At 47.6% G+C, this 115,343-nt stretch carries 100 protein-coding genes, 2 tRNA genes, 3 rRNA genes and 1 other RNA gene (2 of these 106 cut by a window edge); 89 read left to right on the plus strand and 17 right to left on the minus strand.

The genetic code is table 11. The features are described 5' to 3' along the window. The 18 genes from MAHAU_RS01015 to MAHAU_RS14790 all read left to right on the plus strand — a co-directional run. Positions 1-181, plus strand: partial view of a uroporphyrinogen decarboxylase family protein gene (locus tag MAHAU_RS01015; protein ID WP_013779862.1) — the 3' portion only. 1,199 nt of this gene lie to the left of the window's left edge; 181 of the gene's 1,380 nt are visible here — the last part of the coding sequence; its start codon lies beyond the left edge, outside the window; the stop codon is at positions 179-181. Beyond that, entirely contained in the window at positions 165-1,100 is a 936-nt protein-coding gene (locus MAHAU_RS01020) for a CobW family GTP-binding protein (protein WP_013779863.1), read from the plus strand. Before MAHAU_RS01015 ends, MAHAU_RS01020 begins: the two co-directional genes overlap by 17 nt. A gap of 125 nt (positions 1,101-1,225) precedes the next feature. Then, on the plus strand, positions 1,226-2,110 hold the full coding sequence (ilvE, locus tag MAHAU_RS01025) for a branched-chain-amino-acid transaminase (RefSeq protein ID WP_013779864.1): 885 nt from the start codon (positions 1,226-1,228) through the stop codon (positions 2,108-2,110). Between the two features lie 14 nt (positions 2,111-2,124). Further along, positions 2,125-3,783, plus strand: coding sequence for a dihydroxy-acid dehydratase (gene ilvD, locus MAHAU_RS01030; protein WP_013779865.1), 1,659 nt, complete (start codon positions 2,125-2,127; stop codon positions 3,781-3,783). Between the two features lie 8 nt (positions 3,784-3,791). After that, on the plus strand, positions 3,792-4,388 hold the full coding sequence (gene cobC, locus MAHAU_RS01035; RefSeq protein WP_013779866.1) for an alpha-ribazole phosphatase: 597 nt from the start codon (positions 3,792-3,794) through the stop codon (positions 4,386-4,388). 16 nt (positions 4,389-4,404) lie between these two features. After that, a complete protein-coding gene (locus MAHAU_RS01040; protein ID WP_013779867.1) occupies positions 4,405-5,784 on the plus strand; it encodes a hypothetical protein in 1,380 nt (459 codons plus the stop codon). Next, a complete protein-coding gene (locus MAHAU_RS01045; RefSeq protein WP_013779868.1) occupies positions 5,781-5,990 on the plus strand; it encodes a DUF3006 domain-containing protein in 210 nt (69 codons plus the stop codon). The genes MAHAU_RS01040 and MAHAU_RS01045 overlap by 4 nt, the downstream gene beginning before the upstream one ends. A 1-nt stretch (position 5,991) precedes the next feature. Beyond that, the gene (locus MAHAU_RS01050; protein ID WP_013779869.1) at positions 5,992-6,840 is read left to right on the plus strand and encodes a YitT family protein; all 849 of its coding nucleotides are present in this window, start codon (positions 5,992-5,994) and stop codon (positions 6,838-6,840) included. A gap of 14 nt (positions 6,841-6,854) precedes the next feature. Beyond that, the gene (locus MAHAU_RS01055) at positions 6,855-7,547 is read left to right on the plus strand and encodes a tetratricopeptide repeat protein (protein ID WP_013779870.1); all 693 of its coding nucleotides are present in this window, start codon (positions 6,855-6,857) and stop codon (positions 7,545-7,547) included. 5 nt (positions 7,548-7,552) lie between these two features. Then, a complete protein-coding gene (locus MAHAU_RS01060) occupies positions 7,553-7,762 on the plus strand; it encodes a DUF951 domain-containing protein (RefSeq protein ID WP_013779871.1) in 210 nt (69 codons plus the stop codon). Next, positions 7,755-8,915 (plus strand): N-acetylglucosamine-6-phosphate deacetylase, encoded by a 1,161-nt coding sequence (gene nagA / locus MAHAU_RS01065; RefSeq protein ID WP_013779872.1) that lies wholly within the window; start codon positions 7,755-7,757, stop codon positions 8,913-8,915. Before MAHAU_RS01060 ends, nagA begins: the two co-directional genes overlap by 8 nt. 37 nt (positions 8,916-8,952) lie before the next feature. Beyond that, the gene (gene corA, locus MAHAU_RS01070) at positions 8,953-9,921 is read left to right on the plus strand and encodes a magnesium/cobalt transporter CorA (RefSeq protein WP_013779873.1); all 969 of its coding nucleotides are present in this window, start codon (positions 8,953-8,955) and stop codon (positions 9,919-9,921) included. A gap of 94 nt (positions 9,922-10,015) precedes the next feature. After that, positions 10,016-11,068: a Gfo/Idh/MocA family protein gene (locus MAHAU_RS01075; protein ID WP_013779874.1), complete on the plus strand. Its 1,053-nt coding sequence runs from the start codon at positions 10,016-10,018 to the stop codon at positions 11,066-11,068. After that, positions 11,068-12,528, plus strand: coding sequence for an ADP-ribosylglycohydrolase family protein (locus MAHAU_RS15280; protein ID WP_013779875.1), 1,461 nt, complete (start codon positions 11,068-11,070; stop codon positions 12,526-12,528). The genes MAHAU_RS01075 and MAHAU_RS15280 overlap by 1 nt, the downstream gene beginning before the upstream one ends. Positions 12,529-12,549: 21 nt before the next feature. Next, entirely contained in the window at positions 12,550-12,846 is a 297-nt protein-coding gene (locus tag MAHAU_RS01085) for a 2Fe-2S iron-sulfur cluster-binding protein (protein WP_013779876.1), read from the plus strand. Between the two features lie 250 nt (positions 12,847-13,096). After that, on the plus strand, positions 13,097-14,371 hold the full coding sequence (gene serS / locus MAHAU_RS01090; RefSeq protein WP_013779877.1) for a serine--tRNA ligase: 1,275 nt from the start codon (positions 13,097-13,099) through the stop codon (positions 14,369-14,371). A gap of 67 nt (positions 14,372-14,438) precedes the next feature. After that, complete coding sequence (locus MAHAU_RS01095) at positions 14,439-15,206, plus strand: alpha/beta hydrolase (RefSeq protein WP_013779878.1); 768 nt, start codon at positions 14,439-14,441, stop codon at positions 15,204-15,206. A gap of 391 nt (positions 15,207-15,597) precedes the next feature. Next, a complete protein-coding gene (locus MAHAU_RS14790) occupies positions 15,598-18,636 on the plus strand; it encodes a cell wall-binding repeat-containing protein (RefSeq protein WP_013779879.1) in 3,039 nt (1,012 codons plus the stop codon). Between the two features lie 347 nt (positions 18,637-18,983). Here the strand turns inward: MAHAU_RS14790 and MAHAU_RS01105 are convergent, their stop codons facing one another. Both MAHAU_RS01105 and MAHAU_RS01110 read right to left on the minus strand, forming a co-directional pair. Continuing rightward, positions 18,984-19,601 (minus strand): Ig-like domain-containing protein, encoded by a 618-nt coding sequence (locus MAHAU_RS01105; RefSeq protein WP_013779880.1) that lies wholly within the window; start codon positions 19,599-19,601, stop codon positions 18,984-18,986. A 24-nt stretch (positions 19,602-19,625) separates the two neighbouring features. Further along, complete coding sequence (locus tag MAHAU_RS01110) at positions 19,626-22,892, minus strand: hypothetical protein (protein ID WP_013779881.1); 3,267 nt, start codon at positions 22,890-22,892, stop codon at positions 19,626-19,628. Between the two features lie 192 nt (positions 22,893-23,084). Here MAHAU_RS01110 and MAHAU_RS14795 point away from each other — a divergent pair, with 192 nt between their 5' ends. The 6 genes from MAHAU_RS14795 to hydG all read left to right on the plus strand — a co-directional run bounded on the left by MAHAU_RS14795 (position 23,085) and on the right by hydG (position 33,308). Next, on the plus strand, positions 23,085-26,723 hold the full coding sequence (locus MAHAU_RS14795) for a S8 family serine peptidase (RefSeq protein WP_013779882.1): 3,639 nt from the start codon (positions 23,085-23,087) through the stop codon (positions 26,721-26,723). A gap of 185 nt (positions 26,724-26,908) precedes the next feature. Further along, complete coding sequence (locus MAHAU_RS01120; RefSeq protein WP_013779883.1) at positions 26,909-28,687, plus strand: ABC transporter ATP-binding protein; 1,779 nt, start codon at positions 26,909-26,911, stop codon at positions 28,685-28,687. Next, positions 28,680-30,467 (plus strand): ABC transporter ATP-binding protein, encoded by a 1,788-nt coding sequence (locus tag MAHAU_RS01125; protein WP_013779884.1) that lies wholly within the window; start codon positions 28,680-28,682, stop codon positions 30,465-30,467. Before MAHAU_RS01120 ends, MAHAU_RS01125 begins: the two co-directional genes overlap by 8 nt. A 128-nt stretch (positions 30,468-30,595) precedes the next feature. Beyond that, positions 30,596-31,441, plus strand: a complete 846-nt coding sequence (locus tag MAHAU_RS01130) for a sugar phosphate isomerase/epimerase family protein (RefSeq protein ID WP_013779885.1) — start codon at positions 30,596-30,598, stop codon at positions 31,439-31,441. A gap of 76 nt (positions 31,442-31,517) precedes the next feature. Then, a complete protein-coding gene (locus MAHAU_RS01135) occupies positions 31,518-31,763 on the plus strand; it encodes a TM1266 family iron-only hydrogenase system putative regulator (protein ID WP_013779886.1) in 246 nt (81 codons plus the stop codon). A 114-nt stretch (positions 31,764-31,877) separates the two neighbouring features. Beyond that, a complete protein-coding gene (hydG, locus tag MAHAU_RS01140) occupies positions 31,878-33,308 on the plus strand; it encodes a [FeFe] hydrogenase H-cluster radical SAM maturase HydG (RefSeq protein WP_013779887.1) in 1,431 nt (476 codons plus the stop codon). A 37-nt stretch (positions 33,309-33,345) separates the two neighbouring features. Here hydG and MAHAU_RS01145 read toward each other — a convergent pair whose 3' ends face one another. After that, on the minus strand, positions 33,346-34,023 hold the full coding sequence (locus MAHAU_RS01145; RefSeq protein ID WP_041643753.1) for a Crp/Fnr family transcriptional regulator: 678 nt from the start codon (positions 34,021-34,023) through the stop codon (positions 33,346-33,348). Between the two features lie 100 nt (positions 34,024-34,123). On the opposite strand from MAHAU_RS01145, the gene hcp reads away from it, so the two are divergent. Further along, positions 34,124-35,683, plus strand: coding sequence for a hydroxylamine reductase (gene hcp / locus MAHAU_RS01150; RefSeq protein ID WP_013779889.1), 1,560 nt, complete (start codon positions 34,124-34,126; stop codon positions 35,681-35,683). 702 nt (positions 35,684-36,385) lie between these two features. Here hcp and MAHAU_RS01155 read toward each other — a convergent pair. Beyond that, positions 36,386-37,723: an ISNCY family transposase gene (locus MAHAU_RS01155; RefSeq protein WP_013779793.1), complete on the minus strand. Its 1,338-nt coding sequence runs from the start codon at positions 37,721-37,723 to the stop codon at positions 36,386-36,388. A 153-nt stretch (positions 37,724-37,876) separates the two neighbouring features. On the opposite strand from MAHAU_RS01155, the gene rpmE reads away from it, so the two are divergent. From rpmE to MAHAU_RS01200, 8 genes are all read left to right on the plus strand, one after another. Then, on the plus strand, positions 37,877-38,089 hold the full coding sequence (gene rpmE, locus MAHAU_RS01160) for a 50S ribosomal protein L31 (RefSeq protein ID WP_041643755.1): 213 nt from the start codon (positions 37,877-37,879) through the stop codon (positions 38,087-38,089). An 87-nt stretch (positions 38,090-38,176) separates the two neighbouring features. Then, positions 38,177-39,103, plus strand: a complete 927-nt coding sequence (locus tag MAHAU_RS01165) for a DUF1385 domain-containing protein (protein ID WP_013779891.1) — start codon at positions 38,177-38,179, stop codon at positions 39,101-39,103. Then, on the plus strand, positions 39,094-39,939 hold the full coding sequence (prmC, locus tag MAHAU_RS01170) for a peptide chain release factor N(5)-glutamine methyltransferase (protein ID WP_013779892.1): 846 nt from the start codon (positions 39,094-39,096) through the stop codon (positions 39,937-39,939). Before MAHAU_RS01165 ends, prmC begins: the two co-directional genes overlap by 10 nt. Before the next feature lie 21 nt (positions 39,940-39,960). Next, positions 39,961-41,031, plus strand: coding sequence for a peptide chain release factor 1 (prfA, locus tag MAHAU_RS01175; protein ID WP_013779893.1), 1,071 nt, complete (start codon positions 39,961-39,963; stop codon positions 41,029-41,031). 84 nt (positions 41,032-41,115) lie between these two features. After that, positions 41,116-42,303 (plus strand): cation:proton antiporter, encoded by a 1,188-nt coding sequence (locus tag MAHAU_RS01180; protein WP_013779894.1) that lies wholly within the window; start codon positions 41,116-41,118, stop codon positions 42,301-42,303. A 23-nt stretch (positions 42,304-42,326) separates the two neighbouring features. After that, a complete protein-coding gene (locus MAHAU_RS01185) occupies positions 42,327-42,683 on the plus strand; it encodes a hypothetical protein (RefSeq protein ID WP_013779895.1) in 357 nt (118 codons plus the stop codon). Between the two features lie 12 nt (positions 42,684-42,695). Beyond that, positions 42,696-43,103 carry a P-II family nitrogen regulator gene (locus MAHAU_RS01190; protein ID WP_013779896.1) on the plus strand — a complete coding sequence of 136 codons (408 nt, stop codon included), beginning with the start codon at positions 42,696-42,698 and terminating at the stop codon, positions 43,101-43,103. Positions 43,104-43,464: 361 nt separating this feature from the next. Then, complete coding sequence (locus tag MAHAU_RS01200) at positions 43,465-44,205, plus strand: ZIP family metal transporter (protein WP_013779898.1); 741 nt, start codon at positions 43,465-43,467, stop codon at positions 44,203-44,205. Positions 44,206-44,207: 2 nt separating this feature from the next. Here the strand turns inward: MAHAU_RS01200 and MAHAU_RS01205 are convergent, their stop codons facing one another. Next, complete coding sequence (locus MAHAU_RS01205; protein ID WP_013779899.1) at positions 44,208-44,897, minus strand: hypothetical protein; 690 nt, start codon at positions 44,895-44,897, stop codon at positions 44,208-44,210. A 362-nt stretch (positions 44,898-45,259) separates the two neighbouring features. Here MAHAU_RS01205 and rpiB point away from each other — a divergent pair, with 362 nt between their 5' ends. The 13 genes from rpiB to MAHAU_RS14805 all read left to right on the plus strand — a co-directional run bounded on the left by rpiB (position 45,260) and on the right by MAHAU_RS14805 (position 57,794). Next, positions 45,260-45,739, plus strand: a complete 480-nt coding sequence (rpiB, locus tag MAHAU_RS01210; RefSeq protein ID WP_013779900.1) for a ribose 5-phosphate isomerase B — start codon at positions 45,260-45,262, stop codon at positions 45,737-45,739. Next, positions 45,729-46,361, plus strand: coding sequence for a uracil phosphoribosyltransferase (upp, locus tag MAHAU_RS01215; protein WP_013779901.1), 633 nt, complete (start codon positions 45,729-45,731; stop codon positions 46,359-46,361). The genes rpiB and upp overlap by 11 nt, the downstream gene beginning before the upstream one ends. A gap of 32 nt (positions 46,362-46,393) precedes the next feature. Then, positions 46,394-47,677 carry an ArsB/NhaD family transporter gene (locus MAHAU_RS01220; RefSeq protein WP_013779902.1) on the plus strand — a complete coding sequence of 428 codons (1,284 nt, stop codon included), beginning with the start codon at positions 46,394-46,396 and terminating at the stop codon, positions 47,675-47,677. Positions 47,678-47,689: 12 nt separating this feature from the next. Beyond that, positions 47,690-48,202: a deoxycytidylate deaminase gene (locus MAHAU_RS01225; protein ID WP_013779903.1), complete on the plus strand. Its 513-nt coding sequence runs from the start codon at positions 47,690-47,692 to the stop codon at positions 48,200-48,202. 41 nt (positions 48,203-48,243) lie between these two features. Next, positions 48,244-49,380 (plus strand): non-hydrolyzing UDP-N-acetylglucosamine 2-epimerase, encoded by a 1,137-nt coding sequence (gene wecB / locus MAHAU_RS01230; protein ID WP_041644233.1) that lies wholly within the window; start codon positions 48,244-48,246, stop codon positions 49,378-49,380. A gap of 120 nt (positions 49,381-49,500) precedes the next feature. Then, entirely contained in the window at positions 49,501-50,352 is an 852-nt protein-coding gene (locus MAHAU_RS01235; protein ID WP_013779905.1) for a class II fructose-1,6-bisphosphate aldolase, read from the plus strand. 30 nt (positions 50,353-50,382) lie between these two features. After that, on the plus strand, positions 50,383-51,033 hold the full coding sequence (gene fsa, locus MAHAU_RS01240) for a fructose-6-phosphate aldolase (RefSeq protein ID WP_013779906.1): 651 nt from the start codon (positions 50,383-50,385) through the stop codon (positions 51,031-51,033). Between the two features lie 16 nt (positions 51,034-51,049). Continuing rightward, positions 51,050-52,855 (plus strand): transcription termination factor Rho, encoded by a 1,806-nt coding sequence (gene rho, locus MAHAU_RS01245; RefSeq protein WP_013779907.1) that lies wholly within the window; start codon positions 51,050-51,052, stop codon positions 52,853-52,855. A 4-nt stretch (positions 52,856-52,859) separates the two neighbouring features. After that, positions 52,860-53,429 carry a uracil-DNA glycosylase gene (locus tag MAHAU_RS01250; RefSeq protein ID WP_013779908.1) on the plus strand — a complete coding sequence of 190 codons (570 nt, stop codon included), beginning with the start codon at positions 52,860-52,862 and terminating at the stop codon, positions 53,427-53,429. Then, positions 53,426-55,282 carry a bifunctional homocysteine S-methyltransferase/methylenetetrahydrofolate reductase gene (locus MAHAU_RS01255; protein WP_013779909.1) on the plus strand — a complete coding sequence of 619 codons (1,857 nt, stop codon included), beginning with the start codon at positions 53,426-53,428 and terminating at the stop codon, positions 55,280-55,282. Before MAHAU_RS01250 ends, MAHAU_RS01255 begins: the two co-directional genes overlap by 4 nt. 143 nt (positions 55,283-55,425) lie before the next feature. Further along, positions 55,426-56,106, plus strand: coding sequence for an MgtC/SapB family protein (locus tag MAHAU_RS01260; RefSeq protein ID WP_013779910.1), 681 nt, complete (start codon positions 55,426-55,428; stop codon positions 56,104-56,106). Positions 56,107-56,378: 272 nt separating this feature from the next. Next, on the plus strand, positions 56,379-56,756 hold the full coding sequence (locus MAHAU_RS14800; protein WP_171804951.1) for a hypothetical protein: 378 nt from the start codon (positions 56,379-56,381) through the stop codon (positions 56,754-56,756). A 126-nt stretch (positions 56,757-56,882) separates the two neighbouring features. Next, the gene (locus tag MAHAU_RS14805; RefSeq protein ID WP_049783319.1) at positions 56,883-57,794 is read left to right on the plus strand and encodes a hypothetical protein; all 912 of its coding nucleotides are present in this window, start codon (positions 56,883-56,885) and stop codon (positions 57,792-57,794) included. A 261-nt stretch (positions 57,795-58,055) separates the two neighbouring features. Here MAHAU_RS14805 and MAHAU_RS01270 read toward each other — a convergent pair whose 3' ends face one another. Next, the gene (locus tag MAHAU_RS01270; RefSeq protein ID WP_013779911.1) at positions 58,056-58,856 is read right to left on the minus strand and encodes a histidinol-phosphatase HisJ family protein; all 801 of its coding nucleotides are present in this window, start codon (positions 58,854-58,856) and stop codon (positions 58,056-58,058) included. A gap of 99 nt (positions 58,857-58,955) precedes the next feature. Between MAHAU_RS01270 and MAHAU_RS01275 the strand changes: the two genes are divergently transcribed. The 22 genes from MAHAU_RS01275 to ppdK all read left to right on the plus strand — a co-directional run bounded on the left by MAHAU_RS01275 (position 58,956) and on the right by ppdK (position 80,314). Beyond that, positions 58,956-60,395 (plus strand): aminopeptidase, encoded by a 1,440-nt coding sequence (locus tag MAHAU_RS01275; RefSeq protein WP_013779912.1) that lies wholly within the window; start codon positions 58,956-58,958, stop codon positions 60,393-60,395. Between the two features lie 110 nt (positions 60,396-60,505). Next, on the plus strand, positions 60,506-61,690 hold the full coding sequence (gene hisZ / locus MAHAU_RS01280) for an ATP phosphoribosyltransferase regulatory subunit (RefSeq protein ID WP_013779913.1): 1,185 nt from the start codon (positions 60,506-60,508) through the stop codon (positions 61,688-61,690). 3 nt (positions 61,691-61,693) lie between these two features. Next, positions 61,694-62,332 carry an ATP phosphoribosyltransferase gene (gene hisG, locus MAHAU_RS01285; RefSeq protein ID WP_013779914.1) on the plus strand — a complete coding sequence of 213 codons (639 nt, stop codon included), beginning with the start codon at positions 61,694-61,696 and terminating at the stop codon, positions 62,330-62,332. Between the two features lie 7 nt (positions 62,333-62,339). Next, the gene (gene hisD, locus MAHAU_RS01290; protein ID WP_013779915.1) at positions 62,340-63,632 is read left to right on the plus strand and encodes a histidinol dehydrogenase; all 1,293 of its coding nucleotides are present in this window, start codon (positions 62,340-62,342) and stop codon (positions 63,630-63,632) included. After that, the gene (gene hisB / locus MAHAU_RS01295; protein WP_013779916.1) at positions 63,629-64,225 is read left to right on the plus strand and encodes an imidazoleglycerol-phosphate dehydratase HisB; all 597 of its coding nucleotides are present in this window, start codon (positions 63,629-63,631) and stop codon (positions 64,223-64,225) included. Before hisD ends, hisB begins: the two co-directional genes overlap by 4 nt. Then, positions 64,225-64,827, plus strand: a complete 603-nt coding sequence (hisH, locus tag MAHAU_RS01300; protein ID WP_013779917.1) for an imidazole glycerol phosphate synthase subunit HisH — start codon at positions 64,225-64,227, stop codon at positions 64,825-64,827. Before hisB ends, hisH begins: the two co-directional genes overlap by 1 nt. Further along, a complete protein-coding gene (gene hisA / locus MAHAU_RS01305; RefSeq protein ID WP_013779918.1) occupies positions 64,824-65,540 on the plus strand; it encodes a 1-(5-phosphoribosyl)-5-[(5-phosphoribosylamino)methylideneamino]imidazole-4-carboxamide isomerase in 717 nt (238 codons plus the stop codon). The genes hisH and hisA overlap by 4 nt, the downstream gene beginning before the upstream one ends. A 2-nt stretch (positions 65,541-65,542) precedes the next feature. Then, a complete protein-coding gene (hisF, locus tag MAHAU_RS01310) occupies positions 65,543-66,313 on the plus strand; it encodes an imidazole glycerol phosphate synthase subunit HisF (RefSeq protein WP_013779919.1) in 771 nt (256 codons plus the stop codon). Between the two features lies 1 nt (position 66,314). Then, entirely contained in the window at positions 66,315-66,935 is a 621-nt protein-coding gene (gene hisIE, locus MAHAU_RS01315; RefSeq protein ID WP_013779920.1) for a bifunctional phosphoribosyl-AMP cyclohydrolase/phosphoribosyl-ATP diphosphatase HisIE, read from the plus strand. A gap of 62 nt (positions 66,936-66,997) precedes the next feature. Then, positions 66,998-67,654, plus strand: coding sequence for a tRNA 2-thiocytidine biosynthesis TtcA family protein (locus MAHAU_RS01320; protein WP_483466648.1), 657 nt, complete (start codon positions 66,998-67,000; stop codon positions 67,652-67,654). A 25-nt stretch (positions 67,655-67,679) separates the two neighbouring features. Further along, positions 67,680-67,952, plus strand: a complete 273-nt coding sequence (locus MAHAU_RS01325) for an SHOCT domain-containing protein (RefSeq protein ID WP_083809802.1) — start codon at positions 67,680-67,682, stop codon at positions 67,950-67,952. A 12-nt stretch (positions 67,953-67,964) separates the two neighbouring features. Continuing rightward, positions 67,965-68,231, plus strand: a complete 267-nt coding sequence (locus tag MAHAU_RS01330; RefSeq protein ID WP_013779923.1) for a metal-sensitive transcriptional regulator — start codon at positions 67,965-67,967, stop codon at positions 68,229-68,231. 89 nt (positions 68,232-68,320) lie between these two features. Beyond that, the gene (trxA, locus tag MAHAU_RS01335; RefSeq protein ID WP_013779924.1) at positions 68,321-68,641 is read left to right on the plus strand and encodes a thioredoxin; all 321 of its coding nucleotides are present in this window, start codon (positions 68,321-68,323) and stop codon (positions 68,639-68,641) included. Positions 68,642-68,966: 325 nt separating this feature from the next. Then, positions 68,967-69,296: an RNA polymerase sigma factor gene (locus MAHAU_RS01340; protein WP_013779925.1), complete on the plus strand. Its 330-nt coding sequence runs from the start codon at positions 68,967-68,969 to the stop codon at positions 69,294-69,296. Positions 69,297-69,522: 226 nt separating this feature from the next. Continuing rightward, positions 69,523-70,179 carry a hypothetical protein gene (locus tag MAHAU_RS01345; protein WP_013779926.1) on the plus strand — a complete coding sequence of 219 codons (657 nt, stop codon included), beginning with the start codon at positions 69,523-69,525 and terminating at the stop codon, positions 70,177-70,179. A gap of 346 nt (positions 70,180-70,525) precedes the next feature. Further along, positions 70,526-70,960, plus strand: coding sequence for a 3-hydroxyacyl-ACP dehydratase FabZ (fabZ, locus tag MAHAU_RS01350; protein ID WP_013779927.1), 435 nt, complete (start codon positions 70,526-70,528; stop codon positions 70,958-70,960). A gap of 64 nt (positions 70,961-71,024) precedes the next feature. Continuing rightward, the gene (locus MAHAU_RS01355; protein WP_013779928.1) at positions 71,025-71,666 is read left to right on the plus strand and encodes a hypothetical protein; all 642 of its coding nucleotides are present in this window, start codon (positions 71,025-71,027) and stop codon (positions 71,664-71,666) included. Between the two features lie 89 nt (positions 71,667-71,755). Then, a complete protein-coding gene (locus MAHAU_RS01360) occupies positions 71,756-72,763 on the plus strand; it encodes a helix-turn-helix transcriptional regulator (protein WP_013779929.1) in 1,008 nt (335 codons plus the stop codon). 74 nt (positions 72,764-72,837) lie between these two features. After that, positions 72,838-74,562 (plus strand): tetratricopeptide repeat protein, encoded by a 1,725-nt coding sequence (locus MAHAU_RS01365; protein ID WP_013779930.1) that lies wholly within the window; start codon positions 72,838-72,840, stop codon positions 74,560-74,562. Positions 74,563-74,677: 115 nt separating this feature from the next. Beyond that, positions 74,678-75,559 carry a glycine--tRNA ligase subunit alpha gene (glyQ, locus tag MAHAU_RS01370; RefSeq protein ID WP_013779931.1) on the plus strand — a complete coding sequence of 294 codons (882 nt, stop codon included), beginning with the start codon at positions 74,678-74,680 and terminating at the stop codon, positions 75,557-75,559. Continuing rightward, the gene (gene glyS / locus MAHAU_RS01375) at positions 75,556-77,622 is read left to right on the plus strand and encodes a glycine--tRNA ligase subunit beta (protein WP_013779932.1); all 2,067 of its coding nucleotides are present in this window, start codon (positions 75,556-75,558) and stop codon (positions 77,620-77,622) included. Before glyQ ends, glyS begins: the two co-directional genes overlap by 4 nt. 58 nt (positions 77,623-77,680) lie before the next feature. Continuing rightward, the gene (ppdK, locus tag MAHAU_RS01380) at positions 77,681-80,314 is read left to right on the plus strand and encodes a pyruvate, phosphate dikinase (protein ID WP_013779933.1); all 2,634 of its coding nucleotides are present in this window, start codon (positions 77,681-77,683) and stop codon (positions 80,312-80,314) included. A 95-nt stretch (positions 80,315-80,409) separates the two neighbouring features. Here the strand turns inward: ppdK and MAHAU_RS01385 are convergent, their stop codons facing one another. The 3 genes from MAHAU_RS01385 to MAHAU_RS01395 all read right to left on the minus strand — a co-directional run bounded on the left by MAHAU_RS01385 (position 80,410) and on the right by MAHAU_RS01395 (position 83,521). Beyond that, positions 80,410-81,159 (minus strand): hypothetical protein, encoded by a 750-nt coding sequence (locus tag MAHAU_RS01385; protein WP_013779934.1) that lies wholly within the window; start codon positions 81,157-81,159, stop codon positions 80,410-80,412. Between the two features lie 146 nt (positions 81,160-81,305). Then, the gene (locus tag MAHAU_RS01390) at positions 81,306-83,129 is read right to left on the minus strand and encodes a M56 family metallopeptidase (protein WP_013779935.1); all 1,824 of its coding nucleotides are present in this window, start codon (positions 83,127-83,129) and stop codon (positions 81,306-81,308) included. Continuing rightward, the gene (locus MAHAU_RS01395) at positions 83,126-83,521 is read right to left on the minus strand and encodes a BlaI/MecI/CopY family transcriptional regulator (RefSeq protein WP_013779936.1); all 396 of its coding nucleotides are present in this window, start codon (positions 83,519-83,521) and stop codon (positions 83,126-83,128) included. The genes MAHAU_RS01390 and MAHAU_RS01395 overlap by 4 nt, the downstream gene beginning before the upstream one ends. 224 nt (positions 83,522-83,745) lie before the next feature. Between MAHAU_RS01395 and MAHAU_RS01400 the strand changes: the two genes are divergently transcribed. From MAHAU_RS01400 to MAHAU_RS01440, 9 genes are all read left to right on the plus strand, one after another. Beyond that, positions 83,746-84,432: a hypothetical protein gene (locus MAHAU_RS01400; protein WP_148258362.1), complete on the plus strand. Its 687-nt coding sequence runs from the start codon at positions 83,746-83,748 to the stop codon at positions 84,430-84,432. Between the two features lie 241 nt (positions 84,433-84,673). Continuing rightward, complete coding sequence (locus MAHAU_RS01405) at positions 84,674-86,113, plus strand: LuxR family transcriptional regulator (protein WP_013779938.1); 1,440 nt, start codon at positions 84,674-84,676, stop codon at positions 86,111-86,113. 293 nt (positions 86,114-86,406) lie between these two features. After that, positions 86,407-86,796, plus strand: coding sequence for a hypothetical protein (locus MAHAU_RS01410; RefSeq protein ID WP_013779939.1), 390 nt, complete (start codon positions 86,407-86,409; stop codon positions 86,794-86,796). A gap of 297 nt (positions 86,797-87,093) precedes the next feature. Continuing rightward, entirely contained in the window at positions 87,094-88,065 is a 972-nt protein-coding gene (locus MAHAU_RS01415; RefSeq protein WP_013779940.1) for a hypothetical protein, read from the plus strand. Between the two features lie 50 nt (positions 88,066-88,115). Then, complete coding sequence (locus tag MAHAU_RS01420) at positions 88,116-88,709, plus strand: hypothetical protein (RefSeq protein ID WP_013779941.1); 594 nt, start codon at positions 88,116-88,118, stop codon at positions 88,707-88,709. A 23-nt stretch (positions 88,710-88,732) separates the two neighbouring features. Then, complete coding sequence (locus MAHAU_RS01425; protein WP_013779942.1) at positions 88,733-89,299, plus strand: hypothetical protein; 567 nt, start codon at positions 88,733-88,735, stop codon at positions 89,297-89,299. A 17-nt stretch (positions 89,300-89,316) separates the two neighbouring features. Further along, positions 89,317-89,772, plus strand: a complete 456-nt coding sequence (locus tag MAHAU_RS01430; protein WP_013779943.1) for a hypothetical protein — start codon at positions 89,317-89,319, stop codon at positions 89,770-89,772. Next, positions 89,773-91,986, plus strand: a complete 2,214-nt coding sequence (locus MAHAU_RS01435; RefSeq protein ID WP_013779944.1) for a hypothetical protein — start codon at positions 89,773-89,775, stop codon at positions 91,984-91,986. It begins immediately after the preceding gene. Beyond that, positions 91,979-92,824: a WG repeat-containing protein gene (locus MAHAU_RS01440; protein ID WP_083809803.1), complete on the plus strand. Its 846-nt coding sequence runs from the start codon at positions 91,979-91,981 to the stop codon at positions 92,822-92,824. Before MAHAU_RS01435 ends, MAHAU_RS01440 begins: the two co-directional genes overlap by 8 nt. A gap of 99 nt (positions 92,825-92,923) precedes the next feature. Here the strand turns inward: MAHAU_RS01440 and MAHAU_RS01445 are convergent, their stop codons facing one another. The 4 genes from MAHAU_RS01445 to MAHAU_RS01460 are packed head-to-tail and all read right to left on the minus strand — an operon-like array spanning position 92,924 to position 97,908. After that, positions 92,924-93,841, minus strand: a complete 918-nt coding sequence (locus MAHAU_RS01445) for a hypothetical protein (protein ID WP_013779946.1) — start codon at positions 93,839-93,841, stop codon at positions 92,924-92,926. Positions 93,842-93,862: 21 nt separating this feature from the next. After that, the gene (locus MAHAU_RS01450) at positions 93,863-96,778 is read right to left on the minus strand and encodes a hypothetical protein (RefSeq protein WP_013779947.1); all 2,916 of its coding nucleotides are present in this window, start codon (positions 96,776-96,778) and stop codon (positions 93,863-93,865) included. Then, on the minus strand, positions 96,775-97,332 hold the full coding sequence (locus tag MAHAU_RS01455) for a hypothetical protein (protein ID WP_013779948.1): 558 nt from the start codon (positions 97,330-97,332) through the stop codon (positions 96,775-96,777). The genes MAHAU_RS01450 and MAHAU_RS01455 overlap by 4 nt, the downstream gene beginning before the upstream one ends. Before the next feature lie 12 nt (positions 97,333-97,344). Further along, entirely contained in the window at positions 97,345-97,908 is a 564-nt protein-coding gene (locus MAHAU_RS01460) for a hypothetical protein (protein WP_013779949.1), read from the minus strand. A gap of 275 nt (positions 97,909-98,183) precedes the next feature. On the opposite strand from MAHAU_RS01460, the gene MAHAU_RS01465 reads away from it, so the two are divergent. From MAHAU_RS01465 to MAHAU_RS01515, 12 genes are all read left to right on the plus strand, one after another. Continuing rightward, positions 98,184-99,179, plus strand: a complete 996-nt coding sequence (locus MAHAU_RS01465; protein WP_013779950.1) for a deoxyguanosinetriphosphate triphosphohydrolase — start codon at positions 98,184-98,186, stop codon at positions 99,177-99,179. A gap of 74 nt (positions 99,180-99,253) precedes the next feature. After that, entirely contained in the window at positions 99,254-101,035 is a 1,782-nt protein-coding gene (gene dnaG / locus MAHAU_RS01470; protein ID WP_171804952.1) for a DNA primase, read from the plus strand. Between the two features lie 15 nt (positions 101,036-101,050). Next, entirely contained in the window at positions 101,051-102,121 is a 1,071-nt protein-coding gene (gene rpoD / locus MAHAU_RS01475) for an RNA polymerase sigma factor RpoD (RefSeq protein ID WP_013779952.1), read from the plus strand. 133 nt (positions 102,122-102,254) lie between these two features. Continuing rightward, positions 102,255-102,329 (plus strand) — tRNA-Asn (locus MAHAU_RS01480). 2 nt (positions 102,330-102,331) lie between these two features. Then, positions 102,332-102,407: transfer RNA gene (locus MAHAU_RS01485), tRNA-Ile, on the plus strand. Positions 102,408-102,473: 66 nt separating this feature from the next. Continuing rightward, complete coding sequence (locus MAHAU_RS01490) at positions 102,474-103,592, plus strand: Nif3-like dinuclear metal center hexameric protein (protein ID WP_013779953.1); 1,119 nt, start codon at positions 102,474-102,476, stop codon at positions 103,590-103,592. 33 nt (positions 103,593-103,625) lie between these two features. After that, a complete protein-coding gene (locus MAHAU_RS01495) occupies positions 103,626-104,348 on the plus strand; it encodes a zinc ribbon domain-containing protein (RefSeq protein WP_013779954.1) in 723 nt (240 codons plus the stop codon). Between the two features lie 42 nt (positions 104,349-104,390). Further along, positions 104,391-104,742, plus strand: an RNA gene (gene rnpB, locus MAHAU_RS15250) — RNase P RNA component class A. 169 nt (positions 104,743-104,911) lie between these two features. Continuing rightward, positions 104,912-106,450: ribosomal RNA gene (locus tag MAHAU_RS01500) — 16S ribosomal RNA — on the plus strand. 141 nt (positions 106,451-106,591) lie between these two features. Beyond that, positions 106,592-109,508: ribosomal RNA gene (locus MAHAU_RS01505) — 23S ribosomal RNA — on the plus strand. Positions 109,509-109,550: 42 nt separating this feature from the next. Beyond that, a 5S ribosomal RNA gene (rrf, locus tag MAHAU_RS01510) occupies positions 109,551-109,667 on the plus strand. The 16S, 23S and 5S rRNA genes sit together here, the layout of an rRNA operon. A 37-nt stretch (positions 109,668-109,704) precedes the next feature. Beyond that, positions 109,705-110,193 (plus strand): hypothetical protein, encoded by a 489-nt coding sequence (locus tag MAHAU_RS01515; protein ID WP_013779955.1) that lies wholly within the window; start codon positions 109,705-109,707, stop codon positions 110,191-110,193. Here MAHAU_RS01515 and MAHAU_RS01520 read toward each other — a convergent pair. The 4 genes from MAHAU_RS01520 to MAHAU_RS01535 all read right to left on the minus strand — a co-directional run. Further along, positions 110,190-110,753: an HD-GYP domain-containing protein gene (locus MAHAU_RS01520; protein ID WP_049783320.1), complete on the minus strand. Its 564-nt coding sequence runs from the start codon at positions 110,751-110,753 to the stop codon at positions 110,190-110,192. The two genes, MAHAU_RS01515 and MAHAU_RS01520, sit on opposite strands and share 4 nt — an antisense overlap. A gap of 75 nt (positions 110,754-110,828) precedes the next feature. Beyond that, on the minus strand, positions 110,829-112,844 hold the full coding sequence (locus tag MAHAU_RS01525) for a hydantoinase/oxoprolinase family protein (RefSeq protein WP_013779956.1): 2,016 nt from the start codon (positions 112,842-112,844) through the stop codon (positions 110,829-110,831). 112 nt (positions 112,845-112,956) lie between these two features. Further along, positions 112,957-114,756: an ABC transporter ATP-binding protein gene (locus MAHAU_RS01530; protein WP_013779957.1), complete on the minus strand. Its 1,800-nt coding sequence runs from the start codon at positions 114,754-114,756 to the stop codon at positions 112,957-112,959. Positions 114,757-114,765: 9 nt separating this feature from the next. Beyond that, positions 114,766-115,343, minus strand: partial view of an ABC transporter ATP-binding protein gene (locus tag MAHAU_RS01535; protein WP_013779958.1) — the 3' portion only. 1,171 nt of this gene lie beyond the right edge of the window; only the last 578 of its 1,749 coding nucleotides appear in the window; its start codon lies beyond the right edge, outside the window — the gene reads right to left on this strand; it ends in the stop codon at positions 114,766-114,768.

Consider the following 115,343-nt stretch of genomic DNA (forward strand, 5'->3'; position numbering starts at 1 on the left):
CTTTATCGAATATAAGGCTGTTAACAGAGAAAATATATACAGGATACAGAAGATGGGCATAAAGAATCTGCCGTGCATATTCATAAACGGGGAATTGAAGTATTCGTCCATCATACCCGACAGAAAAGAGCTGTTCGAAGAGATAGAAAGGTATCTGGTCAAGGATGAGCAAAGAGCATAGCAAGAAAGTCTATCTAATAACAGGATTTTTGGGTGCCGGCAAGACTACGCTGATAAAAAACATCATAGAGGCGCATCCCGATATAAAAATAGGCGTCATAGTCAACGAATTCGGCAAGGTCGGCGTGGATGGCAGCGTCATAGGCAAGGATGGCATGGCAGTGCATGAGATAACCAACGGCTCCATATTCTGCTCGTGCCTTCAGGCTACGTTTGCGCAAAGCCTGATCGAGTTTTCGGGCTTGCCCATAGACATACTTCTCATAGAAGGGTCGGGCATGGCCGATCCTTCCAATGTCGACGCCATACTCGAGAGCATAAAGGATAAAACGCATGCGCCGCTGAGCTATAAAGGCGACATATGCGTGGTGGACGCGGCCAATATAGATAAGCTTGTACGGGTATCCCAGCCGGCTGAGAAGCAAATAAAATATGCCGATTATATAATAATCAACAAAGCGGATAAAGTGGATGAGCATAAAATAGAGGTCATAAAACGGCTTATGGCAGAGCTCAATCCGTACGCGGCCATAGAAGTGACCAGTTTTTCAAGCGTCAACGGCGATATACTCGACAAGATACAGGCATTCGACAAAGAAGGCGCTGAGCTAAAACAAAGCTGTAATACGCCCTCCAACAGGCCGACCGTAATCTATATGAAATCCCAAAACAGCGTTGAAGAAGGGGCGTTCAAGCGGTTTATGAATTCCATAATAGGCGACGCCTTCAGAGTAAAAGGCTTTTTCAAATTAAACGGTGACTGGAAACACATAGACGGCACAACCGACGAATTCACTATAAAGCCGATAAACGTAGAAAGAGAAATATCCGAGTTAGTCATATTTCCTAAAGCGGATGAGCACTCGGTGCAAAATATAAAGCAGAAATGCGAGGAATTCCTGCACGCCGCTATAAAGTAGAAAATCATGCAAAATGCTAGACATGCCGCCGATATAGTATTAAAATAGAAGCAACAGCGTTTACAAAACTGCCTGAATGAACATTCAGGCAGTTTAAAATATAAAGATATAAGGAGAATGGTGGCATGGAAGAAAGGATAATATACATCGACGGGCAATTCTACCCCAAATCCGAGGCAAAAGTCTCGGTATTCGATCACGGATTTTTATACGGCGACGGCGTATTCGAAGGCATAAGGGCCTATGACGGCCGCGTATTCCGCTGCGAAGACCATATAAACAGGCTCTATGAGGGCGCCAAAGCCATAGACCTTGAGATACCGATGAGCAAAGAAGAGATGACCGAGGCCATGCTGGAGACTATACGCCGCAACGGTTTGAGAGACAGCTACATACGCCTGGTGGTATCGCGGGGCATGGGTGACCTCGGGCTCAGCCCTGACAAATGCCCGAAACCCACCGTGGTCATCATAGCCGATACCATAGCTATATATCCGCCTGAGATGTACGAAAACGGGCTTGTGGCCATAACGGCGTCGGTGCGCAGAAACAGCGCATCATCGCTCGACCCGCAGATAAAATCCCTCAATTACTTAAACAACATACTGGCCAAGATAGAGGCCAATCGCGTCGGCGCGGCCGAGGCCATATTGCTCAATCAGAACGGCCTGGTAGCCGAATGTACGGGCGACAATGTATTTATAATCAAAGACGGCGTTATCATGACGCCTCCGATATATGTCGGCGCATTGAACGGCATAACCCGCCGCGTGGTGATAAGCGTCATAAAGCAGCTTGGGCTTCCATTCGAGGAAAAAGAATTCACGCTTTACAACCTCTACAATGCCGACGAATGCTTCTTTACCGGTACGGCGGCCGAGGCTATAGCGGTGACCATGGTGGATGGGCGTACCATAGGCAGCGGTAAATGCGGCCCGATAACGGCCAAGCTGCTGGAAGAATTCCGCAAGGTCACACGAGACCCGTCGCAGGGCAAAGAAATATATTAATAAGAGGTTATATTATGAGAAGCGATAATGTGAAAAAAGGTGTTGAGAAGGCCCCGCACCGCTCGTTGTTCTATGCGCTCGGATTTACTAAGGAGGAGCTGGATCGCCCGCTGATAGGCGTCGTGAATGCAAAAAGCGAGATAATACCAGGTCATAAGCACCTCGGCATCATAGCCGACGCCGTCAAAGCAGGCATACGCATGGCGGGAGGCACGCCGATAGAGGTGCCTGCAATAGGGGTATGCGACGGCATATCCATGAACCATGAGGGCATGAAATATTCCCTGGCCAGCCGCGAGCTGATAGCCGATTCGGTCGAAACGCTGGCCATGGCCCACGGCTTCGACGGTTTGGTGCTGATACCAAATTGCGATAAGATAGTGCCGGGCATGCTGATGGCCGCCGCCAGGCTGGACATACCGGCTATAGTGATGAGCGGCGGACCCATGCTGGCGGGCCGCCTCGGCGACAGGGCATTGGATTTGAGCAGCCTTTTCGAAGCGGTGGGGGCCATAAAAGCCGGTACTATAGACGAGCGGGAGCTGGAGGAATTGGAACAGTATGCCTGCCCCGGCTGCGGTTCATGCTCGGGCATGTATACGGCCAACTCCATGAATTGCCTGTCCGAGGCCATAGGCATGGCTTTGCCCGGCAACGGCACCATACCGGCCGTATACGCAGAGAGGGAGCGCCTGGCCAAATATGCCGGCATGAAGATAATGGAGCTGGTGGAAAGGAATATAACGCCGAGCATCATCATGACCATGGAGGCCTTTGAAAATGCCCTGGCGGTGGACATGGCACTGGGCTGCTCCACCAATTCGGCATTGCACCTGCCCGCTATAGCTCATGAGCTCGGTATGGACTTAAACCTTGACATAATAAATGAAATAAGCTCGCGAGTGCCCAACCTGTGCCATCTTAGCCCGGCTGGCCATCATCACATAGAGGATTTGTATGCGGCCGGCGGCGTGCCGGCAGTGATGAAGGAGCTGACCAAGAAGGGCCTGCTGCATACCGATGCCATGACGGTATCCGGTACATTGAGCGATGTCATAGCCTGCGCCGAGGTCAAAGACTACGATGTGATACGCCCCATAGACGACCCGTACAGCGCCACTGGCGGCATAAAGGTGCTGCGCGGCAATATAGCGCCCGACGGTGCGGTGGTGAAGCAGTCAGCCGTGGCACCCGAGATGCTGGTGCATACCGGCCCGGCGCGCGTATTCGATTCCGAGGATGAGGCTATAGCGGCCATATATGATAAAAAAATACAAAAAGGCGACGTAATAATAATACGCTACGAAGGCCCAAAAGGCGGTCCCGGCATGCGCGAGATGTTATCCCCTACATCGGCGGTGGCCGGCATGGGATTGGATAAGGACGTGGCGCTTATTACCGATGGGCGTTTCTCAGGCGCCACGCGCGGAGCATCGATAGGCCATGTATCGCCCGAAGCGGCCGAAGGCGGTCCAATAGCCGCCATACGCGAAGGCGATATAATAGACATAGATATACCGAATGGTAAGATAAATGCCCGCCTGAGCGATGACGAGATAAAGGGCAGGCTGTCAGAGTGGCATGCCCCAGAGCCGCGCATAAAGAAGGGGTATCTGGCCCGCTACGCCAAGCTGGTTACATCCGGCGACAAAGGCGCGGTGCTCAGCGACTGAGGTGGCTTATGGAATTGATACTTATACGCCACGGACAATGCAGGACCGACGACGGTAGCGCTTACTGCGGCTGGACCGATGCGCCGCTGACCGATGAAGGCGTGCGCCAGGCTTATGCCTTGGCCAAAAAGCTGGCCCAGCGCAGGCTGACCGCCGTATACTGCAGCCCGCTCAAGCGCGCTAAAGATACGGCTGCGCCTATAGCATCGGTGCAGGGGCTGGTGCCCATAGAAGAAGAAGGATTGAAGGAGCTCAATTTCGGTATGTGGGAGAGCAAAAACTGGAGGCAGATAGAACGGGAGTATCCCGAGGAATGGCTGCAGTGGAGCCGCGACTGGAAGGACTTCGTCATACCGGGGGGTGAGAGCGCCCGGCAGATGTACGACAGGACCGCGCATAAGCTGGACGAGATACTGGAATGCTATAGAGATGACAAAGATGCGCAGATAGCCGTAGTCACCCATCAAGGCTGTATAAGGGCTATGGCGTGCCATGTATTGGGGCTCGGGCTGGACGCTTACTGGCGCTTTAAGATGGGACCGGGCGGCATGGCGGTCATAGAGATAAACGAGGGCCGATTCGGTATTTTGAGCCACTGGGAATAAAGAAGGGGTAATTATAATGAGCAAAGAAGAGACCATTGCGAAGCTGTGGGATATTGCAGTGAATACCACTGCCGCCATGGTCCTGTCCGTTCTTAGCGGCCGCTCGGCGAAGAAATTAAAGAATGGCCGGGATTACAGATGGTACATCGACGAAGAAGCCGCTGAGGCCTTGCGTTATGTATTGGATGCGTTGGAAGGCAGAGCAGTTATCGATGATCCGGCTTATATAGAGCACCATATCGAAATGCTCGATGAGCGCATGGAAACGCTGTCGGCTTATATAGTGGAGACCATGTCTGCCGATGAGGTAATAGGGTTATACTATAATGAAAGGATGGCGCGGGATATCGATTTACCGGTGAGCGCTCATCGCCTGTTAAACGAGATGGCGTTCTATATTATGGGAGATGACGACCAAGATCAGGATGCCATTGAAGATGACGATATTGAAGGAAGGATACAGGATGTATTGCCCCTGGTGCCCATGCCGTGGAATAAGCAGCGGTTTTACGAATATGTCAGAGATGCATTAAAATGGCAGTTCGATTACATGGATAAAGAGCAGATAGACGAGGCCATACAGAGATTGAAAGAGGCGTTTACCGGGCGCTTGGAGCCCAATTACGGTGTCTTTTTCACTGAAATAGCCAGAGAAATAGATGAGCTGCAGCAATTAAAACCTTTGAAACTCAGCGATCAGGAGATAATAGATGCCGCAAACAGGGTATCGGCGCTTATAAATGAGTTGCAAGACAGGATGAACTTTTACGTATTGACGAGAGAGGGATTGCGCGTGCTCAAGAATGCGCGCAAAGCCCATATAGAATTATCTTCCACATGGGGTGAGGTCGCTGGCTTAGTGGATAAATTGCTGCAATTGACGCCGGGCACCGTTGACTCGGAATACGTGGATCAGCTCGAAGACAGGATAACGAGCATGGTGTCTGAAGCTATAACAGATTTACCGATCGATGAGTCGTATTATGAAGAGGAATTAAAAGACCTTCTGGAAGGGATAGAAGACGTACCGGAAGACATAACATCGCAACTGAACGATATTATGCCGCAACCGGTCAAATATGCCGCGATGGTAGATTGGGACGAATTATGGTCGGAAGAGCCGGCTGATGAAGAATATGCAGAGGCTAAAATACAGGAGTTCATCGACTTTATGGACAAGGCCATGGTCGATATGCCGTCGATGTACAGGCGGGCGCGCATGAAAGCCGTTATGCAGGCGCTGCCTTTGAATTTCGATGAACCTGAGGAGGTTATCGATTACCTGCATGAGGCGCTGGAATTCATGCCATCGGACGGTGTATTGCGCTTTATAGAATCCAGATTCCATGATATGATCGATTCACAGCAGGATGACGATGAGGGTGACGAAGAGTGAAATCTTTTATAATAGACCGTTTTGAAGGACGGTGGGCGGTTATAGAATACGGCGACGACGTATTCAACCTCCCAAAAGAGGTGTTGCCCGAAGGCTCAAAAGAAGGCGATGTTTTGGACATAGACATAAAAGTGGATGAAGAGGCCACGCGTGCGCGCAAGCAGCGCATACAGCGCATGGCTGATCAGCTTTTCGAGGAAGGGTAGCATGCGCTGGGATAAGACCAACGTAAAAAAAGCCGTTTATATAATAATAGGGGCATTTATATACGCCATAGGCATAAATGCCTTTTTAGTGCCCCAGCGATTTTTGACAGGGGGCTTCGCCGGTATAGCTATGCTGCTTTATTATCTGGTCAAATGGCCGGTGGGCGTCACTGTATTCATAATGAATATACCTCTATTCGCACTGTCGTTTAAGTATATAAGCGGCAGATTTGTCATATTCAGCCTTATAGGTATGATAGCCTTATCCGCTTGCCTGTCGCTGACCGAGGGATGGGCTATGCATCTGGAAGACCCTCTCCTGGCATCGATATTCGGCGGCGCCATAGCGGGGCTGGGCACAGGCATAGTGCTGCGCCAACGCGGCTCGCTGGGCGGTACCGACATCATATCGGTGCTCATAAACAAATACTTCTCATTCGATATAGGTACCATCACCGCCATACTGAACGGCATCATACTGGTGGCGGCCCTCATAGCCTCCGACATAACGGTAGTGCTGTATTCGGCTGCATCCATATTCGTTTCATCGCAGTTTATAGACGGCGTGCAGGCCGGTTTAAACAGGCGCAAGACCGCCTTCATAGTCACCGACCACCCGGACGAAATAGCCGCGCGCATAATAGAGAAGATGCACCGCGGCGTCACATTTCTGCACGGGGAGGGCGCATATACCCACCAACAAAAGAAGATCATATACTGCGATGTGACCACTATGGAGGTGGCGCGCCTGAAGGAAATAGTCAAAAAGATAGACGACCAGGCCTTCATGACCATAATGGATGCCAGAGAGGTGCTGGGGCAAGGCTTCAGCCTGGAGGATTCGTTTTAAGGAAGGAGATATCTATGGGCAATATATACGGATTTATAGGGTTTATGCTGCAAGCGTTCTTTAAGCGCAGCGAGAAACTGTATACGTGGTTTTATAAGCAAGCCGTGAAACACCATACCACAAATGCCTACGCCCTATTATCATACGGCATTATAAAGCTCAATGAAGGCGATTATCAGACAGCCGATGAGCTTTTCAAACAGGTCTTAAAGAAGAAAAAGCTCAATTGGACCATAGACAAAATAGCCCGTGTGGACCGCGCGCTCACACAGTGGAAGCTCGGCAATCTGGACAGGGCCATAGAAATACTGGAGGCGGTATGCCAGGAATACGAGCGGGCCGATAGCTTTGCTACACTGGCATATTTTTATATATTGAAGGGCGACTATGAAAAGGCTGCACTGTATAATGAAAAGGCGCTGGAGGAAGAAGAGGATCACCCGCCGGCGCTGGATAATTACGGCCAGATGTATTACAGGCAGGGCGATTACGAGAAGGCCAAAGAATACTTCCAAAAAGCATTGGACAAGAAACCGAATCTGCCCGATTCGCTGTACTATATGGGCTGCATAGCCGCGGAGCAGGGCCGGCGCGACGAGGCTTTGGAGTACCTTAACAAGGCTTTGCAGTCCCCTATACGCCCTCTCAATACCGTAACCCGCCAACAGATAGAGGATAAGCTCAAAGAACTGAGCGAAGGAGAGTAGGGCCTATGGAGGCATCCGAATTCCAATTGGGCGATATCGTGCAGATGAAGAAACCCCATCCATGTGGCGGCAATGAATGGGAGATAACCAGGGTAGGGGTGGACTTCAAAATAAAGTGCTTGAAATGCGGCCGCACGGTCATGCTGCCGCGTTGGGAATTTGAGAAAAAGACAAAGAAAAAGCTCGGGCATAAAGAGGAGGAGAGCGATGGGTAGGACAATACTGAAGGGCGGCCGTATATTCACCGGTCGGGCATTTGTGGAAGGCGGAGCGGTGTTGATAGACGGCGGTCGCATAAAAGCCGTATACGACCGCAGCGACCAATGCGAGACCAGGCCGGGTGACGATGTGAGGGATATAGACGGCATGATAGCCGCGCCGGGGTTTGTGGATATACACATACACGGGGCCATGGGCTGCGACGCTATGGACGGCACATATGATGCCATAGACACCATAGCGCGTGCCATAGCCTCGAGGGGCACCACGTCGTTTCTCGTTACCACAATGACGGCATCGATAGACGATACGTACAATGCGATAGTGGCGGCGGGGCGTGCCATGAAGAGGGGCACATCCGGCGCTCAGGTTCTGGGCGTGCATATGGAAGGCCCGTTTATAAACGCCGATCACAAGGGAGCCCAGATGGAATCGCTCATACTTCCTCCGTCGATGGATGCCTATCGTTCCATGACGGGGGAATACGGGCATATTGTAAAGCGCGTAACGTTGGCGCCTGAAGTGGAAGGGGCTCTCGAGATAAGCCGTTATCTGCATAAGAACGGCATACTGGTATCGGCGGGGCATACCGGCGCGTCATACGACGAGATGCGGCGGGCATATGACGCGGGGGTAACCCACACCACCCACCTTTTTAACGGCATGAATCCGATCCATCACAGGGAGCCCGGCGCGCCCGGCGCGGCATTGACGCAGGACGGTTGGACGGTGGAGGTAATAGCCGATACGGTGCACCTGCATCCGGCCATACTGAAGATGGCGTGGCTGTGCAAGGGGGCCGACCGATGTGCCCTTGTCACCGATGCTATAGAGGCGACGCTGGTGGGCGACGGCGTGTACGAGCTGGGTGGGCAGAAGGTTATCGTAAAGGGCGGTCAGGCCAGATTGGAGGCCGGGAATCTCGCCGGCAGCACGCTGACGCTGGATAAGGCCGTAAAGAACATTGTGGAGGCGGCCGGCATACCGCTGGCCGATGCGCTCAAGATGGCATCGCTGACGCCGGCCGGGCTCATAGGTGCAGACGGCCGCAAGGGGTGCATAGAACAGGGCTATGACGCCGACATCGTGCTTCTGGATGAGGCCGACCTCTCGGTAAATGGTGCCATGATAGCCGGAAAATGGCACTGATGTAGCGCGGTATGCGGCTAAAGGAGATGATTTTGCGATGGTCCGTGCCTTTATATACGACAAAGGGTCGGGATTAAAGGAAACCGAAAATACCGATGAGATGATAGAGGTTTTCGCCGAACAGCGAAAGATCATGTGGGTGGATATTGACCGCCCCAGCGACGAAGAAGCGCGGATATTGGACGATGGATTTCACTTCCATCCACTGGCTGTAGAGGATTGCTTGCATGACCTTCAGCGGCCTAAGCTGGACAATTATGAAGGTTACTTTTTCGCCGTCATGCACGCTGTCGTGGCGGCTGATAAACGCGTGCGGGTCAGGGCAGGCGAGTTCGACATGTTCGCTTCGCAGCGCTATGTTGTCACATTTCATAAAGACGAGCTTAAATTCGTGAACGCGACGATGGATGTTTACAGGAAAAATCCGGCGCTTTTTGAGAAGGGCACCGACTTTATCGTATATAACCTAATGGACGCGCTTGTCGACGAATATTTCCCGCTGCTCGACGATATCGACGAGCGCTTGAACCGCATAGAGGGGCGCATATTCAAAAAGCCGGATCAGAGCGTGCTCAACGACCTGTTCAAGCTGCGCCGCGGCATCACGCGCATCAGGCGTATGATATCGCCGCAGCGCGATATAGTAAACCTTATGCTGAGGCACGACTTCGAGTACATGAGCGATGAGAGCCGCGCATACTTCATGGATGTGTATGACCATCTCATGCGCCTGTTCGATATGGCCGACCTCTATCACGACATGATATCCACCTCTATGGACGCTTACCTGTCCAGCGTATCCAACAGCATGAACAGTGTCATGAAGGTGCTGACTGTCATCACCACCATCATGATGCCGCTGAGCGTCATCACCGGCATATACGGCATGAATTTCGAATATATGCCCGAACTCAAATGGCGTTACGGCTATCTGTGGGCATGGGGGCTAATGGCCGCGTCGGTGGCAGCCATGGTGATATACATACGCCGCAAGCATTGGTTGTGAGCGCCGCCTCATCCACAAAATGGCCGTTGCAAAAGAGGTACTTATGTGTTAATCTGATATGGAAAATAAAAAATACAGAATTGAGGTGGGTTTCATGCCTGTAAAATTAGGTATAATAGGTTATGGCGGTATGGCCAGGTGGCATCATAAGAACGCATCCAAGATCGACGGCGTCGACGTGATAGCAGCGTATGACATAGATGCCAGGATGGTAAAAGAGGCCGAGGAAAATGGATTGCGCGGCTACCGCGCATTGAATGAATTTCTGGCCGATAAAGATATAAACACCGTGTTGGTGGCCACGCCCAACCATGTGCACAAAGAATTGGCCATAGCGGCCATGGACGCCGGCAAAAACGTTATCGTGGAAAAGCCGGTGGCATTGTCGGTGGCCGAGCTGGATGAGATGATAGCGGCCTCGGAGAAAAATCACGTGCTGTTCACCGTGCATCAGAACAGGCGCTGGGATAGGGATTACCGTATCATGCGCAAGGCTGTCGAGGATGGGCTGCTGGGCGACGTGTACACCATAGAATCCCGGGTGCATGGCTGCGGCGGCACTATGTACGGCTGGCGCGCCTATAAAAAATACGGCGGCGGTATGCTCTATGACTGGGGAGTGCACCTCATCGACCAGATACTTTACATGATGCCTTCTAAGGTGGAGTCGGTATATGCCAGGCTGTTCAGCATAGTCAATCCCGATGTCGACGATTACTTCAAAGTGCTGCTCAATTTCGGCAGCGGCCTGACAGCCCAGATAGAGGTGGGCACCATGTGCCTGGAGTCGCTGCCGCGCTGGTTTGTGTGCGGCAATAGGGGTGCCTTACATATAGACGATTTCGAGGCAAAAAGCGGCAGCATAACCAGCCTGAATAAATTGGCCGACGAGGTGCCGGCGGAGGTAATAGATACGCCGTCGGGGCCCACCCGTCTTTTTGCCCCGCGACCGGAGGATGCTACCGATCATCTTGAGCTGCCCGAGGTAAACGTCTCCTGGACCGAATTCTATGAAAACGTCCGCGATGTTATAGATGGCAAGGCGGAGCTCATAGTCAAACCGTCCGAGGTGCGCTACACTATGTCGGTCATAGAGGCGGCATTTAAATCGCACGAGACAGGCCAAGCGGTCAAGATGAAGTATTGATGGACGCTTTGGAGAGCAGGTTTACAGGATGTTTGATAGGGGCTGCGGTAGGCGATGCCTTCGGCATGCCCCTTGAATTTTTGTCGCATGATGACATAAAGCGCATATACGGCGGTCCGGTGACCGATATGTCGCCTCCCGGTCCGCGTTCCCCGTACCGGCATCTGACAAAAGGCCAATACACCGACGATACGCAGATGATGATGGCGCTGGCCCAGGCCATAATAGAGGCCGGATTCCCCGACCCGTATATCATAGCCGAGAAATTTGTAGAATGGTATCATTCCCCGGGAAATAACAGGGGGCCTGGTGTCGGATGCATGCAGGCCTGTCGAAAATTGTCGCAAGGTGAGTGCTGGGATAGGGCAGGATCGGATAGCGCCGGCAATGGGGCCGCCATGCGCGTCATGCCGGTGGCGCTCATGTACCACGGTGATACGGCTCGCATCATGGAATTTGCGCGCCAGCAGAGCATCATAACGCACAGGGATGAGCGCGCAATAGAAGGCGCTCAGCTCATAGCGCTGGCTGTAGATTACCTTCTCGACGGCAAAGACCCTTCCGACCTTATAACGTATCTTCTGCCCTATGCTGCCATGGGGGAAATAAGACAGCAGCTATTGAAGGTGCGGGCATTGCTCGAGCTCAAAGCCGACAGCGAGGGGGTATTCTCACATATGGCCAGCCTCGGCACGTCGGGCTATATAGTGCATACCATGGGGGCTGCTTTGTATGCCTTCCTGCACAGCCCGTATGACTTCGGGCAGGTTGTCGTCACCGCTGCCAACGCCGGGGACGACGCTGATACAACAGCATGCATAGCCGGAGCATTGGCCGGCGCATGCAACGGATTTGAAGCCATACCGGCATCGTGGGTGGAGGCGTTGGAGGACCATGACTGCATATATGCCATGGCGCAGAGGCTCTACAGCCTTTACATGAATCCTTACAAACCGGTGCCCGATATGCTTGACTACGGCCTCAAAGCGGTATTTGTCGGATTCAATCCCGGGCTCACATCCGCTAAAGAGGGCCACTACTACGCCTACGCAGGCAATCACTTCTGGAAGCTCTTATATGAGGCCGGCATACTGCCCGAACCTTTGAGCGCCAAGGACGACAGGCGCATGTTGGAATTCGGCTACGGCATGATAGACATAGTCAAATACCCCACGCGCTCGGCATCCGAAATCACTGCTCAGCAGTACCAGCAGGGCAGGCAGCGTCTGCTCAGGGCGCTGCAACAATACAGGCCCAGGCTCGTGTGTTACAACGGTAAGACCATATACGCCAGGCTCACCGGCGCTAAAAAAGTGGAGTACGGCTTGCAGCCATACAGCGCGGTGGAGGGCGTTACGGACTTCGTGGCCATATCATCCAGCCCGGCCAATGCGGTGCCTTACGCCGAAAAACTGCAGTGCTATAGGCAATTAGCCGATATAATAAAAAAGATAAATTGATAAATGAGAAAGGGGTACGCTATGCCGAAGATAACATTTATGCCCGATAACGTGACGGTGGATGCGCCGGCGGGCAAAACGCTGCTTGAGATAGCTATGGATAACGGTATAGAGGTGAGGCATGAATGCGGCGGCCATGGCATGTGCACCACGTGCAGATGCATAGTGCAAAAGGGCAGGGAGAACCTGTCAGAAGTCAATGAAAAAGAGAAGGAAAAACTGGGCGCCAAAGTGCTTATGAATTACCGCCTTTCATGCCAGACGGTGGTAAACGGCGACGCTACGGTATTCGTAGCACGTTCTACACGACTGGATTGAGATTCCTGCTTGCCATTTGCCGCATAATATATTATAATAAGAGCATGATAGAGATAAACGCAGCGAAGGGGCATTCCACCCCGGAGCGGCCCGCGACGAGCGGGAACGGCAGGCTCCGTTATGGCCAGAAAGATGGCGGCATATGCCGCTAATACGGGTGGCACCGCGGGAGATAAGCTCTCGCCCCTGATGATTTGTCAGAGGCGGGGGCTTTTTTGATACATTTTTTAATAATGAAAGGATGGTATATATGCTGGATATAAAACTGGTCAGAGAAAACCCGGACTTTGTAAAAGACGCCATAGCCAAGAAGAAAGACAAGGCCGATATAGACCGATTCCTCGAGGTGGACGAAAATAGGCGCCGGCTTTTGGCGCAGGCCGAGGAGATGCGCAGCCGCCGCAACGACGAATCCAGACGCATAGCCGAGATGAAACGCCGCGGCGAGGATGCCTCCGAGCTTATGGCCGATATGAAGGCGCTGTCTGATAAGATAAAGGCGCTGGACGACCAGATACGCGCGCTGGACGACGAACTGGAGGCTATACTGCTGACCATACCCAATATACCCCATCCCAGCGTGCCGGTGGGCGACAGCGAGGATGACAATGCCGAGATACGCCGCTGGGGGCAGCCGCGCGCATTTGCCTTTGAGCCAAAGGCGCACTGGGATATAGGGCAGGACCTAGGCATACTGGACTTCGAGGCGGCGGCCAGGGTATCGGGGGCGCGCTTCACCTTCTACAAAGGTGCAGGGGCCAGGCTGGAGCGCGCGCTGGTAAACCTTATGCTGGATATGCACACCCGCCAGCATGGATACGTGGAGGTATTCCCGCCGTTCCTGGTGCACAGGCGCAGCATGGTAGGCACAGGGCAGCTACCCAAATTCGAAGACGATGCCTTCAAGACCGTCGACCCCGAGTACTTCCTCATACCCACGGCAGAGGTACCGGTCACCAATATGTACCGCGAGCTGATACTGGACGCCAAAGATTTGCCTATAAAGCATGTGGCGTACAGCGCTTGCTTCAGGGCCGAGGCAGGGGCGGCCGGGCGCGATACCCGCGGCCTTATACGCCAGCACCAGTTTAACAAGGTGGAGCTGGTAAAATTCACGTTGCCCGAGGACTCATACGATGAGCTGGAGAAGCTGACGCACGACGCCGAGGAGGTGTTGCAGGCCCTCGAGATACCCTACCGCGTGGTGGCCATATGCACGGCCGATCTCGGCTTCGCCGCAGCCAAAAAATACGATCTCGAGGTGTGGATGCCCAGCTATAACCGGTATGTCGAGATATCCTCGTGCAGCAACTTCGAGGACTTTCAGGCCCGCCGCGCCGGCATAAGGTATCGCCCGGCACCTAAAGAAAAGCCGCGCTATGTCCATACGCTGAACGGTTCGGGCGTGGCCATAGGCCGCACCACCGCCGCCATACTCGAGAACTTCCAAAATGCCGACGGCACCGTCAGCATACCACCAGCCCTCGTGCCATACATGGGCACCGACAAAATATCGGGCATATAGCGGTTGTATAATGCATGTGCAAGGTATATAATAGCGGTGTAGCAAAAAAACGAAAGGGTGGTCTATTGTGCAAAAAGCGGTAGAGATAGTAAACCGGCGCGGCCAGACGCTGCGCGGCATGCTCCATGCGCCCGATGGCGCGAGCGGCAAAGTGCCGATGGTGGCCATATACCACGGCTTCACCGGCAACAAGATGGAGCCGCACTTCATATTCGTGAAGCTCTCGCGTGCATTGGAGAAGAAAGGCATAGCATCGGTGCGCTTCGATTTTGCCGGCAGCGGTGAGAGCGACGGCGACTTCATCGATATGACAGTGTCGGGGGAAATAGACGATGCTCAGGATATACTCGACTATGCCCGCTCGCTGGAATTGGCCGATAAAGAACGCGCCGGCATAGTGGGCCTGAGCCTGGGCGGCGCCATAGCCAGCTCGGTGGCCGGCACGCAGCGCGATAAGGTGAAATCACTGGTGTTGTGGGCCCCGGCAGGGCATGTGTTAAAGAGGATGACCAACGATCCCGATGCCACAAAATCCATGCAGGAGAAGGGCTATTTCGATTTGGGCGGCCTGCTCCTCGGCAAGGGTTTTGTCGACGACGTGGGCAGCGTGGATATATACGCCGACGCCGCATTGTACGACAAAAAGGTGCTAATAGTGCATGGCAGCGGTGATCAGAGCGTGCCGCTTTACATATCGTCTGACGAATACGCCATGGTGTACGGCGACAGGATGGAGCTGCACGTCATAGAAGGCGCCGACCATACATTTAATAAGAAGGAATGGGAAGAGGAAGCGATAGGCGCAACAGTGGAATATTTGGTCAATACTTTGTAATAAACTCACACTATTTTTGTGAAAAATACTGTTGCCAAAAATGCCTGTGCATGGTAAAATGCTTAAGGATAGGCATGGTAGAATATTTTTCTAAAGTGTTATTGACAAGCGTCCCCCATGGTTTATAATAGTATTGTAAAGGGTGTGATTGCCCTAAGCGTCATACGGAGGTATTATTTACCGGTTTGGCGTAGCTGTGAGAGGGGTGATGGTTGTTATGGCAGTACCAGTGAAAGGGGTGATACATAAGGCGAGTGGCTCGAGAAGATGCCTCGGAGGGTAGGGCGGTGATAGCCCGAGGTTATGCCTGCGGCAGCGGGAAATTATCACGTGTACAAACCAATATATCAAACATATCAAAAAAACTTAAAGGTAGAGGAGGACTTGAAACATGAGTAAATCGAAAAAAGCTAAGAGTATAGCGTTATTGCTGGCATTAGCTTTCGTATTTACCAGCCTGTTCGGCGGCATAGGCGCCGTGGCGTTTGCTGCTGATGAGGGCACGAGGATTTACGGCGATAACAGGATTGAGACCGCCGTAGAGATCAGTAAAGAAGGATGGGAAACATCAGATAACGTAGTGCTGGTGTATGGCGGCAAGAACAATGAGCCGCAGTCATTTGCCGACGCATTGGCCGCAGGGCCTTTGGCCAAGAAATTGAACGCTCCTATTCTTCTTACACAAAAGGATGCGCTGCCCGATGTTACCGCGGATGAGATAGACAGGCTTGGAGCAACCAAGGTATACATAGTGGGCGGCGAAGGCGTGGTTTACCCCGCGGTAGCCGACGAAGTTAAAGATATCGACGGCGTAACGACGGTAGAGCGCCTGGCCGGCGCTAACAGATATGAAACGGCTGTAGCGGTGGCTGAGGAAATAGGCGATGCCGACAAGGTCGTAGTGGCCCGCGGCGACGATTATGCCGATGCTTTGGCAGCCGCTGCATCAGTAGAGGTACTGCCCATACTGTTCGCAGGCAAAGCCGGTGCCGGCAGCTTGCAGGCAGCTACCGAGGATGCCCTTGCTGACCTTGGGGTGAAAGATGTCGTCATAGTGGGCGATACCGGTGTCGTATCGAGCGCTATAGAAACCCAAATAGAGGGTATAGTAAGCGGCGACGTCACCCGCATAGGCGAGGCTAACAGATTTGAAACGGCTGTGGCCATAGCCGATTACTTCAAGCCTGCTGACGGTTACAAAGGCGCTGTGTTGGCCACAGGTTATAATTATGCCGATGCTTTGGCGGGCGGACCATATGCTGCCAAGAACAGCTATGCTCTGCTTCTCACCGGTAAAGCAAACAATCCTTTGGATGCCGCTGCGGTGGACTTTATAAAGGCCAATACCGGTATAAAGGCTGATACCATAGTGGCATTGGGCGGACCTACAGTGGTGCTTGATGCGGCTATAGCTGCTGCGGTGGAAGCGGCCACGCCGGAAGAACTGGAAGTGGTGAGCGTAAGTGCTATAAATGCGGCCCAATTACAAGTTAAATTTAATAAAGCAGTGGATAGTTCAACAGTTCTTGATTCTGACGGAACTTTAAAAGCGAATGTATTCACGCTTACTAAGGTTAGTGGAACGGGAAACGTTACTATAGGCGACACTTCTTTGGCCGCATTGAGTGCAGATGGTAAAATTTTAACTATAACAGCGGCGACAGGTGCTTTTAATAACGTTAGTTTTGTTGTAACTGTTCCAGGAAATACAATTGCAGCAACAACTGGAGAGTATATGGCGTCATATACATCTAATGTTATTGCGGCAAGTGATGTTACAGCACCAGCATTGGCGGGTCTAGAGAGATTAAATGCTTCTGCTGTACGTGTCAAATTCTCAGAGCCCTTGTCAAGTGCTGGAAGCTGGACTTTCAAGTTTACTTCTGATGGAACAGCAGCGAGCGTAACTGCTGATACTTCGAATCTAGCAAAAGGCTATGTAGATCTTACAATTGCTGCCGGAGTAACAGCAGGTAAGGAAATTGCTGCAACAGTAGTTGGTGCCGCCGATTATGCTTACAATTTAATAAGCCCGAACCCTGTAACATTTAATTTCACAAAAGGAGAACTAGATGGGGTCAAGCCTACTGTTACCTCAGTTACTCCGTTAAGCTTAGGTTCATTTGAGATTAAATTCTCCGAACAGATACAGGGCTTTGAGGCAACTGATGTACTAATTGATGAAATACCAAGGACCGCGAATGATGCTACCCCTGCTTTAATTGGAACAGAAGCTATCATTACTCAAAGCAGCACAGATATAACGAAGTATACAGTTGAATTTGCACCTGTTGGGGCTGGATTACACACAGTAGGGATAGTGGCAAATGCTGTAACCGATCTGTCTGGAGAACAGAATGATGCTTTCTCGAGAGTTTATGAGTTCAAAGCTGATACAACAGCTCCGAAGTTAGTTAAAACAGAGGTTAAGACTGAAAACGGCGCAGAGTATCTGTATCTGACATTTGATGAAGGGGTTGTTGCGGGGACATTGACATCATTAGCTGCAACACAAGTGAAAGATTATGTTACGACATATGGCACAATTAACCTGAGCGGTCTTACACCAGTAGCAAATACTGGTGACAAGCAGTACAAAGTAGCGTTAAGCGCTGTACAATTTGATCCAGACGGTGCTTTACCATCGGCAGTGATTGCTAAAGGTGCTACTTATACTGTAGCGATAGGCGGAGCATTTGCCGATAAATCAGGCAATCCACTTGGCACAACTTCTATTACCTTTGCTCGTGGAGCTGATACTGACCTAGGCAAGCCTTTGGTTGTTACAACTGTAGATGCTGGAGAACTTGCTCCATATGTGGCGAACAATGGCATTGATGTCATTGACAACGATACTTTCCAAATAACGTTTGATAGAGCGCTCGATGGCGCATCGGCTACTAATAAAGCTAATTATGTAGTTAATGGCGCGTCAGTGGCCTCAGCTACATTGTTACCCAATAATGTTGTTGAAGTTAAGCTTACGGAGGGTACAATTACACTTGATGGCATGCGCAATGTTACTATCAGTGGTGTAAAGAGTAGCGCAGGTGTTTTAATGGACGCTTATACTACTTCTGAGTACTTCAAAGAGAATGTGAAGCCGACAATATCTTCAGCGACATTGATCGCTCCTAATAAGGTAAAGGTAGTATTTACTGAGCCTGTAAAGGTTGCAACAGTAGATCCTAATGACCTAGATGTATATGTCGGCACAACCAAAGAAACTGGTGAGACTGTTGCTGCTGAAGCTACAGCTCCAGGAGAGTATGAGTCAGCTTATATCATTACTTTGGCGGATAATTTGACCGCTGCTGAATATGCACAGACTCTGACAGTTGAATTAGTAAAGGATTCTACGGCTGCGAGTATCATAGTTGATGCTAATGATAACCAAGTGAAAGTCGGAGTGTTTAGCATTGCAAAATAACTAAAAGTATTACAAAAAAGAACCGGTATCTACCGGTTCTTTTTTGTTAGCGATTAGGCGACAAAAGTCGCCATACTGTATAAATAATTATGGCAATAATATAAATGCAAAAGCTATACCATTGCTACGAAAATACAAAGAACAGTCTATTGCTAAAAATAGCCTGGAAATCCCTATACACAAAACTATTTATATCCACGATGATATATTCGAAATAAGCCGACATAAGCCGGCTTAAAGATTATCTTGTCCGGTGACAAGGGGACGGGGTTATTGTCACATTGATCCGATGAAAAAAGCACCTCACATGGGATTTGTCTGTGAGGTGCTTTCCGTTTATAAGCTTGTCATTCTATGCTGTGCTTTGCGCTCTCTAGCAGCCTGTTGCTTTCATCGTACGCCCTTATGGTTACGGTGTCGCCGGGCTTTAGGCCAACCAGGCCGCAATTGTAGGTATCGTTGCCTGTATAATGCAGTTCCATGCCGTTTGCCGTCACCTTGTACACGTCGGACGAGACGGTGACGGTGAGGTTGGTTATGATGGGATCGTATGCGCTCTCAATGGTTATTATACGGTGGTCGGTGATGATGAACGGCATCACGACCTGTTGGGACAGGTGCCTGCCATGGGCGCTGGCTACGCCGGTTGTGGCGTGTATGCTGTATTGGCCGCCGATGGTATACGGTGATACAGGCGTTACCTTCACCGTTGTTTTATCGGCGCTAAGCGCCAATTTTACGTCTATGCGCTTGCCGCTGGCATCGACCACGTATATGGTTTGATCGTTTACGCTGTTTTCATTCAACGGCATATTGAACTTTATGGACCATGTTTTTCTGACATCGGCCGAGGACTTGCGCGGCCATGTCTTGTACTGGGCAGGCGCGGCGGAGGCATATGCCGCCGTTGTCAGCCATAAAGCTGCCGCCAGTACGATTATCGCAATTCTTTTGTTTATATGCATATCTGTCGCCTTCCTTTTTGCTTTTCATTGCCCGCTTATGCCGATATGCAGGTCGGCCAGGCTGTAATACTGCAGCATGGAATTGAGCAGCTTGCTGTCATTGAGCAGCGTATGCAGCGTATATGAGCCGCTGAGGGCATTTTTGGGCACCTCGTTGTACGATGTCTGTCCATCGGCCAGCTTTTTGACTATGGGTGACTGGATGCTGCTGCCGCTGCTGTCCAGAGCATTTATGATTATATCTGCGCCTTTTTGCAGGCCCATGAATCCTGCGTTAAATATTCGCTTGTCGCCCGATATCCTGTAATCGGACAGCGTGCGTTCGGCACCTCCTGCCGTTATCACTACAGAAGACACGGCGTTGCCGGTGGTTACGGTTATATCGGTGATGTAGGCCGTGCCGAATGAGGTGTGGGCAATGTCTATAGTGTATATGTGCTTTGCGGGCACCACGATGTATATGGATGTGGTGGGCATGCTGTCCAGCCATCCTGCCAGCGTGCCGTCGTTTATGGCATCTTCAAGGCTAACGGTGGCAGACGGTGCGTTTCCGGTGATGGTGAAGTTGCCGGCGTTTATATCGGCGTTGGCCACAGCCAGCGCAGTCTTTGGTATTACAAGGCTTATCACCTGGTCCTGCGCTATATCATAGCCTGTCACTGCCGGGAACCTCAGCGTCAGCGTGCGCTTGTCGGCTGACAGTGTGATTATGTCGGAAGGATTGGCCGAAGATAAGGCCGATTGCACCTTTTTCCATTGGTCGGATTGCGACGATGCCGATAGACCTTTTGTTAAAGCGCCGGCCTTTTGTTTATTCGACGCTGTATCCGCCGCCCATGTGTTGTTGGCCAACGTTATGTTTATGGCGGCGCTGCCGGCTGTTATGCCATCCTCCGGCACAGCGGCCGGCGAGATGGACGCGGTCGTCGAAGCGCCTATATTTATGGCCGGCGTGGCGCTTACATTGCTGTTGGCGCCGTTTATGAGCTCCTTGGGTATGGTCAGCGTTACCTGGCCGCTCATATTATATCCCGGCACTGGCGGCAGTTTTATGGTTATCTGGTTGCCTTTCAGCGTTATATTCTTTGGGTTGGTCAGCAGGATTTCCTTTATGGGGGCCCATGCCGCACCGTAAAATCCGTTCAGCAGAGTGTTCAGGTTTGCGCTGTCCGATACGGCGTCGCTTACCCACGATGCGTTGTTGAGCGTTATAATGATGGTCTTACCGCCTTTTTGCACCGTCGGCGCGTCGAATACGCCGGTCAGTACCGTGCCGGACAGCGCAGCGCTGACGGCGTATATTGTGAATGTCGGCGAGGCGGTGATATCGGTATTGGATGTGGTCAGAAGGCTGCTGTCTATGCTAAGCTGCACGCTCATGTCGCTGCTTATGTCGAAATCCGATTTGGCCGGCAGCGTTATGTCTATCGTGGATGAATTGACCAGCCTTACTGTAGCGCCTGCTATGACGCTGTCCCATGCAGATGAGGACGGCGTTTCGGTAAATCCGGACAAGAGCTGCGCGCGCTTTGTCGCATTGCTTTCTATGTCGGGCGCCCATGCGTCGCCTTTCAGGGTCACCCTTATGATCTTGCCGCCGCGCGCTATGTCTATTTCAGATGTTTTGGACAGTATCGTGCCGGATATGGCAGCAGTTTGGCCTGTGACAGCCTTTATAATGAAGGCATCGTGTACGGCGGGTATGGCGGCGTCGGTCAAACCGTCACCCACCGATATGCCGGCAAAGTCTACTGCCATGTCCGACGATATGTTGAATGCGGGCACCGCGGGCAGAGTTACGGTCAGCTTTGTATCGCTGTTGCGGGCGACAGTGCCCTGCGCCTTGACGGCATCTATCACTTCCTGCCATGCGCTCCCGCCGGCAGTGAATTTATCCAGCAGCATCTCGCGCTTGGATCGGCTGGTGGCTATGTCGCCGGCCCATTTTGCATTGGTCAGCGTTAAAATGATGGTCTTGCCGCCTGAGGCTATGGCGCTTTCATCTGCCGATAAGGCGGTGCCGGTGAGGGATAGGGCTTTGTCTGCTGTGATAATAAAGCTCATGGTGTCCAGCCGATAACTGTATTCGAGCAGCGTCGGCAGTATGCTTATATTTACGGTCTGATTGGCGGTTATATTGTAATTTGTCACTGCCGGCAGCGTTATGGTCAACTTTTTATTGCCATCCGATAACGCTAACGCAGCCGGTCCGGCCGCTTTCAGCGCATTGGTTACCTTGACCCATTCGGTTTGTTCGCTTCTTGCGGTTATACTGTCAAACAGCGCGTCCCTTTTGGCTTTGCTGGATGCTATATCACCGGCCCAATGGTTGTCGGTCAGCGCTATGACGAGGGTCCTGCCGCCGGCTTTTATATCGCTTTCAGAGGCAGACAAGGCGGTGCCGCTCAATTGAGCTGTTGTATCGGACGGTGTTATGGTAAATGACGGTTGCGAATCCTTGAGCGTGCCGTCTACTGTTACCAGGCTTGCCAGCGCTGCGGTGTCCAATGTTATGGTTTGCGCGCCGGATATATTGTATTCAGGTACTGCCGGCAGGGTTATAGTCGCTGTTTTGCCATCGCTGGATACATCTAGCGTAGAAGCGGGGTCAGCGGCCTTGAGCGCTGCCTTTACCTTGTCCCATTCCCCGCTTTGGGAAGATGCTGTCAGGCAGTCGAATAATGCCTCGCGGTTTGTCGTGGCATACACGATGTCATGCCATGAGCCGTTATTGAGCGATATTGAAAGCCTCCTGCCGCCACGCACTATATCGGCTTCGCCGGCTGCGGTGGCGGTACCTGATATGAAGGCCTCGGATTCGGCCTTTACTGTTAAAGCGGGCGGGATTGATACGAGGTCGGACGAGTTGGCGAGCAGCGATGATGGTATATTGACCGTTATGGTTTGGTCATACTTTATGTCATAGCCGCTGACCGCCGGCAACGTTATAGTCAGGGCCTGCCCGCTTGCATTGAATGCATCGGGATTATTTCTCAGCGCGTCTTTGATTTTATTCAGCTCTTGACTTTCCGAGCCGGTAGTCATCGCGTTGACCAGTGCGTTGCACTTGGCTGTTTTGGTGCTGCCGCTGTCCAGCGCCCAACTGTTGCTGTCCAACGTTATTGTTATTGTGCTGCCGCCGGTTATGACAGATTCGTTTATGGTATCAGGCGATATGGTGGCCCCGGCTGCATATGTAGATGCGGGAAACAGCGCGAGCACCAGCAAGGCCGCCATCATGGCTGCGCTTAAGCGCATTAGATGGCAGGCATGTGTTTTTTTGAAATGCAATATTATCTGCCCCTTTCTTAATTATGTTTCTTATTATATCATTCGGAAAGGGACGTGCATTTCTTTATGAATCGAAGGCAAAATTTCTATTGTACAGCAATCTAAAATATGGTATTATTGAGGCGACAGGGAAGTATTCATTTTCCATAGAATATGGTATAATAGTTCCAGCAGATATGAGGGGTGATCTCGATGAAAAAACTGAAGAAATTAAAAAGCGTTTTGGTGCTCGCGCTGGTATTTGCACTGTTGGCGGGTCTGCAGCCGACCATAGCCGCGCCGCAGCCGGATGTGCCGGAGCAGCAGCCGGCCATAGCGGTGCAGCGGAGCGCTGACATAAACGCTGAAGATATATACAGCAGGCTGGCTGACAGCAAAGCATCGACGTTGTCAGTGCCCGATGGCGCCAAAGTCCAGGGAAACCGCATTATAGTCAAATTAAACGAGGGTTATATGCCCGAGTGGAAGAATTACGGGCTGACGGTGGACCAGGATGAGCTGGCGTTGAGCAAGAGGAACATATATGTGGTGAATGCCCCAGAAGGGGCCGATGTTGCCTCTATAGCCCGGCAGTTGAGTGCGCTGCCCGGCGTCGAGTATGCTCAGCCTGATTATGTTTATGAGATGGATATCGAGCCTAACGATGAATATTATCCGAATCAGTGGGGATTAAAGAAGATAAATGCGCCCAAGGCATGGGGTATAACGCAAGGCAGCGCGAAGGTGACGGTGGCTGTGCTTGATACGGGCGTGGATGCACGTCATCCGGACCTTAAAGACCGCGTGCTGGAGGGCTATGATTTTGTCAATAATGACTCTTATCCGTCGGATGATAACGGTCATGGTACTATGGTAGCCGGCGTCATAGCGGCTGTGGCCAATAATGGCACAGGCATAGCCGGCGTGGACAGAAGGTGCAAGATACTGCCTGTTAAAGTAGCCACTGCGGACGGTTATTTTTATTCGTCAGATGTCATAGAGGGCATATATTATGCTGTCGATGGGGGCGCCGATGTGATAAATATGAGCTTCGGCGGTGAACTCGACGTCTTAGCTGATAGGCCGGTTTCGGAGGCTTTGCTCTATGCCGGGCAAAAGGGCGTGCTGCTCGTGGCTGCATCGGGCAATGAGGGTACGGCCGTAAGCTTTCCGGCGCTTTATGCGCCTGTCATAGCGGTGGGCGCCGGCGATGAACAAGACGTCATAACTGATTTTTCCAACCATGGTCCACCGCTGGATGTAGCTGCGCCGGGCGTAAATATATACACGACTTACAGCGATGGGAGAAAGGCTACTTATGCGTCTGCTGACGGTACGTCGCTGGCTGCGCCTTTTGTATCGGCTGCCGCTTCATTGCTGCTGGCCAAAGACCCGGATCTTACGCCGGCCGAGGTCGAGTACCTTATAGAGTCGTCGGCTGCAAAGCCCGCGTCCATGGCAGGTGATGAATGGAACGAGTATTATGGCTACGGCAGGCTGGATGCCTATGCGGCGCTCAAGCAGGAGCTGCCCGACTTGTCGGCCGATGTTCCGGATGATCTGCAGCAGGCCGAAATGCTCTATGCGGGCAAGGGCGTGAGCCAGCGCGTGGATATGCCGACTGATTTGGACTGCTATAAAGTAGAGGTCACTTCTTCGGGCAGCGTTAAAGTAGCAGTGGATGCACCGCCCAATCTCGACATGGCGGCAGCGGTGTATGACGGCGGCGGGAATCTTCTCGATGTGTTCGATAATGCGCCTGTGGGCAGGGATGAAATTTTTTCGTTCGCCGCGAGGACGGGTACATATTATATAGTGCTGCTCGATGTAAATTTGCACTGGTCGGCGGAGCCGTATGGCGTAAGCGTATCCGGGCCGGTAAAAACCTCACAGCGGCCTGATGCCGTTGGCGGGCAGCCGGCATCTAACGACCTTTATCTGAACAGCTATTATGCCATATCCAGCTATAATGAGAAGGATTATGCGTCTAAAAGCGATCAGGTGGCATTGGCATGGGGTGAGATAAGGCAAAACAACAGCGGCGTATATTTCTCCCAGCGGAAGAAGGAGAATGGCAAGCAATACGATTACGGCGTGCCCGAGGGCAATATCCAGTCGCTGGTAGACGATATGAGGGATGGCGGAGCTAAGCTGATGCTGTCGGTGTTTATGGACGATAAGGATATAGCCGATGCGTTGCTGGCCTCCCCCGATAAAGTAATAGCTCAGATGACAGAGGATTTCGGCATAAAGTATTATGATTATTATAACGGCACGTATAGCTATGTGTTGGACGAAATCGGCGGAGCGGTCGAGTACGACGGTATTATAGTGGATTTCGAGGGGCTGACATCGGAGAACAGGGCCAGATTTAATGCGTTTCTGGAGAAATTGAGCAAAGCCATGCCGGGAGATAAGCTGCTCGGCGTATGCGTGCAGCCGTACTATGACGGTTATGACTACAGCCACATAGGGAGGGTGGCCGATCAGGTCATACTCATGGCCCACGATTATCAACTGACCAGGGCTGCCGAGCCGGCATCCGCGCCATATCCATCTGTAAGGAAAGCGGTGGAGCAGGCCGTAGCCTATATACCGCCGCAGAAGATATTGCTGCAGGTGTCTATGGCACCCGTGCAATGGCAGGCAGGCTCGTATACGCCTGTTACCCCGACATACAGCGCCATGCAAAACGCCCTGGCCAGCAGCACCGTCGATGAGGTGACTCCGATAGGGTACAGGTACGATAGCAAATACGGTGTGGGCTATGCTTACCTTAAACGCCAGAAGGCGGACGGTACATATATTGAGGATGAATTCTTCTATGAGGATAAGAAGAGCATAACGTCCAAGACGAGGCTGGCAGAGGAATTCGGATTAAAAGGCATTTCGATATGGCGGCTGGGGCTGGGCGCTACTGACCTCATGGATTATATGCTGGGCAAAGCCGTGCCATCCGAACGCTTGAGCGGCACTGACCGTTACACCACCGCTGCCGCAGTCAGCCGCAGGGGGTGGCCGGTCGGCGCTGATGCCGCGGTGCTGGTCAGCGGTAAATCGTTTGCCGATGCGCTGGCCGGCACGACTTTGGCCTATGCTAAAGATGCGCCGGTGCTGTTGACCGATCCGTATGAGCTGTCGGATGCTGCGGCCGATGAATTATATCGCCTGGGCGTGAAAAAGGTGTATATATTAGGAGGTACAGGAGCTGTGTCGAAAGCTGTCGAAGGTGCTGTGAAGTCTATGGGTATTTCTGTCGAACGCATATGGGGCAGCGACAGGTATAAGACGGCGGTTGCAATAGGGCAGTATATACAGCGCAAGTCCGGTACAGCCCTGATAGCCACCGGGTATAATTTCGCCGACGCGCTGGCAGCGGCGCCGTTTTGCGCGGCGAAGGGCATACCGATATTATTTGCGGACAAAGACGACTTGAATGAGGATACCAGGGCTGCTCTTAAGGCGTGGGGCATAACCGATGTGCTGATAGCCGGCGATACGGGGGCGGTGCCTGCGGCGGCCGAGTATGAGATAAACGCCATGGGTATACAGACCAAGAGATTGGCCGGGCCCGACAGATATGCGACGGCCGTAGAGATAGCCAATCATTTCGGCAAGACCGGTTTTAGCGAGATAATGCTGGCTACCGGCGGCAATTTCCCCGATGCGCTGTCAGGCGCTGCTTTTGCCGCTCAGCGCGGTATGCCTATCATACTCGTACCACCTAGAGGCATAAAAGATGAGGTGGTAGATTATGCCGCTCAGTCGCGCCTTGCGCGCGTATATGTGGCGGGCGGCACAGGCGCGGTATCCGATGCCGCACTTAAAGCTGTGACGCTGCCGTATAAATAACCCAGCAAAACGGCGAAATAATGTGATTGAGTGAGCAAAACGGCCCTTATATTGTCATAAGCGGCCGTTTACTCATATATCTGGCATTTTGGAGCTTTATTGGGCTTTTATTATCCGCGCTTATAGGGTAGAATAGCAATGAATATAGAAAGAGCGCGCAGGCGTTCTAAAAGGTGGGTTTTAATATGGATATTTTCAAGCGGCTGTGGGGTTACGTGCATCCATACAGGCTGCAATTCGTGCTGACTACCGTAGCGTTGCTGGCTGCCGCAGGAGCGGGCATGATCAATCCTTATCTTACGGGATTGTTGATAGACCGCGTGGTAAAGGGCGGAGAGCTGGAGCTCTTGTGGCCGCTGGCAGCGGGGCTGGTTGCAGTCAGTTTAGTGGGTGCCGTGCTGCAGTATACGCACAGCTATTCGTTTGAAAACCTCTCTCAAAAAGTCATATATTCCATTCGCCATGCCATGTACAGGCATCTTCAGCAATCATCGTTTTCATTTTATGACAGGGCGAGGACAGGCGAGCTCATGTCGCGTTTGACAGGGGACCTGGAGGGCATACGCGCCTTTATGGTAGGCGGTTTTCCAACGCTTATATCCAGCATGGTGATATTCGTAGGCGTGACCATTATATTATTCAATATGAACGTAGGCTTGACGCTGGTGTGCCTGTCCTTCTCGCCGCTTTTGGCGATTACGGCCGTAAACTTCGACAGGCGTATAAGGCAGGCTTACCGCGATATACGCAGTCAGATGGCGACGTTCAACAGCTTTTTGCAGGAGAATATTACCGGCATACGCGTCGTCAAAGCCTTTGCCCGCGAGAAATATGAGATAGAACGTTTCCAGGCAGAGAACAGCGAGGTCTATAAGAAAAATATGGTGGCGGGATTGCTGAATGGCCGTTTCGGACCGCTGCTGGAACTGCTGAGCGGCATGAGCGTGGTGGTGCTGGTATGCTACGGGGGATGGCTGGTCATAGACGGCCAGATGACAGTGGGTACGCTGGTGGCGTTTAACGGCTATCTTTGGTCTCTTATATGGCCTATGCGGCAATTGGGTATGTTGCTGAATATGACCGGCCAAGCCATATCATCCGGCCAGCGTATATTTGAATTGCTGGATACCAATACCTCCATGCCGGTTAAACCGGATGCATATAAGCCCGATAAGGTGCGCGGCGATGTGCTTTTTGACAATGTGACCTTCAAGTATGAAGATAACGTAGTGCTTCAGGATATCGATATAGATGCGCCGGCCGGCAAGAAGGTGGCCATCATGGGCGCTACCGGTGCCGGCAAAACATCCATCGTCAACCTGATATGCCGTTTCTATGACCCTCAGAAAGGCCGTGTGCTGGTCGATAACGTTGACGTAAGGGATTGGGACTTAAAAACGCTTAGACGCAGCGTGTCGGTGGTCATGCAGGAAACCTTTTTGTTCTCTGATACTATAGCTAATAATATAGCCTACGGAAAAGACGACGCATCTATGGATGAGATCATAGCGGCGGCCAAGGCGGCGTGCGCGCATGACTTCATAATGGAGATGCCGGAAGGCTACGATACGGTGGTGGGCGAGCGCGGCGTGGGCTTATCCGGCGGACAGAAGCAGCGCATAGCCATAGCGCGCGCGCTTCTGGTCAGCGCCCCCATACTTATATTGGATGATGCCACCTCCAGCGTGGATATGGAGACCGAGCATAAGATACAGCAGGCGCTCAAGCGCCTGATGGCAGGGCGCACGACGTTTATCATAGCCCATCGCATATCGGCTGTAAAGGATGCCGACGAGATCATAATATTGGAGAATGGGCGCATAGTCGAGCGTGGCACGCATGATCAGCTCCTCAAGCTAAGGGGCGTTTACTACGATATATTCAGGGATCAGTATAAGGATCTGGTGGTCGACGATATGGTAAAGAGCCGCCAGGAGATAGAGAGGATGGTGCGCCATGGCTAGGACGAACCGTTTTTCCGATGATGAGCCGCTGCGCAGGCCGTTTAACAAGGACCAATTCATGCGCCTGCTCGGGTATCTGGGCCCTTTTAAGAAGAATATTGCCATGGCTTTTGTTCTTATGGCGGCGGCTACGGTGGCAGGGCTGGCCGGTCCATATATAATAAAGCTGGCCATAGATAATTACATAGCGGCAGGCGATGTGCCCGGCATGATGTACCTTACGCTGGTATTTGCAGGTATTACCATAGCCACCTACTTTATAAACCGCAAGCGCATAGTGATGATGACCGCTATGGGTCAGAGCATACTGTATAACATGCGTATGGACCTGTTCAGGCATATAGAAAGCCTGTCGTTCACATTTTTCGACAGCCGGCCGGCGGGCAAGATCATGATGCGCCTGATAAACGACGTGAATTCGCTCAATGACCTTTTGACCAACGGCCTCATCAATGTCTTGAACGACTTCGTCATGCTGGCCGCTATAATAGGCATTATGTTCAGCATGAATACGAGGCTTACGCTGATATCGTTTATACTGCTGCCGGCGCTCGCGGCATTGGTGTTCGGCCTGCGCAATCTTATAAGGCGGCGATGGCAGATAGTGCGCCAGAAGAATTCCAATATGAACGCTTATCTTCAGGAGAGCATATCGGGTATGCGAGTCACGCAGGCCTTTGTTCAGGAAGAAGTCAATGAAAGCATTTTTTTGGGGCTAAACGACGGTATAAAGACGGCTCATATGAACGCCATACGCGTCAACAACGCCTTCGGTCCGCTCCTCAATATCATAGGCGCTGTGGGCAACGCGCTGGTATTCATCATTGGCGTAGGCATGGTGGTGGGCGGTGAGGTTACGGTGGGTACGCTGGTTGCGTTTACCAGCTACATAGGCAGGTTTTGGATGCCGCTGACCAACCTGAGCAATTTCTATAATCAATTGTTGGTAGCTATGGCATCTGCTGAGCGCATATTCGATATATTGGATACAAAACCCGAGGTTACCGATAAGCCGGATGCCGTACCGCTGCCGCCTATAGAAGGGCGAGTGGAATTTGACCACGTCTGGTTCCACTATGAGCCGGATAAGCCTGTGCTCAGAGATGTGAGCTTCACGGCTCGTCCGGGAGAGAACATAGCGCTTGTTGGGCCGACAGGTGCCGGCAAATCGACTATAATAAACCTTATAGCGCGCTTTTACGACGTGACAGCGGGCCGCGTGCTCATAGACGGCTACGACGTGCGCGACGTGACGCTGGAATCGCTGCGCAGCCAAATGGGCATAGTGCTGCAGGACACCTTTCTTTTCTCGGGCACCATTATGGACAATATACGCTATGGTAAACTGGATGCCACCGATGAAGAGGTGATAGCGGCGGCCAAGGCTGTGCATGCCGACGACTTCATAAGGGAATTCAAAGACGGCTATTTTACCGAAGTCCACGAGCGCGGCTCCAGGCTGTCGGTAGGGCAGCGCCAGCTCATATCCTTTGCCCGCACGCTGCTGGCCGACCCGCGCATACTCATATTGGACGAAGCAACATCCAGCATAGATACTCATACCGAGCGACTGGTGCAGATGGGGCTGGAACGTTTGCTGCAGGGGCGTACCTCATTTGTCATAGCACACAGGCTGTCTACTATACGCAATGCCGACCGCATTATGGTGATAGATGAGGGGCAAATAAAGGAGTCGGGCACGCATGATGAGCTCATGGCCGCAGGCGGCATATACCGCGAGCTGTACACCTCGCAGTTTAGCTGGCTGCTGGCCGGATAGCTCGGCAATCCGGGTGCCGGATGCAGCGAGGTGTTCTGGTATAGCAAGAGACTCGACATATATGCTGAGCCATAGCAAGATCAGATATTGCATATCATAAATCAAAGATTAAATGGAGGAGTGTCGAAATGGTGAAATTCGGATGTTGTCTGCCTATGGCATCTTTTGCGGAGCAGTTGAAACAGGGCGACGATAAGAGTGGCGATGTTGCCAAGCAGTTGGCGTTGGGCCTGGATGCTCTGCACCGGAATGGCTACGATTTTGCGGAATTGGGCGTAGGCACCGTGGCAAATCTGTCGGATGATGACTTTGAAAGGGTAAAGGGCATGATCGCGGCAGCCGATATAAAGGTACATGCTTTTAACAGCTTTATACCCGGTTCTATACCGTTGACCGGTCCTGATGTATCGGTTGAGCAGATAGAGCAATATGTGAGCAAAGCTTTGATGCGCGTCAGCGAGGTAGGAGCATCGTATGTGGTCTTTGGCAGCGGGGCGGCGCGCAAGGTGCCCGAAGGATTCCCGGTTGACAGGGCTATTGAGCAGTTGCTGGATTTCTTGAAATTGTGCGAGCGCTATGCCGCGCGTTACGATGTGACCATAGCAATAGAGCCGCTTAATAAAATGGAAACCAATATAGTAAACAGCGTGGCCGAGGGCTTGGAGCTGGCGTTGAGGGCTGATCAGCCGCATGTAAAGCTGCTGGCCGATTTGTATCATATGCTGGTAGAGCATGAATCGTTTGATATTATACCCAAAGCGGCACAACATCTGGTGCACGTACACATAGCCAATAAGCAACGGCGTTACCCGGGCTACGCCATAGAGGACGATGAGGATTTTATGCCGTTCTTCAAGGCATTGAAGGAGAGCGGCTATGACGGCGGCATATCGGCCGAATGCCGTTTTGATGATTTTATGGAGGAGAGTGTCCGGTCTTTGTTATACATAAAGCAGATGTGGCAGTCTGCTTAGTCGATTAATCCGCTCTTGTTTTTTGAGGCATAGTATGTTAAAATATTAACATAAACAAAGAACCGGAGGTGGCGGCGTGGAAAATAGAATAGGCGTTATAGGTATAGTAGTCGAGCACAGGGAAGAGGTGGCGGCCAAGCTGAACGATATACTCAGCCGGCACGGTGACATAATAGTGGGGCGTATGGGCATACCATACAAAGAGCGCGGCCTGTCGGTCATATCCCTCATAGTGGACGGCACGACCGATGAGATAGGTTCATTGACCGGTCAGTTGGGCGCTTTGCCGAATGTGAATGTAAAATCGGCTTTGACAAAATAGAATATATTTAATAACTGAGATCAAGGGTTTATGCCTGAGGTCGGAAGGGGTACATAGAGCCTGTTCTGCATCTTAGGCAGAGCAGGTTTTTTATTTTAGAAAGAAGGATGCTCTATGGTAGAAGAAAGGATGAAGGCGGACTTTATAGATGAGGATACTATAAACCGTACGTTGGAGAAAGGCAGGAAGGCTACCAAAACGGACGTGCAGCGCATAATAGATAAGGCGGCTTTGGCCAAGGGGCTGGACCCCGAAGAGGTGGCGGCGCTGTTATATGTAGATGACGACGAGCTGCTTGAGGGCATATACAGGACGGCTCGCGAGGTAAAAGAGCGCATATACGGCAAAAGGCTGGTATTGTTTGCACCGCTTTATCTAAGCAACTATTGCGTCAATAAGTGCCGTTATTGCGGCTATCACTACGGCAGCGACATAGTGCGCAAGAAGCTGACGATGGAGGAGATAGCCGACGAGGTGCGTGCTTTGGAGGCTATGGGCCACAAACGCCTGGCATTGGAGACCGGCGAGGACCCGGTGAATTGCCCCATAGACTATGTGTTGGATGCTATAAAGACAATATATTCGGTGCAGCAGGATAACGGCGCTATACGGCGCGTCAACGTGAATATAGCCGCCACTACGGTGGAGAATTACCGTAAGCTCAAGGCGGCCGGCATAGGCACGTATGTCCTGTTTCAGGAGACCTATCACCGGCCGACGTACAAGCTGATGCACCCGGCCGGCCCTAAATCCGATTACGATTATCACACCACGGCTATGGACAGGGCTATGCAGGGTGGTATAGATGATGTTGGGATAGGCGTGTTGTTCGGACTGTACGATTATCATTTTGAGGTGATGGGCCTGCTGTATCACGCTATGCACCTCGACAGCACTTATGGTGCCGGGCCGCATACCATATCGATGCCAAGGCTGAGGGCTGCCGAAAGCGTCACGATGAACGAATTCCCCTATATGGTGTCTGACCGCGACTTCAAAAAGATAGTGGCCGTTATACGCCTGGCGGTGCCATATACCGGTATGATACTTACAACGCGTGAACGCCCGGGCTATCGCGATGATGTGATATCGGTTGGCATATCGCAGATAAGCGCCGGCTCATGCACCGGCGTAGGCGGCTATAAGGATGAATGGGAGGAGTTCTTAAACGGCCGGCCGCATGCTGAAAGGGAGAATACCGCTCAGTTCGAGGTGCAGGACCTGCGCAGCCCCGATAAGATAATACGCACGTTGTGCGAGAGCGGCTATATACCCAGCTACTGTACGGCCTGTTACAGGAAAGGGCGCGTCGGCGATCGCTTCATGAGCTTTGCCAAGTCGGGCAATATACACAACGTGTGCCTGCCCAACGCCATATTGACATTCAAGGAATACCTTGAAGATTATGCGTCGCCGCAGACAAAGGAAATAGGGGAGAAGGCCATCGAGCAGCATCTGAAGGATATAGGCAAAGATCGCATACGCGAGATCACAAAGGAGCGCCTTAAGCTCATCGAGAAGGGCCAACGCGATTTATATTTCTGATAAAAGCATAGGGGCATGGGTTATGAAAACCCATGCCTTAAACTTTTTGCAAGGCTTTTCTATCGATAATCTTAAAGCTGTTTTTCCAATACTCGATAAGGCCGTCGTCCCTCATACGGCTGAGCTCGCGCGAGATGGCGCTGCGATCCGCTCCAAGGTAATCGGCCAGGCCGTTTCTGTTAAACGGTATGTAGAACAGGTCGCTCGTCTGTTTCTTGCTCTCATCGAGCAGGTAGGCCGCAATCCGACTGCGCAGACTTTTTGTTGATAGGTAATCGATCTTCGCGCTGAGCGCAATGTTTTTTTGCGCTAAAAGGCTGAGCATATTTTCTATCAGCTTTGTATGGAATATGCAGGACTTGGTGCATCTTTTTATAGAGAATGCATAATCGATAAAAAGTATATCAGCATTTGTTGCGGCAGTCACCGTAACGGGGCTTTCGTTTATGCCGGCGCAGACGAATACCTCGCTGAACGTGTCGCCGGCCTTCAAATTCGCTATTATCTGGCGTCGGCCGAAGGCATCGTCTTTGGAAACATTTACTTCACCGAACAGTACGACGCCTATATTCGAGATTTCATCGCCGGCGCATACTATATTGTCCCCGCGGGGAAACGATGCTGCCTTTGCATTAAGGCAGGAAAGCATTGCGTCGAGATCATCGTCCTCGATACCCTCAAACAGCGGAGATTTTATATTCAATGAACTCATCATGTTCTATCCTTCCTATTTTGTTGCTATAGCAACCGAAATTACAGTTAAAATATACTATAATAACGGTACGAAATCAATAGGGAATTTGGAGGAATAGAAGATGTCAAATATGTTTTGCTTTCAGTGTGAGCAGACATCCGGCGGAAATGGTTGCCGCAACGTAGGCGTATGCGGAAAGGATGCTGTTACGGCAGTGGCTCAGGATGACCTTACGCGCGAGATGATAGCGCTTGCTCGTATGGGGTTGGCCAACGGCCGTACCAAAAGGGCCGATGAGCTGATCGTCGACGGGTTGTTTGCCACCGTTACCAATGTTAACTTCGACCCGCAGGCCATCTCCTGCTTAAAGGATGAGATAAAAGCCGAAAGGGAGGGGCTTGGGGGGCAGCCGTTTGACGGGCCGCTTTTTGAAGGCGATACCGACATAGTATCGCTGCGTTCGACGCTGCTTTTCGGGATGAGAGGGATGGCGGCCTATGCCCATCATGCGCGCATACTCGGCAAGGTCGATGATGAGGTGACCGGATGGTTCTACAAGGGGCTTTCTGAGCTTGCAAACGAGCATTCAATAGATGAATGGTTGGGCCTGCTGATGGAATTCGGAAAGGTAAATTTCAGGTGTATGGAACTGCTTGACGAGGCTAATACCGGCGCTTATGGCAATCCCTCGCCTGTTAGGGTTACCTATAACATCGAGAAGGGGCCGTTTATAGTCGTCACCGGCCATGATCTCCACGATCTGTATTTGTTGCTCGAGCAGACCAAAGACAAGGGCATAAATATCTATACGCACGGCGAGATGCTGCCGGCTCATGCGTATCCCGAATTGCATAAATATCCCCATTTGAAAGGGCATTTCGGAACGGCATGGCAGAATCAGCAGAAGGAATTCAAGGATCTGCCGGCGCCGGTGCTATTTACAACCAACTGTTTGATGCCGCCCAAGGACAGCTATAAAGATAGAGTATTTACGACATCGGTGGTGGCATATCCGGGTGCGGTGCATATAATTGAAGATGAGAATGGCAATAAGGACTTTTCGCAGCTTATAGACAAAGCCATCGAACTCGGCGGCTATCCCGAGGATAAGAAGATGACCGGCATCAACGGCGGCGATGTTTTAACCACCGGCTTTGCCCACGATGCGGTGCTGTCGGTGGCCGACAAGGTTATAGATGCCGTTAAATCCGGCGCTATAAAACACATCTTTTTGGTCGGCGGATGCGATGGCGCACGCCCGGGCAGGAACTATTATACCGAATTTGTAAAGCAGACGCCTCAAGACAGCGTGGTGCTTACGTTGGCATGCGGCAAATTCCGCTTCAACGATATCGATGCCGGCGAGATAGGCGGCTTGCCGCGCATCATGGATATGGGCCAGTGCAACGACGCATACAGCGCCGTAAAGGTGGCGCTTGCCTTGGCCGATGCCTTTGGCGTGGGTGTAAACGACCTGCCGCTTTCACTTGTGCTGTCATGGTATGAGCAAAAAGCGGTATGCATACTTCTTTCGCTGTTGGCACTGGGCGTAAAGAATATACGCTTAGGCCCGACGCTGCCAGCCTTCCTGTCGCCCAATGTGTTGCAGGTTTTGGCTGACAACTTCGGCATAAAGCCCATCACCACACCGGAAGAGGACCTCAAAGCAATCCTCGGTTGATTAGAAGTTATAAATGATGTATATAAAAAAGAACCGTCTCAAGACGGTTCTTTTTTATATACTTGCAATCCGTAATATGTGACTGAAACGGGCGATATAAAGCGATGCAAATGATATAAAGCCGGAGAACGCCTTGAAATATTGCGTAGGCGTACTCAATGAGTGCAGCGTAGAGCAAGCGTAGGTCGGGCATGGACGCCCGACCAGCCGGCACTGAGCATGGACGCGAATTGCCGGCGTTAGCTTGCTCAAGCGAAACGAATTGTAAGTACGCCGGCAATATTTCATGAGCGGGCGTAGGATTTATATCATTGCATGCGCTGAATTTGCTATATTACGAATCGAAGTTATATGCACGTAACCATGTCAATAGTCAGCGAAAATGTCATAGTAAATGGCTGATATTTATTCAACGAAAATTTCATAGCGATGTATGGATTTACTATAATTGGAACATTAAATATAGATTATATTACAGTAAGCTGGTTATATAACTTTAGCAACTTACATTAATATGATATGAGAACATATATTACCACCAAATGAGCAAAAAAGATAATACTATCTTAAGGCTTACTGCTTTGCTAAATTCTAGCTGCTCCATTCCCGTGCGTAAAGGGTAAAATAAACAAGCTCCGCTTGCCCTTGACGCACGTTCATTTCGCAGCTATTATATAATTAGGCTGTAAGCCTTAATACTGGCTAGTGCCAGGCGCGTGAGGAATTATACAGAGCCTCTAAAATCTCTCTGTCTGATTCCTCATACCAATATGATGGCGCCTTCTGCCAACCTTGTTTCCAAGGATGAGTGGGAGAAGGCTTATAAGGCTTAGCTGTGCTCGATGAACTTGCCTTATTAGCTTTCTGAGCTTTCTTAGGCGGTTCATCGAGCTTTTTCACAGCATATATATTATTGCCATACTGCACCCGTATACCTATCCTAGGGCTGGTAAGAACCGTTATCTTAGCTCTAGGAACGATAGGTGCAACGGTTTTGCCATCATCACATACAACTTGATAATATTGGCTGTGTAGAGAAAATACGCCGCCATTATCAACTTTTCTAGATAACTTAACACAAAGTATATTATCTAAGTCGATATCCGGCGGTAATTCTCTAAAAGCAGGCTCGGGATCTTGAGGCTCTATGGCGAACCTTTTATTATATCTCTCCAGGAACTTAGGCAAAAACTCATTGGCCTTTTCCATAGAATCAATGCCATAAATCCTCAATTCTGCCCTGAGCCTATCCTGCAAAGTATTCCATAGCCTCTCTACGCGGCCCTTAGCCTGAGGGGACCTGGCATTAATGATAGATATACCCAATGTACTCATAGCCATTTGGAACTGGGTTTCATTTACCACTTTACCCTCAAGCTGCTCCTCGATAGAGATTTTACCCTTATTAGGAGAAGCAAATATAGTATGCTTATCGGCATATAGAGATATAGGGATACCATATTGGCCAATGATGGTACGCATGAGCTCAAAATAGCCATTCATACACTCGTTTTCAGTAAAATAGAGCGCGAGGACCTGACCGGTGGCATCGTCTATGGCACCGTGGAGAGCCATATTACCTACAGAAGGAATCCATTCAAAAGAGGTGCAATCGATTTGCACCAACATGCCAGCCTGAGGCATACGTTCCCTTCTAGCATGAATCTTACGAGGGCGTCTATGCTTTCTAGGGCTTTGAATACCGGCATTATCAAGGATTCTATAAACCGAGGAATTACTAAGAATAATACCCTTATCATCCTCAAGCAAATCTCTAAAATGAGAGAAATTCGTATCAAAATACTTTTCCTTCCTCAAAGTGAGGATATGGTTTACTAGCTCATCACTTAAAGCATTAGCAGGTTTACGGCCTCTGTTCTTATGAATAACGAAAGACGCACCTTGTTCTTTAACCCCCTTCTTAAGTCTAAATATTTGACGAACACTTAGGTCTAAAACCTGCGCAGCTTCACTTGCGGTTAACGTACCATCGATGACTTTATTAATAACAACAAGTTTTTGCATTTCGCTCTCTGTCATACAATACTGTTCCTCTCTCCTCATAATGACATTATCGCAGAATAATTTTACTATGACAATATCATAGAATAATAACATTATATGCACGTAACCATTGATATTATTCATCGACTTGTGCTATAATAATGAAGCTGATTCTGGAGGTGATATATGATGAAAGAGAATATACATCCGACTTATTACAAGGATGCAAAGGTGATATGCGCTTGCGGAAATACATTTACCACCGGTTCTACCAAAAAGGAGATACATGTGGAAATGTGTTCGCAGTGCCATCCGTTCTTTACTGGTAAACAGAAGCTGGTGGACACGGGCGGTCGCGTCGAGCGTTTCAGGCAAAGATATGGCTTGAAGGAAGACCAATAGGTCTGCCCATATGATAGGTTAGAGATCCTTTCTCTAGCCTTTCTTAATATTATTTTGTTAACGATTAAGGGGAGAAGGTAGACCCATTTGAGAAAGACCAAGATAGGCGGACAGGCCGTCATAGAGGGCGTTATGATGAAAGGTCCGCGCAGCATGGCTATGGCGATAAGGAAGAGCGATGGTACCATAGAGGTGGTCAAAAAACCGTCGGTGCCCTTATCGCAGCGCCACCCTTTACTGAAATTACCCATAATAAGGGGCATGGCGTCGTTTGTGGATTCGCTTATAACCGGCATGACATCGTTGACTGATTCGGCCAAAATATACGGTGAGGGATTGGAAGAAGAATATAAGCCGTCGCGCTTTGAGCGTTTTTTATCGGAAAAAACCGGCATGAACGTCGACGATATAGGCATAGCCTTTGCTGTGATCATAGCGGTTGTATTGGCCGTGGCATTCTTCGTGTTGCTGCCCACGTATGTTGCCGGGTTGCTTCAGCAGGCCATAACCAGCCCGCTAGCATTGAATCTTATAGAAGGCGTTATACGCATAGCCTTGTTTTTGGGCTATATGGTCTTGGTCACGCGCATGAAGGATATACAGCGCGTATTCGAATACCATGGAGCCGAGCATAAGGTTATACATTGCTTCGAGCATGAAGAGGAGCTGACAGTGGAAAATGCCAGAAAATACACTACCCTCCACCCGCGTTGCGGCACTAATTTCCTGTTGCTGGTATTGGTGGTGAGCATAGTGTTGTTTTCGTTCCTGGGTTGGGGCAATATACTATGGCGTACTGTGGGACGACTGCTCTTGTTGCCGGTGGTAGCCGGATTGGCCTATGAATTGATACGCTGGGCAGGCAGCAGCGATGCGCTTATAGTGCGGATAATAAGCTGGCCGGGGCTTATGCTACAAAAGCTGACCACGCGTCAGCCCGATGATCAGCAGTTGGAGGTAGCTATAGCGGCGTTTAACGGCGTGGCTGACGGAGAAGAGGATATATGGATGTAGCTCGAGCGCTCGAATGGGGCGAGCGTATGCTGCGAGAGAGCGGCATAGATACGGCACGCAGGGATGTAGAGATATTGCTGCAGGAGCTCCTCGACGTGGATCGCAGCGCATTATACCTCGACAGAAGCCGTGCGCTTTTACCCGAACAGAAAATAATGTTCGAACAATGGATAAAACAGCGCTGTGCCAGGATGCCTTTGCAGTATGTACTGCATAAGGCATGGTTTATGGATATGGAGCTTTACGTGGATGAGCGCGTGCTCATACCGCGTCCCGAAACAGAATTATTGGTGGAGGTCGTTATAAAAGAGGCCAAAGGGATGTCGGAACCTCTGCAAGTATTGGATATAGGCACAGGCAGCGGTGCCATAGCCATAGCTTTGGCAAGGCATATGAGCGGCTGCCGCGTGTGGGCGGTGGATATATCGCCAGATGCCTTGGCTGTAGCACGCATAAACGTAGGGAAATACAGCTTACAACAGCGTGTGACATTGCTGGAAGGCAATCTTTTTGAACCGGTCAAAGGCATGGCTTTCGATATAATAGTGTCCAATCCACCATATATAGTTCGGGATGATTTAATCGAGCTGGAGCCTGAGGTGCGTTCGGAGCCTGAGCCTGCGCTAAATGGCGGCGATGATGGATTGGATTTTTACCGTAAATTGTGCCATGCCGGGGAGTTGCTGAAGCCACATGGCTTTTTAGCATTGGAGATAGGCTATGACCAGGGGCAGGCAGTGAGCGATATTTTGAAAGCATGTGGTTTTAAGGATATACAGGTGCTCAAAGATTTTGCTAATATGGATCGCATAGTGTTGGCGCATAAATGGAAGTAGTATATGAGGATGTGATATAGATTGCTGGATAAACTGGATAGTATTGAGGAACGGTATGAACAACTGAGCGTTAAGATATCCGACCCTGAGGTCATCTCTCAGCAGGATATGTGGCGAAAGCTGGTCAAAGAGCACTCCGATCTGGAACCAATAGTAACCAAATATAGGGAATACAAAGAAGTGGTAAGGCAAAAAGACGATGTGCTGGCCATGATTAAGGAAACCGGCGATGCTGAGTTGAAGGAATTGGCTCAACAGGAACTGGATGAGCTTAAAGAGCGCGAAGATAAACTGGAAGAAGAATTGAAACGCTTGCTGCTGCCCAAAGATCCAAACGATGAGCGCAATGTCATAATGGAGATAAGGGCCGGCGCAGGCGGCGAGGAAGCGGCGCTTTTTGCCGCCAACCTGTTCAGGATGTATTCGCTGTATGCCGAAAGCCGCGGATGGAAGATAGAGGTTATGGATTCCAACTATACCGACTTGGGCGGAATAAAGGAGATAGTGTTCGCCGTAGAAGGTAAAGGGGCATACAGCAGGCTCAAGTACGAGAGCGGCGTGCACCGCGTGCAACGCGTGCCGGTTACCGAGGCTGGAGGACGCATCCATACATCGACGGCAACAGTGGCTGTATTGCCCGAGGCCGAAGAGGTAGAGGTGGAGATAAATCCTAACGATTTGCGCATAGACGTATATCGTTCTACCGGACATGGAGGCCAAAGCGTGAATACCACCGATTCGGCCGTGCGTATAACGCATATACCGACCGGTATGGTGGTGACGTGTCAGGATGAGAAGTCGCAGCTTAAGAATAAGGATAAGGCCATGCGCGTTTTGAAATCGCGATTGCTGGCTATAGCTCAAGCCGAACAGGATGCCCAATTGGCTCAGACCAGGCGCAGCCAGGTGGGTACCGGCGACCGCAGCGAGCGCATACGCACATATAATTTCCCGCAGGGCAGGGTGACCGATCACCGCATAGGGCTTACCATATACCAGCTCGAGGCTTTCTTAAACGGCGATATGGACGAGATGATAGACGCCCTTATAACGGCTGATCAGGCCGAGCGCTTGTCCCAAGCGGCTGTTTGATTGCTGGCCCATGCGACGAGGCATGGGCAAATTAGCTGTCGATGATGATCGCCCCGGAAAATTTATACAAGAGAGGAGAAAATCGTGGAGAGCGCAACATATCTCTTACAACTGGCTATACTCCTGATAGCCGGGTTGGTAGGGGCTTATATATCAAGGAAGGTGGATCAGCCCAGCGTACTAGGTCAGATCATTATAGGTATAATAATAGGGCCGTCGCTTTTGAATCTGAATATTATAACATCGGATACAACGTTGATAGAGGAGTTTGCCAATATAGGCGTAGTACTGCTCATGTTTATAGCAGGCGTGGAGACCGATCTCAATGAGTTGAGGGATTCAGGCAAAGCATCTATGATAATAGCAAGTACAGGTGTGCTTGTACCCATGATACTGGGTTTTGCTGTAGCAGCTATGGAAGGTATCGATATGATGACCGCTATTTTCATAGGCGTCATATTGACGGCTACTAGCGTCAGCATAACGGTACAGGTATTGCGAGAGATAGGCAAGCTCAAAACCAGGCAGGGAGTAGCTATACTGGGAGCGGCTGTTATAGACGATGTGCTAGGCATTATACTGTTATCTGTAGTAGCCGGAATGGTACGTCCCGGAGCAACAGAGAATATATGGTTGTTGCTGGGCAAGATGGCATTGTTTTTCGTCGGAGCTGTGATAATAGGCCTTATACTCTACAGACTGGTCACAAGGCTGGTCTTAAGCAGGATACGCATAGGAGAATCGTTGCTGACGCTGGCTTTGATATTTACATTTATATTTAGCTTCTTTGCTGAATATGTCGGAGTGGCGGCTATTACCGGCGCATATGTAGCCGGCCTTATATTGTCGGCCACGCCTTATAAAAACCGCATATCCAATGGCGCTCAAATCCTCGCGTATAACCTTTTTACACCCATATTTTTCATAAACATAGGCTTAGGCGTAAACGTCAGGTTATTGGGCGGCGTATTAGTATTCGGCACACTTTTGACATTAGCTGCTCTGATAGGCAAAATTGTTGGCTGCGGAATAGGTGCTAAAATATCGGGATTTAATAATAGAGAGTCGCTGCAGGTGGGCATAGGCATGATGTCACGCGGTGAGGTCGGACTTATAGTGGCATCTTTAGGCGAAAGCATGGGTATTATAGGACCTGATGTGTATGCAGCTATAATAATGATGATATTAATAAGCACATTGACTACGCCGCTCCTATTGAAGATGTCATTCAAAGAGAAACCGGCAATGGCTGGCGGGAATGTGGCCAATTGATTGCATGAGAAAGAGGTAGCTTTATGTTCGCTTTGTTTATTGTGCTTAATAGAACCGAATATCTTAAAGATGTACTGAAAGCCATAGAAGATGTGGGATTGAGTTGTACCGTTATAGACAGCGTAAGCGCAAATCAATACGTCAATTTTTACAGCCCGAATACTTTTGCCAGCTATGATGTGCCGGTAGTGGTGGGCAGTATGAGCATGGCCGACGATGACAGCGGTATAATATACAACAAGACGTTGATGGTGCTTGTAGACGATGAGGAGAAGGCTCAACAGGCCATGGGAGCTGTGGAGAGCGTTGTAAGCGATATGACAAGGCCCGGTACCGGCATAATGTTTTATGTACCGGTGGCAAAGGCTGTGGGTAAATGAGGGGGAAGATTTATGTATGTATTGTTTATAGTATTAAATAACGTGGATAAGCTAAAAAAGGTATTGGCGGCATTAAAAGATGTTGGTGTGCGCGGCGCGACCATTATAGATTCGGTAGGGTCCGGCAGTATGATGAAGGAGGAATTCTCCGGCATGCCCATTATAGGCAGCCTCATGCGCAGCCTGGAAGGGAATTATGGAGCCAATAAAACCATATTTTCGGTCATAGAGCGCGAGGAGCAGGTAAACGATGCTATGGCAGCCGTGTCAAAGGTGCTTGGCGATATGAACAGGCCGGACACGGGCATTATGTTTGCACTGCCGGTGGTGAAGTTCAAGGGCGGCGAGCTGGAACGTCACATAGATAGGCGCGAGCGCCGCAATATTATACAGAAACAGTACGAAAGCGAATACTATTGATCCACAACCGGCATTGGCCGGTTTTTTGTTATGTTAACGACAGGAAGGGTTTAACAAGGCTATTTTTGCTTAGATGCACAATTACGATTGCTGCCCTGCTGCAAAAATTAATAAAAGGACAGGTTTGCCTAAATCCTACAAAAGGCTATATAAAGATGTTTATAGTACTTCCGATGGAGGACGGGTTTATATTAACAATGTGGGATGTAAAGAAGGATATAAGGATGTTTACAGGGTCATTGGGCGGCGGTTTATATTAACAACGTGGGATGGGAAATCATATATGCCCTATAGCACTAATATACTGTACAGTGAGTTTGTCGAATTCGTAAGCTAAATATAAGTTGACACGAGGTTGTATATGAATGATATGTTGCTGTACAGTGTTATAGGGTCCGCGGCCGGCATTATAGGTACCGGATTGGGAGGGGCCATAACCTTGCTGCTGCGGCATCCCAGCTCGCGCTTTTTGAGTACCATAATGAACTTTTCCAGTGGGCTTATGATAGCGGTGGTAACGTTCGACCTATTGCCCGAAGCCTTTAGCATAGGAGGGCTTGGTCAGGGCTTAATCGGTTTGCTGCTCGGCGTCGGCCTGATAGTTATGCTTGATGGATTTATGCCGAAAGCGTTAAGGATGGATATAAGCGATGCTCGTTCGGGATATTTGAAAGCCGGTATACTGTTAGGCATAGGCATAGCAGTGCATAATTTGCCGGAGGGTATAGCAATAGGCTCAGGTTTTACGGTATATAAACAGTACGGCCTGGCGCTAAGCATGATAATAGCGCTCCACGATATACCCGAAGGTGTGGCTATGGCCACGCCGATGATGATGGGTGGCATAGCGAAAAAGCAGGTACTTGCAAGCACGGTTTTGGCCGGTATACCAACAGGTATAGGCGCAATAGCCGGATACTACCTCGGCGAGCTATCGCCTACATTTATAGCTGTATGTCTCGGATTTGCCGGCGGAGCTATGCTGTACATAACATGTAGCGAACTGTTGCCCGAGTCCAGCAAGCTGTATAGAGGCAGAATACCCAGCATGGGCACCATAGCAGGCATCATACTGGGTATAGTGATATCATCCATAATATGATCTCAATACCCCATATACCCCATATCCGACGGTGGGTACATTGGAGGCATGTTGTCCGGTGGCATCGCTCCTGGAGGTGGGTACATGGGCGGCATCGTTCCCGGAGGTGGGTACATCGGTGGCATCGCTCCGGCTGCCAATTGATTGAGTATATTCATAAGCTGTTGACTGAGCGCGTCATGCTGCTCGAATAAAGCCATGAACTCCATGAAATCGCTGTTTTGAGCAAACCGGGGGTTGGCCTTCAAATTTTCTATATCAGCTTTAACAGCTCGATGATGTTCGTCCATCGGTTGTACATAGTTTTTCATCATCTCGTCTATGCACATACGCGAGCAATCATGGTGTGGCATTGGAGGATAGTAATACCAATCGCTGGGTGGCGTATAACCGCCCGGAGATTGGCATAGCAACGCGGCAATGTAGCCGGCGGTTTTATTACCATAATCCCCCATTTCTCTGAAGTGCATCATCATATCCTGGAAAGTGGCATCATTGGCCAATTCTGGCTTTTGCATCATCGCGTGTATTTTTTCATGCATCTGTTTCATTAGTGGCTCATTGCGCATAAATATATCCATTGCCTGCATCATCAAGCCTCGCTGATCGCCGCATGGTGGATAGGACATACCGGGGCCGGGATAGCATGGATTTTGACCGGGATATCCCGGAGAATATGGTGGATAAAACATAGATTTTAACCTCCTGAATTTACTCTTGATTTTTAAAATCAAAGGATATAATCTATTTATAAAATATGCTTTGGCCGTTTATTATGTGATAAATCGCAAAATATACGACCGCGGTGTGTAATCAATCATCTCATGGGAACGACTATTTTAAGGCCTAAGATGGGTTTGCTCTGCTTTAAAAGCCCGATTCGGATATATGTTAAGCCTGTAGCGGGCGTAGGATTTATATCATTTGCATCGCTTTATATCGCCCGTTTCAGTCGTATATTACGAATTGCAGGAAATTCTATGCTATCCTTGCGCTTTTATTGCAAATATTATAGAATATATCTGTTGTAAAACCGCGAAGGAAGGTGTATTATTTGATCATTGCTTTAGGCAGCGACCACGCTGGCTTTCCTCTCAAAGAGGAGATAAAGAACCATCTGCAACAAAAAGGCATAGAATATAAGGATTATGGCTGCTATAGCATCGAATCGGTGGATTATCCGGACATAGCCGAGACGGTGGCACTGGCTGTAGTGCAAGGGCAGTGCGATAAAGGCATATTGGTATGTGGCACAGGTATAGGCGTATCCATAGCCGCCAACAAGGTGCCGGGCATACGCGCGGCGTTGTGTGGCGACGTATTCTCAGCCAAAGCGTCGGTGGAACACAACGATGCCAATATACTCACCATGGGCCAGCGGGTGACCGGTCCCGGTTTGGCCATCGAGATAGTAGACGCATGGCTGGCGGCCGCGTTTCTCGGCGACCGACACAAACGGCGTGTGGACAAGATTACGGCATTGGATAGAAAATACGGCCGATGCCTTAGCGAGGAGAAAATAGATGGGCAATAATGTTATAGTGCTGGACCATCCTCTCATACAACATAAATTGACGCTGTTGCGCGATAAAAGTACCGGTTCAAAAGAGTTCCGCGAATTGCTGGATGAAATAGCCATGCTTATGGCCTATGAGGTCACGCGCGACTTACCGCTTAAGGAGGTCGAGATAGAAACGCCGGTAGGCAAAGCTCGCAGCCGTGTCATATCGGGTAAAAAACTGGCGGTCATAGCCATATTAAGGGCAGGCCTCGGCATGACCGACGGCATACTGCGCCTGGTGCCTGCCGCCAAAGTTGGGCATATAGGTCTCTACCGCGATCCGGATACACTAAGGCCGGTGGATTATTATTGCAAGCTGCCTGGCGACATACAGGAGCGCGATGTCATACTGGTTGATCCTATGCTGGCAACAGGCGGATCGGCTGATGAAGCGATTAAGCTGCTTGAACAGAAAGGCGCCAGGAGCATCAAATTGATGTGCCTGATAGCCTCGCGCGAGGGTATAGAATACATAAATCATCAGCATCCCGATGTACCTATATATACGGCGGCCATAGACGAAAAGCTAAACGAGCACGGTTATATTGTGCCGGGATTAGGCGATGCGGGGGATAGATTATTTGGCACTAAATAAAGGCTGTAGGGGATGAGCATTGTGGGGTAGCGTTGACGATATTTGTTGTCACCTATGCGTTGATTATCAGCGAGAAGATACATCGTTCGGTTATCGGCATTATAGGGGCACTGGTATTGATAGTTTTCGGTATACTGAGCTTTGAGCAGGCTATAGATTATATAAACTGGGAAACAATAGGTCTGCTCATGGGCATGTTTACTTTGGTGGCACTGTTGTCGGAAGCGGGTTTTTTCTCTTTTATGGCACTATGGACGGCCAGACTGTTTCATTATAAAGCCAGATTGATATTTATAGCCTTTCCAGTGTTGGCAGCATTGCTGGCGGCATTTATGGACAGCGTTACGGTCACATTATTTCTGACGCTTTTGACATTGAGGCTATGCAGGTTATTTAAAACCGATCCGGTTCCTTTTGTTATAGCGGAGGTTATGGCTGCCAATGTAGGCGGTGCTGCCACGCTGGTAGGAGACCCCCCAAATGTTATAATAGGTACCATAATGGGTTATAGTTTCAGCGATTTTGCCACTAATACAGGGCCTATAGTCATAGTAGCTATATCAGTATTGATGTTCTACCTTTATTTTACGCACAGGTCTTTATTCGGTAATGATGGCGAGGATATCGTTAATGAGGATATAAAAAGCATGAATCCGGTATCGGCAATAAAAAGTGCCTTTCTTTTGCGGTTAGGCCTTATAGCTTTCGCAGCGGCAGTAGCGGGTTTGATACTCAAGGAACCTATAAAGGCATGGTTTGGTGTGGAATATAATTCGGCGGTAGCTGCTCTTTTACCGGCGTCCATAGCGTTGGCGTTTTTAGGGGAGCATGCGCATAGAATTATAGATCATTTGGATTACGATATACTGCTTTTTTTCATGGCCTTATTCGTCATAGTAGGCGGTCTCGAGGCTACGGGTGCCATAGAGGTGATGGCCCGGTGGCTGGTATCATTGGCGGGCGGCAGCGCTCTAGGCATGATATTTCTGCTGCTTTTTGGCACTGGCATAACCAGCGCGGTGGTGGACAATGTGCCTTTGGCTTTGGCTATGGCCTATATTATCAAGAGCATATCTCAGGCGGGCGGCCTGGCGCTGCCGCTTATGGTATGGACGCTGGCGCTGGGCGTGGATATAGGCGGTAATATGACCCCTATAGGGGCATCGGCTAATGTAGTGGCATACAGCCTCTTAAAGAGCAAGGATACATCGGTGAGCTGGGCATACTGGTTAAAAGAAGCCGTTATACCGACATTGCTAGTGCTGGGTGTATGCTACGGTATGCTGCTGCTCAAGCTTTATACAGGATGGTACTGAGGAGGAACTAAGATGAGGCCTTCGTGGGATGAATATTTTATGAACATGGTGGAAATAGTAAAGACCCGCTCGACATGCTTGCGGCGGCAGGTAGGCGCTATCATAGTAAAAGATAAGCGTATGCTTGCCAGTGGTTATAACGGTGCTCCATCTGGGGTAAGACACTGCGACGAGGTTGGCTGCCTGCGGGAGCAAATGCATATACCATCGGGTCAGCGCCAAGAGTTATGCCGCGCCATACATGCCGAACAAAATGCCATAGCTCAGGCAGCTATGATGGGCATAAGCGTAAAGGATGCCACTATCTATATCACGACACAGCCGTGTGCCATATGCGCTAAAATGATAATAAACGCCGGCATAACGCGTATAGTATATAAGGGCGATTACCCGGACGCGTTGGCTATGGATTTGCTGCGCGAGGCAGGTATAGAAGTGGCCCGCTTTGAAGATGGCAATCTCGTTAAGGTGAGATTGGAGCCTCTGCCCGACGACGAAAATGAGGCGCATGGGCACGATGATTAAACGAAAGAGGTGATGCTTTGCATAATAAACCGCTTAAAATTATGTCGGTTTTCGGTACAAGGCCGGAGGCTGTTAAGATGGCCCCACTTATAAAGGAGATGGATCGTCATCCTAATTATGTAGAAAATATAGTGTGTATAACAGCCCAACATAGGGAGATGTTGGATCAGGTTTTAAGGTTATTTGATATAAAACCGGATTTTGACTTGAACATAATGCAGGACAGGCAAACGTTAGCCGATATAACCGTAAGAGCGCTTCATGGTTTATATGATCTTTACGGACGTGCAAATCCTGATCTTGTATTGGTGCATGGAGACACCACTACCACATTTGCCGCATCGCTTGCCGCATTTTACAGGCATATAGCCGTGGGCCATGTGGAAGCAGGGCTGCGAACACATAATAAGTATTTTCCGTTTCCGGAGGAGATAAATCGAAAGTTGACCGCTGTCGTAGCCGATCTGCATTTTGCGCCGACTGCTGCTGCCAAAAAAAATCTCATAAAAGAGAATATACCTGTCGATAATATATTTGTAACCGGCAATACTGTTATAGATGCTTTGCTTACCACCGTTAAGGACGAATATAAATTTCAAACGCCGCAGTTGCAAGAGCTGGATTTCAAAAATCAACGTATTTTGGTAGTAACGGCACATAGGCGTGAAAATATCGGAGCACCGTTGGAAAATATATGCCTTGCATTGAAAGAAATCGTTGAAAAGTATGACGACGTTCATATAGTATATCCTGTGCATTTAAACCCGTCTGTCCGCGATACGGTATTTTCCATGCTCGGCAATATAAAACGCATAATGCTGCTGGATCCGCTGGACACCGAAGAACTGCATAATTTAATGGCCCGCTGTTATCTCGTATTGACCGATTCGGGTGGGCTTCAGGAGGAAGCACCATCGCTCGGCAGACCGGTATTGGTGTTGCGCGATGTTACCGAAAGACCGGAGGCGGTAGAGGCCGGTACGGTAAAGATAATAGGCACCGATGTTGATGCTGTAACAAAGGAAACATCACGCCTGCTCGACGATGCCGATGAATATAAGCGCATGGCAAACGCCATAAATCCATACGGAGACGGACATGCATCCGAGCGCATAGTTCAAGCCATACTATATAAGTTCAATATATGCAATGATCGTCCTTTAGAGTTTTTACAATAGCAATTATTGTTTGGCTGTGCCATTATGCAAAAGGCTGAAATATAATATGCCTAGCCTATATGCTGTGCGCCGAAACAGTGACAAATAAAAATATATAATACAATTGGAGGAATTATACAAATGTTAGTAAATACTAGAGAAATGCTTGACAAAGCACGCGAGAAGGGATATGCTATAGGTGCATTCAATATGAGCAATATGGAGATTCTCCAAGCTATCGTTCAAGCAGCCGAAATCGAAAATGCACCGGTTATAGTGCAGGCCAGCCAGGCCGCATTGAAATACGCAGGAGTAGATTATATAGAAGCGATGGGCAAATTAGCCGCACAAAAAGCTTCGGTGCCGGTGGCCATACATTTGGATCACGGTACGGATTTTAATCTGATTATGTTGTGTATACGTCACGGATTCACTTCAGTGATGATAGATGGTTCAAAATATCAATTTGAAGAAAATATAGCTATAACTAAAAAAGTAGTAGAAATAGCCCATGCCGTGGATGTTTCGGTAGAAGCTGAATTGGGTAAGATAGGCGGTACTGAAGACCATATAACGGTTTCAGAGAAAGAAGCACTGTATACCGAACCGGAGGAAGCAGTACGTTTTGCAAAAGAAACCGGCGTAGATAGTCTTGCTATATCTATAGGTACCGCTCATGGCCCATATAAAGGTGAACCTAAGCTGGACTTTGATAGATTGGCTGAGATCAGGAGCATGCTGGATATTCCAATAGTATTGCACGGCGCGTCAGGTGTTCCCGATGAAAGCATACGCAAGGCCGTGGAAAGAGGAGTATGTAAAATAAATATCGATACAGAAATACGCCAATCTTTTACCGAGGCAGTAAGAAAGATTCTTGCCGACAATCCCGCAGAATATGACCCGCGTAAAGTGTTGGGCGTTGCCAAAGAGGCTATGATAGAAACAGTGAGCGGTAAAATGCGCCTGTTCGGTTGCTCTGGACGAGCGTAAATTAAAATATTACGTCAGGAGGTATTTTCAATGAAGCTTTTTATAGATACAGCAAACGTGGATGAGATAAAAGAGGCCAACGATTGGGGCGTTATATGCGGCGTGACCACAAATCCGTCGCTCGTAGCCAAAGAGGGTCGCGATTTTATGCAAGTATTGAAGGAAATATGCGGTATAGTCGATGGTCCTATAAGCGCGGAGGTCATAAGCACACAGCATGAAGGCATGGTGGAAGAGGCTAAGAAATTAGCCGCTGTGCATCCGAACGTCATAATAAAGATACCCATGCTGCCCGAAGGATTAAAGGCCGTCAAGATATTGAGCCAACAGGGCATAAAAACCAATGTTACGCTTATATTTTCAGCGGCCCAGGCACTTTTGGCAGCCAGAGCGGGCGCTACATATGTGAGCCCGTTTGTCGGCAGATTGGATGATGTGGCCAATGAGGGTATGCAGGTAGTAAAGGATATAGCCGATATATTTTTGCTCCATGATATACCTACGCAGATAATAGCAGCCAGCATAAGGCATCCCATGCATGTTATAGAGGCTGCTAAAGCCGGTTCGCATATAGCGACTGTACCATATAAAGTATTGCAGCAGATGTTTTCTCATCCTTTAACCGATATCGGCATAGAGCGGTTTTTAAAGGATTGGGAAGGCGTCAAATTTAAGTTTTAGAAAGGAGAATGCATTTTTGGATTTTGATAATTTAGAAGAAAAGGGTATATTCGAATTACGCGATATAGGCCGTCAGGTAGGCGTAAAAGGCGTAACTCGTTATAGGAAACAGCAGTTGCTGGATATGATAAAGCAAAAACTCGATGAAATGCGCCAGGAGTATAAAAAGGCACAGCCGGAACAAGTTTCGATAGAAGAAGATACATCAAAGCCGATTGCAGAGGAAGCAGAGCCGGAAGAGGATATCGACGAGGTCGATACCACTATAGAACCGGAGTTTGAAGATGAAGTAGATATTGAGCCTGAGATTGAAGATGAGGTTGAGCAGCCGAGGTACGAACAGCCCAAATATGAGCAGCCGAGGCGCGAGCAGCCCAGGTATGAGCAACCGAGGCGTGAACAGCCGCCATACGATCAACCCAGATATGATCAGCCGCGATATGACCAACCGAGACGCGAGCAGATCCCATACGACCAACCCAGGTATGACCAACCGAGACGCGAGCAATCCGGATATGATAGGCCTAATGGTCGAATCGACCGCAATTCGCCCCAAACCGGTGAGCGCTATAACCGATGGGGGGGCACGCAAACGAATCATTATCAGCGTCAGCCGTACGGTTATCAGCAAAGGTCTACAGGAGTGCCGGAATCGCTGAAGGAACTGGAATACGGTGATGCTGAGGGGGTACTTGAGGTGTTGCCGGATGGTTACGGCTTTTTGCGATCGGAAAATTATCTGCCTGGCAATAAAGACGTATATATCTCGCAGTCTCAAATAAGACGTTTCGGCTTGCGGACGGGCGATCTCGTCAAAGGCAAGACTAGGCAGGCTAAAGAAGGTGAAAAATTTCAGGCGCTTCTTTATGTTACCAGTGTAAACGGTGAAGACCCGGAAACGGCTCTGAGAAGGAAACCATTCGATGAATTGACGCCTATCTTCCCCGATGAAAGGATAACACTGGAGGATCATGATAACCCGCAAGAGCTCTCTACAAGGCTTATAGACCTTATAGCGCCTATAGGCAAAGGCCAGCGAGGGCTTATAGTATCGCCGCCCAAAGCTGGTAAGACTATATTGCTTAAAAAGATAGCCAACAGCATAACAAAAAACTTTCCGGATATCCATGTAATAGTATTGCTCATAGACGAGCGTCCTGAAGAAGTTACCGATATGAAACGCTCTATAAAAGGAGAGGTTATATATTCCACATTCGACGAAATGCCGGAGCACCATGCCAAGGTATCGGAAATGGTGCTGGAGAGGGCCAAAAGGTTAGTGGAACATAAAAAGGACGTCGTTATATTGTTGGATAGCATCACGCGTCTGTCCAGAGCGTACAATCTTACCATAGCACCTACCGGCAGAAGCCTATCCGGAGGATTGGATCCCGGCGCTTTATACAAACCTAAGAAATTCTTTGGCTCGGCCAGAAATATAGAAGAAGGCGGTAGCCTTACCATAATAGCCACAGCGCTCATTGAGACCGGTAGCCGCATGGATGACGTTATATTTGAGGAGTTTAAGGGCACGGGCAATATGGAGATCTATCTCGACCGCAAGTTATCAGAGAAACGTATATTCCCTGCTGTAGATATAAATCGTTCCGGCACTCGTCGTGAAGAACTGCTGCTTTCACAGAAAGAAATGGAATGCATATGGGCTATACGCAAAGCTTTGAGCTCTATGGGTACTTCCGAAGTGACCGAATATCTTATAAGCCGACTTATAAAAACCTCTTCCAATGAAGAATTTATCGATATGATAAAGGACGGTTTAAGCAATCTTAGCACCGAAGAAAGGGCTATCTTAGCCAGATAAGACTATGGCTTTGCTAAAGCTTAAACCCTTGATGGAAGAGGTGGCTAATTGTACCAAATGTCCATTGGCGCAGAGCCGTACGCATACAGTGTTCGGCGAAGGCAATTTAAATGCCCGCCTGATGTTTGTGGGGGAGGGGCCGGGCAAAGACGAAGATTTGCAGGGCCGGCCGTTTGTAGGAAGGGCCGGCCAATTACTGGATAACATGCTGGAAGCCATAGGGATAAAACGTTCTGAGGTATATATAGCCAATGTAGTCAAATGCCGTCCGCCTCAAAATCGCGTTCCCACACCGAGCGAAGCCAAAGCATGCCTGCCGTATCTGCGCAATCAGGTGGCTATAATAAAGCCGAAGATAATAGTATGCCTCGGCGCTACGGCAGCTAAGAACCTAATAGATCCCGATTTTAAGATAACTCAGCAAAGAGGGCAATGGATAGAGCGCAAAGGCTATTACTTTATTGCGACCTTTCATCCGGCAGCGATATTGAGGGATCCAAGCAAAAAGAAGCCGGCGTGGGAAGATTTTATTCTGATAAAAGAAAAATACCTTGCGGAAGGATTGGATGCATGAGAGGGGAAAAGGATTTTTTAACAGCGCTTAAATATAAAACTTTATTGTGTGATGGTGCTATGGGGACCATGCTGCGTGAACGCGGGGCCGATAGCGAAGCATGCCTTGAGTACATGAACATATCGCAGCCCGATATGGTACTGACCTTGCACAAGGATTATATAGGTGCTGGTGCAGATATAATAGAGACTAATACGTTTGGGGCCAATAGATTTAAACTAGCTATTTATGGCTTAGAGGATAGGGTCGCGGACATAAACCGACAGGCGGTGAAATTGGCCAGGCAGGCAGCAGGGAATAACATTTGGGTTTTAGGCGCAGTCGGACCTATAGGCTTGCCGCTGATACCGGTGAACGAGAAGGACCGCGGCGATATTTATGAAGCTTATGGAGAGCAGATAGAGGCATTGTGCTGCGAGGGCGTGGATGCTATCATAGCCGAGACGATGGGTAGCACGCTCGAAGCTGAGATGGCTATAAAAGCCGCTAAGGACGCGGCCGATATTCCTGTGATATGTCAATTTTCTTTATTGCCTGATGGCTTTGATTCTTCTGGCGAAAGCTTGCAGAGCGTAGCGGAATTTCTAAAGCATTGCAACGCTGATGTAGTCGGATTAAACTGTGGCAGTGGCCCGCGCGATATGGTAGAATTTATGAAATTCATTGCGGAATATACGGATGGTTCTAAATTCCTATCCATACAGCCAAACGCAGGTTTCGCTTATTATGCGCAAGGCCGGCTTCAATACAAAGCCAAGGCCGATTACTTTGCATCGTATGTAAAGGACTATATTGGACTCAAAGTAAATATAATAGGCGGTTGCTGTGGTACCACGCCGCAGCATATAGCAGCAATGCGCAGCGTATTGAATGAAAACACGAGTCTTGAAACATCGAATATGATTGCCATGGAGCCTGGTACGATTACGGCAGAAGTAAGCCGATCCGAATTGACACAGGCTGGCATTGCAATGGCCGGTAATATTTTAGAAAAGATAAAACAGAAATTTGTCGTGACGGTGGAAATGGATCCGCCTAAGGGCACGGATATAGAAAAAGCATTGGCAGGTGCGCGCGCCTTGAAATCCTGCGGCGTGGATGCCGTCAATATAGCCGACAGCCCTATGGCCAGGGTAAGGGTAAGCCCTATAGCGCTGGCGGCGCGCATAAAACAGGAGGTAGGTCTGGATGCTATATTGCATTTCACGTGCAGGGACAGGAATCTTATAGGTATCCAATCCGAGCTTATAGGCGCAGCCGTTCTTGGCATAAACAATGTGCTGGCTTTAACAGGGGACCCGCCTTCTATCGGGGATCATCCCAAGGCCACGGGTGTTTTCGATATAACATCGGAAGGGCTGGTATACATATTGGGTGCCTTGAATCAAGGCCGCGACTATATGGGTAATGTCTTGGAGGGCAGCACAAATTTTGCTATAGGCGTAGCCTTTAACCCCAATGCCGATGATCTTAAAGCAGAACTTGAGAAATTGGATAAAAAAATCGAAAATGGTGCTAACTTCATACAAACACAACCCATATATGATATGCAAACGGTTGAAAAAATGGTAAAGAACATAGCTGATTATAATATACCGGTACTTATGGGCGTATTGCCGCTTAGAAGTTATAAACATGCGGAGTTTTTGCATAATGAGGTGCCGGGTATAACCATACCACTTGACATACGCCAACGCATGAAAAATGCCGGCGATAATGCTCTGGATGAAGGCGTGGCCATAGCGGCCGAGCTGATAAAGCAATGCCGTGGCATGGTTAGCGGCGTCTATATAATGCCACCGTTTGGACGGTATGATATGGTGGAAAAGATAATGGCCGAGATAGCCTGGTAATGCACCAGGCTGTTTTATTTATTAATAAATTTGCGTTGGCATTGACCTCCTTTGTGCTTTAATGAGCAGAGGTTTTTAAAATGACTTGCTAAAATAGGTGATGTGAGCTATAATTCTGCTTTAAGAGGAAGGGAGGAGAAATAATGTTTCCGTTAACCATATGGGAAATGTTAGTGAGGATGGCGTTGGCTTGTGTGCTGGGTGGCGTTGTTGGTTGGGAGCGTGAGGTGGTACAAAAGCCCGCCGGCTTTAGAACCCATGTTTTGGTATGCGTTGGATCGGCACTTACAATGCTTATATCAGTTTTTATGTATAATCGGATGCAAACCGTATCGGCCGCATTACCGGATCCTGCTCGTTTGGGAGCTCAGGTGATAAGCGGCATAGGCTTTTTGGGTGCGGGCACCATAATAAAAGAAGGCCCAAATATAAGAGGGCTTACCACAGCGGCCAGCTTGTGGGCGGTGGCGTGCATCGGCTTGGCCATAGGCATAGGCTATTACAGTGCTGCTTTGGCTTCCACTGCATTTGTAGTTATAATACTGGATGTATTTAATAGGCTGGAGGATACCAAGATATTTGCTCCCAAACAAACTATGAGAATAGCTGTTTCCATTAAAGACCAACCGGGGCACCTAGCGATATTGGCGCAGGCACTTGGGGACATGGGCGTGTCGATTAACAATATAAAAATCGAGCGTTATGATGGGCAAGATGAGGTACTGGTATTGCTCAAATTAAAAATGACAGAGAATGTAACACAGCAGGATATTTTCAATAAGCTCTACGATATAAAGGCGGTAGGCAAAATAGAACAGATTTGACACAAAATAATTTTAAATTTTGTGCAACCTTTTCACCATCTTAATCATCTAATATGCAAAGGAATTTTTTATATTAAGGAATGGTTAAGATGGTGAAATCCACAATTAAATTACTCATTGCTGTATTTTTGTGCCTGTTGCTGGCATCATGCAATATTGTACCGGATCGCCATATGCCGCCGAGCGATATGCCTATAGTTCCGCCGGAACCAAAAACCAAGGCGAGCGAAAGCCTACACTATATATCGAGCAACAGAAAGGGGTCTGAGGATATGAGCCGCTTAAAAACGGATAGCTTTGTTGTAGAACTTCCTTTACGCGCTAATTCAAAACAAAGAAAGATAGCAATGGCACGTTTTGAAGCCGGGCGTCAAATATACAATGCCTGCCTTGGCGAGGCGCTTAGGAGACGCGACCAGATGTTGACTTCTAAAATGTACCGCCAAGCCATATTGATGCCTCATAAAACCGAAGAAGAATGCAAAATACGTAATCAAGCATTTCGAGAAGTACGGATTAAATATGGCTTAAATGGCCAATATTGCTTAGATAAATATGCAACCCAGACTAGAAATTCATGGCTTGGCCAGCATATCGATGCGAATACTGCTGAAGCATTGGCGACAAGAGCATATCGAGCTGTTGAATGAACCATCACCGGTGAGGCCGCAAAAGTAAAATTCAAGCGTTATGGTGAGCTAAATAGTCTTGAAGGGAAAACGAATAAGCAAGGTATACGCTGGAAAGACAATTGCCTAATATGGGGCACATTAAAATTGCAGGCCATTATCGACTTCAACGACCCTGTTATCGCTTATGGCTTATCATGTCCTATCAAATTTGTACGCTTAGTAAAGAAAACTATCAAAGGGAAAACACGCTTATACGTGCAACTTATCTGTGAGGGAATACCGTACCAAAAAGAGAAGAATTACATTGCCGAAGGCAAAATTGGGATAGACGTAGGACCATCTACAGTCGCTATAGTCAGCGATACAAAAAGCAGCCTGAACCTCTTTTGTCATGAGCTCAAAGATATTCACGGCAAGATTAGAGTAATACAACGGAAGATGGAGAGACAGCGAAGAGCAAACAATCCGGATAACTATAACAGCAATGGCACTATTAAGCGCGGCAAATTACACTGGCATAACTCCAAACGTTATTTGGCAAGCAAGGCCCAATTTACGGAACTAAACCGACGCCAAGCTGCATATCGCAAATCGCTTCACGGCCAACTTGTTAATGACATACTAAGGTGCGGTAATACGATTTACCTGGAAGATATCTCTTATAAAGCATTTCAGAAGAACTTCGGCAAATCAGTAAATTATCGTGCTCCCAGCATGTTTGTAAATATGATAAAGACGAAGCTACTAAGAGTTCAAGGTAAATTCGAGGAATTTCCTACCGTCAGTACCGCGCTATCGCAGATGTGCCAATGCGGCAGGCGACAGAAGAAAGAGCTTCGCGTTCGCTGGCACAGATGCGAGTGTGGTATAAATATGCAGCGTGACCTATATTCCGCATTTTTAGCGAGGCATGTCAAACAAAACAGTGGAGGCAAATATTATCTTGACTTGCAATCAGCCACTAATGAATGGGCACAGATTAAACCGGTACTAGATGAAGCAATCAACAACGTTAAGATGACATATAATCATATTCCGAAGAGTTTTGGAATATAAAAGTAGCCGAGCCTATCTCAAAACAGGGTGGAATCGTCCTGGCGGTTGGAGATAGGCTGTCAATAACCTGCGAGGTTCGAAATAGCACTTGCTATAATAGAACGCCTAATGATAGGACAGAGCAGGTCAACCGCAAAAGGTATCTGGATGATGCAACATGCTAAGGCTTTGAGTAAGGTTCGTCCGGCAAAGAGAGGCAGGCTGACAGATATCTACTCATGTACTAAGTCAGGAACCCCCTGGCTTTAGCCATGGGGAGATTCAGTATATCTTTTTAAATGACGGTTGCTGTTGTTCGAACGTAGTTACATACTTAAAGCCGGCCTCCCTGGATATATCATAGGCAAGGTCGAATTTATAGGCTATATAATCGGTGCTATGGGCATCGGAGCCTATAGTAAGTATTTCGCCTCCCAGTTCTTTATAGCGTCGAACAAATTCCGGCGTAGGCATGGTTGAATTGAGGTTATAGCGAAAGCCGGATGTATTTATCTCTATGCCTTTACCGTTTTCTATGAGCCATTTTAATATAATATCCAATATATCGGCATAATCGCCATATTTCATACTTTTATCATCATAATTTCCATATCGACGTATGAGGTCTATGTGACCTAGCACATTGAACATAGGGAATAATTTTATGCAATCGTACATATCTTCAAGATATCTTCTGTAAGCCTGTTCTTTAGCTTTTCCACGGCAAAAATCGCCATTGTGCAAATCAAGCTTGTCTACTACGTGCGTTGATGCTATAATATAGTCGAACTGATAAGAGGATGCCACTTCGAGCGACTGCCGCAGCGTGTGAGGTTGCAAGCCGATCTCTATGCCCTTTATAACCTTCAGACGAGGGGCATATTTTGCACGCACTGTGTTATACTGCTCGGTGTAGAGGCTGAAGTCTATCATGAATTGATCGTCGAAATTAGGGTAATCTATATCAAGATGGTCTGTGAATGCTATCTCTTTAAGCCCGAGCTCTATGGATTGCCGACAGGCTTGGTCCATAGTCATGTTGGAGTCGGTGGAAAAATTAGAATGTATATGGTAATCGTACATAAAAAATCCTCCGTAAGTTTTGGTAATGTCTTTTAGAATTGTATTACTGTATACGCAGAAATGTCAAGAGATATAAGAATTATGATATAAGGAGAGATGATGATGGAATCGGATATAAAAGAATTACAGAAACATTTGACATATAAAACCGAGCTGGCCTGGGATGCTGTCGGTGGACAGCGTGACGAGGTTTTTCAATTCTGTGAGGGCTATAAGGATTTTTTAAGTTATAGCAAGACCGAGCGCCGGTGTGCCAGTGAGATAAGGCGTATAGCGGAACAAAAGGGTTTTGTACCAATAGAACAGCTAAAACAGGACAATGCAAAGCTCATGCCCGGCATGAAGGTATATTATATGCAGAGGAACAAAACGATAGCTCTGGCGGTAATAGGTAAGCAGCCTTTGGAGGGTGGTTTTAATCTTATAGGATCGCACATAGACTCGCCGCGGTTGGATTTAAAGCAAAAACCGCTTTATGAAGATGAGGGACTGGCATTCTTTGATACGCATTATTATGGAGGCATAAAAAAATATCAGTGGGTTATAACACCGCTGGCTACATATGGCACCATAATAAAAGCTGACGGGTCCAAGGTGGAGATAAGTGTAGGCGATAAAGACAGCGATCCGGTCTTTTGTATCACCGATTTGCTGCCCCATCTGGCTAAATCGCAGATGGACAAAAAGATGTCGGAAGGGATAACCGGGGAAGGTCTGAACGTATTGGTTGGTAGCATGCCGCTTGATGTATCTGAAGAGGAAAAGGATAATATAAAAGAACGGGTTAAACTTGCTGTGTTACAAATGCTACAGCAGAAGTATGGTATAACGGAGGAGGACTTCATAAGTGCCGAGATAGAGTTAGTGCCTGCATTTAATGCACGTGACCTTGGCTTTGACCGCAGCATGATCATTTCCTACGCCCAGGATGATCGCGTGTGCGCTTATACATCATTGCAAGCCCTTTTGTCGCTTAATAATCCCGATAAAACATGCGTTGCGCTATTTGCAGATAAAGAAGAAATAGGCAGTGTGGGCAATACAGGCATGGAATCTGTGTTCTTGGATCGCTTTGTATCTGAGTTGGTGGCATTAGACGGCAAATACAATGAGCTTATGGTCAAGCGTATTCTCTTAAATACCAAGGCGTTATCGGCCGATGTGAGCGATGGCTTAGACCCGAATTATGCTGAGGTGGAGGACAAGCGCAATGCTGCGTACATAGGCAGAGGCGTCGCTATAAATAAATATACCGGTTCGAGAGGTAAATATGGTGCCAGTGACGCGCATGCAGAATTCGTAGGCGAGGTCCGCAAGGTGTTTAATGATAGCAACATAGTATGGCAGGCCGGCGAACTGGGTAAGGTGGATGAAGGTGGCGGAGGCACTATAGCGATGTTTCTCGCACGCTACGGCATGGATGTGCTGGACTGCGGTGTGCCACTCTTGAGCATGCACGCACCTTTAGAGGTATCCAGCAAAGCCGATGTGTATATGACCTATAAAGCGTATAAGGCCTTTTATGAGAAGGTAAAGTAAAAAGCAAAGGCGCAAACGGGATTTGACAACCCAATGCGCCTTATATTATAATGTGTGTACTTTAGTGATTTATCACTTTATCATAATAAAGCGATTAGGGTGGAGAATGGATGGAAAGCTGGAAATTGCATATACCGGAGGGTACTCAGGATTATCTGATCGATGAGTGCTATAATAAGGAAGAATTGGAACATAAACTTAACGTTCTATTTCACCGTTGGGGATACAGATCTGTGGAAACGCCCATATATGAATACTACGATGTCTTCAGTGACAGCAGCAAATACAGGCATCAGGAAGAGATATTGAAGTTTGTCGATCGCAACGGCCGTATAGCGGCGCTGAGGCCGGATATGACGGTGCCGGTGGCACGCATGGTAGCCACAAAGATGGCATCGGAGCCTATGCCGCTAAGATTATGCTATTGCGGCGACGTATTCCGCTACGATGACCTGCAGGCAGGGCGCCAGAGGCAATTCACGCAGGTTGGCGTCGAACTGGTTGGCAGCACTTCAGTACTAGCCGATGCCGAGCTCATAGCGCTGGCCATAACCGCCCTTAAATATGCCGGATTGGATAATCCTCATATAGTCATAGGTCAGGTCGGTTTATTTAAATCCATAATCGAAGAAAGCGGCGTCGATCAGTCGTATGCTCAGAGCATAAGCCGGCTTATAGACCAAAAGAATATACCGGCGCTCGCGGCTTTGCTGGACGAAGCTGATATCGATGACGATTATAAAGAAATATTGCTCGGTTTGCCTCAATGGTTCGGTGGCGTAGACATTCTCGATAAAGCGAAGGCGATGGTGAAAGAGCCGGCCATTATGGCAGGGCTGGATAACATATACGGAATATACGATGCGCTGGCTCGACGGGGGTTGAATGACTTCGTATCTGTGGATTTAAGCATAATACCCGATCTCGATTATTATACGGGCATGGTGTTCAATGCTTTTGTAACTGAACTGGGCTATTCCATATGCGGCGGCGGCCGATACGATAATCTGTTGGCCAACTTTGGTACTGCATTGCCCGCTACCGGGTTTGCCATAGGCATAAAGCGCCTTATGCTGGCTTTGGAAAGGCAGGGCAAGTTGAGGCCTGCTCCGCCGTGCGCCTATCTAATAGTTTATGATGAAAGCGGCATGAAGAAAGCTTTTGAGTGTGCCACGCAACTGCGACGGCAGGGCTTTGACGTGATTGCAGAGGCCGTAGAAGATGTGGGAGATGCCGCCGCCTATGCGTCAGAAAGAGGGATAAAGAATGTATTGCATTTTTGCAGGGAGGATTGAAGTTTGAGCTATATAACTATAGCGCTGGCAAAGGGCCGGTTGGCTGATTTATCTATGGATCTTTTAGAACACTGCGGTATAGACTGCAGCGAGGCGCGCTCATCCTCGCGCAAGCTCATATTCGATGACGACAATACCGGCGTCCGTCTGATACTGGTCAAGCCGGTGGACGTGCCTACGTATGTCGATCACGGCGCTGCCGATATAGGTATAGCCGGTAGCGACACCATTATGGAATATGGCGGTTCGCTTTATGAGATGCTGGATCTCGGTTTTGGCCGCTGCCGCATGGTAGTGGCAGGCCCCGATGATAAGAATGGCGGCATCATAAAAGCCAATATGCGTGTGGCTACAAAATATCCCAATATAGCGGCCGATTATTTCAGGCGCAGGGGTCAAACGGTGGATATAATAAAACTTAACGGTTCGGTGGAACTGGGCCCGCTGGTAGGCTTATCTGACGTTATAGTGGACCTGGTCGAAACAGGCAGCACGCTGAAGGAGAATGGTTTACATGTGATAGATGAGGTTTGCCAAGTCAGCGCCCGCCTTATAGTAAACCGCGCCAGCCTCAAGACCAAGCATCAGGCCATTATGAATATTGTAGAAGCTGTAAAAGCATTTGTACAAAAAGGAGAGTGAAAACGGATTGATAAACTTCATAGATTTGAGAAAGCAGAATAAAAACGACTTCATAGCCCGTTTGCGTTCGCGCTCGCAGCTTAGCCGCGACGACATAAAAGCCTTGGTCGAGCTCATAGTGCAGGATATACGCGACAGGGGCGACAATGCTCTGCTGGAATACGAGAAGCGCTTTGACCACGTGGACATGTTACCTGATTCGATCAAAGTGGCGCAGTATGAAATAGACGATGCTTACGCTAAGGTAGAGCCGCGTTTTATAGAGGTCATAAAAAAAGCCGCTGAAAATATAAGGGTATTTCACAGCAAACAACTCGATAAATCGTGGATGGTAAACGGCGAGAACGGCACTATAATGGGCCAGATCTATCGTCCATTGGAATGCGCAGGCATATATGTGCCGGGTGGCCGCGCGGCCTATCCGTCGTCGGTGCTCATGAACGCTATACCGGCACAGGTGGCAGGAGTGCAGCGTATAATAATGGCCACGCCACCTATGGAGGATGGCAGCGTGTATCCATATACGCTGGTAGCCGCTAAAGAGGCCGGCGTGAATGAGATATACCGTATGGGCGGGGCGCAGGCTGTAGCCGCTATGGCATTTGGTACCGACGCTGTGCCCAGGGTGGATAAGATAGTAGGGCCGGGCAATATATATGTTGCCATGGCCAAGCGCGCAGTGTATGGATATGTCGATATAGACATGATAGCCGGGCCGAGTGAAATACTTATTATAGCCGACAGCAGCGCCGACCCTGCGTTTATAGCGGCCGATCTGCTGTCGCAGAGCGAGCACGACCCCATGGCATCGTCGATACTCATAACCGACGACGATGGATTGGCTGCCAAGGTGGCTGACGAGGTGGAAAAACAAAGCGCTGAGCTCTCGCGCCGCGATATCATAGCGCAATCCATGTCCTATTATGGTTATATAATACTTGTGCGGGATATGAGGGAGGCAGTGCGATTGGCCAATGATATTGCGCCCGAGCATATAGAGCTTATGGTCAGCCAACCGTTTGAAATGTTGAGCGGTATAAAAAACGCTGGTTCGATATTTTTAGGCCGATATTCCCCCGAGCCGCTGGGCGATTATATGGCAGGGCCCAATCATGTGTTGCCTACCGGCGGTACAGCGAGGTTTTATTCCCCGCTCAGCGTCGACGACTTTATAAAGAAATCCAGCTTTATATATTATTCCGAAGGTGCGTTATCTGCTATAAAGGATGATATAATAGATTTGGCACAATTTGAAGGGCTTACGGCCCATGCCAATTCGGTGAGGGTGAGGTTTGAATGATGGAAGTGCAGCGTATAGGCGAGGTAACGCGGCGTACCGCCGAGACCGACATACATGTCAAATGGGTGTTGGATGGTGCCGGTACGGCGCGTGTTGATACCGGTATTGGCTTTCTGGATCATATGTTGACGCTTATGGCAAAGCATGGCCTGTTCGATATAGAGGTGTCGTGTAAAGGGGACCTTTACGTTGATGGCCATCACAGCGTTGAAGATATAGGCATTTGCATGGGGCTGGCTTTTGCCAGGGCTATAGGTGACAAGGCAGGCATAAAGCGCTTTGGTACATTTTATGTGCCCATGGATGAAGCGTTGGTTATGGTATCGTTGGATATAAGCGGCAGGCCTTATCTGCATTACGATGTGGCGTTGGACGTGCCGTCCATAGGCCATATGGATGCCCAGCTTTTTGAGGAATTTTTCCGCGCGCTGGCTTTTAATGCCGGCATAACGCTGCATATAAATTGTTTGTATGGACGTAATGCGCATCATATCATAGAAGCGGCGTTTAAGGCACTGGGCCGGGCTCTGGATGCGGCTGCAGGAAAAGACCCCCGCATAAAAGGCGTACCTTCCACCAAGGGGGTGCTGTAATGATAGCTGTCATAGATTATGGCATGGGCAATCTGCGCAGCGTGGAGAAGGCGTTTCAATATATAGGATTCGATGCTGTTATAACCGATGATCCCGCTGCCATAGCCGAAGCCGATAAGGCGGTGCTGCCCGGCGTAGGGGCATTTGCTGATGCCATGTCTACCTTGATAGATCGCGGTTTGGATAAGGCCATATACAGCTTTATAAATAGTGGAAAGCCTTTTTTAGGTATATGCCTTGGGCTGCAGCTACTCATGGATACCAGCTATGAAAGCGGTGTTTATAAGGGGCTGGGCATATTTAAGGGTACGGTGGAGCATATACCGCCGGGCCTTAAAGTGCCGCATATGGGCTGGAACGACCTCGAGCATAAGGAGGACGCACTATTTAATGGGTTGAGCCGGCATCCTTACGTGTATTTCGTGCACTCATACTATGTCAATCCCATCGATGCCTCTATAGTGACAGCTACGGCGCATTATGGCATAGATATGCCTGTGGCCGTACACAAAGACAATATATTTGCGGTACAGTTCCATCCCGAGAAAAGCAGCTCGGTAGGATTGAATATATTAAGGAATTTCGGGAGGTTAGAGGTATGATGATATATCCCGCAATAGATATAAAAGGCGGCAAGTGCGTGCGCCTGGTACAAGGCGATGCTGGGCGCCAAACCGTATATGAGGATGACCCGCTAGCAGCGGCGCTGCGCTGGCAATCGGCCGGTGCACAGTGGCTGCACGTGGTGGACTTAGACGGTGCTTTTGTCGGCGCATCTGCCAATATGGAGGCTATAAAGAGCATAGTGCTGTCGGTGGATATACCGGTGCAACTGGGCGGTGGCATGCGCAGCATGGATGTTATAAGCTATATGCTGGATGAAGTAGGCGTAAGCCGGGTTGTCATAGGCACGGCCGCCATCGAGCAGCCATCTTTGGTGGAGCAAGCCGTGCGGCGTTACGATAACCGAATAGCGGTGGGCATAGATGCGAAAGGCGGTATGGTGGCTGTGCGGGGCTGGGTGGATATAACCGGCGTATCGGCCTGCGATCTGGCCGGGCAGATGAGCGCAATGGGTGTTAAGACTATAATATACACCGACATATCAAAAGACGGTATGCTGGCCGGGCCTAATGTGAAGGCCATCGCTGATATGGCAAAATCATTTGCCGGAGACGTAATAGCGTCGGGAGGCGTATCGGATTTGGACGATATAAAGCGGCTAAAGGAGGCCGGCGCGGCGGGCGTTATAATAGGCAAAGCCTTATACGACGGCCGCATAAACCTTGAAGATGCATTGGAATTGGAGGAATAATCATGCTCACAAAGCGTATAATACCATGTTTGGATGTTACCGGCGGTCGCGTGGTAAAAGGGGTGAATTTCGTAAACCTGAGGGATGCCGGAGATCCTGTCGAGATAGCGGCATATTATGACAAAGCCGGGGCCGACGAGCTGGTGTTCCTGGATATAACGGCATCATCGGATGATCGCGCCATAATGCGCGATGTGGTGGCGCGCACGGCCGAGCAGGTATTCATACCGTTTACGGTAGGCGGCGGCATACGCGGCATAGAGGATTTTCGCGACATATTGAAATTAGGAGCCGATAAGATATCGGTTAATTCGGCGGCATTGAAAAGGCCTGAGCTCATATCCGAAGCGGCGTGGCGTTTCGGCAGCCAGTGCGTCGTCGTGGCTATAGATGCAAAGCGCAGGGATGATGGTAGCGGTTGGGATGTTTACCTGAATGGCGGTCGCGTTAATACCGGCCGCGATGCGCTGGAGTGGGCCGTTGAGGCCGAACGCATGGGAGCCGGCGAGATACTGCTTACCAGCATGGATGCCGACGGCACAAAAGACGGATACGATATAGAGCTGACCAAGGCGGTGGCGCAATCGGTGAATATACCGGTTATCGCATCAGGGGGCGCGGGTAAACTGGAGCATTTCTACGACGCCATAGCAGAGGGCATGGCTGATGCTGTGTTGGCCGCATCGCTCTTTCATTATAAGGAATTGGAGATAATGCAGGTGAAACGATATCTTGCCGATAAAGGCATACCGGTGAGAATGGAGGAAGAATAAAATGGACGATTTTATAAGCAAGCTTAAATTCGATGATAAGGGCCTTATACCGGCCATAATACAGGATTATACGAATGGGCAGGTGCTCATGCTGGCCTATATGAACAAACAGTCGCTGCGTAAAACGATGGAAACAGGCCAGACCTATTTTTATAGCCGCAGCCGCGATGAACTATGGCATAAAGGCGAGACATCGGGGCATTTCCAAAATGTAAAAGGCATGAGCTACGACTGCGACGGTGACGCCCTGCTCATAAAGGTCGAGCAGATGGGAGCAGCCTGTCATACGGGACATCGTTCGTGTTTCTTCAATACCGTTGTAGAGCAGCCCGATATCGCCAAAGGGGACGTGTTGGCCGAGTTGTACGATGTTATAGTGGATAGGAAGAATAACCCCAAAGAGGGTTCATATACCGATTATCTGTTTGAAAAGGGTATAGACAAGATACTGAAAAAGGTAGGCGAGGAATCGGCAGAGGTCATAATAGCGGCCAAAAACGGCGTGTACGACGAAGTGCGCTGGGAGGTAGCCGACTTATTCTATCATGTGCTGGTACTGCTGGTGCAGCAGGGTATGACGCTGGACGATATATACGCCGAATTGAAAGGGCGCAGGCATTGATAGACGGGGAGTATGTGCAGCGCATATTGGGAAGGGTCAGAAAGGCCGTACAGGATTTTGATATGATAGATGAGGGCGACAGGATAGCTGTCGGGGTGTCGGCAGGCAAGGACAGCCTGACGCTGCTGTATGCTATGAGCCGCCTGGCTTCATTCTATCCTAAAAGATTCGAAGCAATAGGCATAACCGTGGACCAGGGATTTCCGGGCGCCGATTTTGCACTTATACAGGAATTTTGCGATAGACTTGGCGTGGAATACCATGTTGTGCCATCCAACATAAAAGAGGTCGTGTTCGATATAAAAAAAGAGCATAATCCATGCTCATTGTGCGCCAATCTGAGGCGTGGCATGCTGAATACCGCAGCCCGTCGGCTTGGGTGCAATAAAGTAGCGCTGGCGCATCACAGGGATGATGCCATTGAAACCTTTTTCCTCAGCCTATTTTATGAGGGGAGGATATACTGTTTCGATCCCAAGGTTTATCTTACACGCAGCGGCATAACGGTCATAAGGCCGCTTATATATATAAAAGAAGCCGAAACTAAAGGAATGGCCAGAAGGCTACAGTTTCCGGTGATAACCAATCCATGTCCGGCAAATGGCAAGACCCAGCGCGAGGAGATGAAACGCTTTGTAGATGGGCTATCAGCTTTCGGTCCGCAAACCAAAGATCTGGTGTTCAACGCCATACGACGAAAGCTGTGGATGGAGAGGTAAAGCGTGTAATTTGGTGTTATAATATATGAGTAAGAAGGGATGTGATGATTTCATGATGGATAGATGGTGGCCGGTGAATGGCATTGGCCTGATCGGCATACTGTGGTTTATATTTGAGATAGTGCTCGTCGTAGCCGTAATAGTAGGTATAATATATATTATAAAGCATTTATCGGGCAATGAAGGGCACGGTTCATATGGGCGCGACGAGGCCATGGAGATATTGAGACAGAGATTTGCGCGAGGTGAAATAACTGAGCAAGAATATGAAGAGATGAAGGAAAAACTTAAAAGATAGGGGCGAGGTATATTGGCGACGGATTCTAGGCAAGATATGTTAAACCGCCTTAAAACAATAAAAGGTCACATAGGCGGCATAGAGCGCATGATAGAAGAGGGTAAAGAATGCCAGGAAGTCTTGCTTCAGATAGCAGCGGTTAAGGCTTCTTTGGAAAAGGTGGGTTATTCTTTGCTGGAGGAACACGCCGTACAGTGCCTGGTCAAAGATAACGATGGCAAGGTCGATGCCGGCGAGGTAGCCGAGTTGATCAATACCATATTGAAATTCGCGAAATGAGCTTGACAAAGCGAAGCCGTTGGGTTAAAATTTAATCAGGATACCCCGTACGGGGGGATAGTATATTTTATATGGAGGGTTTGATAATTATGGCTAAAGTTATAGAGGTTACGGATACAAATTTCAGTAAGGAAGTATTGCAGTCCGATAAACCTGTATTGGTAGATTTCTGGGCCCCATGGTGCGGCCCCTGCCGCATGATGGCTCCGATAATAGAGGAAATAGCCGAAGAGAATGACGATTTTAAGGTAGCTAAACTAAACGTGGATGAAAATCCATTGATAGCATCCACTTACAGGATTATGAGCATACCCACGCTGGGCATATTCAAGGGAGGCCGTATGGTCGATCAGATCGTAGGGGTTACACCCAAACAGCGCGTGGTGAACGCCGTTAAGGCATTGGTTTAAAAATCAATAGCATAATGCCGGTTTGGGTACATGCCCGGACCGGTTTTTTGTTATAATCTGCAATAAGGTTCCTTATCATAGGTCTGCTGTATAAGGATTGTGCAGCAGCGTAAACAGCATATAGACATAAAGCATCAAACTGTATACCAAAATGTGCCTATATTAGGTAGGTTAGCTTTGCCATATAGGTATCATGCGGTGCCAATACTCAATAAAACATGGATGCAAGCCCCAAAAAGTTTTTTCTTAAATGCAACTTTTTTGACAAAAATGCGTCTTATATATAGAAGGATAATTACAAAAACATTGTAAAAGAGCGGTACATATGGATAGCAAGCTTTACGAAGAAAAAGAAAGCCGTCTAAAAGAGCTGTTTAATAAAATGAAGCAGGGCGATATAGACGCTTTTGTTAGTCTTGTAAATGAATATTCACAATACATATTATGTAAATCCAATTACCCTATAACCAGCCCCTTTGCATGGTTAATGCAAATAACGGTAAATACCGCAATATCGGCGATGAGAAAGCGTAAGCCGATGGTTTCATGGGAGGCAATTGACCAATCGGCGCTTGTATCGGATCACGAAACCTCTATTGAAAATCTCGAGGAAGAAATGTTGGAGAAAGTATATATACATATGAGGGTAATGTAACAAACAGCTTTAAAACATCAATGGGCGCTTATGGTTCGATAAGGTATGAGTATAGCTACTATTTACCAGGAGTACCGAATCCGTCTATATCTCATATGTGGGCATGAGAAGCATTAACAGCAAACTCTCTTACAATAGTTCCATAAATATTTAATTTTAAAGGAACATATGTTAAATAATTATTTAACATATGTTCCTGTGTGAATTTGGTAAAGGAGAATAAAATATGGTAAAAGTTGATTCCAAAGCAAATGAAAATTATTTGTTAACTTTTTTCAAAAAATTGCTAGTCATAAATGCAATATTTTTTATATCACGTATTATGACTAAAAGTATTTTTATTGTCTTATATAATAATATTGATAATCTTGGACATGTTACCTTATTAGACAATTTGGTTCTACAAGTTATAACATATATAGGGTTTATTGTTTTATTTATCTTTTATTTAAGAACCGTTAAAAGAGGAGTTGAGCTTGAAGATCAGCTCATTGTTAAAACATGGTTTTTCTCATATATGCTACTATTGATATTAGGACCACTTATTATAACTGCTATTAGGTATACTATTTTCCATAATGAGATCAATACTAGAGAATATGTAATATTCTCTAGTATTATACCGTATCTATATATAGGATTATCTGCGATGGCGACTTCTATCGTTTTATATTTTACAGGTTCTATATTAAATATTACGCTAATTAAAGTAACAGCGTATATATATCCTATTATAACGATGCTGATTATGTTGCTGCCCCCGCAAGATTTGTCAATAAACGATAAGCTTTCGATACAATTGTATATAGTAAAGCCATTGTATACTTTGCAATATATTGGTTCATTGTTTATTATTTTTAAGGCTTATGCAAAAGCACGTTAGTCGCACCTGAGGATGCATCCCATATTTTGTATAAACTCGAGATATTATTTAATGCGATAAAATAGTTAATTGAATATCAAGGATAGGAGTTGATATAATGACAAGAAAGTGTTTGCGTTGTGGAGAAGAAATGATTGGTTACTGCTCAGGCATAGTAGACAGGACCTAAAAAGTCAGGTATAATATCATCAGCTAGAGACGTAAGGCAGTGATTTATTGTGGAAGAAGAGGAAATAGCTCAGATTATGCTGTCCATTAATTCGCCTCGCTTAAATATTGGATTTAAGGCATTTACATAGTTTTGCGTAAGTCATGAATATAAATAAAAACGAAAGGTTGCTGTGCCATGGATATAAAGGACATACAGAATATATTGCCTCATCGTTATCCGTTCCTGCTGGTGGATCGCATATTGGAAGTAGAAGATGGCAAAAAGGCGGTGGGTATAAAAAATGTTACTGTAAACGAGCCGTTTTTTCAGGGGCATTTCCCCGGTAACCCGATAATGCCGGGTGTGCTGATCGTAGAGGCTATGGCGCAAGTAGGTGCCGTAGCGGTGCTGAATATGGAAGAAAATAAGAACAAACTGGCTATGTTCGCCGGCATAGATAAGGCTCGGTTCAGGAGGCCGGTTGTACCGGGCGACCAATTGCGCATGGAAGTGGAACTTGTAAAGGTGAAAGGCTCCATAGGCAAAGGTAAGGGAATGGCCTATGTGGCCGATGAACTGGTGGCCGAAGCCGAGCTTATGTTTGTATTAACTGACAAACAAGGCATTTAGTATAAAAACGCTGCGTTGCGACGATAATACCCTTTAGGATAATATTTCTGGAGGGTATTTTGTTTTGAAAAAAGGTATCATAGCTAGCCTGATCATGATATGGCTGACCGTAGCCTCGGTTTGTGCCATAACGACCGTAAACCAATCCGGCATAACGACGCCTGCTGTAGCATCAGGCGATACAATGACCGTAGAGCCGGTGCCTGCGGTGGGAGGCAGCGAATCGTCGGAAGCTTCGGATGAATTAAAATCAGATGATACAGTTGTACAGGAACATGAAACCGAAGCCATGCCTCAAGCCGATAGCAGCATAGACGAGCCAACATCCGAAGAGAAATCGACGCAAAAGGTAGACGTTAAGGAAACCATAGAAAGCTACGAAAATATACTGGCGGCATGGTTTGAAAAAGATGTCGATGATAAAATCATCGACAAGCCAGCGCCTCCTAAACCCGATAATATAAAAACGGTGGCCACGTTAGCGCAATTGGATGAGGCAAAGGACAGCGTAAGTGTTAAGGATAAACTTGAAGCGGCAAAGTTGTTGGCCAAAGTCGATATAAACGATATAAAAAGGATGATCGATATGGCCAGGGATGGCGTTACGCTGCAAGAGGCCAGAGATATGGATAGAATATTGAAAAACCATTTATCGGCGGAAGAAGTGAAGAAACTGGAAGCGATAGCGAAAAGCTATGTTAAATAGCGTTGGCTGAGCAGCCGCGTTTTTCCCTTCACAAAAAAGATAAAAGGGCGTATAATGAAGACGATATATAATTGTGGAGGGGATGTGCCATGCCAAAAAACACCGATCAAAAGCAGATAGAACGCCAATGGTATATAATAAAGTTGCTGGCTCAGAATCCGAATGGCTATAGCCAAACGGAACTGACTGAAAAGGTCAATAGAGCGGGCTATACGGTTACTCGCGCTACTATAATGAATGATATGGATGATTTAAGCGAGGTTGGCTTTATATATCAGGATGGAAGCGATGCGCGGCCGATCTATAAGCTGTTCAAAGATGGCATATTTAACATACATAATTTGGACTTGGATATAGATGAATTACTCGGGCTATACTTCCTTCGTGAGATAGCCAAACCGTTTTCCAACAGTGTGATGGGAGAGGACGCCTATAAGATAGTCGACCGTATCATTAATTCCATGCCTGTTCCCAATAAAAAATTTATGCAGCAGGTGGCGTCTTATTTTAAGGTGGATCTCAATGACCTGTCATCGGATCATATAATTTCCGATGCCATTATGAATTTGCTTCAAAAGGCAGCCGATGACCACTGCACAGTTAAGATGAGGTATTATTCTTTCACGTCGGATGAAGAGAGCGTGAGGGAGATAGATCCCTATCTGTTGTTTTTCAAAAATGGCAATTATTATATTGTAGGATACTGTCATAAATCCAATGAGATAAGAGAATTTCGTGTAGATAGGATAAAATGGATCGATATGCTGGACGAGCACTTCGAAGTGGATCCGAATTTCTCTTATGAGCAGTATACAGATTATGTGTGGAATATATTGAAAGGCAATCAGCATTATACGGTGGAAGTGCGTTTTGTGAATAAGGGTGCCAGGCTGGTATGCGAATATGAGCAAAGGAAGGCCGATAAACTTATAAAGCAACCCGACGGATCTGTTGTATTCGTAAAGACGGTATCCAATTTGGAGGAAATAGGCCGGTGGGTATTAAGCTATGGCAGCGATGCGGTTGTGCTTAAGCCCAAGCAGCTGGCCGATATTATAAAAGAACGAGCCATGGGTATATGCAGATGCTACCAATAAGATTTTTTCTTCACAAACAGATATAAAAGGCGTATAATTGAAGTTAGATAGCACTGATTTTTGGTAGGTGAATCATGATTTATACTAAACCGAATGAAGGAAACGTGCTTCCTTTTGAGCAAAATGGGTCATTTTATTATAAGAGGGCTCAGAAATATATCGGGAAAAGCAATTATATAGAGGCACTGAATTGTTACAGGAAGGCAGTGGATAAAGATCCGGATAATATAGGCTATGTTTTGGAGCTTGCGGAATTATTCACCGAAATGAGTTTTTTTGACGAGTCCAATGTTGTGCTAGCACACGTACTGCACCGCGCAGGAGAATACAGGGCTAGGGTCTATTTTGATATGGCATGCAATTTTCTGGGAATGCAGGATTATGATCAGGCCAGGGAATATTTCAAAAAATATCTTAATATGGATTATGACGGGGAATATGCCGATGAAGCAGAGGAATTTCTGGCTATCTTGGAGCTGCAAACCTCTTATATTGAAGAAATAATAGGATATGACAGCAGTTTTAAAGCCCTTTATAAACGCGCGAGGATAGGCAAGCAGCTTTTGGACAAAGGTGAATATAAAAAAGCCATAAATGTATTTGAAAGGATAATGGATGAGGATCCCACGCTCTTATTCGTAAAAAACAACCTTTCATTGGCGTACTTCTGCGCAGGCGATATAGATAAAGCGATAAATATAGAAAAAGCCGTATTGTCAGTTCAAAGCGACAATATACACGCAAATTGCAATATGGCCTTGTATTATGATGATATAGGTAATCAAGACGGCAAAGAGGAATATATAAAGAGGATAACGGATTTAATAGATGCTGATGATCCCGACGGCTTATATAAAATAGGCGTCACATTATGCGAGTTAGGATTGCATGACCGAGCACTCGATGTTTTAAAAATGTTGTTGGAATATAACCCCTATGATATAAGGATTATATATTATTGTGGAGTAGCTTGCCTTAACTTAAAGCAATACGACGAAGCTATGGACTGGTGGGATAAGATGCTGAAGCTGGATCCAGACAACTCTATAGCGGCATTTTACAGAGCGAGGACCAGCCTTCACATGAGGCAGTTGATACCTGACCAGGAGTACCTCTATCAATATCAAGTGCCGCATGATGAATTTTTAAGGCGGATGCAATTTATAAATCGGATGCTAGCTATGCCTGAAGATCAATTGATCGATATGTGGCACAAAGATAAGGAATTTAAGGATATAATCAGATGGGGTCTGGATATAAATGATGATGTGATAAAAAGCGTCCTTCTTCATACCGTATCAGGATTTAGAGATCGGGAGGCCGAAAGGATTTTAAGGGAATTTCTGCTCAGAAAAGGCGAGTCAGAAGCGCTGCGCAAAGAGGTTTTTGGTTTATTAAAGCAAAATGGGATAAAAGAACCGTACATGGCCTATATAGATCAGAGGTTGACAGAAGTAAAGGTTAACTTGATAACCGAAACCGAGAACAGTAGTTTGCGCAGTTTATACATGGAAACCGCTGAGTTGGCTGTAGAGATGATGAAAAACCGTTATGACGATAACTACGAAGCCGCGGTACGTAAAACTATGGAGTGCTATTTGAACATGGTATCGCAGGAAAGGCTAAGCAAGATAAGGAAGAAAGAGGTATGGGCTGCGGCGTTGGAGTATTACTATTGCAGGAGAAAGGGTTCTTGGGGAGTTATGCGGGACATTGCTCAATATTATAATGTGTCAGCATCATCCCTGTCAACCGCTTACAGGCGCTTAATCGACACAATAGGCTATATAGATTTTTAGGCTATTGACAAGCAGTCGCCCTTTTGCTAAAGTATATAAGGATACGTGTGTAAAGAGATATTATTATTTGAGAGGATGGTTGAAGCCGCTCTATAAAGCGGCGTAGAGCCGATATATGAATTTTCAGGATATTATTTTAACGCTGCAACGCTTTTGGAGCAGCAAAGGTTGTGCTTTAATGCAGCCTTATGATATAGAAAAAGGTGCCGGGACCATGAATCCGGCTACTTTTTTGAGAGCGCTCGGCCCGGAGCCTTGGCGAGTGGCCTATGTGGAGCCTTCGCGCCGGCCTAAGGATGGCCGTTATGGCGATAATCCCAACAGATTATATCAGCATCATCAGTTTCAGGTAGTGATAAAGCCGTCGCCCGATAATATCCAGGAATTGTATCTGGATAGTTTGCGGGCACTAGGCATAGAACTGGAAAAACACGATGTGAGATTTGTAGAGGATAACTGGGAGTCTCCTACTCTCGGCGCATGGGGTTTGGGCTGGGAGGTGTGGCTGGACGGTATGGAAATAACGCAGTTTACATACTTTCAACAGGTGGGCAGTATCGATTGCCGGCCGGTGTCGGTGGAAATAACCTATGGCCTGGAACGTATAGCCATGTATATACAGGATAAGGATAATGTATACGATATACAGTGGGTGGATGATATAAGCTACGGTGATATATTTCACAGGGCGGAATGGGAGCATTCAAAATATAATTTTGAATGCTCTGATGTTGATATGCTGACACAGTTGTTCGAGATATATGAGAAAGAGTCTTATAGGCTTGTGGAAGAGGGCTTGTTATTGCCGGCATACGATTATGTGTTGAAATGTTCGCATACGTTCAATCTCCTCGATGCCAGAGGGGCTATAAGCGTAAGTGAGAGGGCATCGTATATAGGCCGCGTTAGGAATATGGCTAGACGCTGCGCCAGGCTATACATAAAACAGCGCGAAGATATGGGCTATCCCCTTTTGAGGAAGGAGGTGGCGCCATGAACACCTTCCTTTTAGAAATAGGGTGTGAAGAAATACCGGCTCATTTTATGCCGGATATATTGGATCAGATGGAGCAGAAAGGCAAGGCTATTTTTGAACAATACCGTCTGCCTTATAAAGATATGCGCGCATATGGTACGCCAAGGCGCATAGTGCTTATAGCGAAGGATGTGGCTCGGCACCAGCAGGATGTCGAACAATTGGTCAAAGGACCTGCCAAAAAGGCAGCGTATGGTGATGACGGGCAGCCTACCAAGGCGCTATTGGGCTTTATGCGCAGCCAGAATGTAAGCGTCGAAGATTTGATCATCGATGAGATTAACGGCATACCTTATGTCTATGCTCATAAAGTGCAACGCGGTATGCAGGCGAGTGAGGCGTTAAAGGGAATAGCCCCTCAGCTTATATCGACATTGAGCTTTCCTAAGTCTATGCGATGGGGCGATATGGATATTAGATTTGTGCGTCCGATACGGTGGATAGCGTCATTGCTGGATGACGAAGTGATCTCCTTTGATATGGGCGGCATTCCATCTGGCCGCTATTCCAGAGGCCATCGATTTTTAGGACAACCAGAGGTGGCTATAGATAGGGCCGATAATTATATCGCTATCATGGAGCAGCAGTTTGTCATAGTGGATCAACATCGTCGCAAGGATATGATAAGCCGACAGATAAAAGAATTAGCCGATAAAACAGGAGGTACAGCGCTGCAAGATCCAGACTTGCTGGAGGAAGTCGTATACCTGGTAGAATATCCTACAGCGTTTTTGGGGAATTTTGACAAAAAATATCTGGATTTACCCAAAGAGGTAGTGATTACGCCTATGAAGGACCACCAGCGGTACTTTCCTGTTAAAGATGATACGGGTGCGCTTATGCCATATTTCATAGGGGTCAGGAATGGTACGACCGATTACATAGATGTGGTCAGAGAAGGCAACGAAAAGGTGCTTAGGGCACGGCTGGATGATGCCAAGTTTTTCTTTGAAGAGGATATAAAGCGCCCTCTCGAGCAGCGAGTAGAGGAACTAAAAGGTATAGTGTTTCATGATGGCCTTGGCACGCTGTATGATAAAACTATGCGATTGCGCAATTTGTGCCGGTATATAGGCCAAAGATTAGGATTAAACGAAGATATGCTCTCTTGCCTTGATAGAGCGGCTTATCTGTCCAGAGCCGACCTCGTGACCGATATGGTAAATGAATTCGATGAGCTGCAGGGCATAATGGGCAGAGAATATTCGATATTGCAAGGCGAGCCGAAACCTGTGGCGCAGGCCATATATGAAATGTACTTGCCGCGCACGGCTGTTGATGATTTGCCTGATACGGTTATCGGCACGGCCATAAGCCTGGCCGATAAATTGGACACGCTGTGCGGATACTTCAGCATAGGACTTCAGCCTACGGGTTCGCAGGACCCCTACGGGTTGCGTAGACAGGCTTTGGGCATATGCCGGATGATATATGAGAAGGAGATAAGCATTTCGTTGCGCGATGCAGTGATGCACAGCCTAGAGCTTTACGATTTGGATGATGAAAACCGGCGTAAGACTTTTAACGAGGTATTGGATTTTATAAAGCAGAGGGTACGCTCTATGCTGATAGATGACGGCTTATCTTATGATGTTGTGGACGCTGCCATAGCGGCTGATTTCGATGATATTTGTGAGGTGCGCCGGCGCGCCAAGATAATAGCCCAATGGAAGGCGCGCTCGGATTTCGAAGACTTTATGACGGCTTTTAACAGGCCGAATAATCTGGCAGCCAAAACGGACAGCCTGTTTGTAGATGAGAGCCTCTTTAGCGATAGTTCCGAGAGCAAATTATGGCAGGCGTATAAAGACGCAAAAGAGTTGTTAAATGAGGCGCTGGCTGCATGGGATTACGACCGTGCCTATGAAATATTAAAAGGGCTTAAGCCAGCGGTGGATGAATTTTTTGATGCCGTATTGGTTATGGTCGAAGATCCAGCTATAAGGGCTAATCGCTTGGCGATTTTGAAGAACATAGCTGAATTGTTTAAGGCAATAGGCGATTTTTCCTATATTGTAATATAGCTGAAATATCAGCTTTATTATATAGATTTACAAATATGAAAGGAGTAGATATAGCTTTATGGCACATAAATATGTATATTTCTTTGGAGAAGGCGACGGCAGCATGAAAGAGCTGCTGGGGGGTAAAGGAGCCGGATTGGCCGAGATGACCAGGCTTGGTTTACCTGTGCCGCCCGGGTTTACCATTACTACCGAGGCTTGTACCAGATATTATGAAGACGGCGAAGTCATAGGGGAGGACATATTAGAGCAGATAAATGAAAAGCTCGCGCAACTCGAGCAGGTGAATGGCAAAAAACTCGGCGATCCGAACAATCCATTGCTGGTTTCGGTTCGTTCAGGTGCAAGGACTTCTATGCCAGGCATGATGGATACGATATTGAACCTCGGTTTGAATGATGAAACCGTGGAAGGTTTGGCTAAGCTTACAAACAACGAACGTTTTGCTTATGACAGCTATCGCCGCTTTATACAGATGTTCTCGGATGTCGTAATGGGAATAGATAAGAACAAATTTGAGAAAATATTGGATGAGATAAAAGAAGCTAAGGGTTATAAATACGATACCGATCTTACAGCTGATGATCTAAAAGAAGTGGTAAAGCGCTATAAGGAGCTTTATAAGCAGGAAAAAGGAGAAGATTTCCCGCAAGATCCGAAGGTGCAGTTGATGGAGGCTGTAAAAGCGGTATTCCGTTCATGGAATAATGCAAGGGCCATAACATACAGGCGCTTAAACGAGATACCGAGCTGGTGGGGTACCGCGGTCAACGTGCAGACCATGGTATTCGGCAATATGGGCAATGATTCGGGTACAGGCGTTGCCTTTACGCGCAACCCGTCCACCGGCGAAAAGGAACTGTACGGCGAATTCCTCATGAACGCTCAGGGCGAGGACGTGGTGGCAGGTATAAGGACGCCTCAACCCATATCCGCATTAAAAGAGGTACTGCCGCATGTATATGAGCAATTTGCCGATATAGCCAAGAAACTCGAGCAGCATTATAAAGATATGCAGGATATGGAGTTTACGGTAGAGCGCGGCAAACTGTACATGCTGCAGACACGCAATGGTAAGCGCACGGCCATAGCAGCATTGAAGATAGCCATAGACATGGTCGATGAAGGCTTGTTGACCAAAGAAGAGGCCATACTCAAGGTCGAGCCAAAGCAATTGGATCAGTTGCTTCACCCGATGTTTGACGAAAAGGCGCTTAAAGAAGCCAAACCCGTAGCCAAGGGCCTGCCGGCATCTCCCGGCGCCGCTTGCGGTATGGTTTACTTTACGGCAGAAGATGCTGTAAAAGCCGCCAAAGAGGGCAAGAAGGTTATACTGGTCAGAACTGAGACATCACCTGAAGACATAGAGGGTATGTATGTGGCTCAAGGTATACTGACGGCGCGCGGTGGTATGACTTCTCACGCGGCAGTGGTGGCGAGAGGCATGGGCACTTGCTGTGTAGCCGGTTGTGGTGACATCAAGATAAACGAAGAGGGCAAATACTTCACAGTAGGTGACTTGACTATAAAGGAAGGCGACTATATATCTATAGACGGCAGCACCGGTTATGTATATGCTCAGGCCATACCTACGGTGGAGGCGGCTATAAGCGGTGATTTCGCAACGTTTATGGCATGGGCCGACGAGCTGCGCAGGCTGAAGGTAAGGGCCAACGCCGATGTACCCAGGGATGCCAAGAAGGCGGCCGAGTATGGAGCCGAAGGCATAGGGTTGTGCCGTACCGAGCATATGTTCTTCGATGAAGACCGCATACCGGCTATGCGCGAAATGATAATATCCAAGACCGAAGAACAGCGTCGCAAAGCTTTGGCCAAGCTGTTGCCGATGCAGAAGAGCGATTTCAAAGGATTATATGAAACCATGGAAGGCAAGCCGGTTACCATAAGGCTGCTGGATCCGCCGCTGCACGAGTTCTTACCTCACGAAGATGAGGAAATAGCTGAATTGGCAAAAGAGATGGGTATAACCTTTGATGAGCTGAAGGCCACTGTCGAGAGCCTGAAGGAATTCAACCCAATGCTGGGCCACAGGGGATGCCGTCTGGCGGTTACATATCCTGAGATAGCCGAAATGCAGACCAGGGCTATAATGGAGGCTGCCATAGAGGTAAAGCAGGAGAAAGGCCATACCATCGTAGCCGAGATAATGATACCTCTGGTAGGCGAGCTTAAAGAGCTGAAATATGTTAAGGATGTAATAGTCCAGACCGCCGAGGAGGTTATAAAGGAGAAAGGCGAGCGCATAGAGTATCATGTGGGTACCATGATCGAAGTGCCAAGGGCTGCGCTGACGGCTGATGAAATAGCTAAGGAGGCCGAATTCTTCTCATTCGGCACCAATGACCTGACGCAGATGACGTTCGGCTTCTCCAGAGACGACGCCGGCAAGTTCCTGAATGCCTACTATGATAAGAAGATATACGACTTTGATCCATTCCAGCACTTGGATCAGGAAGGTGTAGGCAAGCTCGTAAAGATGGCGGCGGAGCTGGGCAGATCCACGCGGCCGGATATAAAGCTCGGAATATGCGGTGAGCATGGCGGGGACCCAAGCTCGATAGAATTCTGCGATGCGGTAGGCTTGGATTATGTATCCTGTTCGCCATTCCGCGTGCCGATAGCGCGCTTGGCCGCAGCGCAGGCTGCTGTAAAGCATAAACAAGCCAAATAAGGTCTTGCAAGTTTCAGTAAAAGATAATAAAGAACGCTGTCGCTTATGTTCAGTAAGCGGCGGCGCTTTATTTTATAAAACACTGGCTTGCGGTATTATTCCCTTGGAAGATATCCGATTATTTTTTCGGTTACGGGGTCGACAATAACAGTGATGGGACCGAGTAAACCATCCGCTTCGGTATGAAAGACAACATAATACACATATCTGCCTGAAATATCAATATACTTTTTTGTATCGGCATCGAATATTTTTTGGCCATTACGTCCGACAGCGGCAAACACTTCTTCAACGCCGGTAAGTTTATCTTTGCTGCCTTGGCGTGTCATGACCTGATCATAGACCATGTTGCGTATTTGGGCTTTTTTATTTTCATCTAACGCATGCATTGAACTTGGAATATAGCTTATCAGATTTAAGCCGTCAAAGGTTATCGTAAAGTTACCTTTAGTTTTTTCAACCATTGACTTGTCCAGATAGATAGCCATTTGATCCCCTGGGCCAAAGCTTCTCATGGAAGTAACGTTTTTAATTGTACCAAATTCTGAGGTTAAAACATGTTTCTTAACGTTTACGTTATTGGTATAAGAATGTTCCCCGTTTTGCTCTATGTTAACATAGCAACTGCTTAGGATATTTCCGGGTTTGTTGCTTATATCATGTATAAAATAAAAATTAGCGTAAAGTTTATCCGGCGATTCATTGGATTCAACAATGGATTTCAGGTATGCAGTGGTGTTCTCGTATGTGAATAATGGAATCTTCCAGTCGATATCGTTGCTTTTATAGGCTACGACATACTTATCAGGGAACATACCGTGAGTGAAGGTTACGTCGAAGCTCATGGGCGACTGGTTAATTATCTTAAAGCCTTTTTCGCTTGTTACTTTGCCGAAACTTGGATCATCGCTTCTGAAGTTGACGTCATTAAAAAGGGCTTTTTCGCCGTCATAAATCAGTTTGTCGTCCTTATCATAAATGAGTATCTTGTTTACATTGCCAAAGCCGCGGGTTTCAATAGTGTGAGCTGCCTGGCGGCGACATAGCTTGTAAGCGTGCCGTTGGATGTCACTAATTTCATTTTGTAGCCGAGGGCACGTAAGGCCGAGGAATTTATCTTGAAGTTTACAAACGAATAGTTTATTAGCGCGGCGGTGCCTCCCAACATTTGCACAGGTGGTTTCTCGATGCCTGAATCGTATCCTACGACCTTCCTGCTTATGAGCCCATTCGATTTGTTATCCTTGTACAGCTCGTAGTACCCTGTCGAAGAACCGTTTTCGAATATCACGATTGTGTAAAGATCGTATATTTTTGTTATCGCCAAAGGATTTATTTTATATTCGTTTATGAATGCGTTGACTTCAGCGTCAGAAGCCGCGGCCCAGGCGTTTACTTCAGATGTTTTGTCAAATGCCCGAATATCGCCGGAAGATGATAGTATATTGCCGTCTCCAGGAGCGAGGCCAATCCTGTAGTTGAATTTTATATATGCATTGTTATAATCTATGTTTTCCAGGTTAAACGACTTGTAGTTTTGCCCTGAAACACGAAAGTTCTTATTGCTGAATATCGGCTTGGATTTTGTTACATAAGGATTGCCGTCATATATCTCCAGATTGCAATTGTTTATGGCCAGGTTGTTTTTATTATGGATCTTAAGCTCGAAGCCTTTTGCATTATCCGACGAAATGCTCATGATAATATTATCCGAAAATTTCATTCTTTCCTCGCTGGTTTTCGGGTAGTTCATGCCGGAGGTACCCAGTATTATACCTGTAAGCACAACAAGCAGGATACCGAATAAGGTTAGCTTATATTTCTTCTTTGAGAAGGCGGCTATGTTTTTGATCCTCTGTTTTAAAGTACTCTTACTTTCGTTTATTCCCGCTGTTATGAGCGCAAATGGCTGCGTTTCGGTATTTTTTACAACAGATAATAAAGTTCGGCCATATCCCATTACTTCGTTCTCGGGTAAAAGGGACATGGCATATGCGTCCGCGCATAGATCTTGGTCCCGTTTTATCAATACAGAGCAGTACCATAGGAGCGGGTTAAACCAATGAATGGCACAAAGAATATAAGCAAGCCATGTTGCTGCCAGATCATAATGCTTGATGTGCGCAAATTCATGCGCCAAAATATTGTACAAATCGTTGTCGCCTATACCATCCATTAAGCCATTTGGCAGAATGATAACGGGGTTAATTACGCCGAAAACGCATGGGGAAGATACTCCGGCGCTTTCTACAAATCTTATTGAGCGCCGTATGCCTGTATGCGTTTTAAGCTTTTTTATTAAATCTTCTGACAGTTCAACAATACGCATTGATTTTACTCTTGATGAGAAAAACAGATTGACAAAGATCAAATAGGCTATTATCAGCAGTACCCCTGCAACCCATATATATGATAAAATTATCATCGTATTTTCTGCGATTATATTTTCCGCAGGGCCATTTCGCAGCGGAGTTTTTTCCTCTTCAACTCGCGAAGCTGTGCTCATATTTGAGCTGTCGACGGCATGGACTGTCGACAAGCTTGAACTGGCGTCATCCATGTTCCGCGATATTGCAGGCGTATTTTGCGATAAGAAAGGCATGGCTGAAACGTCAATATCTATGGCATTGAAAATACTTAACGGACTTGAAGGCAGCACGGGGAAGATGAGCCTGAACAGGACAAGCGCCCAAAGCAGATAACCGACGCGCGTATTGAGTCGTGTGCCGAATATCTTCTTTATTATTATAACCGCTGCTGCTACAACGGCTGACTGCAGACTGATAATGAGGATAGCTGCAAAAATGCCTTTCATTGTTCTTCATCCCTCCTCTGATTTAAAATGCTTTCAAGTTCGTTGATATCTTCGGGAGTAAGATCTGAATCCTTTATAAGGGAAGCGAGTACGATGCCGGCTTTGCCTTTAACTATTCTGCCCAAAAGGGATTTGCTCTCATGCTCGATGGCCTCGGTTTCGCTTATAATCGGATAGTAGTAATATATCCGGCTGTCGTTTTTGTCCCGTTCAAAGCGGAGAGCCTCCTTGGCTACAAGTCTGCGCAGGTATGTGCGCGTGGTGCCTGAACTCCAGTCATTCTCTTTTGAAACCTCGTCTGAAACCTGGGCGGCTGTCAAGCCGGGATTTTGCCAAAGCACCTTCATTACCTGCCATTCGGATTCGGAAATTTGCGGCATCTTATTGCTCATAATTCAACCTCGTACAAATGTATTTGATTATATAATACAACTGTAGGAGATCTTTGTCAACAAGAGAAAACGCTTCTTAAGCTTATCACCCAAAAGGGTGATGGGTTATTTGATAAAATTCGCCTTAAGAGGTGAACGCATTTCAATTGAAAACATCTTATTATAATATTGTGGAGGCTATGGCTCTATATATGCTAAATATTACTATGGGAAGGATGACCGCTATGTATTGTACAAAGTGTGGAGCGGCTTTGCCTAGGCGCGAAAAAACATGCCAGGTATGCGGGGCTCAGCAGGGAACTCAAGGGGTAACGGGTACGGGCAATAATGAAAGTCTCATCGGATTTTCCGGGAAAATAGACGATCAGACTTTTGAGAATTATATTAGGAAGAGTAAACGACGGCTAATAATTTTTGGATTGGTTTCGTCGGCGGTGATAGTCGTTGGGGCCATTGTCGGTAACGCAATAGGGTTGGTGGATATGACATCCGGCGCCACAATTTTTACTGTGCTGTTTTTAGCCGCGATGTTTTTGTTCGTTTGCCTATTGCAGGCCGCTGCCAAGGGGAGAGGAAGGACATGGGACGGAACGGTGGTCGATAAAAGCGCTAATCGAAGAACCAGAAGGCGCCGTACCGGAGACGATAGCTATTTAACAACTAATTACATGGAATATGTAGTAAAAATACAAGAGGATAATGGGAAAAAGCATAAATTTGTCACTCAAAACGATGATAGATTTTATAACTATTTCCAGATTGGAGATAAGGTACGCTATCACGGCAGGCTGAAATCTTATGAAAAATACGACAAATCGCATGATGAAATCATTATATGCAATGCCTGTTCTACAGTGTGCGACATCGGTGACGACTTTTGTCCGCACTGCGGTTGCCCGCTTTTGAAATAAAGCTTAAACATATAAAAATAGAAGCACATAATAGGGCGGTCGCGCTGGCTTAATACAGCGGCCGCTTTTTTTATTGATATTTCCCTTTGAACCTGTGATTTTGCTGCGAAATGTGAATCTTGAAATGCATCGGCGCATATAGTATAATCATATCCGAAAGGTATCTCAAATTCCCGGCATGATACAGAAAATCTTGGTTTCGGAGCATAAGACCTATTTTACAGGTTGAGAAGGTGTCGCAATGGCAGAGGAAGGGCATAAAGGGATTCTTCGTATAAGCGCCGATGACCGACTATTGTCGGTTATAGTTTTTTCGCTGTTTTTTTCATGGCTGCTGGCCTTCCCATTCGAGGGGCAGATTTTATATGTGTTGGCCGATAGCTTTCATATGGATCCTCACGATATGGTTTTCGGCGCTATTGCCGTCCATTTTGCAGGCTTATTTTCCGCGGGCATTTTTGTTAGGAAGATGCAATTCGCCAAAAGGATGATGCTATTTTCGATTGTATTTTGTATGTCGGCGACGGCCGTATTTTTCTTTCCACCCTCTATTCTATGGTACATAGCTTTGATATCGGCTTCTTTTGTGGCGGGGATTTGCGTGGCTTCTTGGGGATACTTTCTAAAAAGCGGTACCCCTAAAAATCAGCGCATAAAAACCACTGCCGACGGGCTTATATATTCCAATATACTTATGATCCTAATGAACATGGCGGCCGTTTATTCCTCGCCCTATGCGGGGCTCGGTTTGTCCTTATTGGTACTTGCGATGGCATTTTTATTTGCCCTTCGCCTTCCTGAGGGTGAGCAACAGGCATCTCCAGTTTCGCCTGGAAAGATTGGAACATCTATAAGCGTCGTAAAACCGCTTGCGTTTTTATGCTTGTTTATTGTAATTATCACCATTAACTCCGGATTGATGTATCAGGTTTTAAATCCGGCGTTTGCGCATTTGGAATGGCTCACAAGCTGGTACTGGGCCATACCCTATATAGTTGCTCTCTATATCATGAGGAATCTTCCTCGGAAAACAAATAGGACTTATATACTATACGTGGGCATCGCGATGATAGGGTTTTCCTTTATCGCTTTCGGACTTCTCGATCGCTCTGCAACGAGCTATTTGGTGGTGGACACATTGATGTTAGGCGCCTGCGGCGTATACGACTTGTTTTGGTGGAGCATTCTCGGAGAAATGCTCGACTTTGACGAAAATCCGGCTAAAGTCCTTGGCATAGGGCTTTCCGCGAATGTGTTCGGCGTATTGCTCGGTGGAGTAATTGGAAACGGTATCGCTTCCGCCGATAGCCAAGGCATAAGTTCAACATTATTGGCGCTGGCCGTCGTTTGTGTTACGCTTGCCGTCCTTCCACCATTACATAAGCGCTTGTCGAGTTTGTTGAGCGATCATGCTTACCTTACCGCCATCTCTGAAACATCGCAGAAGGAGATGGACACGGTTATGAGGAAATTCATAGAGCTTGGCCAGCTTACCAAAAGAGAAAGCGAGATTGTAGCCTTGCTTCTCGAAGGAAAGACCTACAGGATGATCGCCGGAGAGTTGCATTTAAGCGAGAACACCGTTAAAACACACATAAAGAATGTATATGCGAAGTATAAAATACAAAGCCGTGCGGAACTCATCAATATTATGCTGGAGCAGCAGTCATCTTTACATTGAAGTTATGAAGCTATTCACCCCAAAAGGCGATGCGGATTTTCGCTTAAATCACCTTTTTGGGTGAATGCTTTTTGAAATCAGATGCTTTATTATAATGTTAGCGAATGTGGAACAATGCGACAACAAAGTGTATCTCAGGCTGCGTTGAGCGATGATGAGAAAGGATTGATAATGATTGAGTCTGATCCCGAAAGGGACTATGCGTTTGTGCTGGTGCAGCATTAGCGACTTTTACGTGCGCACTTGTTCTCGTTGTGCTAAGCGATGCGGGGCAGGTTGCGGGAGCGGTGTTCTTGTTGTTGATCGCAATAGCGCTATTTTTTACAATCCTTTCTATTATAGAGTATAGAAGGTTGCAAGCCGCTAGGCTGATTATAGATAATCAGATCCTGTACATTTGCCAAGCCAAAATTATAGCTAAAAATCGGAAAGAAAAAAGCATCGATGTTTATATTTCCTGTTTTGGTATACTTTTAGATTTCAGGCTTATTAGGTTCAATCAGAATAATGTCTATCTAAAATCTGTGGAAATCAGCAATGATTTTATTTACTTAGCATACGGTCGTGACGACAGAAGCCAAACGATACAGCTTCTTCATAGCCCAATAGGCGAAGGAGAACTAGCCGATGTTATGGAAAGATTCCAGTATGAAACCGGCATTATACCGAAGATGATAAGGTGAAAGCGCTATCACCCAAAAAGGTGAGGGCGCTTTTTTATAAATCACCCATTTGAGCGAATGATTTTCTGATGAATATTCTTTATTATAATATTATCCGATTAGGTTAAAAAATCAAAAGAAACGGTCGCTTGGCCAAAGCATGAAGAGCGCCAAGCTTGCCGGTGGAATAGAGAGGAAGGGCACGGCTGTCTAGGTCGCAAAGGATAGCTTGGATGAGAAACCGCGCAAGGCGGTATAGTCGATGGCCTGGGCAAAAATAGGTATAGTGGATAAAAACGATTAGGAGGAAAAATAAAAATGGCACTGACATATAATATTACTCCGGCGGCTTTCGGTTGGTTGGGGCAGGCTTTTGCCGATAAAAATCTTATATCACCGTTTTTAGCATTTGAGAAAAACAAGGGCGATTTTGATGAGGAAGGGAAAGCCGCACTAGTATCGCAGGGAATAATCACCGACGACGGTACCGTTCGGCCCGAAGCCGCGGCGGCGTTTGGAGTGCTTGCGAATGCGGAGGGGTTTTATAGGATACAGATCTTGGGTGTCGAATCGCCGGTGGATAAGGTTACGTATTACAAAGGGAATGCGACCTGTTCTGTGGACAGCAGCGACGGTTATTTTGTGGTCAGTTTCCCGGCCGTTAGCAGAGAAGCGGGCTTTACGATGGAAGAATTTACAGGCAGCAGCCGGCTTATAGACGTTCCGTTCCATGAATCGCTTTCCTATAATGCGGCTCTTGCGTTTTTGTCATTGTTGGATTTACGTCGTGCTGCCAACCTCTGCGCTATGGCGGGAGAAACGAGATCAGCCGTTTTCAGCGCGGATGAAATAGCCGACAGGATCAATAAAGACCAATCGCTGATGTGGTTTGTAAACAGCCTGAAGAAGCTCATTGACGTCGATCATTTGAGCGCTGCGGATGTTTCCGGCGCCATACCGGAATTGAAGGGCAAAGGAATGATTGCCGAAAATGGCAACGGATTTTCGTTGACAGGCGAAGCGGAAGAATTGGCCGATTTCTTTTTGATACCGGAATATGTGTTCGATATCGAATACGGCAAAATGATCTCGCCTTCGGCCTGCGAACATTCCGAGTGCCGCGTCATTTTTTGCGGCATGCATAGATTGCTATATATAGATACGGATGGCGACAAGATCGTTATAGAAACCATGTCAGGCAGCGAACTGTTTGAGATTATTTGGGATGCGTTAGGGAATAACATCGGCAAATCGAGCATTCCTTCGCCACGGCTTAATGTATCGCGATGATGCCGGCGATAGTCGGGAGAGGATAAAAGAAAGTCAGGCGTATAGAAGATATGAAAGCTAAAAAGGAAGACTCGGCGATATTCCGTTGGGAGATCAGTATACCCATTTTGACGAACAGATTTATAATGGGTCAGATGGCAATGCTCTTAGGCATTCCTATTCTGATTATTGTAGTGTTGGTATTTGCCATGTCTGCAGCGCGTGGCGGTATCCAACTCGAATCGCTGTTTAATGTTTTCGTTTTATTAGCGTTGCTGCTTGGAATGTCGGCCATTCTGGTTATTACTATATATGGTAATCGCTCACATGCTGTATTCGAGATCGGTGAAAACGGTATAAGGCAGTACCCGGCAAAAAGAACGGCCAAAAAGAACGCTTTAGTAAACTCAATTTTATTTTTTGCCGGGCTTATATTCGGCAAGCCCGGTTATGCCGGCACTGCTCTGATAGCGCATTCCACAAATTCGGCTTCCATACGATGGGAGGATATGCGTAAGCTGAGGTTTTATCCGAAACAAAAGGCTATAGCCGTCGGGAACAAACGGAGGACGGTGCTTGTGGTTTATTGTACATCGGAAAACTACTGCGATATTTCGCAATTTTTAAGCGATAAGCTTAAAAGCATGAATAGAGATGCCACTTAATTATGGGAGGTTGGCAATTTAATATGGAGATGGGAAAAGAATCTGGAACGGTAAAACAGAAAAGAATTCCGCTTTCGGCGGTGTTTAATCCGAGCGCGCTTATATCGGAACATTTCGAGAATGTTCCATGGCCTTTTGCATTTTCTGTTTCTGGATTTTGCTTTTTGTTGCTTTTCTTACAAACAGGCATTGACAGACTTCGAGCCGGTACCGCGATGTATTTTGAGGTTTTCCAGCTAGTTGTGGTAGGTACCTTGTTCGGTACTTTAGGCATTTTCATAATCGCTTTGATAGCTTCGGTGATTTCGAAGCTTTTCGGGAGCAAATGGGGTATCGGCCAGTCGATGCGGGCGGTAGCCCTAAGCTATGGCAGTGCTTTGGCCTACATGATAATAGGCATTATCATCAATCTGATTTTTAAGTGGAATACAGCAGTGGCTTTTGGCGTAACGGGTATGTTATGGACAATGGGGCCATTATATGGGGTATTCCGCAATATGGTCGGCGAAAAGACAATTCCGTCCATAATTATAACCGCTGTTTGCGGCAGCCTTGTTTTATTTGGATGGTATGCGCTTTCTGCTGTATAAGCAAAGGAGTGATTTGAATGGCTAAGAGGATAATTGTTTATTTAAGCTTCGGAGTGCTTCTTTTTTTATCTTTGTTTCCTTACAGTTTTATGAGATGGATTTTGATTATACCGATGGGCTTTATAGCGGGAATGGTGATTTTATTGCTTATCAGTCTATCGCTTGCGACATCTAACATCGGTGCAACGCAAAAAAGCGATTTTTCATCGATTATGGGGATTGTAACAGACAGCTTTTTGCTCATGATACCGTTCGTAATATTTTCATTTTTATCGCAACGGCTTTTTTATTGGAGTTCCGCCTCGGTTTTCACACCGGCGGGTATCATGGTATGCGGCAGCGTGGCAGGGATGAAGATTACTGAGCGCAACGGAAGAGGGAAAGTAAGCGCGTTTTTAGGAGGGCTTGTTTCCTCCGTGATGTCTATGGGCTGGACGTATCTTGTGCAGCTTATGCAGGGAGGTATGTTTTAAGTGAAATCATTTCGTATTACAATGGCAAGAGCGATTATATTTATCGCGATGTTTTTTGCTTTGTGCCCTATGATGCTTGCTCACGCATCGCAGCCGGAAGACATTTTTGTGGCGGAGCAGTTTGCATTAGGTTCTGAAAATACTGATATTATTAAAACATGTCTAAGACCTGCTGCAGAAATGGTCGGGTCCATGGGTCTTGATATAAGCCAAGATATTGATTCCATTAAGGAAGAGCTTGCACTCGATAGTAGTGGGAATGCTCATATGATTGATTATACTTCTTTTGGAGCTAATAAAGGTGAGGCAGTAAAAGAGAGCTTCGAAATTAGTTCAGTTGAGCTTGGAATACTAGGCCCAGATCCAATATTAGAAAATATTGTAGTTCAAATGAAGGATACATGGGAAATCGGTCGCCCCATTTTAGGTTACGATACCTATTGGGATTTTTATCAAAGCGAAAAAGAACTTGGTTATGACAATACAGCATCAATACCCTATTTAGAATTATGGATATATTTGCCGATTGATGAATTTATTATACAAGCAGGTGTAGTAGCTTATAACTCCTCTACAGTGGAAGAATTGGCTAGTTATATAGAGCCGGCGATAGAATCTGTCATATCAGAAATGGGCAAATACGGCCTTTTGAGCGAAGAGGAACAGGTCGTGCCGCAGGATGCGGAGAAAACGGATGAAACGGACGAAACATCATTTGATATTACGGCGGATGACGAAACGGCATCGGAAGGATATTTTTATGTAGGGATGGTACCTGGCCCAGACGGTACCGATGAATTGGTCGTAGGGATTGTGGTTCCCGGGCTTGTTTCAATAGCCTTAACGATACTGGGCGGCGTAAAGCCCCCGCTTACGCCATCGCCGGTGACTGGCGGAGGGCAGGGACGCTCAGGAGAAACCATCGGCATGGACGATCCGGAGTATCAGATACAAATGGAAATATCCAAAAGGCAGGCCGAATTGGATTCTCTACGCAAGCAATGGGAAGAATCGGAGAAGACCGCGGATAAGAGCGATCCCGGTTATCAAAAACTCAAAAGCCAGTACGACGAGCGTATGAAATATCTGGAAGATACGATTAAGCAAAACGAATATAAAAAGTATCAGATTCAGGTTGAGAAAGCCGAGAAGCAGGCCGAATTGGAAGCTAAAAAAGAATGGGCAAAGCAGAGACAGGCGGATTACATCGCCGTCAAAGAGGAAAAGGCATTCATAGAGGCTGCTATCAAAGGTTATGGGGGAAAAGGCTATGATACCGAAGATATGGTAACTAGGTTGAATCAGCTTAACGAACGTGAGAAAGAGCTGGCCGAAACGCTGTCCGAGAACGATGCCATGATCGACTATACTGCTCGCGAAAGGGAAGCTATAGGGCCGGGCGCCGAGTTTGACAAAATAACCAAAGAATATCAGCGTAAGAAGGCTGAGCTAGAAGCGGCCAAAGCCCTTGCCGATAAAGAAAAGAGAAAAAGGATAGAGAAAGAAATAGCTCAGGCCGAGGCTGAATACAAAGATGCCATGAAATCCGCGGCGAGGTGGGATATGGCGACCAAAGCTGCCGAGGGTGTGCAATTCGGAGCTGATGTGGCTATCGAAGGGCTTTCACATGTGACAGGGCCGGCGGGAGAGCAAGTAAAGCTTATTTATAAAACGAGCAAAAACATAGCGGAAGGTATGGGAGAAGGAATGGCCGATCCAAAGAATGCCGGCAAGCATTTGGCTAAAGGCCTTATAGGCGCGGTAGCAGAGATTGCAAGTGATGCGTTGGATGAAAATAAGTTTCAAGCAGCTTTTATAAATACAGCAAGAGAAGCTTTACAAGGCGATATAGATGCAAGAATAAAAGGGAAACCGCGCACGATATACTATAGCAAAGGTAAGAGCATAGGCTGCATAACGGAGGGAGAAGATCCGGAAGTAGGATTTTTAAGAGGCACGGTAAGAGGTGTCATAGATTCAGTGGCGGATTTGGGCCTAGGTAAGATCAAAAAGAAGATACCGATTCCTAAGGGTTCATCGGTTGACGTGCATGATTATAGTCTTAAGAAGATATACAATAACAATCCGTTAACGAAAGGCTTGACTAAGACGGTGTTAAGAGAAGGGGCATCGGATAAAATCAAGGATGCTGCTAAAGATGGGATTGTCAATAAGTTGGGCAAAAAAGTAGGCGCGGTTGACGAAGATGATTAGCAGAGGGAAAACGAACATTGTGAGAGCGGTGCTGCGCGTATTTTTCACTGTCGTTGTTATCGGAATGTGTGCCCTAGGATTTTCATCATGTTCATCGCGGGAATGGGAGGACTATGAACATCCATTTTCGTTAGGTGAAGGAATGACGTACAGGTCTACGGTATTTAAAGTGAAAAAGCCGACATCAACGCCTTTTCCGGTAAAGGTAGATGATAAATACGCGTATTCAAGGAATACTCACGGCACTCATGCGGAGTGGTGCACCGAAGCGGTATTTGATTTCGCCAAACCTGTTACCGAAGGCCTTGCGGCGGTAAAGAGGGGTGATAAATGGGGCTATATACGGATATTGCCGGAAGAGGGCGATTTTGAGTTCGTTATCGAACCGCGGTTTGAGTCGGCGGAGCCTTTTTCGGAAGGGCTGGCTGCCGTAAAGGTGGAAGGAAAGTACGGTTATATAGATCCAAACGGGGAGATGATAATAGAGCCTAAATTTGTATCGGCCCATTATTTCAGCGGCGGGCTTGCCGCGGCTGAGACGGAAGATGGTTGGATTTTCATAAACAGAAACGGCGAGCCGGCTTTTGGCGGCGTATATGAATGTGCCGAGTCATTTACGGCCGTCTATGCTTCTCAGAGCGGCCAACATGTCGTGGATATCGATAAGACGCTGGCACCTGTCAGGATAAATGGCAAATGGGGGTATATAAACTTAAAGGGCCAAATCGCTATAAAGCCGATGTTCGATGAAGCATGGGCTTTCGAATATGACGGGAAAGCAGCCGTAAAGATAAACGGTAAGTGGAAACATATAAACACAAGAGGCGAGATAATGTAGAGAATCAATAGATAAACGCCGGCAACGATTGGTTGCCGGCTTATTTTGCTGCGGCTGTGGTCCCAACTTTCAAAAGCCCACTCATAAGCGAAGCTTATCTCAGCTTTCAATGAACAAGTCGGGGCAGTTTAAGAAGCTATCGACTATTTGCATAAGCTGCATGCCGCTGGCCGATGAAAACTCGGTTCCATCGGAGCTAAATACAAAAAGAGCTACGTCCTTTATACCCGCGCACAGGCCCAAAGCTGATGCCGTTCTAATATCGCCTTGGGCATTTGAGTCAAATGCTTCCATTATTATGGCGATATCCGGTACTAAGAAGCGGTTCGCAAAGATATTGTATTCTTCGCTTAATATATGATCGCCTTTCTCGTTTATGCATCCTTTTCCTGATAGAGAATGCAATAGTTCGTCTGTTTTTCCCGGTTCAGGCGCCTGAAAATTATAATTATCATTGAGCATTTTAACGAGACTGTTTGTGCCGGGTTGTTCTAAATGGCTTATTATAGCCTCGCGCGTGACGGGCTTTGCCTCATGCGACTCGCCTATATATTCTTTCAACGCGTTTTTACGGATAAGGTCTATGATGGAAAGCAGTGTCATAAGCTCATCGTTTGACAAAAGCATTTCAAAGGATGCGCTCTTTAGGCGTGACAGGCCTGTGAACTCCGAAAGTTCACTTAATGCGTTGCTCCAATCTTCGGGCATGCTGAAGAGCAAATCGCCCGCGTCGTTTTCCATAAGCACGGTCTCGCCGCCTTTTTTATATACGAATTTTTCTATTACGCAAAAGCTGTCCCTCAACACTATTCTTGAGCATTTTTCTGCCGCGGCGGCTATGCTTAATATCCTCGCGGCCTCATCGGAAAGTTTGCCGTCCACGAATACGCCCTTTTCGGCCAGGGTCTTGGTTTCATCGCCGTTTTGCGCGGCGTTTATATTTGTGAACAGACCGAGTTCTGATTTTTCTTCCATTACGCTGGCTAAATAAGCTGTCTCATTCACTGAAAGTTTCATGATTTTTAGTACTCCTTTCCCTTACTTTTTGAGCGGTTCTGTAATGTACGGTTTTATGCCGAATTCATCTAACAAGCCGGTGCCCGCCTTTACGCCGGATTGTACCGCCTGCCTTGTGAGCTTCTTGTTTACAAATGTTTGCGCTGAGGATTGGCTAAGCACCTTACTCTTCCAATTATTTCCGGATTTTGTGGCTACCAAAACCTTGCCGCTTTTTAACTGAGAGGTGGCCATATCGTTGCCATAGCCCCTGCCTCCGAGCTTGTCGGTTAAGGCGCCTGAGCCGGCCTTTGATATGCCGTCTATAAGGCCGTTCTTAGCTCCTTTCCAGCCCTCGTTTATAGCGCCGCCCGCCGTTTCGCCCGCAACGGTTAAGACAGCTTTGATGGGTGCCTTATCCACGAAATCGGTGGCCGCATCGCTTCCGCCTTTTACCGCACCGCTCATCAAGTTGGATGCGCTCACACCTTTGTCAGCCATCTCGCCGCTTATGCTCTTTAATACTTTGTAACCTGCGCGTATGCCTTTGCCGGCAGGGCCGGTCATGCTTCCCAGCGCGTCCACGGTGGTATCGGCCAAAACACCCGTGATTTTTGCGGTATTTTCGGCATAGCCATATCTATCGCCGGCTCTATTCCAAGCCTCGCTGCTTTCTTGATCTTTAGCCTGATTTTCACTGATGATATCGCGAATTTTATCCTCGTCGTGAGTTCCATATTTTCTAGCCAAGCTGTCTTTGTATTTTTGCTGAGTCTCGGCTTCTTGCCTGGCTTTATCGCTTTCCCTGATCATCTTGCTATAAGGGGAATCTCCTCTGGCAGTTTCTTGTCTTTCTTGCTCTAATCGTTCCTTTGTTTTTTCTATAAAAGGAGCGAGGTCTCTAAAATAATGTGTAAAATTTAAAGCTTCGCCGGTTTCAGTATTGATAAATTGACCTTTTTCCTTGTCTTTTACATATTTGACCTCTCGTCCAAATGTGTCGACGACCAATGTAATCTCGTCGGGCAATTCGGAAAACTTCGGTATTCCTTCTTCCTCTTCCTCAGGTTGCGCCGGTACTGCGGGTTGTTCGGGCTCCGCAGGCTGCTCGGGTGCCGCTGTCTGCTCGGTGGGCTGCTCTTGCCGCGCTGTGGTTTCTTGTTGGCCGGGCGGTATTTCCTCGAAGGGTTCTCCTATGATTTCGGGTTGTTTCTCTTCCTGAGGTTCTTCAAAGGTTGCCGTTTCTTCATATTGCTCGGCCTCGCCGTGCTCCGCGTAGTCGGCCGCTTCGTTGTCGCCTACCGATACCCTATCTTCTGCGTCGGGCTCGTCGGTATTGCCCATGGCATCGGCCAGCATTATCCAAGCGAGCTGTTCCTTAGTCTTGCCGGGATAGTTTTTGGCATACCATTCGGGTGAATATCTTCTAATCGTGCCTGCCGATGATTTAGCTTTCATAGCCTCGTCTATTATATGGGCTATTAAGGCGGCGAGCGGAGGGAATAAAAGGCCCGCGGCGGCTTGAGCAGGGCTATCCGGCCCGGGTATGTTGCCGGCCCCCATTTGTCTGTTCAGAGCCGCTATGACGAACGGCGGAAGGGTTTTATCCTTAAACACGCCGCTGGCGCTGGCGGTATATGTGTTGAAGTCAGCGCCTTTTTGGGCGGTAGCCGGCCTTTGATAGAAACCCGTGCCGCTTATGACGACATTTGGTTTGCCCATATTAGGTTTTGTTATGGTTATGGTGCCGTTTCCTCCTATTCTTGCTTTGTAAGTGGTTTTTGTAAGGTCGAGGGCAAGCGAGGCCGTGGCGGTGACTTTATCGTAAGACTCCTCGGTTACGGTGCAGGCTTGGGAGAACGGCATGCCCTCATATTCGCCGATGCATTCTAAGGTATCCCCTTTGTCTAATATAGTTAGCTCAAAATCCTTTATCTTAAGCTTGCTGATATCAACGAAGCCCGGACCCATTAATGTGGTCTTGGTAACGTTGTCGAGATTCACGATGTAAGTGCCTGTGAAATCGTATCTCGTTTCGGGAGGTGGCGATACTGTCACGTAGAAAAGGGGATTGCCATCCTTGTCGTAATTTAAGACATTTGGATCAGACACGGTTATGGTATAGTTTCCCGCAGGGAATACCGTTCGTGGCATCACGGCCCACACGCCGTTTGCAACCTGGTCTAATGTCCCGCCTACCGATTGATAAGAAGCGATTTCTTTGCCATCGGCGTCGTTTATGGTGATTATACCGGGCGCCGCGCCTTTGCCGCCATTATAGGTGTTTATTACTATTTCCTCTATAACGCTGTCGTTATCCAAAGTAAAAGCGATGGGATTCTTTTTCGCCGGCTGCGTCGAGCCTTCTACGAGCGCCGACTCGGGATCGCCCAGCTTCGACGCGCCCTCGGACGCCTGAGTTGTGTCCAGATAGCGCATATAAGCGGAGTAAAGCACGGCTTTTATTAAAAAGACCGGCTTACCGTCGCTTGCCGCGAGCAATGCTGGATCGGATACCGCCATTGTATATTCACCCTCAGGCAATATTACATCGGTTTCAGGTATATAAACATAGGTAATTTGCGAGCCTTCAACGTCGGCATCGGCTTTGAATGGTCCGTATACGTTGCCCTTATCGTCCGTAAAGGTTATGGAAATCGATTTCGACGCCTTTTTAGGGTAAGGCAGGTAAACGCCTTTTAATACGACCTTGGAGCTTATGGTAAATGTTATCTTATCAGATAACGAGAGGTCTGCGTTGGGCGCGCCGCTATATGCGACAGTCAACGCATGATTATCGGCGAGCGCTACGCGCTCGGTATGCCACTGGCCGTTTTTGGCCACGACCGTTTCATAAGGCTGCTCTACCTGAGGCGTCGCCTCTTCGGCAGCTATAACAGGCACTGCATATGCGAGCGATATAAGCGCTATAAATGCTGCTGCGACGAGTTTTTTCATGGCAGCCCACCTCCACTTTCTAAAAATGAGTGCAGAAGCTTTAGAGCACCGCCCAAATAGGCCGGCGCTTTAGCCACTATGGGTATGGTCAATGTCCATGCGAAGGAAAATACATATGATACGATGCCTGATGCAATGGTGTTTTTTAACTCCGATGCGCCCTTGAGCTTTGCGACTTCTAACGCCGCCGCTGTTCCTACCGCCATTATGCCGGCTGAGACGAAGACGGCCGTCATGGACCAATTTAGGTAAAAAGTTGCAACGGCGGCCATTATAACGAACGGGAATAAGAACAGCATGCCGCGGTCCACGGCGTATGCGACAGCCTGTTTACCCATATCTTTTTTTAGCGATTTATTAAAAAGTCCTATGAAGGTTATGAGAAAGCTTCTGAAAACAGAGCCGAACAATAGCCCGACCGCTGCGCCCATGGTTATCGCGGATAAATTTAATGGATCTAACGGGTTATAAAGAGCCGCTATGCCTAACAGGGCAAAACAAAACGTTCGGCCTAGTTTCCTTCCGCCACTTCCCTTCCTGAAATCGAATTCCATAATAAACGCCTCCTAAATCTGCCCGAATATCGACCACGAGATGAGCACCATTGCGCACACCAGCGTTGCTATCGGTATACTGAGCTTGCTCTGGCCGTCGGTGGCGGCGCGTATGACCACTATCATAGGGCCGGCGGCCCATATGACGCCGGTTGCCCCAAAGGCGACCGAGGTTTTCCATGCAAAAAACAGCGAGAATATTAAGCCCGCTACGCCATATAAAAGCGAGCCGCTGTAGCTTAAGCATATGGACGAGATAACCCATTTTAGATCCTTTTGTGTTTTGCCAAGCCTTAAAAAAATCCATATGAGCACGGAAACTATGGGTATAAAGATTAGGCCGTATGCAGTCCCCGCTATGGCTGAGGTATAAACGAAATTCAGTTCCTTCTGGCCGGTCTTATATAGGTCTAAGCCCGTTTGCAAAAAGAAAAGGCAGAAAGCGGACGATGAGACGGCTATAGGAAACCAAATAGCTATTTTTGAAACGCTTGAGCTGAGAGCAGATGCGGGAGATAGCATCATGTTCAATACAAGCCTCGCCTTTGAAACCTTAGGCTTTTTTACATTTTCCATGCGGTATTCCTCCTCTTTGCGAATTTAAGATAATTCTGTTTCAATTATAAAATATACTTTCGTACTATAATATTCACCTTTTTGTATGAGCGGGCTTAACTAGTGTATCACCCGTTTGGGTGATCAGGCACTTGCCTCAGCTCGGCGCCTCATGTGTCCAGCGTTTCCCATTTGCTTGGTACTTGTTATTAAAGCTATATTAAGATATAATAATAATATCGCAACGAGGGTGTCTTTGATGAGGCGCCCTCTTTGATTTGCAGGGAGGTATGGACATGCTGCCCAGAGAACGCACCGAAATGTTGGAGAGGGAAATACTGTCGCCGTATGCCGCTTTAAGCAGCAGGAGCAAGGGCCGATTGGCCCCTGAAGAGCAATGCGATATACGAACCGATTTTCAGCGCGACAGGGATAGGATAATACATTCCAAAGCATTCCGACGGCTCAAGCATAAGACTCAGGTATTTTTATCGCCTGAGGGGGATCATTATCGCACTAGGCTCACGCATACGTTGGAAGTATCGCAGATAGCACGTACCATCGCACGTGCTCTCAGGCTCAATGAAGATCTCACAGAGGCCATAGCTTTGGGGCATGATTTAGGGCATACGCCATTCGGACATACCGGAGAGGCAGTGCTGAATGAGATATGCCCCAGGGGATTCAGGCACAATATACAGGGCCTTCGCGTTGTAGAGATTTTGGAGAAGGACGGAAAAGGGCTTAATCTGACATGGGAAGTGCGCGACGGTATACTGAATCATACCAGCCGTGATATTGCGGCTACCGTGGAAGGGCGCTTGGTGAGTTTGGCTGATAGGGTTGCGTATATAAACCATGACATAGATGATGCTATAAGGGCAGGTATAATATCGGTCGAGGATCTGCCGTTGAATTGTGTCGATATATTAGGGGATACTCATAGCAGACGCATAAATAATATGATTACCGATATTATAGACAATAGTGCTGACGGCTGCATAAACATGAGCCAGCCAGTTAAGGATGCCATGAACCAGCTACGCGAATTTATGTTTGGCCATGTGTATCTGGACCCAGTTGCCAAGGGAGAGGAAAAGAAGGCTCAGCATGTGGTTAAAGAACTATATTTCTACTTTTTAAAGCATGTGGATAAACTGCCGGATGATATGAAGTTATTACTGGAATGCACCGATATATCCGATGTGGTATGCGATTATGTGGCCGGTATGACTGATACTTATGCCATACGCATGTATAAGGAGCTATTCTTGCCGGAGTCATGGAACTAGTCGACAAAAAATTATTTTTTTGCAGGAGATTTTAGATTTATGTTGAATATTAGAGATAGAAGCGGTTGTTATGAGTGGTGAAAAGAATGGGCGAATTCTTTGACCGTGAGTGGGTGGATGAGGTAAGAAGCCGAAATGATATAGTGGATGTTATAGGGGAGTATTTAAAATTAAAGCCTAGCGGCAGAAACTTCATGGCGCTCTGCCCGTTCCACAATGAGAAGACACCTTCGTTTTCCGTATCACCTGATAAACAGATATATCATTGTTTTGGTTGTGGAGCAGGCGGAAATGTGATAGGTTTTATAATGGCTATGGAGAGAGTGGATTTCACCGAAGCCGTAAAACTATTGGCAAAGCGCGCGGGCATACCAATACCTGAAAATTATATGCGCGGTGCTGTTGCGGATGCCAGAGAGGCCTTATATAGGTTGAACACCGAGACCGCCCGTTATTTTCATCGATGTCTAAGGTCCGATGAAGGAAAGGCCGCCAGAGAATATCTGATGCGCCGCGGTGTCGAAGCAAAGACTATTGTAAAATTTGGATTGGGCTTTGCCCCTGCAAAGTGGGATGGATTGAAACAGCATTTGCTTTCGCTCGGGTATGACCAAAAACACATGCTTGATAGTGGCTTGATAGTAGCATCCAAAGCGGGGGACCAGAGCTATGATCGCTTCCGGAACCGTGTGATGTTTCCGATATTTGATGTAAGGAAGCGAATAATAGGCTTTGGAGGACGCGTGTTGGATGACTCTTTGCCGAAGTACTTAAATAGCCCTGATACGGCGCTCTTTCATAAAGGACAAAACCTTTATGCCTTGGATATAGTGGCTAAGGCGAGGGACTTGGAATGCATAATAGTGGTTGAAGGATATATGGATGCTGTTATGTTGCATCAATATGGCGTAGATAATGCGGTGGCATCATTGGGCACTGCTCTAACGGAAGAACAAGCCAAGCTGATGAAACGATATGCACAAAAGATAATAATATGCTATGATGGGGATATCGCTGGCAAAAAGGCGGCGACCAGGGGACTGGATATACTCCTTAATCAGGGTTTGGATGTATATGTACTAACCTTACCGGATGGCGTGGATCCGGATGAATTTGTCAGGAAACACGGCAAAGACGCATTTTTGCGGAGTGTAAGATCAGCAAAACCATGGCTGGATTACAGCATGGATGTGTTGGCCTCTAGATACGATATATCTACCACAAACGGTAAGACATCGTTTGCCAAAGAGGCTGTGAAGCTGCTTGGGGGTATAAACGATCCTATACAAAAGGACTTATACTTAAAAGGCATAGAACGGTATTCAGGTGTATCGCTTGAAATATTGTATGGGTATATGAATAAAAGCAAAACAGCGCGCATCTCCAAAGAGGGGCAGGGGGTCGCGCATAAAATATCGGCTGTTCAGAAAGCTGAGCAGGAGCTGCTTAATATAATGGCTAATCAGCCCGAAATGGCTGCGATTATAATGCAGCGCATAACCGCTGACGATTTTGAAAACGAATTGCATAAGAAAATCTTTGATATAATGAGCGAGCGCTATAAAAAAGGAGAAAAACCGTCGCCGGCTGATGTTTTTAGCTATTTTTTAGGCGAGAAGGCTGAAAAAAGCGTCTTAAGTATATTTACAAATGAGCCGAGATATGATAATATAAATAAATTTGCGGCACAATGTATAAATACTATAAAACGGAATAAAATTGCTATGAAAAGACAATTTTTATGCAAAAAGGCGGATGATTTAGCTTCCGCAGGTGACCGGGAAGCTTTAAATATATTGCTTGAGCAGATAAATGCTCTGGACAAAGAATTGCTTGACTTAAAAGAATTACCATAGAAAGGGGAATTGTACATGAAGGGTGCTGAAGTTAAACTAGGGCCCCTAAAGCAGTTGATAGAAACCGGTAAGAGCAAGGGGGTGCTCACTTATAAAGAGATAATGGACATGCTCGAAGATGTGGATATAGATCCGGATCAAATAGATAAGCTGTATGATACATTAGAGACTTTAGGTATAGATGTAATAGAAGAACCTATAGAACATGAAGATAATGTGGTGGAAGAGGATTTAGAGGCTGGCTTGCCGGAGGGTGTAAATATAGATGACCCTGTCAGGATGTATTTGAAAGAGATAGGTAAGATACCGCTATTGTCCTCCGATGAAGAGATAGAATTGGCCAAACGCATAGAACAAGGTGATGAAGAGGCTAAAAAAAGGCTTGCGGAAGCCAACCTTCGCCTTGTTGTCAGTATAGCCAAACGATATGTTGGGCGAGGTATGCTGTTCCTGGATCTGATACAGGAGGGTAACCTCGGTCTGCTCAAAGCCGTCGAGAAGTTCGACTATAGGAAAGGTTATAAATTCAGCACGTACGCTACATGGTGGATAAGGCAGGCTATAACCAGGGCTATAGCCGATCAGGCGCGCACCATAAGGATACCTGTCCATATGGTCGAAACCATAAACAAGCTGGTACGAGTGTCTAGACAACTCATGCAAGAACTTGGCCGTGAGCCTGCTCCAGAGGAAGTAGCCGAGGAAATGGGCATATCGGTAGATAAAGTAAGGGATATAATGAAGATAGCACAGGAGCCGGTGTCGCTCGAAACGCCTATAGGTGAAGAAGAGGACAGCCATTTGGGTGACTTTATACCCGACGATGATGCTCCGGCACCGGCAGAAGCAGCGGCTTTTACTTTGCTAAAGGAACAACTCATGGACGTGTTGGATACCTTGACGCCCAGAGAAGAGAAAGTATTACGTCTGCGCTTTGGCTTGGATGATGGTAGAGCGCGCACGCTGGAGGAGGTAGGCAAAGAATTTGATGTTACGCGCGAGAGGATACGGCAGATAGAGGCCAAAGCATTGCGTAAATTGCGCCATCCCAGCCGCAGCAAGAAGCTTAAGGATTATCTAGAATAAAGGAGCAAGAACGAGATACGCTGAGCTATAGTGCGGGGATCGCGTTTAATAGTCTATTTTGGCCTAAAATGGACTAATGCTTGAATTGCGTAAAGAGACTATAACGCGTATAATATTACATGTTGATCGACTTTCCCCGATAGCTCAGCGGTGGAGCATCCGGCTGTTAACCGGAGGGTCGTAGGTTCGAATCCTACTCGGGGAGCCAGAGGGCCTTTAGCTCAGCTGGAAGAGCGACCGGCTCATAACCGGTTGGTCCGGGGTTCGAGTCCCTGAAGGCCCACCATATATTAGAAATAAAAGCCAGAAACGACTTGTTTCTGGCTTTTTTACATATGGGAGGATGATATCGATGAGCTGCACATGTGCTGATGTCATTCATATAATGGATAGTATGTTTCCCGAGAGATACGCCGAGCCTTGGGATAACGTAGGCTTGATGGTAGGAGACCCGGATGCAGAAGTTAAAAAAATATTGCTAGCGCTGGATGCTACTACTACGGTGATAGAGGAAGCGGTACAGATAGGCGCTGACATGATAATAACGCACCATCCGTTACTGTTTCACCCATTAAAAAGAATAGATACTAGCCAAGGTACGGGTAAAATAATAGCTATGTTGAACAAAGCTGGCATAGCGCTTTATTCGGCGCATACCAATATGGATGTTGCAAAAGGCGGCGTAAACGATGCGTTGGCTGAGGCACTGCATTTAGATAATATCGCCATATTGGATAAGACGGTATCGCAGAAATATGCGAAATTAGTTGTTTTTATACCTAAGGGATATGAGAATGCTGTATTAGAAGCAATGGCTAATGCAGGCGCGGGATGGATAGGTAATTACAGCCATTGTACCTTTCGCGCCGAAGGAATAGGCACGTTTAAGCCGCTGGAAGGCGCGCATCCTTTTATAGGACAAAGGGGTCGCCTGGAAGAGGTGGGAGAGGTGCGCATGGAGACTATTGTCAGACAGCAGCAGGTGAAAGAAGTAATAAGGGCTATGCTGGCAGCACATCCATACGAAGAGGTTGCTTATGATGTATATCCCCTTGACAATGAAATAGAAACCGCAGGATTGGGTATAATAGGCGATGCACATGAGCTAATGCTTCTTAGCGAATATGCTTTATATGTAAAAGAATGCTTGAAATTATCTGGGCTTAAGCTGGTAGGCGGTCTTGATAAGCCCATCGGAAGAGTGGCTGTATGCGGTGGCAGCGGAGGGGACCTGATCGACAAAGCCGCTGCAAAAGGAGCCGATGTATTTATAACCGGCGATATAGGGTATCATGATGTATTAAGGGCCGAAGAATATGATATGGCCGTTATAGATGCCGGGCACTATGGTACGGAGCATTGCATTTTATCTAAATTGATGCTCGGTTTACAAAAGGCTATAGATACGTTACAATATAATGTAGAAACAACGGTTTCACAGAAGGAATGCGATCCTTTTGTATTTTTATAATAACGATGATAAGGAACGAGGAGGTTTTGTTTATTGGAACAATTGGATTACTTATGGCGTTACCAAGAAATTGAGGATATGTTGGACCGCTATAACAAGGAGCGCAAAAAGATACCGTTGTCGGTTCAGTTGAATAAATTGAAAAAAGACATATTGGATAAGCAAGAGGCTATATCTGAGATGGGTAAATTAGTAAAGGAGAAGAACGAGGCTTATAAGCAAATACGCGGTCGCTACGAGACTTTGTCTAAAGAATTCTATGGCGATAAGGAGAGATTGAGCTCTGCAAACAAGTCCGATTCAAATGAATTGAAGGAATTGAACGCTAAAGCCGGCTCTTATATAAATGACTTGACTGCGATCAGATCGGATCTTCAAGCTTTAAAGCCTGATATCGACAGACTGGACGCCGATCTTATCAAGGCTAGAAACGAGCTTAAACAAATGTCTGAAGAATACAATCAACTCAAGAAACAGTATGAGGCTCAGATTAAAGAAATAGGGATATCCGCAGACGAGCTGCGGAAAGAAAAGCAGGAATTAAAGGCCCGAATAGATAAAGAGTTGATGGATAAGTATCAAATGCTTAGGAAACATAAACAGATGGCTATAGCGCTGGTGGATAAGGATAAATGCAGCGGATGCAATATGTCATTGCCATCGGCTATATTGACTGCGGTCAAAGAAGGCAAAAAGATAATAGAATGCGAAAACTGTGGTCGAATATTGTACTATAATAAGAAAGATGAAAAATAACCACTTGCAATGCCACGGTGCGTGTGCTATAATAATCGTTGCCAAGCAAGCTGGGTGATCGCGTGTGCAGTTGTGCATACGAGGAAAGTCCGAGCTCCATAGGGCAGGATGCCGGGTAATGCCCGGTGGAGGCGACTCCAAGGATAGTGCAACAGAAATAGACTGCCGATGGATCCATAAGATCCAGGCGATGGTGGAAAGGTGAGGTAAGAGCTCACCAGCATCCAGGCGACTGGTTGGCTATGTAAACCCCATCTGGAGCAAGACATAATAGGAGGGACCAAAATAGCGGCCCGCTATTCCCTCGGGTGTAGTCGCTAGAGGCATCAGGTAACTGATGTCGTAGATAGATGATCATCCTAGACAGAACTCGGCTTATAGGCTTGCTTGCGAAATATTTTAGCAAGAGTCGAAAAAGGGTATTGACAAGGGATAAATAAGCTGCTAGAATATAAAAGTCGCTCACGAGAGCGGCATGGACATTGAAAACTGAACAGAATGAAAGAACACACAAAACGCTTTGCGGACCAAAGAGTCAAGGATAAAAAGGTGTACTCTGCCACAAACAAGAGAGTTTGATCCTGGCTCAGGACGAACGCTGGCGGCGTGCCTAAAACATGCAAGTCGAACGGATATACTAACATTAAGCGATTAATGGGAGTATATTAGTGGCGGACGGGTGAGTAACACGTGAACAACCTGCCCTGTACAGGGGGATAACAGACCGAAAGGACTGCTAATACCCCATGAGACCACAGCATCGCATGATGCGGGGGTCAAAGGAGCAATCCGGTATAGGAGGGGTTCGCGGCCCATTAGCTAGTTGGTGAGGGTAGAAGCCCACCAAGGCGACGATGGGTAGCCGGCCTGAGAGGGTGAACGGCCACACTGGGACTGAGACACGGCCCAGACTCCTACGGGAGGCAGCAGTTGGGGATATTGCGCAATGGGCGAAAGCCTGACGCAGCGACGCCGCGTGAGGGAAGAAGGTCTTCGGATTGTAAACCTCTGTCGAGTGGGAAGAAAGAAATGACAGTACCACTGGAGGAAGCCCCGGCTAACTACGTGCCAGCAGCCGCGGTAATACGTAGGGGGCTAGCGTTGTCCGGAATTACTGGGCGTAAAGGGCGTGTAGGCGGTAGAGCAAGTCAGGTGTGAAACCCCCGGGCTCAACTCGGGGCATGCATCTGAAACTGCGATACTTGAGTGCAGGAGAGGGAAGCGGAATTTCTGGTGTAGCGGTGGAATGCGTAGATATCAGGAAGAACACCGGTGGCGAAGGCGGCTTTCTGGCCTGCAACTGACGCTGAGGCGCGAAAGCGTGGGGAGCGAACAGGATTAGATACCCTGGTAGTCCACGCTGTAAACGATGGATACTAGGTGTAGGTGGTATCAAAGCCATCTGTGCCGAAGTTAACACATTAAGTATCCCGCCTGGGGAGTACGGCCGCAAGGTTGAAACTCAAAGGAATTGACGGGGGCCCGCACAAGCAGCGGAGCGTGTGGTTTAATTCGAAGCAACGCGAAGAACCTTACCAGGTTTTGACATGCATATGAATTATGCAGAAATGCATGAGGCTTATCGAAAGATAAGACATATGCACAGGTGGTGCATGGTTGTCGTCAGCTCGTGTCGTGAGATGTTGGGTTAAGTCCCGCAACGAGCGCAACCCTTATTGTTAGTTGCCAGCACGTAGAGGTGGGCACTCTAACGAGACTGCCGTGGATAACACGGAGGAAGGTGGGGATGACGTCAAATCATCATGCCCCTTATGATCTGGGCTACACACGCGCTACAATGGCCGGAACAAAGAGGAGCGAAGCGGTAACGCAGAGGGAATCTCAAAAAACCGGTCTCAGTTCAGATTGTGGGCTGCAACCCGCCCACATGAAGAAGGAGTTGCTAGTAATCGCGGATCAGCATGCCGCGGTGAATACGTTCCCGGGCCTTGTACACACCGCCCGTCACACCATGAGAGTCTACAACACCTTAAGCCGGTGAGCTAACCGCAAGGAGGCAGCCGTCCAAGGTGGGGTAGATGATTGGGGTGAAGTCGTAACAAGGTAGCCGTATCGGAAGGTGCGGCTGGATCACCTCCTTTCTAAGGAGTAAGACCTTGACGACAAAAAAGGACGCAAAGCCAGAGTTCACTCATTCTGTTTAGCTTCCAGGGTCCATGACCTTGGGGACAAGATTGCACATTGAAAACCGCATAATGCAAGAGAAAAACAATTTTCCGGGCGATCAAGGAAGAAAGAGCATAGGGTGGATGCCCAGGCACTGGGAGCCGAAGAAGGACGTGGTAAGCTGCGAAAAGCCATGCGTAGCCGCAAACAGGCGAAGAGGCATGGATATCCGAATGGGGCAACCCGCTGCAGGTAACGCTGCAGCATCGCATGATGAATACATAGTCATGCGAAGGGAAACCGGGGGAACTGAACCATCTAAGTACCCCGAGGAAAAGAAAGAAACATCGATTTCCCAAGTAGCGGCGAGCGAACAGGAAAGAGCCCAAACCATAGCGATAGAGATATCGCTATGGGGTAGAGGACCGGCAGACGTAGGGAACAATATAGCCGAAGGCGGAAGGGAAGCCGCGCCACAGAAGGTGACAGCCCTGTAGGCGAAATATTGGTAACTACAGCCGGTATCCGGAGTACCACGGGACACGAAGAATCCCGTGGGAATCAGGGAGGACCACCTCCCAAGGCTAAATACTACCCAGTGACCGATAGCGGATAGTACCGTGAGGGAACGGTGAAAAGAACCCCGAGAGGGGAGTGAAAGAGAACCTGAAACCCTATGTTTACAAGCAGTGGAAGAGGAATAAAAACCTCGACCGCGTACTTTTTGTAGAACGGACCGGCGAGTTGCTTTATGATGCGAGGTTAAGGACAATAAGTCCGGAGCCGAAGGGAAACCGAGTCTGAACAGGGCGAATAAGTATCATGGAGCAGACCCGAAACCAGGTGACCTATCCATGGACAGGGTGAAGCGCGAGTAAGATCGCGTGGAGGCCCGAACCACGTTGTCGTTGAAAAGGCATGGGATGAGCTGTGGATAGCGGAGAAATTCCAATCGAACCTGGAGATAGCTGGATCTCCCCGAAATAGCTTTAGGGCTAGCCTCAATCGATGGACCAAGGAGGTAGAGCACTGAATGGGCTAGGGGCCTAACGGTTACCGAACCCTACCAAACTCCGAATGCCATGGGACTAAGAGATTGGGAGTCAGACTGCGAGTGCTAAGATCCGTAGTCAAAAGGGAAACAGCCCAGACCATCCGCTAAGGTCCCCAAATCCAGATTAAGTGTAAAAGGATGTGTAATTACTCAGACAACCAGGATGTTGGCTTAGAAGCAGCCATACATTAAAAGAGTGCGTAACAGCTCACTGGTCAAGTGAATATGCGCCGAAAATGTCCGGGGCTAAATCTGGTACCGAAGCGGTGGCAGCGCGAGAAGCGCTGGGTAGGGGAGCAATGTATGCAGGGACGAAGCATAAGCCGGGAGGCGATGTGGACCGCATACAAGAGAGAATGCCGGTATGAGTAGCGAAAGGGTGGTGAGAATCCACCCCGTCGAAAGCCTAAGGATTCCTGAGCAAGGCTCGTCCGCTCAGGGTAAGTCGGGACCTAAGCCGAGGCCGAAAGGCGTAGGCGATGGACAACGGGTTAAGAATCCCGTACCCCCAAGAGTCGCAAAAAGAGAAGCAGGGACACAGGAGGATAACAGCAGCGCGCTGATGGTAGAGCGCGTTCAAATGCAAAGCCGAGGCAGGCAGGCAAGACCACCTGTCGATGGTGAAGCATGATGAGGACCGAAAAAAAGTAGGGAAGGCTGCGAATCCACACTGGCGAGAAAAGCTGCTATCGAGACTTGCGGGGCCCGTACCGCAAACCGACACAGGTAGGCGAGGAGAGAATCCAAAGACGCGCGGGAAAACCCTCGTTAAGGAACTCGGCAAAATGACCCCGTAACTTCGGGAGAAGGGGTACCACGAGAGTGGTCGCAGAGAAATGGCCCAAGCGACTGTTTAGCAAAAACACAGGTCTCTGCCAAATCGGAAGATGAGGTATAGGGGCTGACGCCTGCCCAATGCCGGAAGGTTAAGGGGAAACGTAAGCGGGAGACCGCGAAGCGTAGAACCGAAGCCCCGGTCAATGGCGGCCGTAACTATAACGGTCCTAAGGTAGCGAAATTCCTTGTCGGGTAAGTTCCGACCCGCACGAAAGGCGTAACGACTTGGGCGCTGTCTCAACGAGGGGCCCGGTGAAATTGAAGTACCAGTGAAGATGCTGGTTACCTGCGACTGGACAGAAAGACCCCGTAGAGCTTTACTGTAGCCTGACATTGGACTTTGGCACATGATGTACAGGATAGGTGGGAGGCAAAGAAGCATAGGCGCCAGCCTATGTGGAGCCGCCGTTGGGATACCACCCTTCATGTACCGAGGTTCTAACCTAGGCCCGTTAACCGGGATAGGGACACTGTCAGGTAGGCAGTTTGACTGGGGCGGTCGCCTCCAAAAGAGTAACGGAGGCGTCCAAAGGTTTCCTCAGGATGGTTGGGAATCATCCGAAGAGTGCAAAGGCAGAAGGGAACTTGACTGCGAGAGAGACAACTCGAGCAGGGACGAAAGTCGGGCTTAGTGATCCGGCGGCATTGCGTGGGCAAGCCGTCGCTCAACGGATAAAAGCTACCTCGGGGATAACAGGCTGATCTCCCCCGATAGTCCACATAGACGGGGAGGTTTGGCACCTCGATGTCGGCTCGTCGCATCCTGGGGCAGAAGTATGTCCCAAGGGTTGGGCTGTTCGCCCATTAAAGCGGCACGCGAGCTGGGTTCAGAACGTCGTGAGACAGTTCGGTCCCTATCCATCGCAGGCGCAGGATATTTGAGAGGAGCTGTTCCTAGTACGAGAGGACCGGAACGGACGGACCGCTGGTGTATCAGTTGTACCGCCAGGTGCATAGCTGAGTAGCCAAGTCCGGATAGGATAAACGCTGAAAGCATCTAAGCGTGAAGCCAACCTCAAGATAAGATATCCCATAGCGAGAGCTAGTAAGACTCCAGAGAGACTAACTGGTAGATAGGTCAGAGGTGTAAGCGCAGCAATGCGTTGAGCTGACTGATACTAATAAGTCGAGGACTTGATCCAACGGAAGATGGCATTATGCGGTTTTGAGTGTACAAAACAAGACCGGGTGACAATAGCGAAGGGGAAACACCTGTACCCATTCCGAACACAGAAGTTAAGCCCTTCAGCGCCGATGGTACTGAGCGGGAAACCGCTTGGGAGAGTAGGCCGTTGCCCGGTCTTTTTACTATGTGTGCTAATTGTGAGGTTAGTTAATATGTATAGGGAAATTGTTAAATCAGAGCCAATGAAATTTAGGAAGACAGCGTTGTTTGTTCTGTTTATTATTTTATTGATTATTACGTTTACAGCATTATGCAATGTGATTTATAATGTATATCATTTTGAATTTATCAATTACATGGTATATATAGTTATGGTGTATATAGCGTGGGAAGTATTCAGAAGACGCGCGGTAGAATATAAATATTCGCTGATAGGGGATGACCTTGTATTTGAGAAAATGATAGGTGAGTATCGCACCGCATCATTGAATGTTAAGTTGAGCGAGATGTTGTACCTGTTACCGTCTGATATAAAGATGCGGCAGACTGTAAAAGCGGATAAAGTATATAGGTTTGTGCATGTATCGCGTAAGGATAAGATCTATTATGCCATATTCGACCATGACGGACAAATATGCAAAGTGCTCTTTCAACCAGATCAGACTATGGTTGAATTGCTGGAAGCGCAAAAGGTACATTAAGAATCATTGAATATAGATGATCTTAAAAAACATTCTACCAATTGACTGTCAAATTGCGAGCCGCTGTTGGTACGCAGTTCGGCAGCAGCCTGTTGGATCGTCATAGCGTTTTTGTAGGGCCGATAAGACGTCATAGCGTCGAAGCTATCCGCTATGGCCAGTATGCGAGATAGAAGAGGTATATCATCTCCCTGCAATCCGCAGGGGTATCCTTGCCCATCTATCCTTTCATGATGATGAAGTATTGCCGGGCCTAAAGATTTCAGTTCATTTATATCTTTTATGGCGTTATATCCCGCGATGGTGTGTTGTTTTATAACATCGTATTCTTCAGGGGTCAATCTTCCAGGTTTATTCAATATATCATCTGGTATTTCTGCCTTCCCTATATCGTGTAGCATAGCGCTATCATATAACATCTGTCGCTGTGATTCGTCCAATCCTGCTTTATCGGCCAGCATAAGCGTATATTCGGCTACTCTTTTACAATGTTCATATAAATTGGGTTGTTTTGTATTTATTAAGTCGCATAATGTTGAAATAGCGGCTTGATCTCGCATGTGCGTTGCGGTGCCTCCATATCTGTAGTTTGTTTAATCTTTATCGACATCACACTCCTTTATTCTACAGTATATTTATGAATTTGACAATGATACTTTTAGCCTACTTTTAGATATGCCTCGGGCTATTATTTTTGTTTCCAGCAGCAAAACGCCCTTAGTCTCACCGCCGGTTTGAGCAGTCTCATCGCTCTGTTTCAGTGTTATGTCCATATCATCGGCGCCACGCGCTTTAGCATCCGTTCGAGCTAGCTCAAGAGCTTCGTTTTCAGCCCAGCGCAGAGCGTCTTCATATTCTTTAAACTCGATATGATGGAGCGACGAATAACAACTGTAGCCTATTATACCGTTTGGATCGTATATAGGCCGTATGCAGACTATCTGTTCCACCATTATACTGCCTGTTATAGCGCCTATAGCGTTTGCCACAGGTGCATCGGCCGATATTATGCAGCTCGTAGCCAGATGCTCGGCTACTGATGGCAAGAACAAATGAATAGGGGCACCTATACCTACAAGCGGCAGCCGGGTCTTTAGACAGCATTCAATGTCTCCTGCTGAGCGCTCGAAGCTCATATCCAGTAAACGTCGCGCCATCTTAGGCATGTCGGTTAAAGGTTGCTCCCAACTATATTCAAGCAATACGCGCGTTATGAGCTGATAGAGGCTTTTAGCTATTAAATGGTGCATAAGCTCATTGAGCTGCTCAACGCTTATATCCAATTGCTTTGCCAGTATCTCAGCCCCTAATTGTGCGGCTTGTTTGTCCCACGGCCCGTACGCTCCCGTTATATGAGTCATATCTGTAGGTGTAAGGCCGCTGCGCATGATTATACCCAATTGCTCCAAACGCGATGTGGGCAACGCAAAAGGTCGGCAATTGAGCGTATTAGCTAATTGTTCGAGACTTAATGGTCCGTCGGCTAGAGCGTTTATAACTTTATTTTCATCTTCTATAAGATCAATAGTATTAAAATCTTGACGTTGCAGATAAAAAAACTCGGCAAGTGACATGCGGTAAGTATGTTTTTCATTATAAATACGTTGCAATTCTTCCTTTATATACGGCCATTTATAAGCCAGCCATGCCAGTGGTACAGCTTTGCGCGGCCCTATGACGAGCCTCATATCGGCATCAAAGCTCAATAGGCTGTCTCCGCCCAAACCTATGGTATCTATGCGTATGGCTCGGGTGCCTGTGCGCCAGCCACCGACATTTACGCCTTCATCGGCTGTTACTACGCGGCCATCGCGTACCACAGCCAAGTCGCTTGTGGTGCCGCCCATATCCATTATTATGCAATCGTTTATGCCGCTTAACTTGATACCGCCCATTACGCTTGCAGCCGGTCCGGATAACAATGTTTCCACTGGTTTTTGTGCAGCGAAGCTTTCGGTCATCAAAGTGCCATCACCGCGTACTATCATAAGGGGAGCATTTATGTTCACCTTGGCGAGGCTGTTTTTTACAGCTCCCAGCAACTCGGTTATAAGGGGTATGAGGCGTGCATTGAGCAATGTGGAGGCAGCGCGCCTCAGAGAGTTTATCTCATCGCTAAGCTCATGAGCACATACTACAGGCAGGCCGGTCCATTGCATTATGTATTCTTTGGCCTGCTGTTCGTATTCCGGGTTGCGCATGCCCCAATATTCTGCTATGCCGAATACGTCTACTCGGCCTTTGCAACGCTCGATAGTGCAGCGCAGATTATCCCATGATGGTGGTGATACTGGATTTCCGCGTTGGTCATGATGTGCCGGTATCAATATCATGTTCTCAATGGGAGGCAGGCCGTATTTGTAACCGTAACGCTTTAATATAACTTGATCGTAGCCCATCAAAACAAGGGCAGCTCGGCCGCCTTTATTTTCGACGCATGCATTGGTGGCCAACGTGGTTGACAGCGAAACCAGCTTTATATTGCTGAACAAGTTAGCAGGCAAACGGCTTAATACATCATTTATGCCTATATTAAGGTCATCTTTGGTGGTAAGGGCTTTGGCCCAGGTAACCGGTTGGTCTATGTCAAAATCGTATATAACAGCGTCGGTATATGTACCGCCGGTATCTATTCCCAATCCGAGATTCATATCCATCCTCCTGTGTAGTAGGTAAGTATATCCTAAAATATCATATCACAGGTTGGATAAAATATTTTTGCGTTTATAGGTTAAAGCTTGTTTATATTCAATACGGCTGATGCTATTCGGCAGCGGCTTTGGCCTCCATGTTTTTATACTGCAGCTGATACAACGCATAGTATATGCCGCGTTTAGCCAGCAATTGCTGATGCGTGCCTTCCTCGCGTATATGCCCTTTATGCAGCACGATTATCTTATCGGCATGCTGTATAGTGGATAATCTGTGGGCTATAACTATGGTGGTTCTGCCGCGCGACAGTTTTTCTAAAGCGTCTTGTATAAGCGCTTCGGTTTCGGTATCTATGTTAGCAGTAGCCTCATCCAATACCAATATTTCTGGGTCAAAGGCCAATGCACGTGCAAAGGCCAATAGTTGTCGCTGACCGGCCGACAGAGTAGCACCGCGCTCCATAACCGGTTCATCGTATTTCTTGGGCAGCTTCTCTATAAAGCGGTCGGCATTGACATAGGAGGCTACTTCTTTTATTTTTTGCTCTGATATACCTTCTTCATTAAGGCGTATATTGCTTTTTATATCGCCCGTAAATAGGAATACATCCTGCAGTACCACGCCTATGTGCCGTCTTAAATCAGCCTGTCTGACATCCCTTATATCTATGCCGTCTATCAATATTTGCCCCTCTTGTATATCATAAAAGCGGCTGAGCAGGTTTATGATAGATGTTTTGCCGGCACCGGTATGTCCAACTAAAGCTACCGTCTGGCCAGGCTCTATATGGAAGCTGACGTCTTTAAGCACCCAATCCTCATCGTTGTACGCGAACCATACATTCTTAAACTCTACTTCTCCTTTTACATGGTCGAGAGCCAAGGGTTCCGGCGGATCTTCTATGGCTGATTTCTGATCCAGCAGCATAAATATGCGTTCGGCGGCTGCCATGGCAGCTTGCAGTATGTCGTATTTTTCAGCCATCTCATATATGGGCTGGAAAAACTGCATGGTATAATTTACAAAAGCATACAATACACCGAATTCCAGCACATTGCGTATGACGTCGCCGCCGCCTACCCACAGTATAGCAGCCAGCGTCAGCGAATATATTACGTCCATGGCAGGGCGAAATACGGCAAACACCTTTATCTGCTTCATATTGGCGTCATAGTATTCTTCGTCTATAGCCTCGAATTCCTGTTGCTTGGGCCGTTCCCTGTGAAAGATCTGTATAAGGCGCATGCCCATTATATGTTCTGATAAAAAGGCATTTATGCGAGCCAGCTTAACCCTTACTAACCGGTAGGCCTCTGTAGCCCATTTTCTATATAATATAGTAAGTATTATGACTATGGGTAAAAAAGCTATGGCTACCAATGCCAACTTATAATTTAATAGCAGCATGGCGACAGCTATGCCTATCAACATGAACGCATCGCGGAACAGATTGACTACCACGCTGGTGTACATTTCATTTATAGTGTCGGTATCATTGGTAACACGGGTTACCAATCGCCCTACTGGATTCTTATCAAAAAAACCGAGCGGCATATTCTCTATATGCGAGAAGATCTCCTCTCGCATGCCGTATATTATACGTTGTCCCGTATATTGAAGCACATATATCTGTATATAATTCATTATGCCGGTGGCGACCGTTATAATAAGATATATAATAGATATACGCGTTATACCGCTCACGCTTTGGGCTGTTATCTTAAAAAGGTAATTATCTATGGCCAGCTTCATGAGATAAGGCGTTAGAAGGTTACCTACCGTTATCAGGAATAAAAGCACTATACATGATAATATCGGTGCCCAGTAAGGTATCATATAGCGCAACAGGCGGCGCATTATCTGCGGATCATAGGACTTTCTGCTTATCTCTTCGTCTACATAATCGGGCATAATATCACCTCATTGTGTCCTTTCCAATTCTTCTTCAAGCTTTTGCATTTCATATAGTTCTTTATATAATCCTTCTTGCTGTATGAGCTGCCCATGCGTACCGCGCTGCACTATGCGGCCCTCATCCAATGCTATGATCTGATCAGCATCCTTTACGGCGGATATACGATGGGCTATTATTATAGTGGTTCGATTTTTTCGCACCTTGCTTAAACCCTTTAATATCCGTTCTTCGGTATCGGTATCTACCGCTGAAAGGCTATCATCCAATATGAGTATTTTCGGATCCTTCATGATAGCCCTTGCTATAGATACGCGTTGCTTTTGACCACCGGAAAGCGATACACCGCGTTCTCCCACTATGGTATTGAATTTATCAGGGAAATCCATAACGTCATCATATAGCTGTGCTATGCGCGCGGCTTGTTCTACTTGTTCCATGGTATAGTTATCCACTCCGAAAGCTATATTTTCGGTTATAGTCGTGGAGAAGAGAAAGTTATCCTGAGGCACATAACCTATGCTTTCGCGCAGTATGCCTAACGGTATTCGATTTATATCTGTATCGTCTATGAATACATGTCCGT

The sequence above is a fragment of the Mahella australiensis 50-1 BON genome (assembly GCF_000213255.1).
In the GTDB taxonomy this organism is placed as follows: domain Bacteria; phylum Bacillota; class Clostridia; order Mahellales; family Mahellaceae; genus Mahella; species Mahella australiensis.

Bases quoted from the DNA above. Each gene is read 5' to 3' on its own strand.
- hcp (WP_013779889.1), top strand. From the start codon at position 34,124: ATGTCAAATATGTTTTGCTTTCAGTGTGAGCAGACATCCGGCGGAAAT.
- MAHAU_RS01275 (WP_013779912.1), top strand. From the start codon at position 58,956: ATGATGGAATCGGATATAAAAGAATTACAGAAACATTTGACATATAAA.
- fabZ (WP_013779927.1), top strand. From the start codon at position 70,526: ATGGATATAAAGGACATACAGAATATATTGCCTCATCGTTATCCGTTC.
- rpoD (WP_013779952.1), top strand. From the start codon at position 101,051: ATGAAGGGTGCTGAAGTTAAACTAGGGCCCCTAAAGCAGTTGATAGAA.
- MAHAU_RS01020 (WP_013779863.1), top strand. From the start codon at position 165: ATGAGCAAAGAGCATAGCAAGAAAGTCTATCTAATAACAGGATTTTTG.
- serS (WP_013779877.1), top strand. From the start codon at position 13,097: ATGCTGGATATAAAACTGGTCAGAGAAAACCCGGACTTTGTAAAAGAC.
- MAHAU_RS01060 (WP_013779871.1), top strand. From the start codon at position 7,553: ATGGAGGCATCCGAATTCCAATTGGGCGATATCGTGCAGATGAAGAAA.
- MAHAU_RS01055 (WP_013779870.1), top strand. From the start codon at position 6,855: ATGGGCAATATATACGGATTTATAGGGTTTATGCTGCAAGCGTTCTTT.
- MAHAU_RS01130 (WP_013779885.1), top strand. From the start codon at position 30,596: ATGGTGAAATTCGGATGTTGTCTGCCTATGGCATCTTTTGCGGAGCAG.
- MAHAU_RS01420 (WP_013779941.1), top strand. From the start codon at position 88,116: ATGAAAGCTAAAAAGGAAGACTCGGCGATATTCCGTTGGGAGATCAGT.
- MAHAU_RS01385 (WP_013779934.1), bottom strand. From the start codon at position 81,159: ATGAGCTTCGACGTAACCTTCACTCACGGTATGTTCCCTGATAAGTAT.
- prmC (WP_013779892.1), top strand. From the start codon at position 39,094: ATGGATGTAGCTCGAGCGCTCGAATGGGGCGAGCGTATGCTGCGAGAG.
- MAHAU_RS01450 (WP_013779947.1), bottom strand. From the start codon at position 96,778: ATGAAAAAACTCGTCGCAGCAGCATTTATAGCGCTTATATCGCTCGCA.
- MAHAU_RS01400 (WP_148258362.1), top strand. From the start codon at position 83,746: ATGTATTGTACAAAGTGTGGAGCGGCTTTGCCTAGGCGCGAAAAAACA.
- MAHAU_RS01415 (WP_013779940.1), top strand. From the start codon at position 87,094: ATGGCACTGACATATAATATTACTCCGGCGGCTTTCGGTTGGTTGGGG.
- MAHAU_RS01120 (WP_013779883.1), top strand. From the start codon at position 26,909: ATGGATATTTTCAAGCGGCTGTGGGGTTACGTGCATCCATACAGGCTG.
- cobC (WP_013779866.1), top strand. From the start codon at position 3,792: ATGGAATTGATACTTATACGCCACGGACAATGCAGGACCGACGACGGT.
- MAHAU_RS01405 (WP_013779938.1), top strand. From the start codon at position 84,674: ATGGCAGAGGAAGGGCATAAAGGGATTCTTCGTATAAGCGCCGATGAC.
- MAHAU_RS01250 (WP_013779908.1), top strand. From the start codon at position 52,860: ATGGCTTTGCTAAAGCTTAAACCCTTGATGGAAGAGGTGGCTAATTGT.
- ilvE (WP_013779864.1), top strand. From the start codon at position 1,226: ATGGAAGAAAGGATAATATACATCGACGGGCAATTCTACCCCAAATCC.
- MAHAU_RS01360 (WP_013779929.1), top strand. From the start codon at position 71,756: ATGCCAAAAAACACCGATCAAAAGCAGATAGAACGCCAATGGTATATA.
- MAHAU_RS01105 (WP_013779880.1), bottom strand. From the start codon at position 19,601: ATGCATATAAACAAAAGAATTGCGATAATCGTACTGGCGGCAGCTTTA.
- rpmE (WP_041643755.1), top strand. From the start codon at position 37,877: ATGAAAGAGAATATACATCCGACTTATTACAAGGATGCAAAGGTGATA.
- MAHAU_RS14790 (WP_013779879.1), top strand. From the start codon at position 15,598: ATGAGTAAATCGAAAAAAGCTAAGAGTATAGCGTTATTGCTGGCATTA.
- MAHAU_RS01185 (WP_013779895.1), top strand. From the start codon at position 42,327: ATGTTCGCTTTGTTTATTGTGCTTAATAGAACCGAATATCTTAAAGAT.
- MAHAU_RS01155 (WP_013779793.1), bottom strand. From the start codon at position 37,723: ATGACAGAGAGCGAAATGCAAAAACTTGTTGTTATTAATAAAGTCATC.
- MAHAU_RS15280 (WP_013779875.1), top strand. From the start codon at position 11,068: ATGGACGCTTTGGAGAGCAGGTTTACAGGATGTTTGATAGGGGCTGCG.
- MAHAU_RS01270 (WP_013779911.1), bottom strand. From the start codon at position 58,856: ATGTACGATTACCATATACATTCTAATTTTTCCACCGACTCCAACATG.
- corA (WP_013779873.1), top strand. From the start codon at position 8,953: ATGGTCCGTGCCTTTATATACGACAAAGGGTCGGGATTAAAGGAAACC.
- MAHAU_RS01430 (WP_013779943.1), top strand. From the start codon at position 89,317: ATGGCTAAGAGGATAATTGTTTATTTAAGCTTCGGAGTGCTTCTTTTT.
- MAHAU_RS01445 (WP_013779946.1), bottom strand. From the start codon at position 93,841: ATGAAACTTTCAGTGAATGAGACAGCTTATTTAGCCAGCGTAATGGAA.
- MAHAU_RS01395 (WP_013779936.1), bottom strand. From the start codon at position 83,521: ATGAGCAATAAGATGCCGCAAATTTCCGAATCCGAATGGCAGGTAATG.
- MAHAU_RS01260 (WP_013779910.1), top strand. From the start codon at position 55,426: ATGTTTCCGTTAACCATATGGGAAATGTTAGTGAGGATGGCGTTGGCT.
- MAHAU_RS01515 (WP_013779955.1), top strand. From the start codon at position 109,705: ATGTATAGGGAAATTGTTAAATCAGAGCCAATGAAATTTAGGAAGACA.
- MAHAU_RS01205 (WP_013779899.1), bottom strand. From the start codon at position 44,897: ATGTTTTATCCACCATATTCTCCGGGATATCCCGGTCAAAATCCATGC.
- MAHAU_RS01125 (WP_013779884.1), top strand. From the start codon at position 28,680: ATGGCTAGGACGAACCGTTTTTCCGATGATGAGCCGCTGCGCAGGCCG.
- MAHAU_RS01320 (WP_483466648.1), top strand. From the start codon at position 66,998: ATGATAGATGAGGGCGACAGGATAGCTGTCGGGGTGTCGGCAGGCAAG.
- MAHAU_RS01235 (WP_013779905.1), top strand. From the start codon at position 49,501: ATGTTAGTAAATACTAGAGAAATGCTTGACAAAGCACGCGAGAAGGGA.
- hisF (WP_013779919.1), top strand. From the start codon at position 65,543: ATGCTCACAAAGCGTATAATACCATGTTTGGATGTTACCGGCGGTCGC.
- MAHAU_RS01345 (WP_013779926.1), top strand. From the start codon at position 69,523: ATGGTAAAAGTTGATTCCAAAGCAAATGAAAATTATTTGTTAACTTTT.
- MAHAU_RS01465 (WP_013779950.1), top strand. From the start codon at position 98,184: ATGCTGCCCAGAGAACGCACCGAAATGTTGGAGAGGGAAATACTGTCG.
- wecB (WP_041644233.1), top strand. From the start codon at position 48,244: ATGTCGGTTTTCGGTACAAGGCCGGAGGCTGTTAAGATGGCCCCACTT.
- MAHAU_RS01050 (WP_013779869.1), top strand. From the start codon at position 5,992: ATGCGCTGGGATAAGACCAACGTAAAAAAAGCCGTTTATATAATAATA.
- nagA (WP_013779872.1), top strand. From the start codon at position 7,755: ATGGGTAGGACAATACTGAAGGGCGGCCGTATATTCACCGGTCGGGCA.
- MAHAU_RS14795 (WP_013779882.1), top strand. From the start codon at position 23,085: ATGAAAAAACTGAAGAAATTAAAAAGCGTTTTGGTGCTCGCGCTGGTA.
- MAHAU_RS01425 (WP_013779942.1), top strand. From the start codon at position 88,733: ATGGAGATGGGAAAAGAATCTGGAACGGTAAAACAGAAAAGAATTCCG.
- MAHAU_RS01490 (WP_013779953.1), top strand. From the start codon at position 102,474: ATGAGCTGCACATGTGCTGATGTCATTCATATAATGGATAGTATGTTT.
- MAHAU_RS01390 (WP_013779935.1), bottom strand. From the start codon at position 83,129: ATGAAAGGCATTTTTGCAGCTATCCTCATTATCAGTCTGCAGTCAGCC.
- MAHAU_RS01525 (WP_013779956.1), bottom strand. From the start codon at position 112,844: ATGAATCTCGGATTGGGAATAGATACCGGCGGTACATATACCGACGCT.
- ppdK (WP_013779933.1), top strand. From the start codon at position 77,681: ATGGCACATAAATATGTATATTTCTTTGGAGAAGGCGACGGCAGCATG.
- MAHAU_RS14800 (WP_171804951.1), top strand. From the start codon at position 56,379: ATGAGCCGCTTAAAAACGGATAGCTTTGTTGTAGAACTTCCTTTACGC.
- MAHAU_RS01325 (WP_083809802.1), top strand. From the start codon at position 67,680: ATGAGTAAGAAGGGATGTGATGATTTCATGATGGATAGATGGTGGCCG.
- fsa (WP_013779906.1), top strand. From the start codon at position 50,383: ATGAAGCTTTTTATAGATACAGCAAACGTGGATGAGATAAAAGAGGCC.
- MAHAU_RS01455 (WP_013779948.1), bottom strand. From the start codon at position 97,332: ATGGAATTCGATTTCAGGAAGGGAAGTGGCGGAAGGAAACTAGGCCGA.
- MAHAU_RS01255 (WP_013779909.1), top strand. From the start codon at position 53,426: ATGAGAGGGGAAAAGGATTTTTTAACAGCGCTTAAATATAAAACTTTA.
- hisZ (WP_013779913.1), top strand. From the start codon at position 60,506: ATGGAAAGCTGGAAATTGCATATACCGGAGGGTACTCAGGATTATCTG.
- MAHAU_RS01440 (WP_083809803.1), top strand. From the start codon at position 91,979: ATGATTAGCAGAGGGAAAACGAACATTGTGAGAGCGGTGCTGCGCGTA.
- MAHAU_RS01520 (WP_049783320.1), bottom strand. From the start codon at position 110,753: ATGCGAGATCAAGCCGCTATTTCAACATTATGCGACTTAATAAATACA.
- MAHAU_RS01530 (WP_013779957.1), bottom strand. From the start codon at position 114,756: ATGCCCGATTATGTAGACGAAGAGATAAGCAGAAAGTCCTATGATCCG.
- MAHAU_RS01460 (WP_013779949.1), bottom strand. From the start codon at position 97,908: ATGGAAAATGTAAAAAAGCCTAAGGTTTCAAAGGCGAGGCTTGTATTG.
- MAHAU_RS01225 (WP_013779903.1), top strand. From the start codon at position 47,690: ATGAGGCCTTCGTGGGATGAATATTTTATGAACATGGTGGAAATAGTA.
- MAHAU_RS01365 (WP_013779930.1), top strand. From the start codon at position 72,838: ATGATTTATACTAAACCGAATGAAGGAAACGTGCTTCCTTTTGAGCAA.
- hydG (WP_013779887.1), top strand. From the start codon at position 31,878: ATGGTAGAAGAAAGGATGAAGGCGGACTTTATAGATGAGGATACTATA.
- hisIE (WP_013779920.1), top strand. From the start codon at position 66,315: ATGGACGATTTTATAAGCAAGCTTAAATTCGATGATAAGGGCCTTATA.
- hisA (WP_013779918.1), top strand. From the start codon at position 64,824: ATGATGATATATCCCGCAATAGATATAAAAGGCGGCAAGTGCGTGCGC.
- MAHAU_RS01085 (WP_013779876.1), top strand. From the start codon at position 12,550: ATGCCGAAGATAACATTTATGCCCGATAACGTGACGGTGGATGCGCCG.
- MAHAU_RS01145 (WP_041643753.1), bottom strand. From the start codon at position 34,023: ATGATGAGTTCATTGAATATAAAATCTCCGCTGTTTGAGGGTATCGAG.
- glyQ (WP_013779931.1), top strand. From the start codon at position 74,678: ATGAATTTTCAGGATATTATTTTAACGCTGCAACGCTTTTGGAGCAGC.
- ilvD (WP_013779865.1), top strand. From the start codon at position 2,125: ATGAGAAGCGATAATGTGAAAAAAGGTGTTGAGAAGGCCCCGCACCGC.
- MAHAU_RS01340 (WP_013779925.1), top strand. From the start codon at position 68,967: ATGGATAGCAAGCTTTACGAAGAAAAAGAAAGCCGTCTAAAAGAGCTG.
- MAHAU_RS01075 (WP_013779874.1), top strand. From the start codon at position 10,016: ATGCCTGTAAAATTAGGTATAATAGGTTATGGCGGTATGGCCAGGTGG.
- glyS (WP_013779932.1), top strand. From the start codon at position 75,556: ATGAACACCTTCCTTTTAGAAATAGGGTGTGAAGAAATACCGGCTCAT.
- MAHAU_RS01190 (WP_013779896.1), top strand. From the start codon at position 42,696: ATGTATGTATTGTTTATAGTATTAAATAACGTGGATAAGCTAAAAAAG.
- hisB (WP_013779916.1), top strand. From the start codon at position 63,629: ATGATGGAAGTGCAGCGTATAGGCGAGGTAACGCGGCGTACCGCCGAG.
- MAHAU_RS01040 (WP_013779867.1), top strand. From the start codon at position 4,405: ATGAGCAAAGAAGAGACCATTGCGAAGCTGTGGGATATTGCAGTGAAT.
- trxA (WP_013779924.1), top strand. From the start codon at position 68,321: ATGGCTAAAGTTATAGAGGTTACGGATACAAATTTCAGTAAGGAAGTA.
- upp (WP_013779901.1), top strand. From the start codon at position 45,729: ATGGGCAATAATGTTATAGTGCTGGACCATCCTCTCATACAACATAAA.
- MAHAU_RS01200 (WP_013779898.1), top strand. From the start codon at position 43,465: ATGAATGATATGTTGCTGTACAGTGTTATAGGGTCCGCGGCCGGCATT.
- hisH (WP_013779917.1), top strand. From the start codon at position 64,225: ATGATAGCTGTCATAGATTATGGCATGGGCAATCTGCGCAGCGTGGAG.